Genomic DNA, 115,343 nt, shown 5'->3' on the forward strand with positions numbered 1-115,343 from the left:
CGCAGAACCACGATTAGCGACTCCTCACGTCTGCTAATACTTCTCCTTGTAAGCGTATATCTAATATCTAATAAAAGCGTTACGTGCTTCGAACTGCTACTGCGTTCTTGGATGACAAGTGCCTCCCGCTGTGTCCCAGATCAGCGCCCGAGGCAAATCGCGGTTGATTGAGAACGGGAGGATTTCTGGTTCAACGTAGCCTACAGCGGGGCTTCATACTGCGCCGGCGCACTTGTGCTTGCCATCGGCCTCTGAACTATGGAGGCGGCAGAAATCCCGAACGCAAGTTAGAAAATCCAAATCTCCGAGATTCCAATGCGTATGGAATAAGGGAGCGTGCGCTACTTATTATCGAGGCGCTAGCCTTTGTAGAATTCGAGATGGCTGCTTCGCATAATGAGTGATGGTATCCAGAGCCGCCAAAGAGAAGGATCCCTTTTTCTCAGCAAAATCCCAGGTAACGAAACACGCTAGAATAAAAGCAGCGATGACGTATCTCATCGTATTCTTATATACGGAGATGCTTAAAGCAGCGTAAAGCACGGCCTCCTCGACCCGCTCGTCGGGCATGAGGGTCGCTGAACGCCACATATGCAGGAAAAAGGAGAATAGAAATGCGAATGATGCTCAAAGCTTCGCTTCCCGTTGACAAGGGAAACGCAGCAATCAAAGACGGCAGCCTCGTCACCAAGATTCAATCCATCCTTGCTGATCTCAAACCCGAAGCGGCCTACTTCACTGAATTCGACGGGAAAAGAACGGGCCTGATTTTCTTCGACATGACGGACACCTCGGAGATGCCGGCCGTTGCTGAGCCATGGTTCCTTGCGTTTGATGCCAGTGTTGAGATCAAGGCGGTCATGAACCGCGATGACCTGGCGAAGGCCCGGCCCGGGATTGAGAGGGCAGTCGAGAGCTTCGGCTGAATCACATCGCAGCGGCTTGCATAGCGCCCAACCACAACGGACGGGCCGTCAGCGTGGCCCTGCGATGATTTGTGATCGTAGCCACTCAACGGCAAAAGCTCTAGGCAGATGCCGAGGCTTCACAACCATTTGATTTCAAAAAAAATCTGGCGGAGAGGGGGGGATTCGAACCCCCGATGCCCTTGCAGGCATGCCGCATTTCGAGTGCGGTGCATTCAACCACTCTGCCACCTCTCCGCGGTGCTGGTTGGCGCTTGTTTCGCGCGGGCTGTCTCATAGCGATCAAAAGGCAGGCTGGCAAGACGAAATTGTAAAGCTTTTCATCCTTTTGCCTTGACAGCTTTTTGACACTCGCGTATCTCGCTCACGCAATAGGCATGGAGAAGTCCGCGCCTTGCCAGCCTCGCGCCCGCGCGGGGTTTCACCGGCAGACAGAGTTCCGGGCGAACGCCCTGAAATCCCTGCTTAACTTCGACTGATAAGAAGACAGCCACCTGCGGTTTGCGGGGAGAGCTGGATCGAACATGAAAGGATCAAAAATGTTCGCAGTCATCAAGACCGGCGGTAAGCAGTACCGTGTGGCAGCCAACGACGTGCTGACCATCGAGAAGCTTGAAGCAACCGCTGGCGACTCCATCGAATTCACCGAAGTCCTCGTAATCGGCGAAGGCGCCGACGCTGCGATTGGTGCTCCCTTCATCAAGGGCGCTTCCGTCAAGGCCGAAGTGGTCGAGCACAACCGCGGCAAGAAGGTCATCGCCTTCAAGAAGCGCCGCCGTCAGAACTCGAAGCGTTCGCGCGGCCATCGCCAGCATCATACGGTCGTCCGCATCACGGACATCGTGGCTGCCAAGTAAGATCACGGGACTAAAGGTTTAAAGGAGAACTCCAATGGCACACAAAAAAGCTGGCGGTTCGTCGCGTAACGGTCGTGATTCCGAATCCAAGCGCCTTGGCGTGAAGAAGTTCGGCGGCGAAGCCGTCATCGCAGGCAACATTATCGTGCGTCAGCGCGGTACGCAGTGGCATCCGGGCGCCAATGTCGGCCTCGGGAAGGACCACACCATTTTTGCGCTTACGGCAGGCAATGTGGACTACCGAACGAAGGCCAATGGTCGCGTGTACGTGTCTGTAATGCCGAAAGCGGAAGCAGCGGAATAAGCCGGTAGCGCTCAAAAACAGCCGGCGTCTCATCGACCCGGCTGGCCGTACCAGGTTCAGTCCAGAAAACAGGGGAGATGGGGCGCCATCTCCCCTTTTTCTTTGTCCATAAGGAGGACTGAACATGCAAGGCGAACTGATAAGGGTTGACCAATCACGGTCACCCCAAGAACGGCTGAGGCCGGAGCGGTTAAGGACCGATTGCCCTGTCTTGTTATCGGAAAGGCTCGTCATGCGCGCGCCCCACGAGGAAGACATTGACGCCCTTTCCCATCTCGCCAACAACGCCAAAGTCGCCACAATGGTATCGCGTATGCCGCACCCATATACCGCCAATGATGCAGCCGACTTCGTGCGTCGGACGAAGAATGGCGAGATTGGTAAGTGCGTCTATGCCATCACCAAAGCTGAAAACGGCGCCTTCATGGGATGCTGCGGAGTTGAGCCGCATGCAGACGGGCGTACCGTCGAAATCGGCTATTGGCTCGGTGAACCCTATTGGAACCAAGGCTATACGACCGAAGCATGCCACGCTCTGGTCGATATGGTCTTTCGCACGCGCGAAAACGTCGATCAGATCGATGCCCGTTGCCGGGTGATGAACATCGCATCACGGCGGGTTATCCAGAAGTGCGGCTTCCAGTTCCAGGGCTCAGGCCTTGCCGCGTCTCTGGCGCTCGGCAGCAACGTGCCTGTGGAATGGTACCGGCTCGACCGCAAGACCTGGATGTCGCTGAGAAGTTGGGGGAGCCTGTGATGAGCGCCGCCATCTTGCAGCGACCCAAGAGCGAGCAAGTGACGCCCGGCCCCGTGCCGGTCGTCACCACGCCCCGGCTGACGCTCCGCCCGCACAGGTTGGCCGATGCGAATGCGATTGCGGAATCGCTGTCCGACTTCGCAATCACCCGCATGCTTGCCCGCGTGCCCGCGCCCTATGACAGGCAGGACGCGCTTGATTGGCTGGTTCCCGTGACGTCCGGCAGTCTGCCGGATTGGCACTTGGCGGTCACCGATGGCGACGACACGCATTTGGGCGTCGTCTCCGTCGAGCTCCGCCACGGCCGCTGGCACCTTGGCTACTGGCTGAACCGCTACTCTTGGCGGCGCGGCTATATGAGCGAGGCTGTCGCAGCCGTGCTGGAGCGCTTCTCCCGGCGGATGCCGGAAAGCGCCGTTCATTCGGGCGTGTTCGCGGACAATCCAGCCTCGCTGAGATTGCAGGAGAAGCTCGGTTTCCGGATGACGGGATGCGTGGAGATCTACAGCTTCGCCCGCAACACCATGGTCTCGCACGTCGAAACCGTGCTTCAGCCCGGCGCTCTGCAGATCACGAAGGCTGCCTGACCAGACAAAAGCACCGCAGCCGGCGCTGCGGTGCTTTCCTATCCGCCGATCTCGATCCAGACAGGGAAATGGTCGGAGCCCACCGAAGCTGTGTCCACATGAGCAGATTTCAGGCGGCCATGCAGGCCGCAACTGACAAAACAGTAATCGAGATGCATGCGCTTGCCGTGATTCTTCGGGTCCATCCAGCTATAGCTTGCGGGCGCATAGCCTTCGAGTGCGGCCAGCGCATCGACAGGTGTTCCGATGCGTGGCACGCGGCCGCAATATCCGTCCTTCGTCCCGGCAAACGAGCAATATTCCGGCGATTCCGGCACCATGTTGAAGTCGCCCAAGATGACGTAGTCTTCCGGAAGCGGCAGATCCGCAATCTCGAATTCGCAGGCACCCGTCACGCAACCGCCCTCGAACGGAAACGCATTGATGCGCTCGTTCAAATAGGCGAGCTGGCGGATACGCTCGTCGGGCGAAACGTGATCGAGATGAACGGAATAGACGCGAAGCGCGCCTTCCGGCGTATCGATGACGGCCTCGGTCGCCCCACGCTGCAGATTGATTTTCGAAACTGTGCGGCTGCGCGGCAAAAGCAGGGTGCGCACCGACAGGATCGGCCAACGCGAAAGGATCATGTTGCCGAACTGGAAGCGCGCGCCGCGCGGCGGAAAACCCTCTTCACCGGCGTCGACATGCAGATCGCAGGCCGGGCCATAGACCCAGAAATGGTTGGGAAAGAAGGCCGCGAGATCGGCCGCCATGTCGGAAAAATCGTTTCGCGAGAAGCCTCTGGTCACCTCCTGAAGCGCGATGATATCCGCTCCATCGAGACTCTCCGCAATACGGCCGAGATCATAAATCCCATCAAGACCGAAGCCGTACTGTATGTTATAGCTCGCAAACTTCACGATAATCTTTGACCTTAGCTTGAACCGCCTATATCGAAAGCGGCAGGATGGGGCGCGTAAAAAGCCACCGATGATGGAAGTAAAATGAAATTTCTCGACGAAGCAAAGGTCTATATCCGGTCCGGTGACGGGGGCGCAGGCAGCGTGTCGTTCCGGCGCGAGAAATTCATCGAGTTCGGCGGACCGGACGGCGGCGACGGCGGACGCGGCGGCGATGTCTGGGTTGAAGCCGTCAACGGCCTCAACACGCTGATCGACTTCCGCTACCAGCAGCATTTCAAGGCCAAGATCGGCATGCACGGCATGGGCAAAAACCGCACCGGCGCCAATGGCGATGACGTGACGCTCAAGGTCCCGGTCGGAACACAGGTGCTCGAAGAAGACCAGGAAACGCTGATCTGCGACCTGACGGAAGAAGGACAGCGTTTCCGGCTTGCCGCCGGCGGCAACGGCGGCTTTGGGAATGCGCATTTCAAGTCCTCGGTCAATCAGGCACCGGATTGGGCAAATCCCGGCCTGCCTGGCGAGGAAAAGACGATCTGGCTGCATCTGAAGCTGATTGCGGACGCCGGGCTCGTCGGTCTGCCCAATGCCGGAAAGTCGACTTTCCTGGCGGCAGTCACCCGCGCGCGGCCGAAGATCGCGAACTATCCTTTCACGACCCTGCATCCGAACCTCGGCGTGGCAACGATCGACGGACAGGAGTTCATTCTCGCCGACATCCCGGGGCTGATCGAAGGCGCGCACGAGGGCGTCGGCATCGGCGACCGGTTCCTCGGCCATGTCGAGCGCACCCGCGTGCTGCTGCATCTGGTCTCGGCGCAGGAGGAAAAGGTTGGCAAAGCCTATACGACTGTGAAGAACGAGCTTGAGGCCTATGGTAACGAACTGACCGACAAAGCGGAAATCGTTGCGATCTCACAAATCGACGTGCTCGACGACGCGACGCTGAAGAAGAAGACGAAGGAGCTCGCCAAGGCTTGCGGCAAGACGCCGTTCCAGATTTCGGCCGCAACGGGCAAGGGCATGACCGAGGTTCTGCGAGCCCTGCGCGACATCATTGTCGAAGCGAATGCGGGCGGCGAGAAGCCGGCCAAAGCGCCGAAGCTGCGGCATCGCGACATGATCGCTGCCGATGAGGACAGAACGGATGACGACGCGTAAGCCGCTCGAACGCTACCGCCGCATCGTCATCAAGATCGGCTCAGCACTCCTTGTTGACCGCAAGACCGGGCTGAGAAGCGCGTGGCTGGACGCAATGTGCGCCGATATCGCCGCACTGAAGGCAAGAGGTGCGGACGTGCTCGTCGTTTCCTCGGGCGCTATCGCGCTCGGCCGCTCTGTGCTGGATCTGCCTTCTGGTGCGCTGAAACTGGAGGAAAGCCAGGCGGCCGCAGCCGTCGGCCAGATTTCGCTCGCGCGTGCGTGGTCGGAAAGCCTTTCGCGCGATGAGATCGTGGCGGGCCAAATCCTGCTGACGCTCGGCGATACCGAAGAACGCCGCCGCTATTTGAACGCCCGCGCCACGATCAACCAGTTGCTGAAGATCGGCGCCGTTCCGATCATCAATGAGAACGACACCGTCGCGACCAGCGAAATCCGGTACGGTGACAATGATCGCCTCGCGGCCCGTGTCGCAACGATGACGGGCGCCGACCTGCTGATCCTTCTATCCGATATCGATGGGCTTTATACGGCGCCGCCGCACCTCGATCCAGAGGCGGAATTCCTCGAGACGATCGCCGAGATTACTCCGGAGATCGAAGCCATGGCAGGCGGCGCCGCTTCCGAGCTTTCGCGCGGCGGCATGCGCACGAAGATCGACGCCGGCAAGATCGCGACGACGTCGGGCTGCGCGATGATCATCGCTTCCGGCAAAACGGATAGCCCGCTATCGGCGATTTCAAACGGCGCACGTTCCTCTTGGTTTGCACCCTCCGGCACCCCCGTGACCGCCCGCAAGACCTGGATCGCAGGTCAGTTGCAGCCAGCCGGAGAACTGCATGTCGACGACGGCGCCGTGACGGCGCTGGGTGCGGGCAAGAGCCTGCTTCCCGCCGGCGTTCGTAAGGTGATCGGGCTTTTTAGCCGAGGGGACACCGTGGCAATCATCGGCCCTTCTGGGCGCGAGATCGCCCGCGGCCTCGTCAGCTACGACGCAGAAGACGCCCGCCAGATCGTTGGCCGCAAATCAACGGAGATCGAAGCGATCCTCGGTTATCCCGGCCGTACCGCCATGATCCATCGCGACGATATGGTGATGACGTCACAGGTAAATTCGAAATCGGAAAGACAGAAGAAGGACACGGCCCATGCTTGAGACCGTTGTGCACAGCCCTGACATTGACGCGCTGATGAACGACATCGGCCGCAAGGCCAAGGCTGCGGCACGACCGTTAGGCTTTGCGTCCACCGAGGCCAAGAACAAGGCGCTGAATGCGATGGCCGACGCGATCCTCGCAAGCAAGGAGCACATCCTTGCCGAAAACGCCAAGGATCTGAAGGATGTCGCTGGCACCGATATGCTTGCCTCCTTCATCGACCGCCTGACACTGAATGACCAGCGCATCACGGAAATGGCGGAAGGCATTCGGGCGATTGCCGCGCTGAAGGACCCGGTCGGCGAAGTGATCGCCGCCTGGGATCGGCCGAACGGACTGAAGATCGAGCGGGTCCGCACACCTCTCGGCGTCATCGGCGTCATCTTCGAAAGCCGGCCGAATGTGACGGCAGATGCCGGTGCGCTTTGCCTGAAGGCAGGCAATGCTGTGATCCTGCGATGCGGTTCGGATTCGCGCCGTTCGTCGCAGGCAATCCATGCCTGCCTCGTTGAAGGGCTGAAGGCAGCCGATCTTCCGGAGCATGCCATACAGCTCGTTCCGGTTTCGGACCGTGCCGCCGTCGGCGCCATGCTGCGGGGCTTGGAAGATGCAATCGACGTCATCGTGCCGCGCGGCGGCAAGAGCCTTGTCGCCCGCGTGCAGAACGAAGCTCGCGTGCCGGTTTTTGCTCACCTCGAAGGCCTTTGCCACATCTATGTAGACAAGTCTGCCGATATCGAAATGGCAAAGAGGATCATCGTCAACGCCAAGATGCGCCGCACAGGCATCTGCGGTGCCGTGGAAACCCTGCTTGTCGACGGCGCTGCAATCGGCACGCATCTGACACCGCTTCTCGAAGTGCTGGCCGAGGCCGGCTGTGAAATCCGCGCATCCGCGACGGTGTTGAAGGTTGCCCCGGGCATGAAGCCGGCGACCGAGGAGGATTGGTCGACCGAATATCTCGATGCAGTCATTTCCGTCGCCGTCGTGGACGGCATTTCCGGCGCGATCGCACATATCCAAAACTATTCGTCGAACCATACGGAAGCCGTGATCGCGGATGATCCGGCCGTCGTCGAGCGATTCTTCACCGAGATCGATTCGGCCATTTTGCTGCACAACGCTTCCACACAATTCGCCGACGGCGGCGAGTTTGGCATGGGTGCGGAAATCGGCATTGCGACGGGCAAGATGCATGCCCGCGGTCCTGTTGGTGTCGAGCAGCTTACCTCCTTCAAATACCGCGTGCGCGGCACCGGACAAACGCGGCCCTGACGTGACGACAGACGAAATAGACCGTCGCTACCTTCGGATGCCGCACACCGAGCGCGGCATGGTCGTCGGTCTTTTCGGCGGATCCTTTAATCCACCGCACCAGGGGCATGCGCTGGTTGCGGAGATCGCCATACGGCGCCTCGGCCTCGACCAACTTTGGTGGATGGTGACGCCTGGCAATCCGCTGAAGAACCGCAATCATCTTGCGCCGCTTGCCGAGCGGATCGCACTCAGCGAAGCGATCACAACCGATCCGCATATCAAGGTGACTGCATTCGAACAGGCATTCGGCGTCAGTTACACGGCAAATACACTCGCCAGGGTAAAGGCGCGCAATCCAAACATCCATTTCATCTGGATCATGGGTGCCGACAGCCTGCAGGCCTTCCACAAATGGCAAAAGTGGCAAGAGATCGCGCGCACCTTCCCGATCGCCGTCATTGATCGACCCGGGGCGACGCTTTCCTATCTCTCGTCGAAAATGGCAAAGACCTTCGACTTCGCCCGTATCGATGAGGACGATGCCCGTGTGCTCTGGAAAAAATCCGCCCCTGCCTGGACCTTTATTCATGGCCCGCGATCGGCATTGAGTTCGACCGCTATTCGCAAAGCGGCCGAGTAGCGGCAATTTCAGGAAGGCTGACAAATGAAAAGCCCGACGGGGGAGGATCCGTCGGGCTTTATAAACTTGATCGACAGCTGGGAGGAGGAGTGCTGCCGACCCATATCTAACGGCTTTGGGAGGAGGAGATCGCCGTTTCGATAAGTATGTTTTATCATAACTTCGGAAAACTGGAATACCGTATATTGCATTGCAGCAATGCGATGTGCGCAAGGCTCCTCGAATTCACACCGCAGTGTTGCCGCTTTTTGCGGCATTGGGAAGATGGCTTAACCCGTTTGCACAGTAGACCCTTCTCATAGGATATCCACGTGAGCGGGACTCTAGTCCAAAAACGAGGGCGGAGCGGTCCTCAAGCCGGAGAGGCCGCAAAGCCAACGAAGTTAGGATCAGGCCAGATTCGCCAAGCTATGTCGCGTCACGCCGTAGCGACTGCCGACTGGTCCACATATGTTCGGGTTTAGGTAGCAAACACGACCACGGCAGGGCAGCATTTGGCCCGACGCGGCCTGCGATGCTGGAGCAATTGGGTCCGGACTCCCGAGCCGCCTGCCAACCGTCTCCGCCTTGGTAACTGATCGACGTCGGCCACCTTGGCTCTCGTAGCTCGGAGCACGTGCCCGGCGTTTTCCGCGTGACTGCTACTTGCCGAACAAATTGATGACCTGCGCATGAGCACTTGCGCTGGATAAGTCCAACTGTTCCCGGATGCGCAAAAACGGGAGCGTTTCGGCATACGGGTAGGATTTGTATTCTTTGGGATACGTACAATTCGAATGAAAGAGGCAATCAATCGTATATCGCTAACATCTAATGTGTCGGCTTGGCTACTCGGATCTGGGGCATACCAATGCGTGAAGTTCTCAAACGGCATGTCGATCGATTTATTCGCGACGAGGTGGGCAACTTTGCAATCCTGACTGCGGTTGCAATCGTTCCCTTACTGGGGGCGGCTTCCGTCGCGATCGACTTCGTTAATGCCAGTTTCGAGGCCGACAAGTTGCAGGAGGCGCTGGACAGCGCCACGCTTGCGGCGGTGCGCCTTTACGGCGAGGGCTACAGCGAGGCGGAAGCCACTCAATTGGCGAACGAAATGTTCTTCGGCAATTATCAAGGGGCGGGTGCCGTCTCTCAGGGCAAGGATGCATCCCCGGCAGCGGAACCTCCATCTTTGCATATCGCCTATTCCCTGGCGGGACAGCAGGTAATGGCGACGGCTGACTATGCAGTCAACTACCACCCGGTATTCCTGACTCGATTATCTTTCCCTATCTCCCGCCGCAGTAGCACCGCTTACCAAGCGGGCAACGAAGCCTGCATTCTCGCGCTCAGCCCGACGGCAGATCGCGCCTTCGAGGTTACCGGCAGTTCGAAGGTCGACACGTCGAAGTGTGCGATCACCGCGAACTCGCGCAGCAACGAAGCCATCTATGTCGGCGGATCGGGCAGCCTGAAGACGGAATGTCTTTATACGCCAGGCAAGGTCTCCGCCTCGCCGTACAAAATCGATCTCGAATGCGACAAGCCGTACGAGGGAACGGCAGCGGCCCTTGACCCGTTCAGACTCAAAACGATGCCGAAAGCAGGGACGTTGGCCAAGAACAAAGGCTCCGGCGAACTGGAGCCCGGGACGTACAAGGGTCTCCAAATCAAGGGCGCTGTGAAGCTGCAACCGGGTGACTATATCATCGACGGGGGCAAGCTGAGTTTCGGGAGCCAGTCGGTCATCACTGGCGAAGGGGTCACATTCTTCCTGCTCAACGGCGCTGAAATCGACATTCATGGCGGTTCGACCGTTAACGTCACTGCCCCGACATCGGGGCCATGGGCGGGTTTCGTTATCGTCGCCGACCGCGATAACACTGCCTCCGCAGTGATCAATGGCAACAGCAACTCGAACATCAGCGGCATCATCTACATGCCAGCAGCCGAAGAAGTCGAGTATTCCGGCAATGGTACGACGTCTGGCGACTGCGTCCGAATCATCGCCCAGAAAATTACCATGACCGGCAACAGCACTTTCAAGCTCGATTGCAAGTCGGAACTGGCGAACAACGAGATCAATAATCTCGGCGCCGTCCGGCTTGTCCAATGAGGGTGTGACACACGGCGACGGACGGCTTTGCCAATGTTTGCTGCCTCTTTTTGTACGAATGCCGGCTCCACCGCTCCTTCGGCCGGGAGGTGGCGATCCTCTGGCCCTCGTTCAGCTTGCGGTCGAAAAGCGGAAGCAACGTGAGAAAAAGGGTGATGACTACGCGGCAGCCTCTGTCTTAGTCCTTCTCGACGAGAGCAGGCAGAATGCCCATCTCCTCGCCGACGATGCGGAGCAGGTCTGCAAATTCTGGGTGCCGGTGCAGGTAATCAGCCATTAGCAACTTTCAAGTCGGCAAGGGCGTCTTTGAAGAACTTCTTCGCGCGCACGCCGCCATAGTCTTCAGCGGCCCGCCGCAGGGCATCCTGATCGAGCTTTCTCGCTTCTGTCCTCACCCGCTCTGTCGACCACCTCAAGAGGACTTTACCCTACCGGGACCCCGATCTGCTCGATCGGCTGGTGGACGGACTCCGCGGGGCCGGAGTCGCCATCTAAAAACCAAACGGGACAGACATGCGTCCTCCGCTGCTTTGAAGGGCAGAGATAACGGCAACGACGCCTCGGGGCTTCCCTTTTTAGAGCCGCCGTTGCCCACTTCGGTGCGTCGCCTCCTTATGAGGTCATCAAATCGATGATCCGCATGATCGCGACCGCACTGCTCGTGTTCTGGGTACCTTCGGTCGTATCCCCTTTAGCGCAGGTCCAAACGTCGCCCTTCTTGACCGTGAACTTCTTTTCGTTCTGAACGACCGAAAGTTCTCCCTCAGTCATGTGGCAGAGCATGTCGTTCGCCATCATATTGTCCGGCGTCTTCGCTCCGGGTTGGATAACGATATCGCGCAGCTTGACCATCGCATAAGCTGGGATGACCGAAGCCCGCTCACCATGCGTTATCTCTCTGACACCCGGCGCGAGCTCCTTGCCCTCGTCACTGCCGGAAGTCTGGGCGACAGCAGGTGTCGCCCAGGCGATCAGAGGCGTTGCGGCCGCTGTAAGGCCGAGTGCGATTGTGGATCTACGATTGATGGCTTCCATTGCTTCCTCCCTGACCAACTTGTGCTGAAAAGTGGCAACCGATCAGTGTTGAGCCGCTGTGGTTGAGAGTCAACTGGGGCACTTTCTGTCTCGCCACGCTCGTTGGGTCGCGAGACGCTCCGAGAGGTCGACAACCGCTTGGGTCCTCGTGCGAGGCGCGTTCGCACCGGCCGAGCGTCAGCTAAAATCACGCCTCGCCCTCGCAGGAAATCTGCAAACCCGACCGTGACTTCAGTCCAGCCCGGGTTGAAGGGATCATCGAATGCGATCACCCTGTGCTCGGCCAGTGAATCCATTGCGAGCCGGCTGTCGGCTACAACGTGCGGCAGCATATGTCTCCGTCGATGCCGAAGAAGCGAATTTCACCGACCCTCTCCTTGATTTCACCTGCCTTCAGTTGAGTACAATCACGCTTGATGATCAGGCTCTCATCGACCGCACGCGCAACCCTCGACCATTCTCAGGGAACCGCCTGTACTGCGGCAAGCCGTCGTCCGTCTGGCCGATGTCAACCAATCTGGAAGACGCTATATTCTTCAAAACATATCCCTAGCCAATTCTATCGATATCGATATATTCCTATGAATATTTCGAGGGAGAATTGAAGATATGCATAATCGCCGGCAATGGATGAAACGCGTAGTCGGGATGTTTTCCACGGCCTGGATTGGCGCTGCAGGGCTGCTGCCCCAGCCCGCAGGCGCCACAGATAGAATTGCCGTCTTTGCAGCGGCGAGTCTCAAGAATGCCCTTGATGCCGCAAATGCAGCCTGGGCGAAGGAAAGCGGCAAGGAAGCCGTCGTTTCCTATGCAGCGAGCTCCGCACTCGCCAAGCAGATCGAAAATGGCGCACCAGCCGATATATTCATCCCCGCCGATCTCGACTGGATGGAGTACATCGCCAAGAAGGGCCTGATCAGGGAAGACACCCGCGCAGACTTGCTTGGCAACCGCATCGTGCTGGTGACTGCCAGCGATAAGGCAAAGCAGGTCGATATCAAGCCGGGTTTTGATCTTTCCGGTCTTCTTGGTGATGGCAGGCTCGCCATGGGAGAAGTGACATCCGTCCCCGCCGGCAAGTACGGCAAAGCCGCGCTCGAAAAGCTCGGCGTCTGGACATCGGTGGAGCCGAAGATTGCCGGTGCGCAAAGCGTGCGTGCTGCTCTTGCGCTCGTCTCCCGCGGCGAAGCGCCTTATGGCATTGTCTATCAGACAGATGCGGCGGCAGATGAAGGCGTCGCAATCGTCGGCACGTTTCCAGCCGATTCGCATCCGCCGATCATTTACCCTATCGCCCTGCTTGCCGCCAGCAAGAACCCGGACGCCGTTGCCTATCTAAAGTTTCTAAAGTCGGAGAACGCCGCCCGCTTCTTTACTGCGCAGGGCTTTACGATCCTGAAGTGAATAGGGATTTTATCCTGCAGCTTCGAACCGATCTATCGGAGATACCCGACTTGGATTTTGGCCTGAGCAATGATGAGTGGACGGCGATCTTGCTCAGCCTGCGGGTTTCCGTTGTCGCCATGTTCGCGAGCCTGCCGTTCGGCATTGCGGTTGCGCTGCTTCTTGCCCGCGGCCGCTTCTATGGCAAGGCTGTTGTCAATGGCATCGTTCATCTGCCGCTGATCCTTCCGCCGGTCGTCACCGGCTTCATTCTTCTGATCCTCTTCGGCCGCAGGGGACCGATCGGCAGCTTGCTGGATCAATATTTCGGGATCGTCTTTTCCTTCCGTTGGACAGGCGCAGCTCTCGCCTGTGCGGTCATGGGGTTCCCGCTGATGGTCCGAAGCATACGGCTTTCGATCGAGGCAATCGACCGCAGGATCGAGGAAGCCGCAGGCACCCTCGGCGCGAGCCCGCTATGGGTTTTCCTCACCGTCACGCTGCCGCTGACGACGCCAGGAATCATCGTCGGGATGATCCTGTCCTTTGCCAAGGCCATGGGCGAATTTGGCGCAACCATCACTTTCGTATCGAACATCCCGGGTGAGACGCAGACGCTGTCTTCCGCCATCTACACATTCACCCAGGTTCCAGGTGGCGATGCCGGCGCTATGCGCCTTACCCTGGTTGCTATCGTCATCTCCATGGCAGCGCTGCTGGCGTCTGAATTCATGGCGCATCTCGCGGGCCGGAGGATAGACCCGGAATGACGCTCACCATCGAAACCAGACACCGCTTCGGCGCCTTCGCCCTTGATGCAGCCTTTACCTCCGAAGTCGGCGTGACGGCCCTCTTCGGCCGGTCCGGTTCGGGCAAGACATCGATGATCCGCATCATTGCCGGCCTCGTCCGGCCGGATGAAGGCCGGGTTCTCCTCGACGGTACGCCACTCACCGATACGGGCAAAGGCATCTTCGTCCCCCGCCATCGCCGCCGTTTCGGCTATGTCTTCCAGGATGGCAGGCTCTTCCCGCACTTGAGCGTTCGAAAGAACCTCTCCTATGGAAGCTGGTTCGCGCCGAAGGTTTCGCCAACCGGAAACTTTGACCACATCGTCGACCTGCTCGGTATCGAAAGTCTGCTCGATCGGAGCCCTTCCAACCTCTCAGGCGGAGAAAAGCAACGGGTGGCGATCGGCCGCGCGCTGCTTTCCTCTCCGCGTCTTTTGCTGATGGACGAACCGCTCGCAGCGCTTGACGAAGCCCGCAAAGCCGAGATCCTGCCCTATCTCGAACGGCTGCGTGACGAGACGCAGATTCCGATCGTCTATGTCAGCCATTCGATTTTAGAAGTGGCGCGCCTCGCCAATCAGGTCGTTGTGATGCGCGACGGCAAGGTTGAGGCGGCGGGCAGCGCGACCGATGTGCTGAGCCGTCCTTCGGCGGCCGAAGACCGGCGCGAAGCAGGTGCCCTTCTGGAAGGTGCTGTCGAAAGCTTCGATGAAAACCATCGCCTTGCGACGCTCGCATTGAAGACGTCCCGCCTTTATGTGCCGGGTGCCACGGTGTCGCCGGGCAAGCGCGTTCGCGTCCACATTCCTTCCCGCGATGTCATGCTGGCGACCGTCAGGCCGGAGGGTTTAAGCGCGTTGAATATTATCGACGGCGTCATCCGACAGATATCGCCTGCGCAAGACGGAACGGTCGAGGTGCAGATCGATTGCGGCGGCGATATCATCCTGTCGCGTATCACCGCATTGTCCGTTGAGAGGCTCGATCTTGTGCCCAACAAGCCTGTCTTCGCTGTCATCAAGACAGTCGCGCTGCAGCCTTGACTATTTTCTTGCCGCCTCGGCCTGACTGCGGTTGCCTTCCAGCCAGGCAAGATCACCCGCAAGGGCTGTTCGCATGGCGTCTTCCATATGCCGGAACCGCGACAGCAACTCCTCGCCAAATGGCGTCAGCGCAGCGCCGCCACCCTTCTGGCCGCCGCGCTGGGATTCGACTACCGGCGCGTTGAACATGCGGTTCATGTCGCTGACGAGCAACCAGGCGCGCCGGTAGGACATGTCCATCGCCCTGCCGGCTGCCGAGATCGAGCCGGTTTCGCGGATGTGCTCCAGGAGCTCCATCTTGCCGCGGCCTAGGCGATCCTCGTGCGGAAAGCTGATGCGTAGGATGGGAACGAGTTGATGTCTGACGGTAGTGTCCATTCGGTTCTGCAGTTACGGAAAATCGCAGCCACTTTACGCTTGGCCGTTGGCGCTGTACACAGCCGCCTTGCTGCCGGTAACGACATAAATCTTGAACGCGAATTTAAGTCTTCGCGAAATGATAACCGGCTCGTGTCTTGAAAGATTAACGGTTTGATGCCTATCTTAACCATGATTTGGTTCGCCCAAATCAGTGATGCGCATGTTCTGTTATTGCAGGAAAGGAAAAGCACTGACAACAGTACACGCCAAGGGAAGAACGCTCGCCGTTGTCCCGAAGAGCCTGGAACGTGGCGCCGATGCCGCCGCCCGCGCTCTGCAAGCTGTCCTCACGAGCCTTGAGGACTCCAAGGCTGAAGATATCGTCACCATCGACATTGCTGGGAAATCTGCGCTGGGGGACTATATGGTCGTCGTCTCCGGCCGATCGAACCGCCATGTCCTGGCGATCGCGGATCATCTGCTCACCGACTTGAAAGACGAGGGCTTTGGCGCAGCCCGCGTTGAGGGCAAGGACGGCGGTGATTGGGTCCTGATCGACACCGGCGATATCATCGTGCACGTCTTCCGCCCCGAAATCCGCGAGTTCTACAACATCGAAAAGATGTGGGCAGCGCCGGATATGGATGAAGAAACGCGGCACTGATCGGCGGGCCGGCTTGTCCGGCGCCTGAGCGCGGCAGTAAACAGGCCGGAAACATGAGAACCCGGCCCAAAGCCGGTATTGTGCCTTCGCGGCGCATGACAGGAGCGGATGGATGCGGGTTGGTCTTTTTGCGGTGGGACGGCTGAAGTCCGGCCCCGAGAAGGATCTTGCGGCCCGCTATTTCGACCGTTTCGCCAAGGCCGGTCCTGCGATCGGTCTCGAATTCTCCCGCGTTGCCGAGGTTTCTGAGAGTCGCGCCGCCAATGCAGAAACGCGCAAGCGCGAAGAGGCAGCGATGCTTCAAAAGACGATGGCTGAAGGCAGTATTCTCATTCTCCTCGACGAACGCGGCAAGGCGTTGGACAGCGAAGCTTTTGCAAAGGTCCTCGGCAACTATCGCGACCAGGGAAAACGGGATCTGATGATTGCCATCGGCGGAGCCGACGGCCTTGACCCCGCGCTTTACGACCGTGCCGACATGACCCTATGCCTCGGCAAGATGACCTGGCCGCATCAGTTGGTAAGGACGCTCATTGCCGAACAGCTCTACCGTGCCGTCACTATCCTTTCCGGTCACCCCTATCACCGCGTCTGATCAGTCACGCAGCCGTGTTTTGCCAAGTGTGGCCTTGTTCGCCAATCTTTCTGGCAAATGACGGCAAATCGGCATAGTCTCCGCGCGATTTGAAAGTTACCCCTGAACACGCATGACGAGAACTGCCCGCAAGCGAACGCGACTGATCCTGCCCGCATTCGCGGCTGGCCTCGGCGCGACAGTCATTTTCGCCCAGTCCGATTTTGGTGGAGCGGGCGCGTTTGCCCAGGATGCACCAGTCGCAGCGCCTGTGGCTGGAACATCTCAACAGGCCGATCAGACGTTGCCGGACCCGGCCGCCGAGCTCAAAAAAAAGCGCGACGAGACCCGCACCGAGCTCGAGGCCATATCAAAAACGATCAATCTTTCGTCAGATAGAGTGGCAGCGCTGCAAAAAAGCATCGCCGATCTCGACAAAAGCAGCACCAACATCCGCCAGGCGCTGATCGATTCCGCCGCGCGGCGCAAGACGCTCGAAAAACAGATCCTCGAAAGCGAAAAAAAGCTTGCCGACCTTGGCATCAAGGAGGACGCCATCCGCCGCTCGCTTCATGAGCGGCGCGGGCTGCTTGCCGAAGTGCTCGCCGCCCTTCAGCGCATGGGCCGCAATCCGCCGCCCGCTCTCCTTGTGACACCGGACGATGCGCTCGCCTCGGTGCGTAGCGCCATCCTGCTGGGTGCTGTCGTGCCCGGCATGCGCAAGGAGACCGATAAGCTTGCCGCAGATCTCGCCAACCTCGCGGCCTTGCAGGCTGCGAGCGTGGTGGAGAAGGCAAATCTTACCGCCACCATGACGAATGGTATCGAAGAGGAGCGGCGCATGGACCTGCTTCTTGCCGAAAACGATAAGCTAAGCCGCAGCAACGCTGCCGATCTCGAAGCCGAAAAGAAGCGCTCTGAGGAACTGGCAGGCAAAGCGACAACCCTCGAGGGCCTCGTGGCTTCGATGGAATCCGAGATTGCCTCCGTGCGCGAAGCTGCTGAAGCGGCCCGGCGCGAGGAAGAGAACCGGAAGCTGCTCACGGACGAGCAGCGGGCACAGGCCAGGGCACTTGCCGATAGCGGTGTGCCCGATAAAAACCGCATTGCGCCCGCATATCCGTTCGGAGAATTGAAGGCGAAATTGGAGCTGCCCGTGGCGGGCGATATTCTGCGCCAGTTCGGCGACGCCGACGGCACTGGACACGAGGCCATGGGAACGACGCTGGCCACCAATCCGGATACGGTGGTGACTGCGCCGGCGGATGGACTGGTGGTTTTCGCCGGCGCCTTCCGCAGCTACGGCCAGATGATCATCCTCGACGCAGGCGACGGATATCACTTGGTCCTCTCCGGAATGGACATAATCAGCACGCGCCAAGGAAAATTCGTTTTCGCAGGCGAGCCGCTTGCGGTGATGGGTGCAAAAAGAGTCGCGAGCGCAACAGCATTGGCGCTGGAAACCAACCGGCCAACGCTTTACATTGAATTTCGAAAAGACGGAAAACCGGTCGATTCCCGACCGTGGTGGTCCGCCAAAGACACTGGAAAGGCACGCAATGATTCGTAGGGCTTCTCTTGTTCTGGTCGGCGCATTGATGGGTGCGACTGCCATGAGCGTAATTTATGCGGCAGGAGTGCCGGCCGAAGCGGCCGGGGCATCCACCTACAAGGAACTCTCCGTGTTTGGGGACGTCTTCGAGCGCGTCCGCGCCCAGTACGTCACACCGCCGGCAGAAGACAAACTGATCGAAAATGCCATCAATGGCATGCTTTCGTCCCTCGATCCGCATTCGAGCTATATGAATGCCAAGGATGCCGAGGATATGAGCACCCAGACGAAGGGTGAATTCGGCGGTCTCGGCATTGAAGTCACGATGGAAGACGAACTCGTCAAGGTCATCACGCCGATCGACGATACGCCCGCGTCCAAGGCAGGCGTTCTTGCCGGCGATTATATTTCCGAGATCGACGGCCAGTCCGTCCGCGGATTGAAGCTCGAAGAAGCTGTCGAAAAGATGCGCGGCGCCGTCAACACCCCGATCAAGCTCACACTCATCCGCAAGGGTGCGGATAAGCCGATCGAGTTGACGATCGTTCGCGACATCGTCGCCGTACAGGCCGTCAAGTCTCGCGTCGAGGATGATGTCGGCTATCTCCGGGTCATCTCCTTCACCGAAAAGACCTATCCGGACCTCGAAAAGGCGATCGCCAAGATCAAGGCGACGGTTCCGGCCGACAAGCTCAAGGGTTATGTGCTCGATCTGCGTCTCAATCCCGGCGGTCTGCTCGATCAGGCAATCAAGGTTTCTGACGCTCTGCTGCAGCGCGGCGAAGTGGTCTCGACCCGCGGCCGCAATCCGGACGAGACCCGCCGCTTCAATGCCGGCCCGGGCGATCTCACGGATGGCAAGCCGGTGATCGTGCTCGTCAACGGCGGCTCGGCCTCCGCTTCGGAAATCGTCGCCGGTGCCCTGCAGGATCTACGCCGCGCGACTGTTCTCGGCACGAGGTCCTTCGGCAAGGGCTCCGTCCAGACGATCATTCCGCTTGGCGAAAACGGCGCACTCCGCTTGACGACCGCGCTTTACTACACGCCGTCGGGCCGCTCGATTCAGGGCACCGGCATTACGCCGGACATCAAGGTCGAAGAGCCGCTGCCGGACGATCTGAAGGACAAGATGGCAACCGAAGGCGAATCCAGCCTGCGCGGCCATATCAAGGGTCAGAGCGAGACCGATGAAGGCTCAGGTTCCGTTGCCTATGTTCCCCCCGATCCGAAGGACGACGTGCAGTTGAATTATGCGTTCGACCTGCTTCGCGGCAAGAAGACCGACCCGGCCTTCCCCCCGAATCCGGACAAGGCGGTTTCCGCCAAGTAACTTTCATGGGTCATCAGGCCGGATTTTTGATCCGGCCTGATTTTTTGCTGTTTCCCGGTTTTGGAGCGGGCGAGGAAATTGGGAACGGATTTGCATGCACCATTGGGCCAGAACCGCAAGGCTGGCCGAAAGCGGCCGAATATCCTGCGGATCGGCCGGATTGCCGCCAGCCTCTGCCTGATCGCGATCGGCGGCTTTTCTCTCTACACGATGCTCAGTGACGATGGCCTTCAGCGGACACAGTCGCCTGTGGCAGATCCAGCGGCGTCACCACCAACAGATACCGTCCAGCCCCCCCCGACGCAGAGCCAGGCCGCAAATGGCATGCCTCGCTCCGATCCGCATTCAGGTGCGAATGTCGAGCGGATGGTGACCGGGGACGGCTCGGTTGTGACCAAATACAGCCCGCGGCCACGCGATGATAACGGCCCGGCGCTGGTAGACGCCATGCAGGTCGGCCAGGATCCGCGCATGGCAGCGATGCCGAATGAGAGCCTTCTGGAAGACAGCCAATTTGGCCGCCTACCCGTCATCGGGCCGGATGGCCGTCGCCCGATGGATCAGTATGCGCGTCCATGGTCGGGCGCACGCGGCACCCGTGTGGCGATCGTGGTCAGCGGTCTCGGCCTCAGTCAGACGGGTACGCAGCGCGCCATCAAGGAACTTCCGGAGGAAGTCACCTTCGCCTTCGCCGCGAGCGGCAACAGCCTGCAGCGTTGGATGCAGGAAGCGCGCCGCAGTGGCCATGAGATCCTCCTGCAGGTTCCACTGGAGCCCTTCGATTACCCGGCAAACGATCCCGGCCCCGAGACGCTGCTGACCTCGAAGTCGCCAGCAAGGAATATCGAGAACCTGCACCGCGCGATGGGCGAACTCACCAATTATACGGGCATCATGAACTATCTGGGAGGGCGTTTCCTCTCCAATCCCGATGCCATGGAGCCGGTGATGCGCGATATCGGCAAGCGCGGATTGCTGTTTCTCGACGACGGTTCGTCTGCGCAATCAAAGACGGAAGCTGTGGCGAAGGGAACAGAGCTTCCCTATGCTTTTGCGGACCTGCAGCTCGATGGTCAGGTCGATGTCAACGCTATCCTGCAGAGGCTTGACGAGCTTGAGCGCATTGCCAAGCGCAACGGCCAGGCAATTGGTGTTGCGGCGGCTTTCGACGAGAGTATTGAGGCAATATCCAAATGGAGCGAAGAGGCAGGCATGCGCGGCATCGAGATCGTCGGTGTTGCTGCTCTTGCTGCAGATCCTAAAAATCCTTGAGGAGCACCCCGTGAATCAGGCGACAATCAAAGCCGAAGACCTTCCTTACCGTCCCTGCGTCGGCGTGATGATCCTCAACTGTGACGGGCTTGTATGGGCAGGCCGGCGTGTCCCGGTTGGCAATTCCGAATATGATGGCTCACCACAACTGTGGCAAATGCCGCAAGGTGGTATCGACAAGGGCGAGGATCCGCTCGAAGCGGCATACCGCGAACTCTACGAAGAAACCGGTATCAGAACTGTGACCTTGCTCGCGGAGGCGAGAGATTGGATCAACTATGATCTGCCGCCGCAACTGATCGGCATCGGCCTCAAAGGAAAGTTTCGCGGCCAGACGCAACGCTGGTTCGCCTTTCGCTTCGAAGGCGATGAAAGCGAAATCGCCATCAACCCGCCGCCCGGCGGCCACGAGCCAGAGTTTGATGCCTGGGAGTGGAAATCCATGCACGAGCTGCCTGGGCTGATCGTGCCCTTCAAACGCGCCGTCTACGATCGGGTCGTATCGGAATTCAGCCACTTGGCCGACCTGCGAGCGGCGGACTGACGGCGGCAGCAGTCTCTCGATCCAGATCCAATATGCCGGTCCCCGAACAACCGAAGACGCCGGGGCTTACACATGGATGATTTTGGACTTTCCTGTTCAAGCTTGGAAATTTGAAGGAAAGCAGGATAGCCGCCGGCAAGCCTCCTGCCTTTTCCAATCCTGTTCAACATGGAAAATCTTTGATTTCAAGGGGCTGAAAGTTCTGCAATTCATCGAGGGTCGGCGCCACAGTAGGCGCAGCCACTTTCCGTTGGCCACGTCGCTTTTGTTGCGAAGTCCCAGCCGGAAAGCGGCTGAGAACCCTGTTCAAAATTGCCTCCGCAGCCACTATACTCTTTGCCTTGGACGGGAGAGAGTTCATGCGTCCACTAGCCCAGTGCCAAACGTTATTGGCCGCGGTTCTGGCGGGCGCTGCCGCTGTGGTTTCGACATCTGCGTCCGCTCAGGATCGCCTCGCCGAGCGTACGGCGATGATCGAAACAATCAATTCGCACGCCCGCTCAGCGCCGTCAGCCGTCGAGGGCCAGGGCATCGATCCGGTGGTGCTGAAGACGATGGGGAAGGTGCCGCGCCACTTCTTCGTGCCCGAGGAGCTGCGCGGGGCGGCCTATCGAGATCGACCGCTGCCGATCGGATACGGTCAGACGATCTCGCAGCCCTTCATCGTCGCGCTGATGACCGACCTGATCAATGTCGGCCCTGGTGACGTTGTCCTCGAGATCGGCACTGGCTCGGGCTATCAGGCAGCCGTCTTGTCGCCACTCGCGGCAAAGGTTTACTCGATTGAGATCATACCGAAACTGGGCGAAAGGGCAGCCGCCCGGCTCGCTGAGCTCCACTTCGACAATGTCGAGGTAAAGGTAGGCGACGGTTACTATGGTTGGCCTGCGCACGCGCCATTCGACGGGATCGTGGTGACTGCCGCTGCCAGCCACATCCCTCCGCCGCTGGTCGAACAGCTCGCACGGGGCGGCCGGATGGTCGTCCCCGTCGGAGGTCCCTTCGCGACCCAGTTTCTCATGTTGGTCGAGAAGCGAGTGGACGGAAGCATCACGACCCGGCAGCTGCTGCCGGTGAGCTTTGTGCCGCTGAGGGGAGGTCAGGCCCGATGAGAGTGGGTCGCCTGCTGCCGGTCGGTCTCATATCGGCGGCGACCCTTGCCCACGAAGTGCTACTGATGCGGCTCTTCTCGATCATTCAGTGGCATCATTTCGCCTATATGATCATAAGCATCGCGCTCCTGGGCTTCGGCGCGAGCGGTACATTCCTTGCGTTCGCCCGCCGCCCCCTGGTGGAGCGCTATCCCGCCGCGTTCGCAGCGTCGGCAGCCCTGTTCGGCATTTCTGCGGTTGCCAGTGTCGCCGGTGCCGAACGGCTTCCGTTCAACGCGCTCGAGATTATCTGGAATCCGGGGCAGCTCGGTTGGCTCGCGGCCAGCTATGCTCTCCTGGTTCTGCCGTTCTTTTTCGGTGCAACCTGTATCGGCCTTGCCTTCATCCGCCACCCTGGCCAGATTGGACGCGTCTATGCCTTCGACCTGGTCGGCGCAGGGATCGGTGCGCTGGGCACCGTCGGGCTGTTGTTCCTTGTCCCTCCCCCTGCGGCGCTGTACTTCGTCGCAGCGCTGGGATTCGCTGCGGCTGCCCTCGCCGCGACGGACATAGCTCGTCATCGGTGGCTCGCCGTGGGCAGTTTGGGGCTTGCAGCCTTGCTCATCGCGGTGTGGCTACCACCGTCCTGGACGGCCCCCGGCCCGCACATGTCGCAGTACAAGGGCCTGCGCATGGCGCTCGAAGTGCCGAACGCGCGAGTGGTCGCGGAGCGATCAAGCCCGTTGGGACTGCTGACGATCGTCGAGAGCCCGACCGTGCCTTTCCGGTACGCGCCGGGCCTCAGCCTCGCCAACACCCAAGAGCCGCCCGCGCAACTCGCCGTCTTCACCGATGGCGACAGTATTACGACGATCACCGCCTATGGCGGCGATCCGGCGACAGTCGCATATCTCGACCGGACAACGGCGGCGCTCCCGTACCGCATCCTTAAGCGGCCGCGAATGCTGATCCTTGGTGCCGGCGGTGGCGAGCAGGTGCTGCTCGCGCTGCGCGCCGGAGCCGACATCGTGGATGCCGTAGAGCTTAACCCGCAGATGATCGACCTTGCTCGCAATCGCTTCGCGGATTTCGCCGGCGGCATCTTTAGCCGCCCGAACGTGCATCTGCATTTGGCCGAGGCGCGCGCCTTCGCCGCGGCTACGGGCGAGCGTTACGACCTGATCCAGATGCCGCTCCTTGACTCTTTCAGTGCGGCCGCGGCCGGCGTACAGACCATGCATGAGAACTACACCTACACACTGGAGGCGCTGCGGGATTACCTCGCAGTCCTGAGACCGGGTGGTATCATCGCCATCACGCGATGGCTGCGGGTGCCGCCACGCGACATCCTCAAGCTGTTCGCCACCGCTACCGCAGCGCTTGAAGCTGATGGCGTGGCCGAGGCAGGCCAGCACCTTGCGCTGATCCGCAGCTGGAACACTGCAACCCTCCTCGTCGCCAAGTCGGCGTTCACCGGCGAAGACGTCGCAGCCATCCGCGGCTTCGCGGCCGAGAATTTCTTTGACACTTCCTGGGCGCCGGGCATCTCGTCGGCCGACGTGAACCGCTACAACCAGCTCGACCAGGAATATCTCTACGAGGGAGCCCTCGCTCTCCTCGGCCCCGAGCGGGCCGACTTCATCGAGCGCTACAAGTTCGATATTGCACCAGCCACTGACGATCGGCCTTATTTCTTCGACTTTTTCCGCTGGCGCGCCCTGCCCGAACTCCTGACGCTGCGCACGCAAGGTGGGGCAGCGATGCTCGACTGGGGCTACCTGATTCTGGCGACGACGCTCGTCCAGGCGGCGATCCTCAGCGCCGTCCTGATTCTGCTACCGCTCTGGCTTCGCCGGCGGGCACTCGGGAGAGGAGTACATCGGCTGCGCTTCGGGCTCTATTTCCTTTCCTTGGGCCTGGCCTTCCTCTTCATCGAGATCGCCTTCATTCAGCGCTTCGTGCTGTTCCTCGGCCATCCGCTTTACGCTGTCGCGGTCGTGCTTGCGGGATTCCTTGCTTTCGCGGGGCTCGGTAGCGCCGTAGCGGCACGCTGGATGGCGGTCGTCGGACGCGGATCAGCGGTGCGCGGCATTGCACTCGCCGTCGTGGTGATCGCCTGCCTGGCTACCACCTACCTGCTCGCGCTGCCTTTGGTATTCGAACGGCTGCTGGCACACCCGGATGCCGTGAAGATCGCGATCGCACTCCTCCTCATAGCGCCACTCGCCATCTTCATGGGCATGCCCTTCCCCCTCGGCCTCGGTCACGTTGGCGCCTGCTCGGAGGCGTTTATTCCCTGGGCGTGGGGGATCAATGGCTGTGCATCGGTGCTGAGCGCAATCCTCGCCGTACTTCTTGCCATGCATATCGGGTTCACTGGCGTCGTGGTGATCGCCACCATCCTCTATCTTGTCGCCCCGGCCTTACTCGCCGGGTCGTGGAACCCATACGATCAGCAGACGCCGCAAGGCTTTGTTCCAGATCGAGACCGGGCGCGAATTGAACCAGCGCCTGAAAACCCGATCCGGCTAGCGAGTGCGCCGATCGAATCCGGGAGGGGATGATGTCCGTGGCCCTCGTCGCACATTGCGACTGGAGCATCGATCGACAGAAACGCTGGAAGTGCGTCGCTGTTTGCGACGGTGGCCGTTGGATAATATCGGCATCGGAGCCCGTCAGTGATACGGCGACACTGCTGCCCCGGCTACGGCAACGTGCCAAAGTCGATGGTGCGACGCTTGTGGGCTTCGACTTTCCGATCGGACTGCCAGAGGCCTATGGCAGGGCGATCGGGCTTTTTTCTTTCCGAGAGGCCTTGCAAACCTTCGGCACAGGTTCCTTTGCAGAGTGGTTCATGGTCGCCGAGCATCGCAGCCAGATCTCGCTGCACCGGCCGTTCTATCCCATGCGCCCGGGCGGCACGCGCCGCCAGCATCTGTTCGACGCGCTGGGAGTCTCGACAGGAAACGATCTTCTCCGGCATTGCGAGCGTGCCACTGGCGACCGGCAAAATGCCTGCATGATCTTCTGGACATTGGGCGGCAATCAGGTGGGTAAGGCCGCGATAGCCGGTTGGCGCGAGATCATCGTCCCCAACCTTGCTGAGATCGCCCTCTGGCCTTTCGACGGTGGGATCGACGCCCTCGCGAACCCTGACGTCACCATCGTCGCCGAGACCTATCCCGGCGACGTCTATGGCCAGCTCGGTATCCCCCGCCGACCCATCTGGAGCAAACGACAGCAATCAGGCCGCCAATCTATCGGCCACCATCTCATCCGTTGGCTGGCTGCACGCCCGCAGGTGGACGGGACGGCGATACGCAAAGCGATTTCCGACGGATTTGGGTCAGACAAGACCGGCGAGGACCGTTTCGACGCAACGGTCGGCCTGCTCGGTATGCTCGACGTGGTCGATGGCTATCGTGATGACGGCGTCCCGGATGACAAGGTTATTGGTCGGTGGGAAGGTTGGATCCTCGGCCAAGCAGGCACAAGGGGCCGAGGTTCTCAACGGCGTGGGGCACCGCCATGAGGTAATGCCCTTGTTCGCCACCGGCGACGGGAAGAGCACCGTTCCCGCGAATTAACCCTGCCGCAACACGCGTCCTCGACGTGAAAAGCCAACCGGCCGCATTTTTGCGGCCGGTTGGCTTTGAAGGTTCAGTCACTCGGCCTCGTTGGCAGAGTCGGCGTTCAGCTGGCCATACTTGGCTTCGCCGATCTTCTCGAGCAAGTCGAGCTGCGTCTCGAGGAAGTCGATATGGCCTTCCTCATCGGCAAGGAGCTCCTCGAAGAGCTTCATGGAGACATAGTCACCGGCGTCATGACAGATGTCGCGCGACTTCTTGTAAGCTGTGCGGGCATCATACTCGCCGGCAAGATCGGCTTCCAGAACTTCCCTGACGTTCTGGCCGATGCGCAAGGGAGCAAGCGTCTGCAGGTTTGGATGCCCCTCAAGGAAGATGATGCGCGCGACCAGACGGTCAGCATGATGCATCTCTTCAATGGATTCGGCGCGCTCCTTCTTGGCAAGCTTGGTATAGCCCCAGTCTTCCAACAGGCGGTAGTGAACCCAATATTGGTTGACTGCGCCGAGTTCGAGGAAAAGTGCCTCGTTAAGCCGCTCGATGACCTTTTTGTCGCCTTTCAATGTCCGCTCTCCTGTTTTCTTCATGGAATTGTTTCAGGCGGGACATGAAATCAAATATCTCGTCATCCGTCGAGTGGCGACGGGCATGATATTCCTCGGTGGTCTGGATGATGAGGTTGACGACGTTGGGGAAACAGCCACAGCAACGACCGCGCTTTTCCATCGCATGATAGACCTTCGCAGGCACGATAAGCTGCCAACAGTCTTCATCGAGAAGGTCGTTGATGACCTCCCGGATTTCCTTGTCGGTTATATAGTTGCAACTGCAGACGAGCACGTCTTCATTTCCAAACATGACACTGACTATCGTGTTTTCTGCAAAAGAAGATGGTGTCTGTCAAGAAAAAAATCGAGGTAGAAGGCGCGGCGAGCGAGAGGAACCACTGACCGGACCTCTCGGCACAATGCATTTCGTGCCACCGCCGAAAAGATGGCTGGGCACGCTGACATTGGCAACATCATCTATCGCTAACCCATCAGTGAAAGTTGCGCCCTTTCGGCATAACCTTTGCGGTCTCCCCAGCATTCGTCTCACTGCTTGTTGATATCACTCGCCTTTCGACTGCTTCCTTTTCGAGGATACGCGCCATCTTCTTTGCGCGGGCATCGACTGCCGGCCGCATAGCCTCGTCGGCGCGTTCGCAAAGACCAAAGCGCTGCGCCTCCTTCTGCAGAAGGCCGAGAGCGGGCGTCATATCTTCGATATGCTCGACCACAGTGTGAATGACGCCGCTCTGACTTTGCAATTTGCCATGGATTTTCACGAGCCGCGCCCCCATGACAACCGAGCGGTATTTCTCGAAAGTCTTTTTCCAAACGATGGCATTGGCAACACCCGTTTCATCCTCAAGCGTCATGAAGATCACGCCCTTGGCCGAGCCCGGGCGCTGGCGGACCAGCACCAGCCCTGCAATCGTCACCCTCTTTCCGTTCGGCACGGCCAGAAGATCGACATTGCGCGAAATCCCTGCTCTTTGGAAATCATCTCGCAGGAAGGAGATAGGGTGCGCTTTCAGTGACAGCGAGAGATAGCGATAATCCTCGACCACCTGTTCGCCCGGCAGCATTTCGGGCAGTGTCACCCTCGGTTCGACTTGGAGATCGACATGCGACACCCGATCGAACAAAGGCAGCCTCTCTGCGGCACTTTTCACATCAAGCGCCCGCGCCGCCCAGAGCGCCTCTCGCCGCGACAAGCCGATGGAACCGAACGCATCTGCATCTGCCAGCCGTTCGATATCCGATTTTTCAAGGCCCGAGCGCAGCCATAGATCGCGGATCGATCTATAGCCGGCACCTCGATTTGCGATCAATTTCGCCTTCATCATGTCGCCGGAAAGGCCCTTCACCTGCCGGAAACCGAGGCGAACCGCCCTCTTCGTCCGGATGATCTTGTGCATGTCCCTGTGCCGGAAGTCGATCTTTGACTTGTCGAAACGCGCATCCTCCAGGAGGCAATCCCAATCCGAACGATTGATATCCACCGCACGAATTTCCACGCCGTGCTCCCTGGCATCCCGGACCAATTGCGCCGGCGCATAAAACCCCATCGGCTGCGAGTTCAGCATCGCCGCACAGAAGACATCAGGATAGTAGGCCTTGATCCAAGATGAAGCATAGACGAGCAACGCGAAGGAGGCCGCATGGCTTTCCGGAAAGCCATATTCGCCGAAGCCTTTGATTTGATTGAAACACTGCCGCGCAAATTCAGACGAATAGTTTCTCGAAACCATTCCCTCGATGAATCGCTTCTCGAAATTGCCGATCGTGCCGGTTCTCTTGAACGTCGCCATTGCCCGTCGAAGCCGATCGGCTTCCGCCGGCTTGAAGCCTGCGGCGGTAATCGCAATCTGCATTGCCTGTTCCTGAAACAGGGGAACGCCGAGGGTTCTTTCCAGCACCGCCTTCAATTCCTTGCTGGGATATTCGATGGGTGTTTTCTGCTCCCGTCTCTTGAGGTAGGGGTGCACCATGTCGCCCTGTATCGGTCCCGGCCGGACGATTGCCACCTCGATGACGAGATCGTAGAATTCCCTCGGCTTCAGTCGCGGCAGCATGCTCATCTGCGCCCGGCTTTCGATCTGGAAGACGCCCAGCGTATCGGCCCGGCACATCATCGCGTAAACCGGTTTGCCCTCTTCCCCATGCTCCTTGTTGCCGAGATCGGCGAGCGTTTTCTTCACATCGTAGTGCAGCTGAAGAAGTTCGAAAGCCTTGCGAAGACAGGTCAGCATCCCAAGCGCCAGAACATCGACCTTGAGAATCTTGACATTGTCGAGATCGTCCTTGTCCCACTCGATCATGTAGCGGTCCGGCATCGCCGTCTTCATGATGGGCACGACTTCGTCGAGCCGGTCCCGGGTGATGACAAATCCGCCGACATGCTGGGTGAGGTGGCGCGGAAAGCCGAGAAGCTCGGACGCATATCTGAGGACGTTCTTCGTCACCGGATCGCCAATGTCGAGACCGGCCGCCTTTGCATCGCGCTCCGACAGATTGTCTTCCGACCAGCCCCAGACGAGGCTGCTGATTGCCGATTGGACATCTTCCGAAAGCCCGAAGGCCTTGGCGACTTCGCGGCCAGCAGAGCGGGTGCGATAGGTGGTCACCCCCGCTGTCAGCCCGGCATGCTCTATACCGTATCTTTTATAGATGTGCTGGATGACTTCTTCGCGCCTGTCGTGCTCGAAATCGACATCGATATCCGGCGGTTCATCCCGGTCCATCGAGATGAACCGATCGAAAAGCAAAGTGGCCTTGTTCGGATCGACTTCCGTTATTTCAAGGCAATAGCAGATGACCGAATTCGCAGCCGATCCGCGGCCCTGGCACAGAACCCCGAGCTTATAGCGGGCGTGTTGAATGATCTTATAAACTGTCAGGAAATAGGAAGCGTAGTTTTTCTGCCTGATGAGATCCAGTTCGTAATCGATCTGTGTCACGATTTTCTGCGGAACGCGCTGCGGGTGGTAGCGCTTTGCAGCTCCGGCCCAGGTCAACCGTTCGAGCGTTTCATACGGCGTTTCGCCAGGATCGTTTTCAGGCGGATAATTGTGCTCGAGCTCCTTGAGCGAAAAGGTCAAGCTGGAGAAGAATGCACGTGTATTGTCGATCGCGTCGGGATAATCCTTGAAAAGACGCACCATTTCCCGCGTTCCCTTGAGATAGCGCTCTGCATTCGGCGCCAGAAGGAAACCGGCTTCGGCAATCGGAACATGCTTGCGGATCGCAATCACGATATCGGAGAGAGGCCGCCGGTCAGGATGATGATAAAGAGGCTGATTGGCCACGATCAGCGGAATGCGGTTGCGGGCGGCAAGCATGGAAAGGATTGCAAAAACCTGTTTGTCGCGGCCGTCATAAGCCGGCGCCATCGCCATATGAAATGTCTTCCGAAAGCGTTTTCGAAAACGCTGCAGGCAATTCTCAAATGCTTGCTGGCCAACGGCATCATTCACAACGAGCCGGTCAGGAACAAGGGCGAGCATCATCTCGTCTCCCCATTCCATGATCTCCGCCTCGGTGAGAATGCAGGAGCCTTTCTCCGCCTCCGGTTTTAGATTCCCGGCGCTCAGAAGACGGCAAAGATGCGCCCACCCTCGCCTGTTTTGTGGATAGGCAAGAACATCCGGAGTTCCATCCGAAAAGACGAGACGCGCACCGGGCTGGATGTGGATTGGATCGGGAATGATCTGCTTCTTCTCGTCCTCTTCCAGAAGGCCGGCTTCCTTCCTCTCGAATTTTTTCCTGATCTCCTCCGCCTGCGCATGCGCCCGCACGACCCCGGCAACCGAATTCTTGTCAGCAATCCCGATTCCGCCGAGCTTCAGGCAAGCTGCCTGCACCACCATCTCCTCGGGACTGGAGGCTCCTTCAAGAAACGAGAAGTTCGTTCTCGCACCAATCTCGAAAAATGCGGGCGTCGTGCTCATGCAAAGAGCCCATGCATGAACCAGCGAGGAGGGAGTTCATGCCCGTAAAAACCTTCGCGATAGATCCAGAAGCGGTGACCGGCATCATCCTCTATTCGGAAATAATCGCGTGCCTCGGCATCCGCGCCATCGATCCACCATTCCATGGCAAGCCGTTCAGGTCCCTCGCTTCTTGCCACGCGATGCTGCATGCGCCGCCAGCGGAAGACTTGCGGCGGACCGTCGGGCACTTCGGCAAGCAGGGCCTCCACTTGCTCCGGCCTGGCAAAAAGCCGCAGGGGACGCTCACTTCTGGAAGGAAAAGGATTTCCTTCCTCCGCCTTGCGGCGTGCCTGAACGCCTTCCATGGCGGGAATTGCAATTGCCGCCCGCTCCGGCACATGGCTCTCGCGCAGTTGAAATCTCTGCAGGCAATCCGCGCCGAGGCGGGCTGCGATTTTGTCGATGAACGCCGCAAGCGATGTCTCTTTCTGTCGGCCTCCTTCGAAATCCCCCTGCGTCGCATTGAAGGGATCATGGCGCAGCACATTCAGCCGCAGGATTTCAAAGCCGTAGCCGGCATCGAGATCGTCGTGGATTGCCTGCAGACGCTCGCAGAAAAGCGAAGCGATATGCTTCGGATCCCTGAGAGGCTGTGAGGCGCCGACGGGAATCCTGAAGACCCTGCCGTCGACGCGAAAAAGCACGAGTTCGAATACACGGCCGCCGGCGCCGCGTGCCTCAAGCGAGGCTTTCAGTGATTGGGCGATCTGGCCGGTGACGGCGAGGATATCTTCTTCCGTACCGATCGGCTCGATGAGGCGTCGTTCGGCGGAAAGACTGGCAACGGGCCGCCGCGGGGAAACCGGCTCCTCTTCCACTCCAAGCGCCTGGTCGAGCCTGAGCAGGAGTTGCGCGCCGAAACGGCGGGCCAACGGTGCGCGTGGGGCAGACAGGAGGTCGACGATATATTTGAGGCCGAGCTTCTTCAGCGCCTCGACGGTCCCTTCCTCCAGCCGAAGGGCTGCGACCGGCAGTGGTGCCAGCACATGTTCCATTTGATCGGTTTCGATGACGCCACCATCCCCGAAGCGGGAAACGGCCCAGGAAAGGCCCGGCGACGAAGAGATCGCGCCGCGGACATCGAACCCCATATGGAAGAGCCGGGAAAGGATATCCTTGAGCATGGCCCTTTCGCCGCCAAAGAGATGGGCGCAGCCGGTAATATCCAGAAACAGCCCGTCCTTGCCGCCGAATGCCACCAGCGGCGTATAACGGTCGCACCAATCAGCGATGCCCTCGAGAAGCCGACGATCGGCCGCCAGATCTTCCTCGATGACATCCAGAAGCGGGTATATGGCACGCGCTTCTGCTACTCCCTGGTTTTTCTTCAGTTTAATCCGTTCCGCCACCTCATCGAGCGCCGTTAGGCGCATGGCATTGTTGAGCCGTCCAGAACAGACGATCGGCGGCGCATCAGGGCGTCCGGCCGAACGCCAGGACAGACCCCACCTCTTGCGGGCGATCCTGTCGGTTGGAAGATGGGGAAAGCTGAGCGACAGAATGCGCTGATTGCTCGCCTGGAGAACGAGTGCGCTCTGGTTGGCTAACGGGGAAAAACCGGCGGTCATGAGGGTTCCACTCCAGAAGAAAGGAGAGGGGAGCCGCGTTGCGGCTCTTCTCCAGGATGAGACGAAAAACCGGATTGCCGATGCCGCCCTCTAGCATCGAACCATCCGGCAGAGGCCGTGCGCTGGCTGGCGCAGGTTCGGCACGGAATCGGAAAAAGGCGCTGCTCGCCTCCTCCTCGCCGCCCTGCCGCAACAGAAAAAGCGGGCGGCCGGAAGCCCTTGCCCGCATGCTCAATCGCCGGCTTTCTGTAAGACCGAATTGGGCCGGATTGCCGCGCACCTCCAGGATCGTGGCTGGGAAGACGCCGCTTTCGACAGCCGTTTCGGCAAGCCACAGCGCCTCTTCCAGCTTGTGTGGCGAGGCCATGAGAAAGCGTTCCGGCTCCAATCCGAAATTCTTGAGGCCAACAGCATAGGGATGCCCTGCTTCCATTGTGCATACTCTGTCACCAATCCAAAAAACCGGCATGCCATCCGCCGCCTCCTGCCGCTGCTGCCAGGCCGCAAGCGCCAGCACGAAACCGCTGGCGCCAGCTGCATCCCGCAGCATCAGAGACCGGACTTCGGTAATGCCGTTAAGCGGTAGACCGCCTTCGAGCGCTTCATCGAGAATTGGAATGTCAAAGGACAGACGCAGCGGCGTTTTTGCAGGTCTCGAATAGGTTTCATCACCAGCCGCAAAAGCTTCTTGTGCCGCCGCCGCAAGCGCCGGTGCCGGTTTGCCTTCGAGTTTCGCAATGGTTTCGCGGAGCGCAAAAAGCTGCTCGCGCGCCACGGCCGTCTGCGCCATGACGTTCACTCCAAAGTCAGATTGTTCCTGTTATGTTCTTATGGATTCCAGAGCTTTCTAAAAGAGTCAACAACCAATTCTTATGAATTTATTCCTGCCTTTGATTCCACACTCGAAAATCCACCGCAAAGGTTCTATATGGGCGCCAAAGGAAGGGAATTTTCATGGCCCGCATAGACCAGAGCGAGGATTGGCGGGACCGCCATGCCCCAACGCTCAGCACATTCGAGTCCCTGGCGATGGAGGCCTATAGCCACTTGCCGGATGAATTTCGCTCGCTCACCGACAATCTCACGATCGAAATCGAAGATTTTCCCGACGACGATGTTTTCGAGGATATGGCGCTGGAAACGCCGTTCGACCTGCTTGGCCTTTTCGAAGGCCGGGGTATTTCCGAGCGCTTCACGGTCGAGACCGGCGAGATGCCCAATCGCATCCGCCTCTACCGGCGTCCCATTTTGGATTATTGGGCGGAAAACGATGAAACGCTCGGAGACATCATCACCCACGTCCTCATCCATGAGATCGGTCACCATTTCGGCCTGAGCGATGACGACATGGAGCGGATCGAAGCGAGCGTCGAGGAGGCCGTCGAGCGCTGAGCTATTGCTCGGAGAGCTTCATCTCCGGATGATAATCCTTGCCTTCGACCTCTTTGACGATCGCCTGACCGGCAATCACCTGGCCGGTCTGAATATTGTAGGTCAGCGACGGTGCACCGTGAAGCGACCAGCCCTTGTTGAGCGCATCGGTTACGCGATGGCAGAACGCGGCGTCGTCCTGGCCGGTCAGAAGGCGATAGAGCTTCATGATAAAGGCTTTCGTTCAATAGTCTGGCGTTCGGCAATCAGGCGGGCTTTATGGACCAGGCTTTCCGCCTGGACAAGATGCAGGCGCTCGATCATCCGGCCGTTCAAAGTGATGACGTTGAGACCTTCGGCCGAAGGATCGGCGAAAGCGGCGATGATTTCTTCCGCCTCCCGGATGGCAGCCTCATCGGGAGCGAAGTGCCGGTTGGCAGCCTCGATCTGCATCGGATGGATCAGCATTTTGCCGTCGTAGCCCATGGCCCGGGCATGCGCGCATTCGGCTTCGAAGGCATCTGTTTCCTTAAAATCGTTGAAAACGCTATCGATCGCATCGAGACCATAGGCGCGCACGGCGAGGATGACCTGCATCAGCCACGGAACGAGATAGGTTCGGCCCGGTTGAGGCAGAACGCCGGTCTCCTTGCGCAGATCGTTCAGCCCGACGACGAAGCAATCGAGTCTCGAGCCCAGGGTGCGGCCAGCCTCTGCGATTGCCGCCGCGTTCAGGATACCGCGCGGCGTCTCGATCATCGCCCAGATACGCAAGGTCTCTGGCGCATCCGCATCAGCAAGAAGGTCGCTCACGGCCGTGACATCCTGCGGTTCGTCCACCTTCGGCAAAAGCACCGCATCCGGCCGCAGCGCCTGTACGAGCTCCATATCGGCATGGCCGAAACCCGACGAAAGCGCATTGATGCGGATGATCTTTTCCTTGTTCGCAAGTGGCTTGCCCGAAAAGAAGGTTTTCAGGTTTTCGCGCGCCTGCTCCTTCTTCTCCAGCGCCACGGAATCTTCGAGATCGAAAATGACGGCATCGCAACCGAGCGCATGGGTCTTTTCGAGAGCGCGGAGATTGATCGCGGGAACGCTCAGCACAGAGCGGTGCAAACTGAAGGAACGGATGGGCGAGTTCTGGCTCATCACGAATGTGTGCCAAGCTTTGTGAAGACTGACAAGACAACAAAAAGCCATGCTTGACTTGCAGAAATAAAAAACAAGGACCACATTCCTTTCGAAGAAAGGTCTAAACTCATGCAGAATATACGCTCCATCTTCCTCATGCTGGCAGGGATCACTGTATTCGTGGCGCTCGCTGCTCTCACCTTTTCGGTGACGCTCGCCGTTGGCGGTATCCTGACCGTGCTCATGGCCGGCCGCGCGCTTTCGATGAAGATGAAGCCGGCGCCCGTCCGCGCCAAGGCTGAGCCAAAGCGCGAAATGCGCATCTGGAACGACGGCCGCGGCACGATCATCGATCTCTAAGCGCGTCCCAAGATTCTCCTTCATTTTTACGGCGTTTTGCTCTATTGCCGGAGCAATCGTTGAAAAACGGCATACAAAGGCAGGTTTCCATGGAAAAGTTCGTGAAGCTCACGGGCGTTGCAGCACCCCTCCCGGTCGTCAATATCGACACGGACATGATCATTCCCAAGGATTACCTGAAGACCATCAAGCGCACCGGCCTCGGCAAAGGCCTCTTCGCGGAAGCCCGCTACAACGAAGACGGCACGTCGAACCCGGATTTCGTGCTCAACAAACCGGCATATCAGAATGCCAAGATTCTCGTTGCCGGCGATAATTTCGGCTGCGGTTCCTCGCGCGAGCATGCCCCGTGGGCGCTTCTCGATTTCGGCATCCGCTGCGTCATCTCCACAAGCTTCGCGGACATCTTCTACAACAACTGTTTCAAGAACGGCATTCTCCCGATCAGGGTCAGCCAGGAAGACCTCGACAAACTGATGGACGACGCTTCGCGCGGTTCCAACGCCATCCTGACGGTTGATCTCGAAAACCTGGAAATCACCGGCCCGGACGGTGGTTCGATCAAGTTTGACCTCGACGAATTCAAGCGCCACTGCCTGCTGAACGGTCTCGACGATATCGGCCTGACGCTGGAAAAGGCCTCTGCGATCGACAAGTTCGAAAAGTCAAACGCCGCATCGCGTCCCTGGGCAGCTTAATCGCCCAAACACGGCATGCGATCAAGCCGGGCTTCCACCCGGCTTTTTCTTTGCTTCCAAGCCGGGATGCACATCGCCATCGTGAGGCAGCAAACCGTACCGATTCAGCCGTTCTGTTCCTTGAAATGGCGTCCGGCGGGGTCTAAGAAGCCGCAGCTTGTTTTTCCGCGGAGGGTTTCATGACAGCGCGCAATCTTTTCCTGCTGCCGGGCGACGGCATCGGTCCCGAGGCAATGGACGAGGTCCGCAAGATCATTGCTTACATGAACGAGGCGATGAACGCCGGCTTCGTCATCGATGAAGGCCTTGTCGGCGGCAGTGCCTACGATGCGCATGGCGCGGCCATCTCCGAAGACGACATGAAAAAGGCGCTGGCGGCAGATGCCGTTCTCTTTGGTGCAGTCGGCGGTCCGAAATGGGACAGCGTGCCTTATGACGTGCGCCCGGAAGCGGGCCTTCTGCGCCTGCGCAAGGACCTGGAACTCTTCGCAAACCTGCGCCCGGCAATCTGCTATCCGGCGCTTGCCTCCGCCTCCTCCCTGAAGCCGGAACTTGTCGAAGGTCTCGACATTCTCATCATCCGCGAACTGACGGGCGGCGTCTATTTCGGCGAGCCGAAGGAGATTATCGATCTTGGCAACGGCCAGAAACGCGGCATCGATACGCAGGTCTACGACACTTACGAAATCGAACGCATCGCCGGCGTCGCCTTCGAAATGGCCCGAACCCGTCAAAACCGTGTCTGCTCCATGGAAAAGCGCAACGTCATGAAGTCCGGCGTGCTCTGGAACCAGGTCGTGACCGAGACGCACAAGGCAAAATATTCCGACGTCCAGCTGGAGCATATGCTGGCCGATGCCGGCGGCATGCAGCTGGTACGTCAGCCCAAACAGTTCGATGTCATCGTCACCGACAACCTCTTCGGCGACATGCTTTCCGACGTCGCGGCGATGCTGACCGGCTCGCTTGGCATGCTGCCATCTGCTTCTCTCGGTGCGCCGGATGGCAAGACAGGCAAACGCAAGGCGCTCTACGAACCGGTCCACGGCTCCGCTCCCGACATCGCCGGCAAGGGCATCGCCAACCCGATTGCGATGATCGCCTCCTTCGCCATGTGCCTGCGTTATTCCTTCAACCTCGTGAAGGAAGCCGACAATCTTGAGAAGGCGATCGCCAACGTTCTCGACAAGGGTATCCGCACGGCCGACATCATGGCCGAAGGCGCCAAGAAGGTTGGAACTGTCGAAATGGGCCAGGCGATCCTTGCCGAGTTCAAGACGCTTTCTGCCTGATATTTCACGTGAAACGCTTCTCCGCCCTTCGTATCTATCGGTACGGAGGGCTTTTTATTGAAGGTATCAGCCCCGGTTCCTATGTCCTGCAAAACGACGAAGGGCAAAACGACGAAGGAATGGAATGAGCAATACCGCCGATCACAAACCAGGCTGCCGATCCTATCTGGGCAAGCGCTACGACGCCCGACGCACGATCCATCGCAGAGTTCCCTGGAAGGCGTTCACGCTTTCCGCGATCAATGTGGTCGTCATTGCCTTTTTTGTCTTCGACAGGCCGCTCGGACAGGCAGCCAAAAGCCTCTCGCCTCCCTTGGTATCGATCGCCGGCGACGTAACGGATATCGGCCGCCTTGCTTGGATCCTTGCGGGGCTTTGCACCCTTCTTGCCACCGGTTACGCCGTTCGCCGGCGGCTTTGGAAGGTCCGCCGTCAATTCCGCATGGCCTATTTCGTCCAGATGACGGCCTATGTCGGGCTCTCCGTCATCCTTGCCAGTGTCTGTGCCAACGCCTTGAAATTCCTGATCGGGCGGGCGCGTCCGCTCATCTATGAGCAGGAGGGCATTTTCAGTTTCTCGCCCCTGAACATGGATTTCCTGCATCAGAGCTTCCCATCAGGTCATTCGGCCAATATCGGCGCGCTCTTTGTGGCACTCATCCTCCTTTTTCCGCACGTCAGGCTCATTTTCATCGGTATCGGGCTCTGGCTCGGTGCAACCCGCATCATCATCGGCGTCCACTATCCGAGCGATGTCGTAGCAGGACTGGCACTTGGTGCCTGGCTCGCATTTGCCGTCTCAATCCTTTTTGCCCGCTTCGGTCTGGTCTTTGCTGTCAGTCGCGAAGGCTGGCCTGTGCCACGGCTCAGCAGGCTTATTTGAGCTCTGCTCGAAAAACTGTCGTTACCGTCTGCTGCCGTGGTGCTGTTCCTAAAACACTTTTCGAACGGATGATTTTTCGATGCAGCCACGGATGACGGCGATCGTCTATTCGCGCTACGGGCTGCTTTTCAACCCGGGTCCTGACGGATGGCCGACGCCGAAAGGGCTTCTGCGGCTACAAAAAACCCGGCGCCGTTGGAGGCGCCGGGTCCCGTTTCTCAATTCTGATGGTTTGCCTCAGTCCATCGTGCGGATATCGCGGTCCTTGGTTTCGGGCAGGAAAATCATGCCGATGACCAGGGTGATGCCCGCAAAGATGATCGGGTACCAGAGACCGTAATAGATGTCGCCCTTGAAGGCGCTCATCGCGAAGGCGGTTGCCGGAAGCAGACCACCGAACCAGCCGTTGCCGATGTGATAGGGCAGCGACATGCCGGTATAGCGGATACGGGTCGGGAAGAGCTCGACCAAAAGGGCAGCGATCGGCCCGTAGACCATCGTCACGTAGATGACAAGGACCGTCAGGACAGCGACGACGCCCACCCAGTTGAGCCTTGCCGGATCGGCAACCATGGTGAAAGTACCACCGTTGGCGATCGTGTAGACGGCCATGTCGGTGACGCCCTTGGCCTCGTCGGCTGTCAGCAGCTTGTCGGTCACGAGCTTGGAGGCCGGGACGGTCTCCTTCTGACCTGCACGAAGCGCATCAGCATTGAGAGCCAGCTCCGGATTGGCGGCGATAAAGGCATCGAGCTTGGATTCCGGAACCTTGGCCGCACCGCGAACCAGGGGGTAGCCAGCATCGCGAAGCGCGATGTTGATGCCCTTTTCGAAAGCGCCGTTCATGGCTTTCGCCTTGTCGCCAGCGGCAGCTGCATCATAGCTGGTAATCGTGTCGTCGGCGATTTTAACCGTGGCGGCTGAACCGGCGGCGCCGCTGACGACATCATAGGGCACAGAATTCTTCGTCAGGAACGAAGTGGCGATATCGCACGAGGTGGTAAACTTCGCGGTACCGGTCGGGTTGAACTGGAACTTGCAATCGCCCGGTGCCGCAGTGACCGTTGCGCGGATCGTGGCCTGCGCCTCTGCAAGCGCCGGATTGGCGAAATTGGTCAGAGCCTTGAACAGCGGGAAGTAAGTCACCATGGCGAGCAGGAGGCCGGCCATGATGATCGGCTTGCGACCGATCTTGTCGGAAAGCCAGCCGAAGAAAACGAAGAAGCCGGTGCCGAGCAACAACGATGCAGCGACCATCAGGTTGGTCGACTGCGCGTCGACTTTCAGGATGTTCTGCAGGAAGAACAGCGCGTAGAACTGACCGCAATACCAGACGACGGCCTGCCCCATGACGGCGCCAAAGAGCGCAAGCAGCGCCACCTTAGCGTTGCGCCACTGGCCGAAGGCTTCCGTCAGCGGCGCCTTCGAACCCTTGCCCTCGGCCTTCATCTTCTGGAAAGCCGGTGACTCGTTCATCTTCAGACGGATCCAGACGGAAACGCCGAGCAGGACGACCGAGACGAGGAACGGAATACGCCAGCCCCAGGCGGCGAAATCGGCGGCGCCGAGCATGGACTGGACGAAGAGAATGATCAGCAGCGAAAGGAACAGGCCGAGTGTTGCCGTCGTCTGGATCCATGACGTGAAGAAGCCGCGCCGGCCATGCGGCGCATGTTCGGCCACATAGGTCGCTGCACCACCGTATTCACCGCCGAGCGCCAAGCCCTGCAGCAGGCGGAGACCGACCAGGATGATCGGAGCTGCAATACCGATTGACGCCGCCCCTGGAAGGATACCGACGAGGAAGGTCGAAAGACCCATGATCAAAATCGTGATCAGGAAGGTATATTTGCGGCCGACCAGATCGCCGAGGCGGCCGAAGACCAATGCGCCGAACGGGCGCACCAGGAAACCCGCTGCAAAGGCGAGCAGCGCGAAGATGTTTCGCGTCGTTTCCGGATACTGGCTGAAAAAGGTAGCGCCGATATAGGTGGCGAGTGAACCGTAAAGATAGAAGTCATACCATTCGAAAACAGTCCCGAGCGACGAGGCGAAGATGACCTTCTTCTCCTCGCCTGTCATCGGGCCGACTCTCGCGTCTCCGACGCTTGCGACATTTGCCATTGTCTGTCCTCCACAGAGTGATAAGCAACGAGACGCGCCCCAAGCTCTCCTCAAAGCACCCTTGGACGCAACTCGCCTGACGAGAGTGTGACAGAAAAGGATTCGGAGAAAGAGAGCGGCTTTGGGATTATGACTTTAGTCTAATGCCTTTGCACAGATTGTCGCAGGCAAGGGTTCTTCCGATTTGGGCCGCAACCACTGCCCAAGTGCTCGACAGGGAGCAAGGTTGCAAAAACCTTGACTCCTGTGGAAAACCTTTTATGAGCAACGGCGGAAAGGAATATCCATGGTTCGCGACGAACACGCCATTGCTGCACGCAATGATCTGGCACCAGGTGCCGGGATGGATATTGCTGTTCCGGTTTCTTCCAAAACCAAGGCCAAAACGACGACGAAAACCGTCTGACGTCTCTGGCCTGCCGCTCTCTCCCCGGCCCGGCTGGGGACAGGAAGCCGCGATCGTTTCGCGCCTTCCCCCTCACCGGACAAGAGGAGAGAAGAGAAAGAGAGCTTGAAATGGGTTTCAAAGTTGCAGTTGCGGGAGCGACCGGAAATGTGGGCCGGGAAATGCTCAACATCCTCTCGGAGCGCGGCTTCCCCGCCGACGAAGTCGTGGCGCTCGCCTCCGCGCGTTCGCAGGGTACGGAAGTTTCCTACGGTGACCGGACACTGAAGGTTTCCAATCTGGAGAACTACGATTTCTCCGACACCGACATCTGCCTGATGTCTGCTGGTGGCGAGGTGTCCAAGAAGTTCTCGCCGAAGATCGGCCAGCAGGGATGCGTCGTGATCGACAACTCATCGGCCTGGCGCTACGACGCCGACGTGCCGCTGATCGTTCCGGAAGTGAACCCGGATGCCGTAACGCAGTTCACCAAGCGCAACATCATAGCCAACCCGAATTGCTCGACCGCACAGCTCGTGGTGGCTTTGAAGCCCCTGCACGACTTCGCCAAGATCAAGCGCGTTGTCGTCTCGACCTACCAATCGGTTTCCGGCGCAGGCAAGGACGGCATGGACGAGCTCTTCAACCAGACACGCGCCGTCTTCGTTGCCGATCCGATCGAGAACAAGAAGTTCACGAAGCGCATCGCCTTCAATGTCATTCCCCATATCGACGTCTTCATGGAGGATGGCTACACCAAGGAAGAATGGAAGGTTCTAGCCGAGACCAAGAAGATGCTCGACCCGAAAATCAAGGTCACGTGCACGGCAGTACGCGTTCCGGTTTTCATCGGCCATTCGGAATCGGTCAATATCGAGTTCGAAAACGAGATCACCGCCGATCAGGCGCGCGAGATCCTGCGTGACGCTCCAGGCTGCCTCGTTATCGATAAGCACGAAAACGGCGGCTATATCACGCCTTACGAATCTGCCGGCGAAGACGCGACCTATATTTCGCGCATCCGCGAAGATGCGACCGTCGAGAATGGCCTCAACATATGGGTGGTCTCAGACAACCTACGCAAGGGCGCTGCTCTGAATGCAATCCAGATTGCCGAGCTTCTCGTCAACCGCGGCCTCATCAAGCCACGCAAGAAGGCCGCCTGATACCAAAAATTAACCATAATTTACTATCAGCCCCGCATATCGCCTGATTATGCGGGGCTTCCTACGAAAACTGGCCGACGGCCATCAGGTTGCAAGGGCCCACCGAAAGGTGATCGTGACAAAATTATCTGCTGCTGGCATTCTTGCGCGGCGCCAAGCTTGTGCAGATGGAGATCGGGGTTTCTGATGAGCATGACAAAATTCTTTGTGGCGGTCGTCGCAGCGGCGAGCGTACTCCAAGCTCTTCCGGCAGCAGCAAAGGCTGCCCAGTGCGGCAACAACAGCGCGGGTTTCCAAGCCTGGGTTGCCGGCTTCAAGCAGGAAGCAGCCGCCAGTGGCGTCAGCCCATCGGTGCTGAACCGGGCCTTCGCCAATGTAAGCTATAATAAATCGACAATCGCAGCCGACCGTGGCCAAAAGAGCTTCAAGCTATCCTTCGACGCATTCATGAAGAAGCGGGGCGGCGCAACGATCATCTCCCGCGGCAGAAGCATGAAACGCGCCAATCAAGGACTCTTTGCCTCGATCGAGGGCCGCTACGGCGTTCCGGCCGGTCCGCTGATCGCGATCTGGGGAATGGAGACCGGCTTCGGCAGTTACATGGGCAATCAGCATACCCTGTCTGCCGTTTCGACGCTCGCTTACGACTGCCGCCGCTCGGATTATTTCACCGATCAGCTTTACGCCGCCCTGCAACTTGTTTCCGAAGGCTATCTGAACCCGCAGGCTCGCGGCGCGGCGCATGGCGAAATCGGCCAGACGCAGTTCCTGCCGCGCAATGTGGTCCGTTTCGGAGCCGACGGCGACGGCAACGGCCGCGTCGACATGGTTGGCTCGCGCGCTGATGCCCTGGCTTCGACGGCAAACTTCCTCAGAGGCCACGGCTGGCAGCCCGGCGCGGGCTATCAGCCAGGCGAAGCGAACTTTGCAGCAATCGCAGGCTGGAACGCCGCAACGGTCTACCAACAGGCAATCGCTTATATCGGCCAGCAGATCGACGGCCAGTGAGCTTCCCGCCCGCGAAGGTTATAATTCCGGGCGGATAAAATCGCGCGTTTCCGCATCCATCACCCAAAGTTCACCGGTCGAGATATCGAACCAGGCCCCATGCAGGGCGATCTTCCCTGCCTCTTCAAGCGCCTTGATATCCGGAAAACTTCTGAGGTTATTGAGCGAGTTGCGGATCGAGACGCGCTCGAGCGCCGTCTGGCGCTCAGCGGCAGTCATCACGTCATTGCTTTGGATCTGCTCGGCAGCGGGGCGGACGAGCGACATCCAGCGACCAATGAAATCACCAGGCGACAGCGGTTCGGAATTGGGATCAAGCGCTGCGCGAATACCGCCGCAGCGGCCATGGCCCATGACGACGATGTCGGAAACCTTCAAGACCTGTACGGCGAATTCCAAAGCGGCAGATGTCGAGTGAAAATGGCCATCCGGCTCGTAAGGCGGCACCATGTTGGCGACGTTGCGGATGACGAAAAGCTCACCGGGGCCGGCGTCGAAGATAAGTTCCGGTGCTGCGCGCGAGTCCGAACAGGCAATAACCAGCGTATTCGGACTCTGACCGTTTTCAGCCAGCATCTTATAGCGGTCGCGGGCGTCGGCGTAACGCCCGTTCATGAAGTTGCGATAGCCGTCCAGAAGTGAAGTTGGAAAACACTGCATGACTGTCGATTAGCGCGCAGACGCCGCAAGATCAACTGCTGCGCATGCGAAATGCGCAAACGGGCGCCGCTAACTCTTCTTCCGTTGGGCGGGATGCATGAGGCGGCGCATCTGCACCATGGCCATCGGTGTCGACAGGCTTGTTGCATCGCTTGCGAGCGTAAGCTCATCGCTGCCGCGTTTGACCGCACGCACCAGCACTTCATAGACGCTGGCTGTTGCAAGCTGCAGCGCCTTTTCGTCGTCCATCCCGGAAAGAAGCCGCGAGAGGAAGACGGCCGCCAGCAGGTCGCCCAGTCCGTTCGGCGGATTGTCGACGACACGATGCTCGGCAAGCAGAGCATGGCGACCGGAAAGATAGAGATTTCCGGTGCCGCCAGCCATCATCGGAACAGCGGAGGTGACAAGCATGCGGGAAGGGCCGAGTGACAAAGCAGCCTCCATGACAGCTGTATTGTCCTCCAACGGTGCGCCCACCATCCAGGCCAGCTCATAGCGGTTGGGTGTCGCCAAAGACGCAAGCGGGATCAGCTGGTCGCGGATCGCCTCCGCCGTCGCTTCGGGCACATAGAGGCCGCCCAGATCGCCCATCACCGGATCGCAGACATAAAGCAGCTCGGGGTTCTTTTCACGCAATGCACCGACCAGACGGGCAACAGAACCAGCCTGGGCAGCGTTTCCGAAATAACCAGACAAGACCGCCTTCACTTCTCCAACCCACGGTGCACGGATGAGATCATCGATGGCGGCATCGAAATCGGCCTCCGCAAAAGTGAGCCGGGTCGAACGACCATGACCGGGATGCCAGGGCAGAATGATCGTCGGCAGTGCCCAGACCTGATGGCCGAGCGTCTCAAGCGCGAAGACGGCGGCACGATTGCCGACCGAACCGCGAACGACATGGCTGGAGATGACGATCACCGTTCCTGCAGCACTATTATCCGGCATAGTAATTTTAAACCCCGAATTCGATGCGCTGTTGATCGTCCTTTTGCCGCGCAGCTGTCAACCATTCTTCATCCATGCGTGGAAATCTCGGCGAGCCGAAAAAATCCAAGACCGGCCTAGGCTTTCCTATAATCGGAGAATCCTCTGAAATTTTACTGAAACAAGGTCAAAAACGCACAAAAACTGCCAAGGCGGAGCCTCTTTTAGGGGTTTTTTCGATAATTCTTCTGCTAACTTGCGCCAAATCACACAAATCGGGGGAATGTCTTCAATGGCTGCCAAAAACCATCCGCGACGGGAAAAGCTGATCGAAAGCGCAAAGAAGATCGCTGCTGCAGCCAAAGAGCCGCATCTCGATCCGGAAATCCTCTTCGGCCGGGCGAGTGGAGACGACCTCGATCGCTACACACCGCAGATGCTGGCGCTTTCGGCCGTTCATTCCGCTAAGGAGCTTGCTGGCTGGGACGGCAAGGTCCCGCGCGTTACGATCGAAACGCTGGCTGATGTCGAACCCGATGGCGTTGCGGTCTCGGTCCTGACGGTTACCGATCAGAATAAGCCGTTCCTTTACGAGTCGGTTATGAGCGAGGTCACAAGCTCCTATCGCGATCTCTATATGGCGGTGCATCCGATCCTAGTGATGGAGCATGGCAAGACGCCGGTACTTTATTCAGCCGAGGAGGCGAGCGATCCGGCAAAACGTGTCAGCCATATCCAGATTCACATTTCGCCGTTGACTACGGCGCAATCCGGCGACCTTCGCAAGCGCATCATGATCGTGCTGGAGCAGGTCCGCCAGGCTGTTTCCGATTGGAAGCCCATGCTTTCCAAGCTCGACACCGTGATTGCCGAATTGGGCAGCTACGGCGCCAGCCGCAAAAAGGCCGATCGGGACGAAGCACTGGCTTTCCTCACCTGGCTACGCGATGAAAACTTCACCTTCCTTGGCATGCGTGAATATGTCTATTCCAGCAAGGGCAGCGAAGCGAAGGTCGAGCGTGACAAGGGCGCTGGCCTCGGCATTCTTTCTGATCCGGATGTCTTGGTGCTGCGCACCGGCAAGGATGCCGTAACGACGACGCCGGAAATCCTCGCCTTTCTCGATGGTCCGGATTTCCTGATCGTCACCAAGGCGAATGTGAAATCCGTCGTCCACCGCCGCGCCTATATGGATTATGTCGGCGTCAAGCGATTCGACAAGGACGGCAACGTCACCGGTGAACTGCGCATCGTTGGCCTCTTTACCTCTACGGCCTATACGTCTTCGGCTTCGGAAATTCCGCTCATCCGTTCCAAAGTTGCCAAAGTGACAGATCATTTCGGCTTCGATCCCATGAGCCATTCCGGCCGAATGTTGTACAACACGCTGGAATCTTATCCACGCGACGATCTTTTCCAGATCGACACGACGCTGCTCGCGAATTTCGCCGAACAGATCAACGATCTGGTCGAACGGCCGCGCGTCCGCGTTCTGCCGCGCATCGATCATTTCGACCGTTTTGTGTCGGTCATCGTCTATGTACCACGCGAGGAATACGATTCCATCGTTCGCGAAAAGATCGGCACCTATCTGAAGACCGTCTACGACGGCCGGGTCTCTGCCTATTATCCGGCCTTCCCGGAAGGGCGGGTTGCGCGCGTACACTTCATCATCGGTCGATCCGGCGGCAAAACGCCGCGCATCCCGCAAGCGAAGCTCGAGGAAGCGATCCGCGCCATCACCGCCCGCTGGGACGATCGCTTCGAAGCGCTGGCTGGGCCGAAGGCGCCGAAGATCGCCGTCAGCAATGCCTTCCAGGATTCCTTCACTGCTGAAGAAACGGTTGCCGATCTTCCGGACATCACCGATTGCGCCTCCGGCGAGCCGATACGCATCGAGTTCTATTACCGCAATGATGCAGAACGCGGCCGGGTCTTCTCACTCAAGATTTTCCATGCTCGCGAGCAGCTTCCGCTCTCACGCCGCGTGCCGCTTCTCGAAAATCTCGGTTTCAACGTGCTGAGCGAGCGGACCTTCGACATCGAAGTTCCAACCGCAGACGGCTCGGTCAACATCGTCGTACTGCACGATATGGAGCTTGAAGACCGCAGTGGCGCCGAAATTGACCTCAGCCGTCATGGTGCCGCGCTGGAAGAGGCCTTCATTTCCGCTTTCGACGGCACGATCGACAATGACAGTTTCAACCGGCTGATCCTTTCAGCCGGGCTTTCCGCACGCGAGACGAATGTCCTGCGGGCCTATGCGCGTTATCTTCGTCAGGCAGGTATCGCCTATTCGCAGGATTACATCGCAACGACCCTCGATAAATACCCAGAGATTGCCGCTTCGATCTTCCGCCTCTTTTATGAGGCGCTCGATCCGCAGCTTAGCGAGAAGGCTCGCATGAAAAAGCTCGCCGACCTGCATCGGTCGATCGAGGCGGCGCTCGCCAATGTGCCGAGCCTTGACGATGACCGCATCCTGCGCCGATACATCAATGTCGTCGATGCGACGCTGCGGACCAACTACTTCCAGCGTACTGCCGATGGCTCGCCGAAGGCGATGCTTGCCTTCAAGCTCGATCCGAATCTCGTCGATGGCCTGCCGGAGCCGAAGCCTTTCCGGGAAATCTTTGTCTATGGCGTCGAGGTCGAGGGCGTGCACCTGCGTTTCGGCAAGGTTGCCCGCGGCGGCCTGCGCTGGTCGGATCGCGCCGAGGACTATCGCACGGAAGTCCTGGGCCTCGTAAAGGCGCAGCAGGTGAAGAACGCCGTTATCGTTCCAGTCGGCGCCAAGGGCGGCTTTTATCCCAAGAAACTGCCCGCTGGCAGCACCCGGGATGAGATCTTCAATGCCGGCCGCGAAGCCTACAAGACCTATATCCGCACCCTGCTTTCGATCACCGACAACATTTCAGGCACCGATATCGTGCCTCCGGAAGATACAGTACGGCTCGATGGCGACGATCCCTATTTCGTCGTCGCCGCCGATAAGGGAACGGCAACCTTCTCCGACACCGCCAACGCACTGGCGCAGGAAGCTGGTTTCTGGCTCGACGACGCCTTCGCGTCAGGCGGCTCGGCCGGCTACGACCACAAGAAAATGGGCATCACCGCGCGTGGCGCCTGGGAAACCGTAAAGCGTCATTTCCGCGAGATGGATATCGACATCCAGACGACACCGTTTACGGTGGCCGGTGTCGGCGACATGTCCGGCGACGTTTTCGGCAACGGCATGCTGCTTTCTCCGAAGATCAAGCTGGTTTCCGCCTTCGACCACCGTGACATCTTCATCGATCCCGATCCGGACATGGAAAAGACGCTTGCCGAACGGCAGCGACTTTTTAACCTGCCGCGTTCAAGTTGGCAGGACTTCGACAAGTCGGTTCTTTCGAAAGGTGCGATGATCATTTCACGCGCGGCGAAATCCGTCACACTGACCCCGGAAGCGGTTGCCGCGATCGGCATCGACAAAGCGGTGGCAACCCCCTTCGAGATCATCACGGCAATCCTGAAGAGCCCGGTAGATCTTCTCTGGTTCGGCGGCATCGGCACCTATGTGAAGGCGCAGACGGAAACCGATACGGAAGTGGGCGATCGTTCCAACGATCCGATCCGCATCACGGCTGATGAGGTGCGGGCGAAGGTGATCGGCGAGGGCGCCAACCTCGGCGTCACGCAAAAGGGTCGCATCACTTATGGCCTGAAAGGCGGACGGAGCAATTCCGATGCGATTGACAATTCAGCCGGCGTCAACACCTCGGACGTCGAGGTGAACATCAAGATCGCGCTCGCCAATGCGATGCATGACGGGCGGCTCACACGGGCAAAACGCGATCAACTGCTGTCCTCCATGACGGACGAAGTCGCGGCACTCGTTCTGCGCAACAACTATCTGCAATCGCTGGCGATTTCGCTGACCGAACGCAAGGGGACCGCTAACGGCCTTGAGCTCGCACGCTTCATGAGCGTGCTGGAAGGGGCCAAGCAACTCAACCGGAAGGTGGAAACGCTTCCCGATGAGGCGACGCTCGCCGAGCGCTATGCTGCCGGCAAGCCGCTCACGCGGCCGGAAATCGGCGTGTTGCTCTCTTACGCCAAGATCGTGCTTTTCGATGCCGTTGCGGCAAGCGACCTTCCGGATGATCCTTACTTTGCGTCGACCCTTTCAAACTACTTCCCGGCTAAGATGCAAAAAACCAATACCTCCGACATCGCAACTCACCGGCTGAAACGGGAAATCATCGCGACGGTGCTTGCCAACGAGGCAATCAATCGCGGCGGCCCCGGCTTTGTGGTGAGCATGATGGATGCGACAGCGGCGTCAGCGCCGGAAGTCGTCCGTGCCGCGATCATCGCCCGCGATGGCTTCGACCTGACCAGGCTTTGGACCGAGACCGATGCGCTGGACGGCAATATTTCCGGACAGATGCAGAACCGTGTCTATGAAGAGCTCGGCCATAGCTTCACAGTCTTGACTCGGTTGCTCCTGAAGACCGGCATGGCAAAAGGCGGCATAGCAGAAACCATTAGTCGGCTTCAGACTGCGTTGAAGAAACTGAAGCCCTCCTTCGCCGCGCAGGCTCCCGCAGAGTTCGAGGCGCGTGCCATGGAGTATCGCGAAGCCGGGCTGCCAGAAAGATTGGCCGCCGTCATCGCCGGGCTGCCGGGCTTTGTGCTGGTGCCGGAGATCATGCAGATCGCCGAACGCACAGGCGAGGCGCTCGGACGTGCCGCGGAAAGTTATTTTGCCGTATCGCAGACCTTCCGCGTCGGAAGGCTGCTCGCAGCCGGCGCCCGCATTCTCACCTCGGATCACTACGAAAGCCTGGCCTTGGCGCGCAGCATCGACCAGATTGCCAGTGCCCGCCGCGATATCGTCATCTCGGCGCTGTCAGAGCATGGCAAGGAAAAGCTGCCGGTTCAGGCGTGGCACGGAGTCGATCGCATCAGGATCAACCGCATCGCCGAAGAGCTGTCAAACCTCAGCGACAGCGGCGATCCAACTCTTGCGCGAATCACAGTGGCCGCAGGTCTTTTAACCGATCTTGCGCGCGACCGGGCGAGGTGACACAGTCCGCCGCGAATGCGGGAGTGTAGGCGTGAGTAGAATAGACTGGACCGGAACAGGAACGCCGGCGCCGCAGAAGGCGTCGGAAAAGGGCATCTGGAGCTGGATGCTTTTCGATTGGGCCGCGCAACCGTTTTTCACGGTCGTGACCACGTTCATTTTCGGACCCTACTTCGTCTCACGCCTGACGGACGATCCGGTTTCGGCACAAGCGATGTGGAGCAATACCGCGACGATCTCTTCGGTGATCATAGCCCTGCTCTCTCCGATCCTCGGCTCCATCGCCGATCAGTCCGGCGCCCGCAAACCATGGATAGCCTTTTTCGCTATCATCAAGGTTGTCAGCCTCTTCGGCCTTTGGTTTGCCGCGCCCGGTTCGCCGCTTGTCTATCCGGTGATCTTGATGATCCTCGCCTCGATCGCCGCAGAATTCTCGATCGTCTTCAACGATTCCATGATGCCGCGCCTTGTGGGCAAGGATGAGGTCGGCCGGCTGTCCAATACGGCCTGGGGGCTTGGCTATCTCGGCGGCATGATCGTGCTCGTCACTGTTGTGACGCTGCTTGCGGGAAACCTGGAAACGGGAAAGACGCTGTTGGGGCTCGACCCGTTGTTCGGGCTTGATCCTCATACCGGTGAGGACGCGCGCATTACAGGGCCGATTTCCGCGGTCTGGTATCTCATCTTCATCATTCCGATGTTCCTCTTCACACCCGATGCGGCGAAGGGATTGCCGCTCGCTGCTGCCGTCCATGCCGGCCTCAGGCAGGTCGCAAACACAATCAGCGAGTTGAAGATCCGAAGAGGCATCCTGAAATTCCTGATTGCCCGCATGATCTATCAAGACGGGGTCAACGGGTTGCTGATCCTAGGCGGCGCCTTCGCCGCCGGCATGTTTGGCTGGGCGACGATCGAAATCGGACTTTATGGGATCATCCTCAATGTCGTCGCGATTTTCGGCTGCGTCATCGCCGGACGCGTTGATCACCGGATCGGATCAAAAGCAACGATCCTGATCAGCCTGACGCTGCTTTTGCTCGCCACCCTCGGGATCATTTCGACGGGGCCGGGTTATACGCTTTTCGGCCTGCTGCCGATGTCAACGGCGGACGCCGGAGGGCTTTTCGGCACGGCGGCGGAAAAAGCCTATATTCTTTACGGGCTGTTGATCGGCCTCGCCTTCGGTCCCGTCCAGGCTTCGTCGCGCTCTTATCTAGCGCGCAGCGTCAGCCCGCAGGAGGCAGGGCGCTATTTCGGCATCTATGCGCTATCCGGCCGCGCCACGAGCTTCATGGCAACGCTCTTCTTCTCGCTGATAACCTATACCAGCGGATCAGCGCGTCTCGGCATGGCAACGCTGATCCTTTTCCTCGCGGGCGGACTGATCCTGCTGATCGCGACCCCTTATCCGGCGGACAGGCAGCAAGACTGAATTGAACCCCGGCTGGGCGCCAAGGTTCTGTCCGCTCAATGGCGGAAATGGCGCATGCCGGTGAATACCATCGCGACGTCGTGCTCGTTGGCAGCGTCGATCACCTCTTGGTCGCGCATCGAACCACCCGGCTGGATGACTGCCGTCGCACCCGCTGCAATCATCGACAGGAGACCATCGGCGAACGGCAGGAAGGCTTCCGAAGCAACCGCAGAACCGCGTGTCATCGGAGCAGGCAAACCCAGTGCCTTGGCGGCTTCCTCGGCTTTCAGGGCAGCGATACGGGCGGAATCGACACGGCTCATCTGGCCGGCGCCAATGCCGGCCGTCTGGCCATCTTTGGCGTAAACCACGGCATTCGATTTCACGTGCTTGCCGACCTTGAAGGCAAACTTCATGTCTTCCAGTTCTTGTTGTGTCGGCGCGCGCTTGGTCACGACCTTCAGCTCCAGATCCTCGATCATGCCGTTGTCACGGCTTTGGACCAGCAGGCCCCCGGAGACTGTTTTCGCCGTCAGGCCAGCGGCACGCGGATCGGGCAGATCGCCGGCAGAAAGCAGGCGCAGATTCGGCTTCCTCGCAACGATCGCCTTGGCTTCTTCGGTTACATCCGGAGCGATGATCACTTCGGTGAAGAGCTTGATGATCTCTTCCGCGGTCTCCGCATCGAGCGTGCTGTTGAACGCAATGATGCCGCCGAACGCAGAAACGGAATCGCAGGCGAGCGCCCGTTTGTAGGCTTCGACAAGGCTTGGCCCCGTGGCAACGCCGCAAGGATTGGCGTGCTTGATGATGGCGCAGGCGGGTGCCTTTTCAGGCAGGAATTCAGCGACGAGTTCGTAGGCCGCATCGGTGTCGTTGATGTTGTTATAGGAGAGCTGCTTGCCCTGCAGCAGCATCGCCGTCGAAACACCCGGTCGCTTTTCACCGGTAACGTAGAAAGCCGCCTTCTGATGTGGATTTTCACCGTAGCGCATCTCGTCCTTCAGAACGCCGCCGATCACCCGATGGCGCGGCGTATCGATGGAAAGCGCTTCAGCGAACCAGTTGGAGATCATCGCGTCATAGGCAGCGGTGCGGGCATACGCCTTGGCTGCCATACGCTGGCGGAACGCATAGCTCGTCTGGCCTGCATCGGCCGAAAGCTGTTCGAGCAGTTCCGGGTAATCTGCAGGATCGGTGAGGATCGTAACGTAAGCATGGTTCTTGGCAGAGGCACGGATCATTGCCGGACCACCGATATCGATATTCTCGACCGTCGTGGGATAATCACCACCGGCGGCACGCACATCCTCGAATGGATAGAGGTTAATGACGGCAAGATCGATACCTTCGATACCATGCGCCTTCATGGCTTCCTGATGCGCGCTATCATCACGGATTGCCAGGAGACCGCCGTGGACCGTCGGATGCAGCGTCTTCACACGGCCGTCCATGATTTCCGGAAAGCCGGTGACTTGGGAAACGTCGGTGACAGCCAAACCCGCGGCTGTGATGGCCTTGTGCGTTCCGCCTGTCGAAAGCAGGCGGATGCCCTTTTCGGAAAGCGCGCGGGCAAGCTCGACAATACCCTCCTTATCGGAGACGGAGAGCAGCGCGGTTTTGACGTTGACCTTATCAGGGGCGGGGATTTTCTTGGAAGTGACGGCCATGAACCTTCTCCGTTCGGGCTTCGGGAGACATCCGGCAAGGGACGTATAGGATAATGGCGCCGCGTTAGCACGAGCTATGCCGCTGCGCAAACGGCGACTAGCTCTTGCGGGACAAAAACCAGCGAATTTCCGGCTTCTCGGCAAAAACGAAGTCGATCTCGATCTGGTCCGAACCGCAGATGCCGGAGGCGTCAGCAAAAAAGATATCTTCAGTGATCAGAACTTCGTTCCCCGGCGACGAAAAGAGCCAACTTTCGCCATCCGGCGCTGTCAGCAACACGGACTCGCGATCACTCTGCTTCACATTTATGGCCGGATGGATATGGAAGCGCGCGGCAGCACGAAGAGGCTCGTCAATGACGCGCTCGCCTTGCGGCACCAGCCGATCACGGCCAGTGACGATGGAGCCTGCAGCATTCAGCGTCAGTTCGCGCTCATGGAGCATGCCGAAATTTTTCAGATAACCGTCGTGACTGACCTTGATGCCATCGCGTCCGTCGTCGGTTTCAGCGCGCTCGACGCTAACGGTCTTCACCGAATCCGTCATGACATAACCGAGAAATTCCGAGGCCGAGAAGCGGCTGGATGAGGTGTCGTTCAGTGTCACGGTCGAATGCGTCGCGGTCGTGCGCGCCATCTGCACATAGCGGCGGCCAGCGAATTTCGGTGAGCCGGAGTTGACGATAAAGCGATGACGACCCGACGACATTTCGAAGGAAAGGCAGCCCGCATGCGCCGTGCGCGACAGGGGGCCTGCTGCGGGAGGGCCGGTATCGGCGATCAAAATGGTATTTCCCGCCGCAATTCGTTGATAGCGCGAATGCGGCATTGCCTTGAACGGTGGGCCGGCCGTTTCGTCATAGCGCAGAACCGACATCAACTCGTTGGCAAGCGTCGATGTCGCGCCGTTAAAGAGCGCGAGATCGCCATTGTGGTGGCGGAAAAAGCGCAGCGCCGGATACATGCGATCGATGCCTGAAATCAGCTTCTGCGGCAGATCGTGACCGAGATTCACATAGGTCTGCCGCAGCGGTAGGAGATCGAGAAGCAATTCTAGGCCTGTGCGTGGATTGCGGGAGATATGCCCGCCGTCGGGTAGAATCTGGCTATCGAATTCATTATCCAGCGCCTGGGCAGCCTTGCGCAGCACACCTGGTCGCGCTGGCATTGCAATCGAAGCCATGGCGAGGGCGATCCGCAGGCGGAAAAGAACTTCCCCCGCCGGCGCGAAAGCCGCCATACGTCGCAGGTAGCGAACCTGAAACGCCAGAGACTTCATAAAACGGCGGTAAAAGCCGCGATCAGCATTCTGCAGCACGACCGGCGAATGCGAGAGCCAGGCAATCACTCGCTGTGAAGTGACATCGAGTTCCCAGGCAATGCCTTCCATGCGGCCAGCATGCAACGAGAGCCAGCTATCGACGATCCCCCGGGCAACCGCGCAAGCTTGATCGCTTTTGTAGGCACGCACATGACGAAGCCAGCCGAACCCATGCAAACGGCTGGCAAAAGCGCGTGAGGGAAGCGTAAAGCCGAAGGGCGACTTGCCGTTCGTCTCCAGAAGGCGTCCTGCCAGAGCAAAGCGGCCATTCATGATCTCCTCGGCGATATGAGGATCGATGGCGCGAAGATCGGTCGGCGCAACGATAAGCCTCTCGGGCACTTGGATTGTATGGCGGAAAAGGCGAAGGCGCAGCGATGCGATGCGCCGCGACATGCGGCGCCAAGCCTCCCGAACATACAAACTCGAAAACCGCCGGCCGGACTGCATATTCTATTGTCTATTGACCCTCATGATTAAGAATAGGTGAATGAGGGCCGGTTTCAGCGGTAAGACTGCATTAATTGTGACAGAAACGAAATCTAGGGAAGGTCCATGCAATCAGGCAACACGCCGCAGCACTGCAGCGTAAAAACCGTCAAGACCTGAAGCGACCGTTGCGGGCATGCGCAGCATGGGGGGGGTCGTCCGGAATTCGCCAAGCGGACTGATCGCTATTTCCAAACCGGGCCATCGAGCAGCGTCGATCCGGACGCGCTCGACATTCGGTGTGTCCGCCAAGATGCGGCTGACGACATCCTCGCCTTCGACGGGATCCAGCGAGCAATTTGAAAAGACGAGAGTACCGCCAGGCTTCAGGAGCGTCAGCGCATGGCGAAGCAACCGTTCTTGCACGCCAGCAAGCTTTGCGATGTCCTCGGGCCCCTTCGTCCAGAGAACATCCGGATGACGGCGCGTCGTGCCCGTCGAGGAGCAGGGGGCGTCGAGCAGGATAGCGTCAAACGGCTCGCCCGGCTGGTATTTCACAAGATCCGTCGTGAGCGTTTCTGCCTTGAGGGCGAGGCGATCGAGATTGGAGCGTAGGCGCTTCAATCGGCTTTCGGATTGATCAATCGCAGTGACGCTACCTCCGGCGAGAATGAGTTGTGCGGTCTTGCCGCCGGGTGCGGCGCAAAGATCGACGACGCGTTTGCCAGACAGGTCGCCAAGGAGCTTGGCCGGAATGCTTGCCGCGGCGTCCTGCACCCACCATTCGCCTTGATCGAAACCTTCAAGGGAGGGGATAGTGCCATCAAAGGCTGCGAGACGCACACCACCGGTCGGCAGGACTTCCCCATTCAACCTTGCTGCCCAGCCTGCCGCATCCGACTTCACGGTGAGATCGATTGCCGCGGGCTCGAGCTGAGATTCGGCGATCGCCGCGGCGGCCTCTTTCCCGTAAGCCTTTTCAAGACGGTTGATAAACCAAGCCGGCATCGGCGAAATCTTCGCGATGTCTTCGAGGACCTTCTCCTTCTCGCGGCCAAGACGTCGCAGGATCGCATTCACCAGTTTTGCGAAGCGGCGATTGCGAGGATCCTGATTTGCCTGCTCGACGGCAAGATCGACCGCCGAATGGTCGGGGACGTCGAGATAAAGGATCTGCGCCGCTCCAACCGCAAGCACATGATGGAGTGCGCGCGCGCCTTCCGGCAACGGCGAGTCTAATAGAGAAGCAATCGCGGCATCGATGCGGGGCAGGTGACGGAGCGCAGTGTTGAGAATAGCGCGAACCAATGCGCGATCGCTCTCCCCGAGTGCCTTATATGCGGGATTCCCGTGTTCGTGATCCAATGCACCATCTAGCGGCAGTTTGCGGTCAATCACGGCAGCGAGGATCTTCGCTGCGGCCGCACGCGCCTCTAGGCCCGGCTTGACCGCGAGGCGTTCTGCAGGCGGTTTCTTTTTGTTGAATGGCTTGTTTCTGCCGTCTGAATTCAAGACCAGGGCCCTTTTGGCGGTTGGGAACCACCGCGGCCAATACCCGTATTCGGAACCGAGCGCGATCTGCGCGACGGATTACCAGCGCGAACCGTCGCCGTCGAGCCATTCATACCGTTCCCCGCCATTTCCTGAAGTGCTGCAATACGGTTTTCCGTATTCGGGTGCGTCGAAAACAGATTGTCCATCCGTTCCCCGGAGAGGGGATTGATGATGAACATATGCGCCGTCGCAGGATTGCGCTCGGCATCATAGTTCGGGATATGCGCCGCGCCACGGGCAATCTTGCCGAGCGCGGAAGCGAGCCAAAGGGGGTCGCCGCAGATTTCGGCGCCGCGCCGGTCGGCAGAATATTCGCGCGTCCGGCTGATCGCCATCTGCACAAGCATGGCGGCGAGCGGCGCTACGATCATCGCCAGAAGCACGCCGACGAAACCGAAGGGGTTGCTGTTGTTCTCGCGATTGCCGCCGAAAAAGAAGGCGAAGTTACCGAGCATCGAGATTGCGCCGGCAAGCGTCGCCGTGATCGTCATCGTCAGCGTGTCGCGGTTCTGGATATGCGCCAGTTCATGCGCCATCACAGCCGCCACCTCTTCCGGCGAGAGCGCGCTGAGCAGCCCTGTCGAGGCCGCGACGGCGGCATTCTCCGGATTGCGGCCCGTGGCAAAGGCATTCGGCTGCGGATTGTCGTAGAGATAGACTTTCGGCATGGGCAGGCCGGCATTTCGCGCAAGATCGCGAACGATGCGGAAGAATTCCGGCGCGTTGCGCTCATCGACTTCCTGCGCCCGGTAGGCAGAAAGCACCATCCGGTCCGAATTCCAGTAGGAAAAGAAATTCATGCCCGCAGCGATCAGGAAGGCGATCATCATGCCGCCGCGGCCACCGATCAGGAATCCGACGAACATGAACAGGGCCGTCATGAAGGCAAGCAACATGGCAGTGCGAACGAGGTTCATCGAGGTCTCCATCTCCCATCTGCGGCAAAAGGGTTTCAATCAAGCCGCCGGCGCACTATGATTTGGTTATTCGCCAGCCATTTTCAATATTTCCGGCGGGAGACGCAATTGCAGCCAGCGGACAACGACAATGTAGATAGCACTGTGGCAGAAGGAGCAGTACTACCGCGCAAGGTTCTGTCACCCGCTGCCAAACGCGCGCTTGCCGAAGCCGAAGAACGACGCAGGAACCAGAAACCCCTGGATCTGCCACCGGAGATCGGTGGACGGGGAGGAGCCGAGCCAGCGCGCTTCGGCGACTACGAGATCAACGGCCGCGCGATCGATTTTTAAGTAAATATTCCTAGTCTTCTTTCCCCTGAAGTCTTCGCGGGCTGGAGTCGACGCACGGCAAAGCGCACGCAAGCTGCGCGCCGTCCGTGCCGGCACGACTGAAATGCGGCTCCCTGGTTTTCGGGAGCCGCTCTGATTTCAGGCGGTTACCTTGTTCTGCCTGTTGGCGATGAGGTCATCGACGACCGCCGGATCGGCAAGCGTGGACGTATCTCCGAGCGCGCCGAAATCGTCCTCGGCAATCTTGCGCAGGATACGGCGCATGATCTTGCCGGAACGGGTCTTCGGCAAGCCGGGCGCAAACTGGATCTTGTCCGGCGAGGCGATCGGGCCGATTTCCGTGCGAACATGCTTCACCAACTGTTGGCGCAACTCATCGGATCCTTCGTTGCCGGCCATCAGCGTGACGTAGCAATAGATGCCCTGTCCCTTGATCGAATGCGGGTAGCCAACGACCGCGGCTTCCGAAACCAGATTATGCGAGACGAGCGCGGACTCCACCTCGGCCGTGCCGAGGCGGTGGCCGGAGACGTTCAGCACATCGTCGACACGACCGGTGATCCAGTAGTAGCCGTCTTCATCGCGGCGGCAGCCGTCGCCGGTAAAATACTTGCCCTTGTAGGTGGAAAAGTAGGTCTGGATGAAGCGCTCATGGTCGCCATAGACCGTGCGCATCTGCCCGGGCCAGCTGTCGGTAATGCACAGGTTACCGTCGGCAGTGCCTTCCAGCACCTTGCCGTCATTGTCGACCAACTGCGGCTTCACACCGAAGAACGGGACGGTCGCTGAACCCGGCTTCAGGTCGATCGCACCCGGCAGCGGCGTGATCAGGATGCCGCCGGTCTCTGTTTGCCACCAGGTATCGACGATCGGGCAACGGCCATCGCCGACGACATTGTAGTACCACTCCCAAGCTTCCGGGTTGATCGGCTCGCCGACCGTCCCGAGCAGGCGCAAGGACGAGCGGGACGAGCGGGTGACAAAATGGTCGCCGGCGCCCATCAACGAACGGATCGCTGTCGGAGCGGTATAGAAGATGTTGACCTTGTGCTTGTCGATGATCTCCCAGAAGCGGCCCTGGTCGGGAAAGTTCGGCACGCCTTCGAACATCAGCGTCGTCGCGCAATTCGCAAGCGGACCGTAGACGATGTAGGAATGGCCGGTCACCCAGCCGACATCGGCCGTGCACCAGTAGATATCGCCATGGTGATAGTCGAAGACGTATTCATGCGTCATCGACGCATAGACAAGATATCCGCCCGTCGTGTGCAAGACGCCCTTCGGCTTGCCGGTGGAGCCAGAGGTATAGAGGATGAACAGGGGATCCTCCGCTTTCATCTTCACAGGCGGGCACTCGGCTTTCACCGTCGCCGCTTCCTGGTGGTACCAAAGGTCGCGGCCGGGAGCCCAGCCCGTCTTGCCGCCGGTCCGGCGCACGACGAGGACCTTGCCGACCGTCACATGCTGGCGGGCCGCGATGTGGATCGCGGTATCGGCATTGTCCTTCAGCGGCACGGGCTTGCCGCCGCGAACGCCCTCGTCGCAGGTGATGATGAACGTCGAACCACAGTCGACGAGACGTCCGGCAAGCGCTTCCGGCGAGAACCCGCCGAAGACGACAGAGTGCACGGCGCCGATGCGGGCACAGGCGAGCATGGCATAGGCCGCTTCGGGTATCATCGGCATATAGATGGTGACGCGGTCACCCTTCTTGACGCCATGCTTCTTCAACACGTTCGCCATGCGGCAGACATGCTCGTAGAGCTCGTTGTAGGTGATCTTCTTGTCGATATAGGGATTGTCGCCTTCGAAGATGATGGCGACCTGGTTGCCGTGCGTTTTCAGGTGGCGGTCGATGCAGTTGTAGGAAACGTTCGTCTGACCGTCTTCGAACCACTTGATCGAGACCTTCCCGGTAAAGGACGTGTTCTTGACCTTCGTATAGGGCTTGAACCAGTCAATCCGCTTGCCGTGCTTGCCCCAGAATTTGTCCGGGTTCTCGATGCTCTCCTCGTACCATTTCTCATACTTGGCCTTATCGATCAGGGCATGGCTCTTCACCAGTTTCGTAACCGGATGGATCTTTTCCAACATGTGACTCCTCCTCAACACAGGCACCGGCTAACTGCGCAAGGCGATCCCCGGAACTCGATTTAGGCATTCATAGCAGGTCAAAAGCACCCGGCAATTAGACAAAGGTCATTTCATTCCTGATCAATTGCAATTCTGCGTCACTCCAGTTATATAGCGCCATATTTCCGGATATTATGGTGATATCCACGGACCGCGACACCGGCGCGGACGACAGAAGGACTATATCCATGGCTCAACAATTGCTCATGCCGAAGGCGACCGCCATCTGGCTCGTCGACAATACGGCGCTGTCTTTCGATCAGATCGCCCAGTTCTGCAAGCTGCATCCGCTCGAGGTGAAAGCAATTGCCGACGGCGAGGCAGCGCAGGGCATCAAGGGCCTGGACCCGATCTCGACCGGCCAGCTTTCACGCGATGAAATCGCCCGCGCCGAAGCAAACCCGAACCACAAGCTGAAACTCTCGGAGCCGAAGGTTCGCGTTCCCGAATCCAAGCGCCGTGGTCCGCGTTACACGCCTGTTTCCAAGCGCCAGGACCGTCCGAATGCCATTCTCTGGCTCGTTCGCAATCACCCGGAGCTGAAGGATGCTCAGATTTCACGCCTCGTCGGCACGACGAAATCGACGATCGAGCAGATTCGTGAACGCACGCATTGGAACTCGGCCAACCTGACGCCGATGGATCCGGTCACGCTCGGCCTCTGCAGCCAGATCGACCTCGATATGGAAGTGGAAAAGGCATCCAGGGGCCGGCCACTGCCGACCGCCGCCGAACTCGGCGCCACGCTGCAGTCCGCCCAGGAAACTGAGCGCATGAGCCCGAATTTCGAACGCGAAGAAGAGCGCGAAATCGACGCCGATGCCGTCTTTGCCAAGCTCAAGTCTCTGAAGTCTTCCTCCAAGGATAAGGATGAAGACGAAGACGATCGCTTCTGACCTGTTTGCATAAAGCGAAAAGACCCGCCGGAGCGATCCGGCGGGTCTTTTGTTTTCTGCTGTTGCCGCGTTAGCTGCGGAAGAGCGACAGGATGTTCTGAGATGCCGAGTTCGCAATCGACAGAGATTGGATTGCAAGCTGCTGCTGCGTCTGAAGAGCGGTCAGCTTGGAAGATTCTTCTTCCATGTCGGCGTCGACAAGGCGGCCGATGCCGGAGTCGATCGAGTCGCTCAAAGTCGAGACGAAATCTTCCTGCAGTTGGATGCGAGTGGAGATCGAGCCGAGCTGTGCACCGGCGCTGGTCATCGCCTTCAGAGCGGATTCGACAGCCGTCAGCGCAAGACCGACGTCATCTGTGGTGAAATTGGTGATGTCCATCTTATAGACGGAGCCGATCGTACCGTTCGAGGTGCCGATAATACCCGTGGACGTTTCGATCAGGCCTCCGCTCATGCCGAACAGGACGTTGCCGACCGAGGTATCGTCGAGGATATATTCGGTCTGTTTGACGGATACAGCGTTCGAGCCATCGCGAACGAAGGTCGAAACGACGCTCTTCGTACCCTCGCCGGCGACCCAGTTCTCTCCGGAGAAGGAAGCAGACTGAGCAATGCTCAGCAGCTGAGCCTGAAGCTGGGAAATCTCTTCCTGAACCTTGGCCTTGTCGACGCCCTTTTCGGTAGCGGCAACCAGCTTGGCCTTGATTTCGGAAACAATATCGATGGCGCTGTCCATCGCGGCATAGGCCGTGTCGACCTTGGCGGCACCGAGGCCGAGAGCGTCGGAAACAGCCGAAAGCGCCTTGTTGTCCGAACGCATGGTCGTTGCAATCGACCAGTAAGCGGCATTGTCAGCGGCCTTGCCGACGCGCAGGCCGGACGAAACGTGGTCCTGGGTTTCCTTGAGGCTCTGGTTTACACCGCGAAGGGTCTGCAGTGCCGCCATTGCGGCAGTGTTCGTTAGAATGCTTGACATCGCTTTTTGTCCAATTCGCTTGGGTGAAAGGGCATTCCGGCCGAGGCCGAGAGCGGCGGTGCTTCATGCTCACCTGCAACAGGTGTCCGTGCGCCGAACCTAGCGAAAACATGGTTAACAACTCGTCAACGCTGGTTACATCTCGTCAACGAATCTTACCGAATAGGTAATTTCCTACATTGGAAGCGAGCCAAAACCCTTGCTGCGCAAGGCCTCCGCGATTTCATGCAGAATGGCCGGATCGTCGATGGTCGCCGGCATTTTCCATGGTTCGCCGTCCGCGATCTTCTGCATTGTGCCACGCAGGATCTTGCCCGAACGGGTCTTCGGCAGACGTTCGACGACAATCGCCGTCTTGAATGCGGCCACCGGACCGATCTGGTCGCGAATCAGTTTGACGACCTCTGCTTCAATCGTTGCCTTCGCCTTCGTGACGTTCTTCTTGAGCACAAGGAAGCCGCAAGGCACCTGCCCCTTGAGCGGATCGGCAATACCGACGACGGCGCACTCTGCAACATCCGGATGCTTTGCGCAGACCTCTTCCATTGCTCCTGTCGAAAGCCTGTGGCCCGCACAATTGATGATGTCGTCCGTGCGCGACATGATGAACAGATAGCCGTCGTCATCCACATAACCGGCGTCCGCTGTCTTGTAGTATCCCGGAAATTCCTCGAGATATGCCGTGCGAAAACGCTCGTCTGCCTTCCAGAGTGTCGGCAGACAGCCCGGCGGCAAGGGCAGCTTGGCGACGATGTTGCCGAGCGTGCCGGGTGGCACCTGATGTCCTGCGTCGTCGAGAACCTGGATCTCGTAACCAGGCACCGGCACGGACGCTGATCCGTGCTTTACTGGAAGCCCACCGAGACCGAGTGGATTTGCAGCGACCGGCCAGCCGGTTTCCGTCTGCCACCAATGATCGACGACGGGAACCTTAAGCATCTTTTCCGCCCATTTGAGAGTTTCGGGATCGGCTCGCTCACCCGCAAGAAAAAGCGCCCGGAAATGCGGGTTCGAATAGTGGCGCACGAACTCGCCATCGGCATCTTCCCGGCGAATTGCGCGGAAGGCTGTCGGAGCGGTAAAGAGAACACGCACATCGTATTCGCAAATCACGCGCCAGAACGCGCCGGCGTCGGGTGTGCCGACGGGTTTGCCCTCAAAGATTACAGTCGCCACACCCGCAAGCAACGGCGCATAGACGATATAGGAATGACCAACCACCCAGCCGATATCGGAGGCTGCCCAGAAAACTTCGCCGGGTTTCATTGCGTAGATGTTCGCCATCGACCAGTGCAGCGCGACCATATGCCCGCCATTGTCACGGACGACGCCTTTCGGCTGACCGGTGGTGCCGGATGTGTAAAGGATATAGAGCGGATCGATCGCTTTGACGGCTACGCAAGGAATGCTCCTGCCATGGTGAAGCGCTACGGCCTCTTGGAAAGCATGATCGCGCCCAGGCACAAGTTCGGCCGTCAGTTGCGGCCTTTGCAGAACGAGGCAATGTGCGGGCTTTGATTTCGCCGCAGCGATGGCCTGATCGACAAGCGGCTTGTAAGCCACGACACGGCCGGGCTCCAATCCGCAGCTGGCAGTGACCACGAGCTTTGCGCCTGAATCATCGATGCGAGCCGCAAGTTCGTTGGCAGCAAACCCTCCAAAAACCACGGAGTGGATGGCGCCGATGCGAGCGCAGGCAAGCATGGAGAAAATGGCTTCGGGCACCATCGGCATGTAGATGATGACACGATCGCCTTTGCCGATGCCGAACGCTTGAAAGGTCGCCGCGATTGCCTGCACTTCGCCAAGCGCTTCCTCGTAACTAAAACGTGCCTTGGCGCCACTCATGGCACTGTCGAAGATGATGGCTGTTTCCGTGCCGCGGCCTGCCAACACATGGCGGTCCAGGCAATTGTAACAGGTGTTGGTCTCACCGTCTGCGAACCAGCGGCCGTAAACGCCCTGTGATGGCGAGAAGACCTGCTGCGGCTCCTTGAACCAGGTGATCGCTCTTGAAGCATCGCGCCAGAATGCTTCCGGATCGCTCTTCCAGCTCGCATAGACCTGATGATAGCTGCTCTGCATTTGCTCCTCCCCAGGACATGCACGCCGTGTGGCGAGTTTAGGCGAGGGGAGGCTGGACCGGAAGCCCGACGAAAGCAGAAGGACTAACGCGCGCCGAAAATAGCGGATCCGACGCGCACGCTCGTCGCACCGAAGGCGACGGCCGTTTCGTAGTCCCCGGACATGCCCATGGAGAGTTTTTCTACACCGCATTTTCCTGCGATCTTAGCCAGCAGAGCAAAATGCGGACCGGGATTTTCCTCGGCTGGGGGAATGCACATCAGGCCTTCGATCGAAAGGCCGAGCTCATTCCGGCAGAAATCGACGAATGCGGGTGTATCGGCGGGCGCAATACCGGCCTTTTGCGGTTCTAAACCGCTATTAACCTGGACATAGAGCCGAACGGTCTTGCCTTGCCGTTTCATTTCCCCGGCGATTGCGCGGGCGATCTTTTCACGATCGACGGTTTCTATGACATCAAAGAGCGCAACGGCATCGGTTGCCTTATTCGATTGCAGCGGCCCGATAAGGTGCAGCTCGATGCCGGGCGTCTCGGTCTTGAGTTCCGGCCATTTGCCTTGGCTTTCCTGAACGCGGTTCTCGCCGAAAATGCGCTGACCAGCCGCAATCGCGGGGCGGATGGCCTCCGCATCGAAGGTCTTCGACACGGCAACGAGTTGAACCGATCCGGCAGGACGCTGAGACTGACGCTCTGCTGCCGAAATGCGCGCGCGAACATCGTTCAACCGCTCTTGAAGTTCCATTATCTTATCCCGACATGTCCGCATAAGGAGGATGGGCATGCACTAACCGCGCCTGACATTCTTGCCAAGGCCCTGTCTGCCAAAAAGCAGTTTGCTGCGAGGGAGGGACGCTTGCAGTACCCGCAAAACTTGACGCTACAGCGGTTTCATGGTGAAGGTCACCACCAACCTCCCCTGATTTTCCGGAAATTCGAATACCATGGCTACCGAACGTTATAATCCGCGCGATGCCGAGCCCCGCTGGCAGCAAAAATGGAACGAGGCGAAGGTCTTTGAGACCGACAACGCCGATCCGCGCGAAAAATACTATGTACTTGAAATGTTTCCCTATCCGTCGGGCCGAATTCACATGGGCCATGTGCGCAACTACGCGATGGGTGACGTCGTGGCCCGTTACAAGCGGGCCCGGGGTTTCAATGTCCTGCACCCGATGGGCTGGGATGCCTTCGGGATGCCGGCGGAAAACGCTGCCATGGAGCGCGGCGTCCATCCGGCGTCGTGGACCTACCGGAATATCGACTCGATGAAATCGCAGTTGAAGGCCATGGGGCTTTCGCTCGATTGGAGCCGGGAATTTGCCACCTGCGACGTGGAATACTACCAGCATCAGCAGCATCTTTTCCTGGATTTCCTGGAGAAAGGCCTTGTCTACCGGAAGCAGTCGAAAGTCAATTGGGACCCGGTCGACAATACCGTGCTTGCCAATGAACAGGTTATCGACGGCCGCGGCTGGCGTTCGGGTGCTCTGGTCGAGCAGCGGGAACTCACGCAGTGGTTCTTCAAGATAACCGATTTCAGCCAGGATCTGCTTGACGCTCTGGATACACTCGACCAGTGGCCGGAGAAAGTTCGTCTGATGCAGAAGAACTGGATCGGCCGCTCCGAGGGTCTGATGATCCGCTGGGAAATCGTGCCGCAGACGGCGCCTGCCGGCGAAACCGAGGTGACGGTTTATACCACACGTCCCGACACGCTGTTTGGCGCCTCCTTCCTTGCGATCGCAGCTGACCACCCCCTGGCAAAGGATGCTGCCGCGGCAAATCCAGCTCTCGAAGCCTTCTGCGAAGAATGCCGCCGGGCTGGCACCTCGCTGGCAGCCCTTGAGACGGCCGAGAAGAAGGGCATGGATACCGGTATCCGGGTCAAGCATCCGCTTGAGTCATCGTGGGAACTTCCGGTCTATATCGCGAATTTCGTGCTGATGGACTATGGTACGGGCGCTATTTTCGGCTGCCCGTCCGGCGACCAGCGAGACCTCGATTTCGCGCGCAAGTATGGTTTGCCCATTGTTCCGGTGGTCATGCCGAAGGACGGCGATGCCGCAACCTTCACGATCGGTGACACCGCCTACGACGGCGACGGCGTGATGATCAACTCCCGCTTCCTTGACGGCAAACCGACGGACGAAGCCTTCAGGATCGTTGCCGACCGCCTGTCGGGCACGATGCTCGGCAATGTGCCACAGGGCGAACGCAAGGTGAATTTCCGCCTGCGCGACTGGGGCATTTCGCGCCAGCGCTATTGGGGCTGCCCGATCCCGGTCATCCATTGCGATGCCTGCGGTGTCGTGCCGGTGCCGAAGACGGACCTGCCCGTGAAGCTGCCGGCAGACGTAACCTTCGATCAGCCGGGCAATCCGCTCGACCGCCACCCGACCTGGCGGCATGTCGCCTGCCCAACCTGCGGCAAGGACGCCCGGCGCGAAACGGACACGATGGACACCTTCGTCGATTCGAGTTGGTACTTCACGCGCTTTACGGCACCTTGGGAAGGTGTCCCCACCGATCCGGCCGTCGCAAACCGTTGGCTTCCCGTCGATCAGTATATCGGCGGCATCGAACATGCCATTCTGCATCTGCTCTATTCGCGTTTCTTCACGCGTGCGATGCGCGAGACCGGCCATGTTGACGTCAAGGAGCCATTCAAGGGCCTCTTTACCCAGGGCATGGTCGTCCATGAGACTTACAGCCGCGGTTCGGGCATGATCCGCGACTGGGTGGCGCCTGCAGATATCCGTATCGAAGAGATCGAGGGCAAACGTCGCGCCTTCCTGCTGGAAGGGGGCGAGGAGGTCTCAATTGGATCGATCGAGAAAATGTCGAAGTCCAAGAAGAACGTCGTCGATCCGGATGACATCATAGCTTCCTACGGCGCTGACACGGCGCGGTTCTTCGTTCTCTCGGATTCGCCGCCCGAGCGTGATGTGATCTGGTCGGAAGCAGGTGTCGAAGGGGCACATCGCTTCACGCAGCGCCTCTGGCGCTTGATTTCCGAAGCATCCGAAGCCCTGGCTTCCATATCGCCGAATCCGGCTAAGGATGGAGATGCGCTTTCGATCTCCCAGGCAGCCCATAAAACCTTGAAGGCTGTCCAGAACGACTACGACAAGCTTTGGTTCAACAAGGCCGTCGCGCGCGTCTATGAACTCGTGAATACTTTGTCAGGCCCGCTGGCGAAAGTAGCCGCAGGCGAGGGCGACGTCGCCTATTGCGCCGCTGTTCGTAACGCGGCGGAAATTCTGGTTCAGCTCGTTGCACCCATGGCGCCGCACCTGGCCGAAGAATGCTGGGCGGCGCTTGGCAACAGCGAGATGCTCGCCCGCACCCCTTGGCCCGTCTATGACGAAGCTCTGGTCGTGGAAAATGACGTCGTGTTGCCGGTCCAGATCAATGGCAAGAAACGCGCTGAATTGACAATTTCTAAAGACGCAGATCAGAATGCCGTGACACAGGCGGTCTTGAAACTCGACGCCGTCATCAATGCGATGAACGGTCAGGCGCCGAAGAAAATTATTGTGGTTCCGCAAAGGATTGTGAACATTGTCGTTTGATATCGCTCCCAGGCTCGCACGCGGCGCCGCAATCACCGCCGTCCTTGCGTTTGCGGCCTTGCTCTCCGCCTGCCAGGTTCGTCCCCTTTACTCGGAAACGTCAGGAGTTGCCGGGAAGCTCGCTTCCGTCGGTTTTTCGGACGCAACGACTCGTGTCGAACAGGAAGTTCGCAACCGACTGATCTTCCTTGCTACGCGCGGCGCCGGCGAGCCCGTCAAGCCGGCCTACGAGGTAGAGCTTCATGTGCGGTCTGATGTCGTTGACGCACTTCTTGTCGAATCTTCCGACGAGTCGCGCGCCGGTCGCGTGACCGTCAGCGTGGATTACACGCTGCAGGCGACGGCGGACGGCCAGGTCATCAAGTCGGGTAACCGCTACGCCACGGCGCTTGTCGATTTCCCGATCCAACAGTTTGCCAAGCAGCGCGCAATCCGCGATGCCGAGAACCGCGCGGCACGCGAGGCTGCCGAGCTTGTCGGCTTGGATATTGCCGGCGCGCTCGGTCGCTGAGGAAAAGGGTGTGGCGGAAATTAAATCTCACGAATTTGAAGGCTTTCTTCAACGTTCGGTTTCCGCCTACCGCATCTTCGTCATCTACGGGCCGGATCGTGGCCTGGTTTCCGAACGGGCGGGGCAAATAGCCGGTAAAAGCAGCGTTGCTCTGGATGATCCTTTTTCGCTTGTCAAACTCGACATCGGCGACCTACAGAAGGATCCCGGGCGCCTGCTGGATGAGGCGGGTACTATCGGGCTTTTCGGAGGAGAAAAACTCCTTTGGGTACGGGGCGCGGCGAATGAAAAATATCTGGTCGACGCCCTCGACCACCTTTCCCAAAAGCCGCTCGACGCAACGTCCATCATCGTCGAAGCCGGAGATTTGAAGAAGGGCTCTCTTCTTCGCAAGCTTGCCGAAGGCACGCGCAGCATCGTTGCGATCCCCTGTTATTCGGATGATGCACGCGCCTTGAATGGTTTGATCGACAATGAGTTGGCATCGGAAGGCCTGCGCATCACGCCTGCCGCACGGCAGGCTTTGATCGGACTAATCGGCGGTGATCGCATCGCTTCACGCAATGAGGTCAGAAAACTCGCCCTCTACTGCCGCGGCATGGAGACGATCGAGGAACATCATGTGACCGAGATTATCGGCGACGCCAGCGCCATTTCGGTCGACGACGCCGTGGACGCCATTTTAAGCGGAAACACCGGCAATTTCCTGCATGCCATGCAGAAGATCACGACATCCAAGACGGCTGTCTTCCTCGTCATCCAAGCTTGCCTGAAACAGTTTCAGCTTCTGGACGCGATGCGCGCAGAAATGGACGAAAAGCGGCTTCAGACAGCTCAGGTTATGCAGACCCATGGTCGCCATCTACATTTCCGGCGCAAACCGATTATCGAACAGGCGCTACGCACCTGGAATGCCGACGCCATCAGCCGTGAAACAAGCAGGCTGCAGTCGGCGATCCTGCAGACAAGAAGGCGTCAGAGCCTGGAGGACAGCATCGCGCTGCAAACATTGCTGTCCACAACGCTTCAAAGCGGGCGAAAAGGCTAAGGTTTACCGCCGCTCAAGGAGCCGGCAGATTTCTTCAAGCTGCTCCAGCGATTTATAGGCAATGCGGATCTGGCCGCCGCTGGACTTGTGATTGATGGTAACATCAAGGCCAAGTGTATCGGAAAGCGTGCGCTCGAGCGCCAGTGTATCAGAATCCTTCTGATCACGTGGAGCAGCCGCACGCTGCGGCTCGGATTGCGCCTTGATATCGTTCTGCGCGAGCTTTTCGGCATCGCGGACGGACATTCCCTTCGAGACGATCGTGCGGGCAAGGGCCGTCGGATCCGATGTTGGAACCAGTGCACGTGCATGCCCCGCCGACAGACTGCCGGCGGCAAGAAAGTCACGGACAGGCTCTGGAAGCTTGAGCAGGCGCAGAGAATTTGCGACATGGCTTCGGCTTTTGCCGATGATCTCGCCCAGGTCGTTCTGAGTATAGCCGTATTCGGCGATAAGCTGCTCGTAACCCAACGCCTCTTCGAGGGGGTTGAGATCCGATCGCTGAACATTCTCGACGATCGCAATCTCTAGCGCCGTCTTGTCGTCGACATCGCGGATGATCACCGGAATTTCGACAAGGCCTGCGAGCTGGGCGGCGCGCCATCTTCTTTCGCCGGCTATTATTTCATATTGGTTTGTTGCAAGCGTACGAACAACGATTGGCTGGACGATGCCATGCTGGCGAATAGAGCTGGCAAGATCGTGCAACTCGCTATCATCAAAAAAGCGCCGCGGATTGCGCGGGTTCCGGCTGACAAATTCGATCGGGATGAGACGGTCTGCACTTACACCGCTCTTTTCACCATCGACAGGCACCGGCTGATCCATTTCGCCGATCAGCGCAGCAAGTCCGCGACCTAAACGTCTCTTCGATATATCGTCATTCATTGCAATACTCACTTGAAGCTTAAGCGGCGAGACGCTGGCGTTCACGCTGGATGACCTCGGAGGCCAGCTGAAGATATGCCTGGCTACCGGCGCATTTCAAATCATAAAGGATCGCAGGCTTACCATATGAGGGCGCTTCGGAAACCCGGACATTGCGCGGGATAAGCGTGTGATAAACTTTCTCGCCGAGATGCGTCCGAACGTCGCTCACCACCTGCTGGGCAAGATTGTTTCGCGCATCGAACATCGTCAGCACGATACCCTGGATATCCAAACGCGGGTTTACCGTTCGCCGCACCTGATCAACCGTCTCCAAGAGCTGACTTAACCCCTCCAATGCGAAGAATTCGCATTGTAACGGAACCAAAACGGAATGTGCCGCAGCCATTGCGTTCATCGTCAACAGGTTGAAAGAAGGCGGGCAGTCCAGCAATATATAAGTAAATTCAAAGGCTTGAGGAGTTGTGAGTGCCTTGCGGAGCTTGAATACCCGATCGCTCTGCTGAGCGATTTCCATTTCGATACCGAGCAAATCCATTGTCGATGGCACGATCGAAAGATTTGGGACAGCTGTGGGCAAAGAGGCCTCCGTCACCCCGGCCTCGCCAATCAGCAAATCATAAGAAGAGAGTTTGCGATCTTTCCGATCGATCCCGAGACCAGTGCTTGCGTTACCTTGCGGGTCCAGGTCGACGATCAGGACTCGTTCGCCGATGGCAGCCAACGCGGTCGCCAGATTAATGGCAGTGGTCGTCTTTCCAACACCACCTTTTTGATTTGCTATTGTAATAATCCGGTTTCGTTCAAAGGCCATGGCCGCATCATCCGAACTGTTAAACCAAGCGTTGGAGATTGAAGATCTCGAGAATGACCGAATCTCGCTCGACAACGCTTCGGTGTTCTAGCAGATCAAAACGCCATCGACCACGTGCCTTGGCAATTTCAGCAGCGTAATCCCGGCCTTTATGAAAAAATGCACGGGTATTTCTATTGCGAAGCATCCAGGGCTCCGCAAAGTCGCATAGTTTATCGAGATCGGCGAGGGCCCGTGCGGAGATAGCCTCGCAGGACGGGACAATATCCGGTCCATCCTCAATGCGGATCGAATGCACAGAACCGCGTGCGCCCGTCTCGCGAAGGGCCAACCTGAGGAAAGACGCTTTCTTGTTGTTGCTTTCAATAAGATGAGCCCATCCATCACCAAGCTCGGCCAGAAAGATAGCGGTGATCATGCCGGGAAATCCGCCGCCGCTACCCATATCCACCCATCGTTTTGGGCCGGGACTCAATTGAAAGATTTGAGCGCTGTCGGCGACGTGTCTTTTCCATGCATCATTCAACGTCGAGGGAGCGGCGAGATTGATGGATTTGGACCACTTGCTAAAGAGAGCAACAAAATGCTCCAGTCTGTCTTGTGTTTCACGTGAAACACTTTGACCGTTCAACTCCATGGAAGACTCTCAAAACGTGTGTTAGGCGACCGACCGCTGTGCAGCCTCTATCTTGCGCAAATGAACGAGCAGAAGAGAGATAGCCGCGGGCGTCATACCATCTATCTTTGCAGCTTGAGCGACATTGAACGGTCGCTGCCTGCCAAGCTTCTGCTTGAGCTCATTCGAAAGGCCAGCAAGCGTGGAATAGTCGAAATCGTCTGGGATGAGGCGATTCTCGTCGCGCTGGATATCAACAATATCCGAAGACTGCCGGCGCATATAGACGGCATATGAAGCTTCGATCTCCACGGCCTGCGCGATCGGCTTGCTCAACGCTTGAAGTTCGGGCCATACATTTGACAGCAGCCCCATGTCGAAATCGGGGTAGGCGAGTAGCTCGTAGGCCGAACGCCTCTGCCCATCCAAATTGATCTTCAAGCCATACTGCCGGGCATCATTCGGCGTAATATGCAATGCCCTCAGCTGTTCTCGCGCACCATCAAGGGCTCCTTTGTATTCGTGGAATTTGGTGCGACGAGCCTCTCCCAGGCATCCGATCTCGTCCGCAATCGGAGTGAGCCGCATATCTGCGTTGTCCGCACGCAGAGAAAGGCGGTATTCCGCGCGTGAGGTGAACATGCGATAGGGCTCGGCAACGCCCCTAGACGTCAGATCGTCAATCATGACGCCGATGTAGGAGTTCGTGCGGCTCAGATAGACCGGCGTTTGGTTGCCTGCCCGGCGCGCGGCATTAAGACCCGCCACGAGCCCTTGGGCCGCTGCCTCCTCGTAACCAGTCGTTCCGTTGATCTGCCCTGCGAGGTAAAGCCCCGGCAATCGCTTCGCTTCGAGAGCAGGCGTCAGCTCACGCGGATCGACGTGATCATATTCGATCGCATAGCCAGGTTGGATGATAGAAACCTTTTCAAGGCCCGGTATCGTACGGATGAAGGCATCCTGCACCTCTGCCGGCAGCGACGTCGAAATGCCATTGGGATAGACGGTATCGTCGTCCAAGCCTTCTGGCTCGAGGAAAATTTGATGCCCGTCCCGCTCGCCGAACTTCACGATTTTGTCTTCGATTGACGGACAATAACGCGGTCCAACGCCCTCGATCTGCCCGGAATACATTGCCGAACGATGCAGGTTGTCCTGAATGAGTTTATGTGTGGCAGCCGTGGTGCGCGTTACCCCACATTCAATCTGGGGATTGGTAATTTCACCGGTCATGAATGAGAACGGCGTTACCTCTTCATCTGCGCCCTGTCGGCCGACAGATGCCCAATCAATCGTTTTTGCGTCAAGACGGGCTGGCGTGCCTGTCTTGAGGCGGCCGAGCCGAAGCCCCAGGCGCGACAATGTTCCAGACAAACCGAGAGACGGATCTTCGCCGACACGGCCCGCCGGGATCTTTTTATCCCCGATATGAATAAGCCCGCGCAAGAAGGTGCCTGTCGTAAGAACGACGGCGCCGCAGCTTAGAATCCGGCTATCTTTCATGACGACGCCCGTGATGCGGCCGTCTGATATATCAAGATCAAAGGCATCACCTTCGATAACCTCAATATTATCAATAGCTTCGATTGCTGCTTGCATTGCGGCCCGATAGAGCTTCCGATCGGCTTGCGTGCGCGGGCCGCGGACTGCCGGGCCTTTTTTGCGATTCAGCATCCGGAACTGGATACCGGCGGCATCGGCCATACGACCCATGAGACCGTCCAGCGCATCCACCTCCCGGACCAGGTGGCCTTTACCAAGACCGCCAATCGCAGGGTTGCAGGACATGACCCCGATCGTGTCGCGTCGATGCGTCACCAGGGCAGTGCGCGCGCCGACGCGGGCTGCTGCGCTGGCCGCTTCGCAACCTGCGTGACCACCTCCGATCACAACGACGTCGTATTGATAGACACTCATTTCGCTTTCTCGCACGCTTCCAGATGTTTCACGTGAATCATTTTCCAATGCAAAACTCTGAGAAGATCACATCGAGCAAATTCTCAACATCGACGCGCCCTGTAATCCTGCCCAAGGCGTTGCCTGCGATACGAAGGTTCTCGGCTCTAATATCGAGCTCCGCCGACGGATCCGCCAAAGCTGCCTCGATCGCCTTCAGACATTCCGCAAGCGAATCCTTTTGCCGCTTGCGGCTTGGGATCGCTAGGCTTTGGCTGCTGACCTGCCGCTCCAGCCGCTCGGCGATGGCGGCGCGAAGCGCGACCAATCCCGCATCCGTGACGGCAGATATCGTCAGATCGTAGGCGTCCGGACCATTTCCCGCGGATATATCGGCCTTTGTGCCGACTCGCAAGACTTCCGTATTGGCGATTGGCGGAAGCGCATGCGTACCTTCGGCCATATCCTCGAGATAGAGTACAAGACTCGCTTCAGAGATGACCTGCTCCGCGCGCCGGATACCCTCCCGCTCCACGAGTTCATGTGCTTCCCGCAAACCTGCCGTGTCATAAAGCTTTACGAGGAAGCCATTGATATCGAGATCGACGTGAAGAACATCACGCGTGGTTCCCGCGATATCCGTCACGATGGCAACCTCTCGCCGAGCAAGCGCATTCATCAGGGTCGATTTTCCGGCATTCGGCGCGCCCGCGATAACGACCTTGAAGCCATCGCGAATAATCTCGCCGGCCTTCGCGTGGGCGAGATGGTTTGCTATCTCTGCCTGTAGTCCGCCAACATCATCCCAGACCAGATCCGATACCGAACCGGGTACGTCATCTTCATCGGCAAAGTCGAGTTCTGCTTCGATCAGGGCGCGAGCCCGCGTCAATCGTTCCGCCCACGAATCGTATAATTGGGAGAGCTTTCCCTGGCTATGCTCGACCGCCAGACGTCTTTGCATCTCCGTTTCTGCGGCTATGAGATCGGCCAGACCCTCGATCTCGACGAGGTCGAGTTTGGCGTTTTCAAAAGCCCGACGCGAGAATTCACCTTCGGCCGCCATGCGCACGCCGTCGATCGTCTCCAGTTCCTCGAATAGCGCATTAATGACGGCCCGGCTGCCATGCAGCTGGAGCTCGGCGCAGTCTTCGCCTGTAAAAGACGCCGGAGATGGAAAGAAGAGCACTAAACCGCTATCGATGATTGAACCGTTACGCAAACGAATCGTTCGCAGCGACGCCTTGCGCGGCGGTGGAACGTCGCCGGTCAACAACTGCAGAGCATCGCGCGTCTTCACACCACTGAGGCGGATAACCGCAACGCCGGAGGGGACTGCTCCGCTCGACAGTGCATAGATGGTTTCGTTCGACATCCTCGGTTACTCTGGCCGCGCGGATTCCTCAAAAACCGAAAGCCGGCCACGGAGAATGACCGGCTTCATTATCAGACATCCGGCTATCTATTATGTGTTCATCGACTCGAAGAAATCCGGATTACTCTTCGTCTGCTTCAGCTTGTCGATGAGAAACTCGATCGCGTCGGTCGTTCCCATGGGGGCAAGAATACGTCGAAGCACGAAGATCTTCTGCAGGTCTTGACGCGGGACAAGCAGGTCCTCCTTGCGCGTGCCGGACTTCAGAATATCCATCGCCGGGAAGATGCGCTTGTCCGCTACCTTACGATCGAGAACGATTTCCGAGTTACCGGTGCCCTTGAATTCTTCGAAAATGACTTCATCCATACGGCTGCCGGTATCAATGAGCGCCGTCGCGATAATCGTCAGGGAGCCGCCTTCTTCGATGTTACGGGCAGCGCCGAAGAAGCGCTTCGGCCGTTGCAGAGCGTTTGCATCGACACCACCAGTCAGAACCTTACCGGAGGACGGCACCACGGTGTTGTAGGCGCGTCCGAGGCGCGTGATCGAATCAAGCAGGATGACGACATCGCGCCCGTGTTCGACAAGCCGCTTTGCCTTTTCGATCACCATCTCGGCGACCTGCACGTGACGCACAGCTGGCTCGTCGAATGTGGAAGATATCACTTCGCCGCGCACCGAACGCTGCATGTCCGTCACTTCCTCAGGACGTTCATCGATCAGCAGAACGATCAGGTAGCATTCCGGATGATTTGCAGTGATCGAGTGCGCAATATTCTGCAGAAGAACGGTCTTACCGGTTCTGGGCGGCGCGACGATGAGACCACGCTGGCCCTTACCAAGCGGCGCCACGAGATCGATGACGCGCGAAGACAGATCCTTCGATGTCGGAACGTCGAGTTCCATCTTGAATCGTTCATTCGGATAAAGCGGCGTCAGATTGTCGAAGTGAACCTTATGACGGATCTTTTCCGGATCGTCGAAATTGATCGTGTTCACCTTGAGTAGAGCAAAATAGCGCTCGCCTTCCTTCGGACCGCGGATCGGTCCCTCGACCGTATCGCCAGTTTTAAGCGAGAAGCGGCGAATCTGCGAAGGGGAAATATAGATATCGTCCGGACCCGGCAGATAGTTGGCGTTTGGCGAACGCAGGAAGCCGAAACCATCCTGCAGGACTTCCACGACGCCTTCGCCGATGATCTCGACATCCTGGCTCGCGAGAACCTTCAGGATCGCAAACATCAGTTCTTGTTTGCGCATGGTGCTTGCATTTTCGACCTCGAGCGATTCGGCGAACGCCAGAAGATCGGTCGGGGATTTACTCTTAAGTTCCTGAAGCTTCATTTCAGCCATGAAGTGACCATTACTCTATATTTCGAAGGGGGAAGGCTATGTTGCGTCGTTTCGGTGTTGCGAAAGGGCTCGCAGACGACTGAACTCAAAACACATGCCACGAAGATGAGATGGGCGGAAAATAGCGACTAAGATAAGACCCCGCAAGGGGGCTTCTAAAAATGAAGTAAATTTAAGCGGCGCCTATTCACGTCAAAACGGCTTAACGACGACAAGGATGACAATCAGGATCATCAGCAGCGTCGGCGCTTCGTTCATGAATCTCCAATACCGCGCTGAACGTCGGTTTTCGTCACGGGCAAAAGCGGCGACCGCTCGGCTGAAAAACATGTGAACGGCCGTCAGGAGCACGACGAGGGCAAGCTTCACATGCAGCCAGCCGCCCTGAAAACCGTAGACAGACCAAGCCAGATACAAGCCGAAGACCCAAGTCAGCATCATCGCCGGGTTCATGATCACCTTCAGCAGACGTCGCTCCATGATCTTGAAGGTCTCCGACTGCAAGGAACCTGGCTCCGCATCCGTATGGTAGATGAACAGCCGCGGCATGTAGAACAGCCCGGCCATCCAGGAGATCACCGCGATGATGTGCAGCGCCTTGATCCAAAGGTAGAGGTCGTCCGGGTTCCATACGAACAGCCCGACAGCAAGCAGCACAAAGAGGGCGAGGGCAAAATGCGCTCGTCGCCGCGCGTAGCTACCGGGTCGCTGATCCGTCTGCCTTTCCATCATTCAATTCCCGCCGCGGCGAACGCGCTCGACAAGCAGGCGAACATTTTCCGGATCGGCCTGCGGCGTGATTCCATGACCGAGGTTGAAGATCAGCGGCCCGCCACCGAGATTCGCCAAGATTTCGTCGATACCCTCCTCAAGCGCCCGCCCGCCGGCAACAACCCTCATCGGATCAAGGTTACCTTGAACCGCTCCCTCCTTTTGAAGCTCAGCAGCAAATTCAAGCGGCACCGACCAATCAAGGCCAATCGCGTCAGCACCGGTCTTCTGCCTGTAGGTCTTCAAAAGATAGCCCGCACCCTTGGCAAACGAGATGACCCGCGCATTCGGACGCCGTGCCTTGATAGCGGCAATCATCCGAGCAACTGGCTTGACTGCAAAAGCCTCGAATTCCTTTTCCCCAAGAACACCGGCCCAAGAATCGAAAATCTGCACGGCATCAGCGCCGGCATGTATTTGCGTCAGCAGATACTCGGCGGAGATATCCGCAAGCAGCATCAACAGCCGTTCAAACGCTTTTGGATACTGGTAGGCGAAAAGCCTCGCAGGCGCTTGGTCAGGTGTTCCGTGGCCCGCAATCATGTAGGTTGCCACCGTCCAGGGCGCACCACAAAAGCCGAGAAGCGTCGTTTCTTCCGGGAGCTCGGCGCGCAACCGCCGCACTGTCTCAAAGACCGGCTTCAGATAGTCGATAACTCCCCCCGCATCCAGACGTGAAATTCCAGCCTCGTCGATCGGGTCCATCTCTGGACCATGGCCTTCCGTAAAACGCACATTGCGCTTCATGGCATCGGGAATGACGAGAATGTCAGAGAAGAGGATCGCCGCGTCGAAGCCGTAGCGGCGGATGGGCTGCAGCGTCACTTCGACAGCGTGTTCCGGTGAATAACAAAGATCGAGGAAGCTGCCGGCCTTTGCACGCGTTTCCCGGTATTCCGGCAGATAACGACCTGCCTGTCTCATAAGCCAGACCGGCGGAGGGGAGAGAGTTTCGCCGTCGAGAACTCTCATGATTTTCCGGCGTGTTTCGCTCAAGCGCTTCGTCCCTATAAAAATCTAAAGATATTTTAAAAGGTTTCTATTTCTTAGAGTCGGTGTCTATCAAGGATTAAAATCCATCCACTGGTGATGCCAAATGTCACGCGCATCAACAATATCGGGACAACATCGACAGCCTTCCATGGCATTTTTTGGAGAACCTCGAATCTAGAAGTGATTCCAAAAACTTGTCTCGAAGGCTGAGGCGTTTCTTTCTGTGGATATCTTGTGTAGTCTAGATGAGCTCTTCAGCGCGGGCCACAAATCCACAGGCCGCCCTGCAGTACCCTCCAGAAAATCCGAAATGTGGATAAGGGGCCATGTTTTCCCTTGCCTCAAGCCATGCCGGTCCCTTAGCTCTTTCCCATCCAGTCTTTTCAACAGGCAGCAGAAAATAGCGTGGAGAACCGCACGAACTTCTTCCATCTGCATCTGATTTCTGACTCGACCGGTGAGACTCTGATCTCAGCCGGCCGCGCTGCATCCGCCCAGTTCAAATCTGCCCAAGCGGTCGAACACGTCTATCCGTTGATCCGCAACCGCAAGCAGCTGCTTGCGGTTCTCGATTCGATCGACAACGAGCCAGGCATTGTTCTTTACACCGTCGTCGATCGGGAACTCGCTGCGCTGATCGATGAGAGGTGCGTCGAGATGGGCGTCGCCTCAGTCAATGTGCTTGAGCCTGTGATGGCCGCTTTCCAGCTTTATCTCGGGGCTCCGCTGCGGCGCCGTGTCGGCGCTCAACATGTTATGAATGCCGGCTATTTCGCGCGCATCGAGGCGCTCAACTTCACCATGGATCACGACGACGGGCAAATGCCCGAGGACTACAACGACGCCGACGTCGTCATCATCGGTATCAGCCGTACGTCCAAAACGCCGACGAGCATCTATCTCGCCAATCGCGGCATCAAGACAGCGAACATTCCGATCGTCTATGACGTGCCTTTGCCAGAAGCGCTTTTCACTGCAACGAGGCCGTTGATCGTCTGCCTCATAGCAACGACGGATCGGATATCGCAAGTGCGTGAGAACCGGGTGCTCGGTGCGACGCCCGGCTTCGATCGTGGTCTATATACGGATCGAGCCGCGATCTCCGAAGAACTGAAATATGCCCGCTCGCTCTGTGCGCGGCATAATTGGCCGTTGATCGATGTGACCCGTCGCTCCATCGAAGAGACGGCGGCCGCGATCGTTGCCCTGCGCCCCAAGCTGCGCTAAGCGCTGACATTATGAACCACGAGCTATGAGACGCATGACATCGAAACTGATTCTTGCCTCCTCCAGTCCATTCCGGCGGATGCTGTTAAAAAATGCCGGCCTGGAGTTTGAAGCGCATGCGCCAAAGATAGACGAGCGCGCAATCGAAGCACCGCTCGAACGAGAGGGCGCATCTCCAGATACTGTAGCCTTGGTGCTTGCAAGGGCTAAAGCAGACGAGGTGAGCGGCCGGTTTCCGGACGCGCTCATCATCGGCTCGGACCAGACCATGTCGCTTGGCGATCGTGTGTTTCACAAGCCGCACGACATGGCTGACGCCGCCAATCATCTGAGATTACTCTCGGGACAAACACATCGTCTGAACAGTGCGATCGCCATCGTCCGAAATGGTGCACTTCTATGGGAGCATGTGTCACACGCGTCGCTGACGATGCGCGTTCTGTCGGCGGATTTCATATCGCGCCATCTTGCACGCGTTGGCAACACGGCGCTTGGCAGCGTTGGCGCCTATCAACTGGAGGGCGAGGGAATTCAACTTTTCAGCCAGATCGACGGCGACTACTTCACGATCCTTGGCCTGCCGATGTTGCCGCTGCTCGCGAAACTAAGGGAATTGGGTGCGATTGATGGATGATTCACGTGAAACATTCGGCCCGAATGCCTTTGTCACCGGCTTCCCGGTGCGGCACTCACGTTCGCCTTTGATCCACGGATACTGGCTGAAAAAGCTTGGGCTTCGCGGAAGCTACCGCGCATACGAGGTTGCTCCCGCCGATTTTGCAGCATTCATTGGATCGCTCAAGGATCAAAGCTCGGGCTTTATCGGCGGCAATGTCACCATCCCGCACAAGGAGTTGGCCTGTCAGCTCGCCGACAGGCCGGACGAACTCTCCCAGGAACTCGGGGCATCCAACACGTTATGGCTGGAGGAAGGAAAACTCCATTCGACCAATACCGACGGTCACGGATTTACCGCCAACCTGAACGCGCGCCACCCTGGCTGGGATAAGCACGAGACCGCAATAATACTCGGTGCAGGCGGCGCCAGCCGGGCGGTCATACAGGCCGTGCGCGACCGCGGCTTCCGGGAGATCCATGTCGTCAACCGAACCGCGGCTCGCGCGCAGGAACTTGCCGATCGTTTTGGAGAAAAAGTCTATGCGCATCCGATGGGAGCGCTCGCGGAGGTTATGAAAGGTGCGGGTCTTTTCGTCAATACGACATCGCTCGGTATGGACGGCGAAACAGCACCGGAAATCGATTTTTCGCCGCTCGACGGTAACGCGGTCGTCACAGATATCGTCTATGTGCCGCTGAAGACACCCTTGCTGAAACAAGCCGAGGAGCAGGGTTTCGCGATCGTGGATGGACTTGGTATGCTGCTTCATCAGGCTGTGCCGGGCTTCGAGAAATGGTTCAGCAAGCGGCCGGTGGTCGATGACGAGCTTCGTGCACTCGTCGTCGCAGATATGGAAAAACACAGATGATCCGGATCGGTCTCACGGGTTCCATAGGCATGGGGAAATCAACTGCGGCAAAGCTCTTTGCCGAAGCCGGTATTCCCGTCAATGATTCCGATGCTGTGGTACACGAGCTTTATGCCGGCGAGGCAGCGCAGTTGATCGAAGCTGAGTTCCCGGGCACCGTTCGGAACGGCGTCGTCGACCGTCAGGAACTTGGCCGTCAGCTTTCGCGCCGACCAGATGGCTTCAAAACGCTCGAAGCAATCGTTCATCCGCTGGTTCGCCAGCGCGAAACGGAATTCGTGGAACGCGAAAAAGCGCGAGGATCGGAGATAATCCTGCTCGATATCCCGTTGCTTTTCGAAACTGGTGCCGAGACCCGAGTCGACATAGTCGTGGTCGTGAGCTGCGATCTACAGATTCAACGCGATCGGGTGCTTGCGCGACCGGGCATGACCGAGGAAAAATTCAATATGATTCGCTCGCGCCAGACCCCGGACGCCGAAAAGCGGGAGCGTGCCGATTACGTCATCGACACGGGGCACGCCATCGAAATTACGCGGGCGAGGGTGAGTGAAATCATCGCGGTCTTGAAAGCGCGGATCGCGAAGGGAGATTTCCGGAATGCGTGAAATCATTTTCGACACGGAAACCACCGGTCTCGACAGCCGCATGGATCGCATCATCGAAATCGGCGGCGTCGAGCTTTTGAACCATTTCCCGACCGGCCGCACGATCCATATCTATATCAATCCGGGAGATCAGAAAGTTCATCCCGATGCGCTCGCCGTTCACGGCATTACCGACGAGTTTTTGAAGGACAAGAAGCCTTTCTCCGCAGTGGTTGAAGAGATCATCGAGTTCTTCGGTGACGCAAGGTGGATCGCGCACAACGCGACCTTCGATATGGGATTTGTCAATGCCGAACTCGCTCGCCTTGGCATACCGCCGGTCCTGCCGGAGAGGGTCGTCGATACGCTTTCTCTCGCTCGGCGCAAACATCCGATGGGACCGAATTCGCTCGATGCCCTCTGCCGCCGCTACGGCATAGACAACTCACACCGCACAAAACACGGTGCACTTCTCGACTCCGAACTGCTTGCCGAGGTCTATATAGAGATGATCGGCGGGCGTCAGACCGCTCTCGGTTTGAGCGTTGCGGCAACAAGCGGGGCAGGCGACGCCGAGATTGTTCTGGAGGAGGCCGCTGACATCGGTTTGGAGCGGCCCCGGCCACTCGCACCGCGCCTTAGCGAAGCGGAAGCTCAGGCTCACGATGCGTTGATTGTCGCACTCGGCAGTAAAGGCATCTGGGCCAGATACGATCGCCCAAATTAAAAATGCCCGGGCTTTGACCCGGGCACCGCAGTCAAATCACGTGCTTCGAATCAATTTGTCTGCACCTTTGCGCGCGTCTGCTCTTCGGCGACGCGTTGCGCAAACATCTGTGCGAAGTCGATCGGGTCGATCATCAGCGGGGGGAAGCCGCCATTGCGCGTAACATCGGCAATGATCTGGCGGGCAAACGGGAAGAGCATGCGCGGGCATTCGATGAAGAGAACCGGCAGCATGTGTTCTTGCGGGAAGCCGGCAACGCGGAAGACGCCGCCGTAAACGAGTTCGGCATGAAAGACCGTCTTGTCGCCATCCCTGGCCTCGGCGTTGAGCGACAGCACAACGTCGAAATCCGTATCCGAAAGCGGATTGGCATTGACGTTGACGTTGATATTGATCGCCGGCGCCTTGTCGCGCGCTTGAAGCGAACGCGGCGCACCCGGATTTTCGAAGGAAAGGTCCTTCGTGTACTGAGCGAGAATGGTGAGGCTCGGGCTTGTCGTGCCGCTGCCGTTGTTTTCATCAGCCATTGGATTTTCCTCGAGGGGGCATTGGATGTTGCCGCCATCTAACATTTCGGGAAAAGGCTTACAACCCTGGGCGAATCCGTCTCTACTCGCCGAGCCGCTTGCCTGACCAGGGAGACTTGTTGTTAGGCTCGCGGCGATAATCGTCCTCGTCAAGATCAACAACTTTTGAATCCGGCTTGGATTGGTTGCTGAATCCGGACGATTGCGACGCGGTAGAGCCTCTCTTCGTCTCAACGATAACGAATCGTTTGCGGATGTAGTTCCAGGCAAGATCACGAACGGCCGGGATGAAAAGCGCGATGGCGATGATGTCTGAAATAAATCCCGGAACGATGAGAAGCAGCGACGCGATGACGAGCATGGCTGGCCGCAGAAGCTCCCGGCCAGGTAATACGCCGTTTCGCCCCTCGGTCGACATACGCTGCAGGATGCCTATACCCTGGCGACGAAGCAGAGCCATACCGATTACAACACTCAGCACGACGAGACCAAGGGTCGCCAGCAGGCCGACTGCGCGCCCGACGATTACGAAGCCCGCTATCTCCGCCAGCGGCAGCAGCAGCACAAAACCTGGAAGCATTGCAAGTCGCATCGTCTCTCCAACCGGCGCTCGCCGGGCCTCAATGGCAATCGCAAGATTGCGGCTATTTGAATCATCTGTCTATGCGGACTATATGGGAGTACAAATCATAGATGTTAACGGTGGCTGCGGCACGATATGAGTTCAAACGACTTCATCACTTTGTTTTTCCTTGTGGCGGCGGTGCTGATTTTTTTCCAGCTCCGCAGTGTTCTGGGACGCCGCACGGGAAATGAGAAGCCGCCGCGCGATCTCTTTACGCCGCGCGATGCCGCCGGTCCTGAGCATTCCGATGCCGGCAAGGTCGTGACGCTTCCGCGCCGCGATACGCCTGCAGAAGAAGAAGGCCGCTTTGCAGTGGTCGACGCTTTTGCGCCCCCCGGTACGCCGCTCAATGAGCCTCTCCGTGCGCTCAGTAAAGCCGATCCATCCTTCGCACCTAAGGAATTTTTGAACGGCGCGAAGATGGCTTACGAAATGATCGTCATGGCTTATGCCGACGGTGACAGAAAGACGTTGAAGAATCTTTTGTCCCGCGAGGTCTATGAAGGTTTTGATGCGGCCATCGCAGATCGCGAGGCCAAGGGCGAGAAAGTGAAATCCACCTTTGTCGGCATCGATAAGGCGGACATCACACAGGTGGAAGTCAAAGGCAGCGAGGCACAGATTACGATCCGTATCGCCAGCCAGCTGATCTCCGCGACCTACGACAAAGCTGACAAGCTGATTGAAGGCGATGTCGAGAACGTTGCCGAAGTCAACGACATCTGGACCTTTGCCCGCGATACGCGATCGCGCGATCCCAATTGGAAACTCGTGGCAACCGAATCGGAAACATGAGTGACGATAAAGCGGGCTTCGTTCTGCAAGCTGTCGGTTTCGATGAACTCAAGGGCTGGAAGGATGATGATCCCTCCAGCCTTTTTGAAGTTATGGAAGCGTGCCGCAGCCAAATTACCGGCACGAAACCCTACCGCACCGGATCGCTCGGCTTGAGCACCGACGATCTTTTGCCTCTGCTCGACGCAGCCCGAAATGCGAAACCCGCATCTGCTTCTGATGCCCGATCCTTCTTCGAGCAGAACTGTCGGCCGTTTTTTATCAGAAAACTGGACGGCAGCCGGGGTTTCGTTACCGCTTTTTACGAACCGGAAATCGCCGTTTCCGACAAGCTCGATTCTACTTATCGCTTCCCGTTCTACCGGCGACCCGATGATCTGATCGACCTCGACAATAGCAACCGCCCCGTAGGCCTCGATTCATCCTATGCCTTTGGTCGCCTCCGGGATGGAGAGATAAGCGCCTATCCCGACCGGCAGGCGATCGACCAAGGCTTCCTCGACGGTCGAGGCCTTGAAATCGCCTGGGCGAAATCCAAGATCGATGTCTTCTTCGTGCATGTGCAGGGCGCGGCCCGACTGCGCTACCCGGATGGACGGACGGCGCGTATCACATATACGGCAAAGGCCGGGCATCCTTTCTCCGCTATCGGCAAGCTGTTGGTCGACCGCGGCGAAATCGACCGTGCGAACATTTCCATGCAGTCGATTCGCGCCTGGCTCGCAGCGCATCCAGAGCATGTCGATGATGTTCTCTGGCACAATCGATCCTATATTTTCTTCCGCGAGGCGCCGGTTGCCGCTTCTAAAGCTGGACCAGTTGCTGCAGCGAAAGTGCCGTTAGTCGCCGGACGGTCGCTTGCCGTCGACCGCCTGATACATACCTTCGGTTTTCCCTTCTTCATCCGTTCCGAAAGCCTGACCCATCTTGATAAGGGTAGGCCATTCCAGCGTTTGATGCTTGCCTTGGACACTGGCTCTGCGATCGTCGGTCCTGCGCGCGGCGATATCTTTACGGGTTCCGGCGATGAAGCGGGCGAATTGGCGGGTACGGTGCGCAACGACGCGGACTTTGCCATCCTCATTCCGAACGCTGCGGCTGGAAGGTTCGGCCGATGACGAGAGACCGCAAGCTCAGCACAGACGAGAGAATCCTATGGGGCAAGGTTGCGCGCAGTACGCGGCCGCTCGCCGGCAAGAAGGGTGAGTTTACTGAACTCGATGCCTTTCTTGTGGAAACCGAAGCCGAGGTCGGGAATGCCGTACAGAAATCGTCTGCTGAAACGGAAATACAAGCTGCAGCGCTGCCCGCGGCAGCGAAGCAGCCTTCCGGCACCCACCATCCACTGGAGCGGCCCGTCAAACGCAAGATCGCCAAAGGCAGGCTGGCACTAGAGGCGCGTATCGATCTCCACGGCCTCGTGCAAAGCCAAGCCCATGTCATGCTTCTCGATTTCCTCATCCGCGCGCATGAGCGCGGCATGCGGCATGTGCTGGTGATCACCGGCAAGGGCAGTTCGATGGGGAGCGAAGGTGCGTTGAAACGGGCTGTACCGCTCTGGTTTTCGAAGCCGGAATTCCGCTATCTGATCTCGTCTTACGAAGCGGCTGCGCACCACCACGGCGGCGAGGGCGCGCTTTATATCCGGCTCTCCCGGCGGCAGGGGGACAGGTCATGACACCGTTCGGCGAAGCTGTTCGAAAACTTCGGGCGCGCAAAGGCGTGTCGCAGAAGCAGATGGCAGCGGCGCTCAACGTCTCGCCTGCCTATCTCTCCGCACTCGAACATGGAAAACGCGGCTTGCCGACCTTCGACCTGCTTCAGCGGATCGCCGGCTATTTCAACATCATCTGGGATGAAGCTGAGGAACTCTTCCTGCTCGCCCGCGCATCGGACCCGCGCGTGGTGATTGATACCGCAGGTCTACCCCCCGAATATACGGCTTTTGCCAATCGTTTGGCGGGCCGGATTCGCAACCTTGACAGTGCAGCTTTGGCCGAGCTAGCGGCTACGCTTGAAAATCTCGCCAAAGCTGACGGAAAAGCGTCATAATCCCCTGCTTTATGCCGGATTCCCAGGCGCTGCCATTGGGAATGGCGTCCAAAAACCCTATATTCCGAAATGAAAAAGGCCGGTGATTCGCAAGGCTCTCCGGGCTCCTACAACAGGGAAATTCAAAGACAGCATGACCGATATATCAGCGACGGAAAACGGCGTTAACACCGAATATGGCGCGGATTCCATCAAGGTCCTCAAGGGACTTGATGCCGTGCGTAAGCGCCCCGGCATGTATATCGGTGACACCGACGACGGTTCCGGCCTGCATCACATGGTTTATGAAGTCGTCGACAACGCAATTGACGAGGCGCTGGCCGGCCATGCCGACATCGTCACCGTCACGCTCAACCCCGACGGCTCGGTCACCGTGACCGACAACGGCCGCGGTATTCCAACGGATATACACACCGGCGAAGGTGTTTCCGCAGCCGAAGTCATCATGACGCAGCTTCATGCCGGCGGTAAGTTCGACCAGAATTCCTACAAAGTTTCCGGCGGCTTGCATGGCGTCGGCGTCTCGGTCGTCAACGCGCTTTCGGTCTGGCTGAAACTGAAGATCCGCCGGCAGGGTAAGATTCATGAAATGAGCTTCACGCATGGCGTTGCCGATGCGCCGCTCAAGGTGACGGGTGACGCGGGCAGCGACACAGGCACGGAAGTCAGCTTCATGCCGAGCACCGGAACCTTCACGATGACGGACTTCGATTACGGCACGCTGGAGCACCGCCTTCGCGAGCTTGCCTTCTTGAATTCCGGTGTCCGCATTTTGCTGACAGACAAGCGTCATTCGGACATCAAGCAGGAAGAAATGCGTTATGACGGCGGCCTTGAGGCCTTCGTTTCCTATCTCGATCGTGCCAAGAAGCCTCTGGTCGACAAGCCTGTCTCTATCCGCGGCGAAAAGGATGGAATTACCGTCGAAGTCGCAATGTGGTGGAACGACAGCTATCATGAAAATGTGCTCTGCTTTACCAACAATATTCCACAACGTGACGGCGGCACGCATATGGCCGGCTTCCGCGCCGCGCTGACGCGCCAAGTTGTGTCCTATGCCGATAGCTCCGGTATTACCAAGAAGGAGAAAGTCACACTCCAGGGCGAAGACTGCCGCGAGGGCCTGACGGCTGTCCTTTCGGTGAAGGTGCCGGATCCGAAGTTCTCGTCGCAGACGAAGGACAAGCTGGTTTCCTCGGAAGTTCGTCCGGTCGTCGAAAGCCTCGTCAATGAAGCGCTCAGCACATGGTTTGAAGAGCATCCGAGCGAGGCCAAGGTGCTCGTCGGCAAGGTCGTAGAGGCCGCCGCGGCCCGCGAAGCGGCTCGTAAGGCCCGCGAGCTGACGCGCCGCAAAGGTGCGCTCGATATCGCCTCGCTGCCCGGCAAGCTCGCCGATTGCTCCGAGCGCGACCCTGCGAAGTCTGAAGTCTTCCTCGTCGAGGGTGACTCCGCGGGCGGTTCTGCAAAACAGGGACGGTCCCGTGAAAACCAGGCGATCCTGCCTCTGCGAGGCAAGATTCTCAATGTCGAGCGTGCCCGCTTCGACAAGATGCTCTCCAGCCAGGAAATCGGCACGTTGATTACCGCGCTCGGCACGGGCATCGGCAAGGACGAGTTCAGCGCCGACAAGCTTCGCTACCACAAGATCATCATCATGACGGATGCCGACGTCGACGGTGCCCACATCCGCACGCTTCTGCTGACATTCTTCTTCCGTCAGATGCCGGAGCTGATCGAGCGCGGCCATCTCTACATCGCCCAGCCGCCGCTCTACAAGGTTTCGCGTGGCAAGTCCGTTCAGTATGTGAAAGACGAAAAGGCGCTAGAAGATTATCTGATCGGCCAGGGCCTTGAGGATGCGGCGCTGAGGCTCGCAAGCGGCGAAGTCCGCGCCGGTCAGGATCTGCGCGAAGTTATCCTCGATGCATTGCGCCTGCGTGCGTTGCTCGAAAACCTGCATTCCCGTTACAATCGCGCTGTCGTTGAGCAGGCGGCAATCGCCGGGGCACTGAACGCCGAAGCGGTCAGCGATCGTGCCAGGGCCGAACAGCTCGCGACTGATGTCGCCAAGCGACTAGACATCATCGCCGAGGAAACCGAGCGCGGCTGGGAAGGTGGCCTGACCAGCGAAGGCGGGTTGCGGCTTGAGCGAATGGTGCGCGGCGTCAAGGAAGTCGTCGTGCTCGACATGGCGCTGATTGGATCGCAGGACGCGCGTCACATTGATCAGCTCTCGTCACGCCTCAAAGAAATCTACCAGAGCCCACCGGCGCTTTCGCGCCGCGACGGAGATACCGAGATTTCCGGTCCGCGCGCGCTCCTCGATGCAATTTTCGCCAGCGGCCGCAAGGGACTGACGATGCAGCGCTACAAGGGCCTTGGCGAAATGAATGCCGAGCAGCTCTGGGAGACGACGCTCGACCCGAACGCCCGTTCGCTGCTACAGGTCAAGGTAAACGACGCGACGGATGCCGATGGCCTTTTCGCCCGGCTGATGGGCGACGAAGTCGAGCCGCGCCGCGAATTCATTCAAGATAACGCGCTCAGCGTTGCAAATCTCGATATCTGATTGATTTCTTGTACAAAAAGGCGCGTTCATGGCGCCTTGTTCTTTCGACAGAATCAATTGGCAATGAATTTTCCGTTGAAAGCCACCTCCGCAAGCGGCATGCGTTGGCTTGGCACTTCGCGTGCCTGGTTGCGCTCGGACAGAACGCTCTTGTCGCCAAGTCGGCCGATGGCTATGCCGGCCTCGACGCGATAGCCTTCCGGAATGGCGAAGGCTAGCCTGATTTCATCATGTTTGATTCCGCCCATGCCATGGGCGTAGAAGCCTGAAAAGCGTGCCTGCAGGGCGAGATGCCCCCACGAGGCACCAGCGTCGAACGAATGCGTATAGCGCGGTTTGTTCTCCGAGAAAGCGCCACTGAAACTGCGTGAGACAACAAAGATCAGCGCGCAAGCATTCTTTGCCCATTCCTGGTTCGATTCGACGAGCAGGCTAAGATGCTTCTCGAAATGTTCCGTGCCCTTAAGGGCGTAGATGAAGCGCCAAGGCTGCTGGTTGCCGGAAGACGGCGCCCAATGAGCTGCGTCAAGGATCGTCAGCAATTGCTCTTCGGCTATGATTTCGCCGGTGAAAGCACGTGGCGACCAGCGATCGAGAAACATCGCATCGATCGGATATTCGGATGTGCGGCTATTGGCTTCGGTCATCTTATTTCCGGATAGTGGTTGAGAGGCTGGAGCGGATGATATTGCCTGCCAATAGAACTTTGCAAGCAAACCCGTTGCCGCAGATGCTTCTCCCTTCATTCAATCCGGCGCGCGCCAATTCAGTCCCGGCGAAATTTTTAACAATGCGTACCGCTTCAGCAAAAAGCCGTAATGACACGCTTAGTCGACTGGTCCATAGGTGATGGTAGTCCGTTTTCGATGAGGAGGAGATTTTATGAAGCTGATGCGCGTTGGCGAACCGGGTCGTGAAAAACCGGCACTACTCGATTCCGATGGCAAGATCCGCGACCTTTCGGCGCATGTTTCCGACGTCGCTGGTGAGGCGATTTCGCCCGCCGGCCTGGCAAAAATCGCAGCGCTCGATGCGAAAAGCCTCCCGGAATTGGCTCCGGGCCGCATTGGTGCCTGTGTTGCAGGCACGGGCAAATTCATCTGTATTGGCCTGAATTTCTCTGATCACGCTGCCGAAACTGGCGCAACAGTTCCGCCGGAACCGATCATTTTCATGAAGGCCACCTCCGCGATCGTCGGTCCCAACGATAACGTCGTCATCCCGCGTGGTTCCGAAAAGACTGATTGGGAGGTCGAACTCGGCGTTGTGATCGGAAAGACCGCAAAATATGTCACCGAGGCCGAAGCGCTGGACTACGTTGCCGGCTATTGCGTCTCCAACGATGTTTCGGAGCGCGCATTCCAGACGGAACGCTCCGGCCAGTGGACGAAGGGCAAATCCTGCGACACCTTTGGCCCAATTGGGCCCTGGCTCGTTACCAAGGACGAGATCGCCGATCCGCAGAATCTCGGCATGTGGCTGAAGGTCAACGGCCAGACGATGCAGAACGGCTCGTCGAGGACGATGGTCTTCGGGGTCGCTTATCTGGTCTCCTATCTCAGCCAGTTCATGTCGCTGCAGCCTGGCGATGTCATTTCCACCGGTACGCCGCCGGGCGTGGGCATGGGTTTGAAGCCGCCGCGTTACCTCAAGGCTGGCGATGTCGTCGAACTTGGAATCGAAGGCCTCGGCACGCAGAAGCAGACCTTTGTCGCGGATCGCTGAAGCTGTCCGATCTTTAATAATTGTGAGCGTATCATTTGCCGGGAATCACTTTCCCGGCATTTCTTTTTGCGACGCGGATGCGTATGTTGCTATGCAACAAATAAGCCTGTTACTCTCAATTGAAGTGCCCGCAAACGATGGAAAGAAGTAGATGGCCTGCCTGACGGCGCTGTCCTTTCCGGCAAAAGAAAGGTGGCGCAACTCATGTTTTATCAGCTTTATGAATTGAACCATGCAGCGATGGCGCCGTTCCGCGCTGCCGCTGATGCGATGCGGCTTGTTTATGCCAATCCGCTTAATCCTTTTTCGCAGACGCCGTTTGGCCGCACGATCGCCGCAAGTCTCGAGATGTTCGAGCGGACGACGCGCCGCTACGGCAAGCCGGAGTTCGGACTGAAGGAAACGGTCGTCGGCGACAGCAAGGTCGCAGTGCGTGAAGAGATCGTCTGGTCGCGCGCTTTCTGCAATCTTCTGCATTTTGCGCGCAACACGCCTTCCGGCCACCGCGATCCCCGAATCTTAATCGTTGCACCGATGTCCGGTCACTATGCAACGCTGCTTCGCGGTACGGTCGAAGCGCTGCTTCCGAGCGCCGATATCTACATCACCGACTGGGTTGATGCCCGCATGGTGCCGATGACGGAGGGCACCTTCGATTTCGATGACTATGTCGATTATGTCATCGAGATGCTGCATTTTCTCGGCCCCGATACGCACGTCATTGCCGTATGTCAGCCCTCCGTGCCTGTGCTGGCCGCCGCCGCCGTCATGGAAGAGGCAAACGACCCGTTGTCACCATCGTCGATGACACTGATGGGCGGACCGATCGATACGCGCATCAATCCGACAGCGGTCAATAAACTCGCAGAAGAGAGACCGCTGACGTGGTTTGCCGAAAACGTCATCATGAATGTGCCATGGCCACAACCAGGCTTCATGCGCCCGGTCTATCCGGGTTTCCTGCAGCTCTCGGGTTTCATGTCGATGAACCTCGACCGGCACGTGGTCGCCCACAAGGAGTTCTTCATGCATCTCGTGAAGAACGACGGTGAGCCTGAAAAGCACCGCGATTTCTACGACGAGTATCTTGCCGTGATGGACCTGACCGCGGAATTCTACCTGCAGACGGTCGATCAGGTGTTCATGAAGCACTCCCTGCCGAAGGGCGAGTTGATTCATCGTGGCAAGCGCGTCGATCCGGCCGCAATCCGCAATGTCGCGCTCCTGACAGTGGAGGGCGAGAACGACGACATCTCCGGTGTGGGCCAGACGAAGGCGGCGCAGACGATCTGCGTCAACATCCCCGACGACATGCGCATGCACTACCTTCAGCCCGACGTCGGCCACTACGGCGTCTTCAACGGATCGCGCTTCCGCCGCGAGATCGCGCCGCGTATCGTCAACTTCGTCCGCGAGCACTCTCGTTCTGGAAAACTCAGCGTAAAACGCGTCATCAGGGGCGGCAAATCCGCCTGAGTTAGAGGATGCTGATTTAATCCTGCCTGTTCAAGGCCTTGTCCGATTTCGCGGGCAATCGTCTTGAAGGGTTGGCTGGCGGTAACCACATCGATTTTCAGCGTTCGGTATTCTGCCGGGCGCAGAAAGCGAGGATACCGCACGATGAACCAGTCAGCATTGCTTCGCCCGGATTGGACTCCGGCTACCGTTGCGTTGATGGTGCTCGGCTTCGTGGTCTTCTGGCCTCTGGGCCTGGCCATGCTTGCCTATATCATCTTCGGCGAGCGCCTTCGCGGTTTCAAGCGCGACGCGAATAACGCGACTGACGGCTTTTTTGCCGGCTGCCGCCGTTCGCATGGCCGCTACCGCCCGCATTTTTCGACCGGCAACGTCGCCTTTGACGATTGGCGGAAGGCCGAGCTTGACCGCCTCGAGGAAGAGCGCCGTAAGCTCGATGAAATGCGCGAGGAATTCGATACCTATATGCGCGAGCTTCGTCGCGCCAAGGATCAGGAAGAATTCGACCGTTTCATGCGCGACCGAAAGAATGCAAAGCGCGATGACAATGGCCCGGTTGCCGAATTTCAGACGCCTTAACGTATCACTAGATGATCAGCAGACCGGCATCAGCGATGCCGGTTTTTCTTTGCCCGGATTTGTTGCGAATCGTATAGAAAAAGCGCTTATGTTTCCGCTCCTTTCCAAGCCGCGACGAACTGCTGCACGAAAACCTGCTCCGCCCGAAACGCGGACGCTGGACGTCGCAGGCAGGCTGATGCCCCTGACGATCAAGCAGCATGATCGCGCAACGCGTATTACGCTGCGCATCGAGCCCGGCGGCAGGGCGCTGAAAATGACGGTTCCGAAGGGCCTTGCGCAGCGCGAGGTCAACGCCTTCCTCGACCGTCATCAGGGATGGCTGTTGACGAAGCTGGCAAAGTTCTCCGTCGACAATACCCTTCACGATGGCGGCGAGATCCTGGTGCGCGGCATCAAGCACCGGATCGAACATACCGGCAGTCTGCGCGGCCTCACCGAGGCAGTCATGGTCGGCGACCGGCATGTGCTGAAGGTCAGTGGCCTACCGGAACATCTTGGCCGCCGGATCGCAACCTTTCTGAAGAAGGAGGCGCGCTCTGACCTCGTGCGGCTTGCGCACTTCCACGCGCGTTCGATCAAGGCACCGATCAAGTCGATTTCCATGAAAGACACGCGCAGCCGTTGGGGCTCATGCTCCTCGGAGGGAAATTTGAGCTTTTCCTGGCGCGTCGTCATGGCGCCGGCCTCGGTGATCGATTATCTAGCGGCCCACGAAGTGGCGCATCTCAGAGAAATGAATCACGGCCCGCATTTCTGGGCGCTTTGCCAAAAGCTCTGCCCGCATATGGAAGATGCGAAATCCTGGCTGAAACGCTACGGAAGCCAGCTTCACGCAATCGACTTTGATTGAGCGTTTAGCCGCGGTAAATTAAGCCTTAGTCGCAAATTGGCTCGACTCTTTTGCCTTTTCGTGTCACTTCGCTGCCATGAAACCCGATATCAAAATCTGCGGCCTCAAGAGCGCTGAAGCGATCGAGCGCGCGGTCAATCGCGGCGCGAACCATATCGGTTTTATCTTCTTCGAGAAAAGTCCTCGTTATATCGAGCCGGACGTTGCCGGAAAGCTTGCGGATGCTGTCCGCGGCAAAGCCAAGATCGTCGCCGTCACGGTCGATCCGACTAATGACGAACTCGATGAAATCGTTGCGCTTTTGAAGCCGGACATGCTCCAGCTTCACGGCAACGAGAGCCCGGAACGCGTCTTGACGATAAAGGCTGTCTACGGTCTCGCGATCATGAAGGTCTTCTCTGTTCGCAGCGCCGATGATCTGAAGCGGGTTGAGGCTTATATTGGGATAGCCGACCGGTTTCTCTTCGACGCCAAGCCGCCGAAGGGGTCGGAATTGCCGGGCGGCAACGGGGTTTCCTTCGATTGGAGCCTGCTCGGCCAGCTTGACGATAGCGTGGATTACATGCTTTCCGGTGGGCTGAACAAGGACAACGTCGCCGAAGCGCTGACGATCACCAAGGCGCCGGGCATCGACGTATCCTCCGGCGTCGAAAGCGCACCCGGCGTGAAGAGCGTCGCCATGATCGATGATTTTTTCGATGCGGTCGAGAAGGCTTGCGAGCCTGAAACGGTCTCAGGGAGTTGAGAGTGAACCAGACGCTAAAACCGAATTCCTTCCGTTCCGGTCCCGATGAGGATGGCCGTTTCGGCATCTATGGCGGCCGTTTCGTCGCCGAAACGCTGATGCCGCTGATCCTCGATCTGCAGGAGGAATGGAACAAGGCGAAGGACGATCTCGAATTCCAGGCGGAATTGAAACATCTTGGCAGCCACTACATCGGCCGCCCGAGTCCGCTTTATTTCGCTGAGCGCCTGACTGCCGAGCTTGGCGGCGCGAAGATCTATTTCAAGCGCGAAGAGCTGAACCACACGGGTTCGCACAAGATCAACAACTGCATCGGCCAGATCCTGCTTGCCAAGCGCATGGGCAAAACGCGCATCATCGCTGAAACCGGTGCGGGCCAGCATGGGGTTGCCTCTGCAACGGTCGCCGCCCGCTTTGGCCTTCCCTGCGTCGTCTATATGGGCGCGACGGATGTCGAGCGCCAGGCGCCGAACGTTTTCCGCATGAAGCTGCTTGGCGCCGAGGTGAAGCCGGTGACGGCAGGTCACGGCACGCTGAAGGATGCGATGAACGAAGCCCTGCGCGACTGGGTCACCAATGTCGATGACACCTATTATCTGATCGGCACCGCAGCCGGCCCGCATCCCTATCCGGAAATGGTTCGCGATTTCCAGGCGGTCATCGGCACGGAAGCCAAGGCGCAGATGCTGGAAGCCGAAGGACGACTGCCGGATCTTGTCATCGCTGCGGTTGGCGGCGGTTCGAATGCAATCGGCATCTTCCATCCGTTCCTGGATGACGAAGGCGTAAAGATCGTCGGCGTCGAAGCCGGCGGCAAGGGTCTGCAAGGCGATGAGCATTGCGCTTCGATCACGGCCGGCTCGCCGGGCGTCCTTCACGGCAATCGCACGTATCTGCTCCAGGACGGCGATGGTCAGATCAAGGAGGGCCACTCGATTTCGGCCGGCCTCGATTATCCCGGCATCGGCCCCGAGCATTCCTATCTGAACGATATTGGCCGCGTCGAATACGTGCCGATCATGGATCACGAGGCGCTCGATGCCTTCCAGACGCTGACCCGCCTCGAAGGCATTATTCCGGCGCTTGAGCCGTCGCATGCGCTGGCCGAAGTCATCAAGCGCGCGCCGAAAATGGGCAAGGACGAGATCATCCTGATGAACCTCTCCGGCCGCGGCGACAAGGACATCTTCACCGTCGGCAAGATTCTGGGAATGGGTGTGTAAGTCATGACCGCACGTATGGATAAACGCTTTGCCGATCTGAAGGCTGAAGGCCGCCCGGCGCTCGTGACCTATTTCATGGGCGGCGACCCGGACTACGAGACCTCGCTCGGCATCATGAAGGCGTTACCGGAAGCCGGTTCTGATGTCATCGAACTCGGCATGCCGTTCTCCGATCCGATGGCCGATGGCCCGGCAATCCAGATGGCTGGCCAGCGCGCGCTAAAGGGCGGACAGACGCTTAAGAAGACGCTGCAGCTGGCAGCCGATTTCCGTAAGAGTGACAACGCGACGCCGATCGTGATGATGGGCTATTACAATCCCATCTATATCTACGGCGTCGAGACGTTCCTGGACGATGCGCTCGCATCAGGCATCGATGGCTTGATCGTCGTCGATCTTCCGCCGGAAATGGATGACGAGCTTTGCATTCCAGCGATCAGGAAGGGCATCAATTTCATCCGTCTGGCAACGCCGACGACCGATGACAAGCGCCTTCCGACGGTACTGAAGAACACGTCTGGCTTTGTCTACTACGTTTCGATGAACGGCATCACCGGTTCGGCTCTGCCTGATCCATCGCTGGTCGCCGGGGCCGTGAAGCGCATCAAGCAGCATACCAATCTGCCCGTTTGCGTCGGTTTCGGCGTCAAGACTGCCGATCACGCCAAGGTCATCGGCAGCTCCGCCGATGGCGTCGTGGTTGGTACGGCCATCGTCAATCAGGTGGCGACAAGCCTGAGCAGCGAAGGAAAGGCCACAGCAGATACAGTCCAGGCCGTGGCCACCCTCGTTCGCGGTCTTTCATCCGGAACGCGTTCGGCGCGCCTTGTTGCTGCCGAATAGCGTCCCCACATTGGCTGTAGTCAATCAGGAGTTTTCGACTTGAACTGGATCACCAACTACGTTCGCCCGCGCATCAATTCCATGCTGGGCCGTCGCGAAGTGCCGGAGAACCTCTGGATCAAGTGCCCGGAAACGGGCGAGATGGTCTTCCACAAGGATTTGGAAGACAACAAGTGGGTTATTCCGGCTTCGGGCTATCACATGAAGATGCCGGCAAAGGCACGCCTTGCCGACCTTTTCGACAACGGTGAATACGAGTCGCTGCCGCAGCCGAAGGTCGCGCAGGATCCGCTGAAATTCCGTGATTCCAAGAAATACACGGATCGCCTGAAGGACAGCCGCCTCAAGACAGAACAGGAAGACACGATCCTCGCTGGCGTTGGCAAGGTTCGCGGTCTGAAGCTCGTCGCCGTCGTGCACGAGTTCAACTTCATGGGAGGCTCGCTCGGCATTGCTGCCGGTGAGGCGATCGTCAGAGCCTTCGAGCGTGCGATTTCCGAAAAGTGCCCGCTCGTCATGTTCCCGGCTTCCGGCGGCGCGCGCATGCAGGAAGGCATCCTTTCGCTGATGCAACTGCCGCGCACGACCGTTGCCGTTGATATGCTGAAGGAAGCCGGCCAGCCCTATATCGTCGTTCTCACTAACCCGACCACGGGCGGCGTAACGGCCTCCTACGCTATGCTGGGCGATCTTCATCTGGCAGAGCCGGGCGCTGAAATCTGCTTCGCCGGCAAGCGCGTCATCGAACAGACGATCCGCGAGAAGCTGCCGGAAGGTTTCCAGACCTCGGAATACCTGCTCGAGCACGGCATGGTCGACATGGTCGTCAAACGGCACGATATTCCGGAAACGCTTGCGCGTGTCCTGAGCATCCTGACCCGGAAGCCCGCCAACTCGGTTACGGTGAATGGCGGCACGATCGCAATCGCAGCGAGCGCCTGATTGACATAAACCTGCTTGGGCGGGGTGCTGAATGATACCCAGAGGCCAGACCGCAGTGAGTGAAGCAGCGCAGGAGATCGACAAACTCATGGGATTGCATCCCAAGGGTTTCGATCTTTCGCTCGATCGCATCACCCGCCTTCTCGAAGTTCTCGGCAATCCGCAGAACCGGCTGCCGCGGGTCATTCATGTTGCCGGAACAAATGGCAAGGGTTCGGTTACAGCCTTTTGCCGCGCATTGCTGGAAGCCGGTGGCTACGGCGTCCATGTCCATACCTCGCCACATCTGGTCAACTGGCATGAGCGCTATCGGATCGGTCTTAAGGGCGGCCGGGGTCAGTTTGTCGACGATGCGGTTTTTGCAGAAGCGCTTCGACGCGTTGCTGAAGCGAATGCCGGCCAGAAAATCACGGTCTTTGAAATCCTGACGGCGGTGACTTTCCTTCTCTTTTCCGAGCACCCGGCCGATGCGGCAATCATTGAGGTCGGTCTCGGCGGACGGTTTGATGCGACAAACGTCATCTCCGATCCGGCCGTTTCGGTCATCATGCCGATCTCGCTCGATCATCAGCCCTATCTCGGCGACCGCGTCGAACTGATCGCGGCTGAAAAAGCCGGCATCATGAAGCCCGGCCATGCCGTGGTGATCGGCCATCAGGAATATGACGCAGTCCTGGATGTCCTGATGTCGACTGCCGAGCGCTTGCATTGCCCGACCGCTGTCTTCGGCCAGGATTACATGGCGCATGAGGAGTATGGCCGCCTCGTCTATCAGGACGAATTCGGTCTCGCCGATCTGCCGTTGCCGCGCCTTCCCGGCCGCCATCAATATGCCAACGCTGCGGCAGCGATCCGCGCCGTCAAGGCAGCAGGTTTCGTTGTCACCGAAGCGATGATGGAAAAGGCTATGAATTCCGTCGAATGGCCCGGTCGCCTTCAGCGGCTGACCGAGGGCCGCCTTATCGCACACGCCCCGGCCGGTGCCGAAATCTGGGTCGATGGGGGCCATAATCCCGGTGCTGGCGAAGTTATCGCCGAGGCCATGGCGAATTTCGAGGAAAAGCATCCGCGGCCACTCTACCTCATAACCGGCATGATCAATACCAAGGACCCGGTCGGCTATTTCAGGGCCTTTGTCGGGCTTGCGGAAAAGGTCTTCTGCGTACCGATCCGTGGCAGCGAGGCGATGATCGATCCGGTGATCCTGTCAAATTCTGCCTATGATGCAGGCCTAGTCGCAGAGCCGAGGGCCACAGTCGGTGAAGCGTTGGAGGCGATCCAGGAGATCCTTGATCCGCAAGCTCCGGCGCCCAGGATCCTGATCGGCGGGTCACTCTATCTCGTCGGCGATGTTCTTGCTGACAACGAAACACCCCCGAAATGAAAGAAGCCCGGTCGAAGCCCAGCCTCTAACCGAAATGTGGAAGCATTCTGCAGACTCAATTGTCGCAGAATGCCTATTTTTGCGACGTCGTAAACTAAGTCGCAAAACTGTCGCTTCGATCGGGGACTTTCGCGGCACCGCTTTCGGATCGCTATTCCGGCAGCGTTCTTGGCAGCCAGAGCCACGCAATGATTCCGGCGACAAGCATGAGCAACCCTCCGACTCCGACTGCGACATGCAACCCGATAAGGAAGGCTTCTTTGGCCTGTGCGACGGTCTCAGGGGGAAGGCCCGGCCGATCCAGGGTCTCGTTGAGCGTGCCCGCTACGCCGGGACCAAGCAGGCGGAAGCTCAGGGCGGCCAGCGATCCGAGCAGAGTGATGCCGAGCGCATTTCCCAGCTCGTTGCTGGTTTCCGCGATGGATCCGGCCGCGCCGGCTCGTTCGGGCGAAACCGCCGAGACAGCGACCTCGGCCACGAGGCTGAACGACAGTCCGTAGCCGATGCCGGCGATGAGCGTTGATGCGATGAAGGCCGCGCCACCAACCTCGGTGCTCGTAAGCAGCAGCAAGAAGACGCCCGCGCCTATCAGTAGATGCGTCGCCACAAGAGCATTCTTGCGGCCGATCCACTCCACGATGCGGCGCGGTGCCCATGCACGTCGCGGTCAGCACGATGGCCCCCGGCAGGGTCAGCAGCGCCGTGGTAAAAACATCGAAGCCAAGCACCGATTGCAGATAGATCCCGGACAGGTAGCCGGCGACAGACCAGACGACGAGGGATAAAAGCCCGGTCAGGATTGCGATGGAGAAAATGCGATCTCGAAATAGGCTGAGATCGAGCAGCGGATAGTCGATGCGGGTCTGTCGGCGCAGGAACAGCGCGAGGGCAAGAACGCCGATGATCCCGCCGCCGGACTGCGCCGCCGTAAAGCCCTCCGCTGCGGCGATCTTGAGCGACCAGGTGAACAGCAGGATGCCGACGAACGACAGCAGGAGACTCGGCAGGTCGATCCGACCATAGGTCGTCGAGCGGACCTCGCGAAGCAGGATTGGCGCTACGATCAGGAAGGCGAGCACGACGGGGACATTGATGAGGAACACGACGCCCCACTCGAACTGCCTGAGCAACATGCCGCCGATCAGGGGGCCAATGGCGAAGCCGGCTGCGAATGTCGCGGCGAAGATGCCGATGGCCCGCGCGCGCAGCCGCGGATCGGGAAACAGGGCGCTGACGATTGCCAGCCCGGACGGCAGCAATGTCGCACCGCCCAGCCCCATGAGCGCCCGTGCGGCGATCAGCATCAATGGAGATTGCGAATAGGCCGCGCCGAGCGATCCCGCACCGAATACCACCGCGCCCACCATAATCAGCTTGAGCCGCCCATAGCGGTCACCGATATTGCCGAAGACGATGAGCAACGAGCCGACCACGAAGCCGTAGATGTCGAGAATCCAGAGCGCCTGGTCGGCTGTCGGCGTCAGGGCGGACGTGACGTGCGGCATGGTGAGGTAGAGAATCGAGCCGTCCATTGCGACGAGCAGGACCAGCGGCAGCACGGCCATGAGGCCGAGCCATGCCTTTCGGTTCACCGAGCTTGGAAGTGCCATATCGGTCATCGGGCAAAAGTCCTTTTGCGAACGGCGCGCGCAGGCGTGCCGCTTCGGCCGCTGACGGAAGACCAGCGGATGGTTGCATTGGAAGGGTTGTATCTATATACTTTAAGTAAGTTACATTTGGTATATAGAGATGTCAAGCACACCCGATGACACGCAGATTGCCCCGAAGCGAGTCCGTTTGAGCCGTGAACAGCGGCTACGCCAGCTTCTCGACGTGGCGTGGCGGCTCGCGCGCGAAGAAGGCACCGATGCGCTGACGCTGCCGCGCATGGCGGACGAGGCCGGTGTTACAAAGCCGGTAATCTACAACCATTTCGGTACCCGCAACGGCCTGTTGACGGCTCTCTATCAGGACTTCGACGCGCGCCAGACGGAGGTGATCGACGCCGCGCTTGAAGCCTGCGCCCCGATCTTGGAAAGAACCGCAAGGGTGATCGCTTCGTCCTACGTCGAATGCGTGCTGGCCCAGGGCCGTGAGATTCCAGGCGTGTTGGCCGGGCTTGCCGGCTCCCCCGAACTGGAGGCCGTCAAACGCGACTATCAACTGGCGTTCATCGAGAAATGCCGAAAGGCGTTGGCTTCGTTCACGGGCCCAAAGGGCATCATGCAGTCCAGCTTCTGGGCGGTGCTCGGGGCGGCCGATTCGTTATCTCATGCCGCTGCGACGGGAGAGATCACCATCGAACAGGCTCAAGGCGAACTCTATGAGATCATCGTTGCAATGGTGAGCAGGAGCTTTCACACTTAACGGGCGGCAGGAAATCGCAGGACTCCGGCAGTTTCGCGACGAAGCTATTCGGCTCATGCAATTGCCCGACCGCTGTCTTCGGCCAGAATTACATGGCGCATGAGAAATATGCCAACGCCGCCGCAGCGATCCGCGCCGTCAAGGCAGCAGGTTTCGTCGTCACCGAAGCGATGATGGAAAAGGCTATGAATTCCGTCGAATGGCCCGGCCGCCTTATCGCACACGCCCCGGTGGGTGCCGAAATCTGGGTCGATGGGGGGCCAGTCGGTGAAGCGTTGGACACGATCGAGGAGATCCTTGATCCGCAGGCTCTGGCGCCCAGAATCCTGATCGGCGGGTCGCTCTATCTCGTCGGCGATTTCTTGCTGACAACGAAATACCCCCCGAAATGAAAAAAGCCCGGTCGGAGCCGGGCTTTTCTCTCAATGTGCAATGAAATTAAGCGGCGTTCGAAATCCAGCTCGAAAGAGCAGTCTTCGGAGCAGCGCCAACCTTGATATCGGCAACTTCACCAGCCTTGAAAATGGCAAGCGTGGGAATCGAGCGGACGCCAAACTGGGCTGCCAGTTCCGGGTTTTCATCGATATTAAGCTTCGCGACCTTAACCTTGCCTGCGAGTTCGGTTGCAATTTCCTCAAGGCTCGGAGCGATCATCTTGCACGGACCGCACCACTCGGCCCAAAAATCAACGACGACGGGTTCTGCAGATTCCAGAACTTCCGACTGGAAGTTGTTGATATCGACTTTCACGGTAGCCATAGGCTGCTCCTTTAGCGGAATTTACTGTTGATCCACATGTGATGGTGCGGTGCCGAACTTTCAATGTCCGGTATTTCACTTTGTTTTGAGTCCTGCAAGCGCCATTTCGAGCTCGCGCTCGGTCAAGGTATAAACAGTGGCGTTCTCGGTATAGACCAGCACGCAATCGATGTGCTTGCCGGGATAGAGCGGCGCCAGGATTTCGCGGTAGATCGCAAGCTGCGCCTGATGCGCAAAGGGAATGTCTTTTTGGGTCGCGGGCGGCACGCGATTGGTTTTATAGTCGAGAACGACGACGCGATCGTCGAATACGGCCAAGCGATCGACACGGCCGGAAACGGCATAGTGGCCCCCCTTCAAGGTGAGCGTCCCCATGATCGAGACTTCCGGCTGCGTGTGCACTGCAAAAATCGCCTGAAGGCTGTCCTCCGCCAATAGTTTCAGCACCGAATCGATCAGTCGCTGCCGTTCGGTTTCCGGCCAGAAACGTGCAGCACGGCTTGCGTAACGTGCAGCCGCGTCCGCTCTTTCGGCTGGAGTGATGTCCGGTAAAGTCTGCAGCATGCGATGGATCAGACGCCCCTTTTCCAACGACCGGTCGGAGCGTGTTTTTTCCGCAAAGAGCGGCGAATTGATCAAGAGGTCATCCGCCTCCTCATCGATGATGGTTCCGGCGCCGGATGGGCTGAGAGGTCTCGGCAACTGCCTTTGCGGCGGGAGCGGCCCGAGAATGCTGGAGGGCAAGGCCTCGCGCTCGTTCCGATCTTCCAGCTTCTCGGAGCGCTCGAACGTGCGGCCCACTTGCGGCACGCGCCATTTCACGCCCTGCCATTCACCGTCCGGTCCTTCGAAGGTTGCCGGTGTAACATGCGGGTGACTGTCTGCCATCGCTGATGAAATCATCATGTGCCACGTATCGCTGTTTGCCCTGACACCGCGATAACCGCAAACAACCAACCGGTCGGCGGCGCGTGTCATCGCTACATAGAGCAGCCGCCGGTATTCCTCTTCCGCCAATTTCTGAAGTCGTGCCGCATCGGCTTGCGTCATCGAATTGGCAAGGTCGCTGACCGGTACCCAGACAGGTATTGGAGGGGTTTCTGCATTTGTTTCGAGCAGGCGCAGTTTCGGCATGTGGCTATGCGTGAAAGCTTTGGAGCCGCCGTCGACAAGAAAAACGATCGGTGCTTCCAGCCCCTTAGAAGCATGCACGGTCATGATCCGAACCTCGTTGCGGCCCTTGTCCTGCTCACGCTTCACTTCGGGCGCTTCGAGTTCCAGCGTGGAGATGAAGGATTGCAGGCCGGGCAACCCCGAGCTTTCGTGATCAAACGTGAATGTGAGGAACTCGTCCAGAATATCGCTGACCTCGGTGCCGAGACGCGCGAGAAATTGCCGCCGGCCGCCGTGAACGCCAAGCAGACGCGAGTAAAAGTCGTGGACGGAGAGGTTTCGCGATTGATGAAGAAGTTGCGTGAGCTTTTCTGTCACGGTCGCATATCGCTCGTGACCGTCGAGTGCGAATTGTTGCAGGTGAGCCCACACGCTTGCATGGTCGCTACGCAGCGCAGCGAGTGCGAAGATATCGTCTTCCGATAGGTCGAACAGCGGGCTCTTGAGCACCGCCGCCAGTGAAAGATCATCCTGCGGCAACAAGAGGAAGCGGCCAAGCGCCAGCAAGTCCTGAACAGCGATATGGCTGGTCAGCCTGAGGCGGTCTGCGCCCGCGACCGGAATATTGTTGCGCCGTTTCAGTGCGCGGGTCAGGGCATTGACGAAGGCATCGCGCTTGCGGACCAGCACAAGGATATCACCCGCCCGAATAAGACGCTCCTTGCCCTTCTCGACGATCGTCTCGTGGCCGACAAGCCGCTCGATCGTATGGGCCATACGCCGGGCAAGAATAGCAGCTGGCGCGCTTTCGGGCGTCGCGTCAAAGGGCGCTGTCCAGTCTTCGTCCTTAACGGTGGCTTCGGGGGCGATCATCTCCCAGAGATCGACGGCACCTGGGTGACCGATGCGGCTAGAGCGGTGAACGACCGGTTCTTCGACGGCGCTGAGGCCTCGCGCGTTTTCGGATGATGTGAAGATATGGTCGACCGCAGCGAGAACGTCGGATGTCGAGCGAAAGGAAAGGGGCAGACGCACCGACGAAAACATTTGACCGCTTGCCGAGACCCGCCTCCTTGTACGTTCGCTCTCCTCGGAGAAACGTTCCGGGCGCGCGCCCTGGAAGGAATAGATCGATTGCTTCTCGTCGCCGACGGCAAACAGCGTCCGCACGGGCGGCCGCGCACTTTCGCCGGAAAAGAAATCTTCCGCCAGCGACTGGATCACGCTCCATTGGATTGGGCTCGTATCCTGCGCTTCATCGACCAGAATGTGATCGATACCCTGGTCGAGCTTATAGTGAATCCAAGGCCCGACGCCGCTTTTCGTCAGCAGATCCGCGGTGCGCGTGATGAGATCTTCGAAATCCAGCTGACTGCGCTGCTTTTTCAGCTCGTCATAGTCCCGGTTCAGCCGGTCGGCGAGGATAATCGCTGCATGCGTGGCATTGAACATCCGCATGATCTTGAGACGGTCGCGGCAGGCGACGATATGCGCGCGCGCTTCAGCGATCGCATCTGCAAGCTCAGGTGCATCGGAGAGCATGGCTTTGACGGTGAATTGCGAATCCGACTTAGGTTCGCCCTTCGCCGTCAGGAATATCTTTTCCAGCAATTCGGCGCGCTTTGTCGCATTCCGCTCATTGGAAGCCTGCCGCAAGCCATAGGCGACTTCCTGCGCTTTCGCGCCACCCTTTTGGGCTGTCAATGTCAGGTAAAGATCGAACGTCAGGCCGAAGAGACCCGGCAGCGGCCAGTATCGCGAGGTGATCTGGGCCTCTGTTTCGTCGGCGGATAGTTGCAGTTGCCTGCGCAGCGTGGTCGCAATCCCGCCTCGTTGCTCAGCCGCGGAAATGAAGCGGCGAATGGCGTTACGGCTGGCGACGATCTCGCCAAGTAGTGTCTCCAACCCGGTCTCGTCACCGAGATTGAGAATATAGGAGAAGGCATCGGCAAGGTCGGGATCCTGCTCGGGTGTCGTCGCGGTCAACAGCGAGCGGCGGGCATCGGCGAGCAATGTCGCTGCGGCGCGATCGTCGAGAACCGAGAAGTGTCCGGCGACATTGGCCTCCAGTGGAAACTGATGCAGCAAGGCCTCGCAAAAGGCATGGATGGTCTGGATTTTCAACCCGCCCGGCGTTTCCAGCGCCTTGGCAAAAAGCCGTCTCGCTTCGGCAAGCTTGAGTCGATCCGGCGTTTCGCCTTCGATCTGCGTTATCCGGTTTTTGAGTTCCTCGTCCGGCAGCACCGCCCACTCGGCCAAACGTGCGAAGACACGATTCGACATTTCGGATGCGGCGGCCTTGGTATAAGTGAGGCAGAGGATGGCCGAGGGCCGCGCACCGGAAAGCAGAAGGCGGATGACGCGCTGCGTCAGCACGTGCGTCTTGCCGGAACCGGCATTGGCCGAAACCCAGGCTGACCGCGACGGGTCGGAGGCAATCGACTGCTGGATCGTCGTCCAGCTTATCCACATGCCCGGATCGTCGCCTTCCGGAAGTGCGGTCGGATCACTCATCGCCGCCTCCTTCTTCGTTTTCGGCCGTCGACCATTCGGAAACGCGCGCAAGGTGATCGTAATCACCACCGAAATCGAACTGCTGCGCCGGAATTAACCGTGAAGTGAAGCCACGTTCGCCGGATTGCAGAAGAGACACGAATTTGACCAATTGATCGATCGATTCCTCTGCCAGATCGAGGGCCGATTTTGCCTTGTCGCTTCGAGTGGAAGTTTCATTGTTGACTACATCGGTGTCGAAACGGCTGCCGGGGCGAAGGCGCACATAGATGAGATCCTGCGGTGTCAGACTTCCGACGTCGCGAAAGGCGCCGGCGCTGAGGGCGGCGGCCTCAAGCGCCAACTGCGGGTCGAGCAGCGCGCGCGCCTGTGCGGGCGATGGATTGTATCCGGTCTTGTAGTCGATGATGTCGGCAGCGTTCGGCCCCGTCACATCGATGCGATCCGCAACGCCTGTCAACCGGATATTGATCGGTTCGAGTTCCACGCCGCCGCGCACTTCCGTATAAGTCTTGCGGATCGCCGGTCGGCGTTCGGCTTCCCATTCGAGGAATGCGCGCGCCACCTCCCTGAAACGCGGACGCCACACTGCATCAATGTGCGACGGCAGGTGCTCCATGTCGAAGAGCTCCATCAGAATGGTTTCCATTGCTTGCGCGGCTTCCGGCGTACCTGCAGCATGTCCTTCACGGACAAAGCGGTCGATGATCGTGTGATAGAGCGTCCCGCGTTCCGCAGCACCTGGATCGCGATTGAAGGGATCCACGGGGTCAAGCCGCAAGATGCGCCGGGCATAGATGGCATAAGGATCGCGCCGCAGGCGGCCAACTTCGCTGAAGGAATAGGATTTCGGCTGCAATTCAAGGGGCGGTGTAGGCGAGGGGCGTTGCGCGGGTGCTTGGCTCTTGCTCTCGTCCAGCAGGCTTACCCAATGCACGAAGCGGTCGCCGCGTGCTTTCAGTTCCCTTTCGAAAGCCTCGCCGCCCAGCGCCAGCAGCCGCTGAAGCCAGCGCGAAGCGACCGTCGGCGTCGAGCCTTGCCGCAGCGAGCGCGAATAGATCAGATGCCGGGTTCCGCTCGCCATTACGAAGTCATGGGCCAGTTGGCCGATGCGCCGCTCCGGCGGCTCGAGGCCGATTTCCGTCTTCATCGTGCGCGAAATGAAGGGATTGTTGGCCGTTTGGCCGGGCCAGGAGCCTTCATTCAGTCCACCCAGGATCAGCGTGTCGACGCTTTGCAGACGCGCCTCCAATGTGCCGAAAATGAAGACTCTTGGATGGCTGAGCGCGCGCGGTTTGACCGCCTGGCCGGCCGAAAGCGCCGCCATGATATCGATCCATTGCGGTCCATCGGCTTCGATCTGGCCCTCCGTCTCGATCACCTCTCCGAGCAGGCTTGCAAGTGAATCCCCCGCTTCACCAGCCCAGAGATTGGCGAGGTTGCCGCGTTCATCGACTGCCACAGCTTCGAGTGCACGTCCGGTCCGCTCCGCCCAATCGGAAAGAGTGAAGCTGGCCGTCAGTCCACGGCCATCCGGCCGGTGCCGGACAAGCGCGGATGCCAGCGGTTCGGTCGCATTCGACATCCGTCGGGCAAGATTGCGCGCTTGCTCCACCGCTTCCGGTGGCAGCGACCTGCGCCAATTCGGCGCGTGTCTGTCCCTTGCCTGCTCTGAAAGTTGATGCTCCAGCAAAGGCTCCAACGCGCTGATATCAACCGTGGCAACACCGCCACGCAGGGCGAGCAGTTCGAGTGCTTCGACGGCTTGCGTGAGCGCGCCGCGTTCGAGGCCGAAGCGGGCCAGCGGATGCTTGAGCAATGCTACGATTGTGACTGGATCGCCGGGCCGGAGCGTTGCCTCGAGGAGCAGTTGAAGGAGTGTTCCCTGCAGCATAGCCGCAAGTGGCGTACCGGCCGAGTCGTCGGCCAGGATGCCGAAACGGGAGAGGTCTGCCATCACGCGCCGGGCCAGATTGCGGTCCGGTGTGATAAGCGCTGTCTGGCTGTCGCCGTTTCGTCCGGGCTGCTCCAGTGCCAGCCGCAAGGCTATGGCGATCGCCGTCGCTTCTTCACGTTCGTTTGTGGCTTCGATCAGCGAGACATCGGCAAAGGCAGCCGCCAATGCATCGTCCGGGAGTTCCTTCTTCCACTCGCCCCAATTGCTCGTCGCTTCCGCTGGAGCGAGCGCACGGGAAAGAATTTCTGCGCGGCGATGCAGATCTTGTTCCGCCTCCTCGATCGCAACGACATCGCCGCGCGTGAGGTTCAGCCGTTTGAGGAGGGACGAAAGGCCATATTGTGGGTGGCTTCGGCTCGCGGGGTTGGTCCGCTCCCCAGCGGTAATCTCTGGCGCAACCATCTGCCAATGCGCATCCGGCATGGATAGATCGAGGCCCGGAAGGACGATCACGCCCTCAGGCAGATTGGCGACGGCAGCGATGAGATCGGCCGTTGCCGGCATCGAGCCAGTGGACCCGGCAATAATAATCGGTCCGGCAGGTTTTGCCGTTGCGAGCCGGTGGGCTTCCGTACGCAGGATTGCATTGCGATGGCGTGCCGGTGACGATTTTCCGAGTTCGGCAAGCCGTTCCGGCCAGAAAGCGATGGCGATCTGCAGAAATTCGGCCGTCAACTGCCACCACAGAGCGTGATCTTCGGCATCGAGTTTCGTGAGTTCCGACCACTCGCGATCCTCGGTCTCGATGGAATCGATCAGTTCGGCAAGATTGCGTGCGAGCCAGATCGCGTCTGCCGGGCTCGCCGGCGCGGCCAAGGGCGAATCGGCGTGGATACGCCGCACGATCTCTGGCAGCCTGTTGCGCCAGGCGAGGATGAGGCGGGCAAGCTCCAGCAGGCGCGCCGTATTCGAAAGCGGCTGCGCGAGATCGAGGGTTGCAGGCAGCGCCTCCTCGAAATAGCCGCTGTCGTCATCCGTCTCGCCGAGCGGCCGGATAACCGGGAGGATCGCCGAACGGCCGCCGAGAAGATCGACGAACTCCGAACGCAGCACGCGGGCGGCGCGTCGCGTTGGCAGGTAGATCGTTACTTTGGAGAGCGAAAGCGGATCATCCGGATCGTGCCGGAAGAGCGGCGTCAATCCCCCGTCGCAGAGCGTTGCGGCAAGCGTCTTCAGGAAAGGCAGAGCTGCCGGGATCGTTAGAACGCGAGGCTGGTGCCGTTCGGCCATCCGTTACACAAACGTCCGGAAGCGCCGGATCGTTTCCTCCGCTTCGCCGATCGCCTCCGGCGTGCCGACTGTCAGCCAATGGCCTTCGAGCATCATGCCAAAAAGCCGTCCGCGCTCGATCGCCTTGTCGAAATAGATATTGATATTGAACGGGTCATCGGCGGGAGCATCGTCCAAAAACGATGTGTCCATGACGATTGCACCGGCATAGACGACGGGGTTCGGACCGCTTTCACGATAGCGGGTAAGCCTGCCATCCGGGGCGAGGTTGAAATCATTCTTGCCATTGTGGCCGGTCGTATCCGCGAGTTTGACGCAGAGCATGGCCATATCCATGCGGTTTGCATCGAAGAATCCGGCTAAACGACGAAGGTTGCTCGGCCGGTCAGGCCATTCACCGATCCAGAAAAGATCGGCATTGGTGACGAAAACCGTGCCGCGACCAAGGAGCTTGAGGCCCTTTGCCAGGCCGCCGCCATTGTTCATCAATCGGTCGCGCTCGTCGGAAATGATGATATCGAGCGCTTTGTAAGAATTCAGATGTGCGAGCATCTGATCGGCGAGATGATGGACGTTGACGACCGCCTTCTCAACGCCTGCCTCCGCAAGCGAATCCAGTGCATAGTCGATCATCGGCTTGCCGTCGATTTTCACCAGCGGCTTCGGGATTGTATCGGTGATTGGGCGCATGCGGGTGCCAAGGCCGGCAGCCAGCACCATGGCTTGTTTGATGGTCATCTGATCCGGAACTTATGATTCGCTTTAACCTATTCCAGCCCTTGCGCACCAATCGCGCAAGGGGGCAAGCGCTTCATGGTCAAGCGCCACCTTAAGATAGGAGAGCGTGCGGGGCATGTGTTTCGTATAGCCGGGCTTTCCGTCGCGCTGCAACAGCCGCACCCAGAGACCGGCAAGCTTGCAGTTACGCTGAGCCGACATGATCGCCCAGCTTTTCAGGAAGCCGGCTTCGTCAAAATTGCCCTGTGCGCGGCGAAAAGCCAAATAGTCGTCCATGAGCTGCCTGAACAGGGCAGGTTCGATGGTGACGCGCGCATCCTGCACGATGGATGCAAGATCATAGGCGGTCGGGCCAATCATGGCGTCCTGAAAATCGATGAGGCCGATCTTCTGAATGCCTTTTTGTCCTTCGCGCCAGATGATGTTTGGTGAATGGAAGTCCCGGAGCAACAGATTTTTTTCTGCCGATGCGAGTTCATCGATGAGCCTATCCCAGATCGCCAGATATTCATCACGCTCGGCATCGCTGGCAGCTGTACCGCGCTTCCAGGGGAGATACCAGTCGAGAACAAGGCGCACTTCCATCTTCATGGCGGTGCGGTCAAAATCGGGAATGTGGTGGATGTGGCTATCGGTGACGCGGATATCCTGCGGAATCTTCATCCCGTGCAAATGCGCAAGACAGGCGACACTTTGTCGGTAACGCGATGCGATGGGCTTGCCGCCCTCATCAAGCACGCCATCGCTGCCGAGATCTTCGATCAGCAGAATGCCCTCGGCATAGTCGACCTCATAGATCTCTGGCGTTGCAAAGCCTCTTTCGCGCAGCACATTGGCAATTGCAACGAAGGGATAGGCATTCTCGGCAATATGGGCAACCTTCGGATAAGGCTTTCCGTCGAGTACCGCCGGTCCCTCGGGAAGCGGCGGCCAATCCATCAGTATCTTGCGGTCCTGGCGATCCGGATAGACCGCTTCGTAGGCGCGCAGCGACGCATCACCCGTCAGGAAGCGGCGCTTTGCGATCGGGTGCCCGGCTTTTGCGAGAAAAGCGCGGATTGCGAGAACGCGGCGGATTCTCTGCATCTGTGCGGGCGGTGCGCAAATCGTTGCGCGCCGGCCCCTGCCTTCATGCTCAAGTTTCATCACGATACGATCGGCGGGCAATTCGTCTTCTGCCATTTCCGGCCATTCGACAAGGCAGATACCGTTCTGAAGCGCTTCGTCGAAGCCGAGTTCCTCCAACTCCGCACCGTGAGCGAGGCGGTAGAGATCGAAATGCGAAACCGGAAACCGCAAATCGTAGGATTGAACCAGCGTAAATGTCGGGCTCGGGACCTCAAGCCGCTCGTCATCCGCCATGGCGCGGAGAAACGCACGGGCAAGGGATGATTTTCCAGCGCCGAGATCTCCCGAAAGTGCCAGGCAATCGCCAGTCTTTAGCGCGAGCGCCAAATCTTCCCCAAGGCGGATTGTTGCCGCCTCGTCTTCCAGGAAAAGGGAGATTGTGCCGCCCTTCGTGATCATTCTGCTGCTGCGACGGAATGCGGCAGGTTGACCGAGGGAATCCGGCAAATAACCTTCGTGCCTTTGCCCGGCTGGCTATCGATCGAAACCCTGCCGTTATGTAGGCTGACGAAACTGTCAACAATCGAAAGGCCAAGGCCTGCACCGCCGCGCTTGCCGCTTTTTGCGCCCGTGGCAAAACGATCGAAGACTGTCGCGATCATGTCCTGCGGAATACCGGGGCCGCGGTCGCTGACGGAGAAGACGAAATCCGTGCCCTCGCGATGGCATTCGAGAGAGATTGCCGCACCTTCCGGTGAAAAATTCGCAGCATTGGAAAGCAGCTTCAATAGGATTTGTTTCAAGCGCTGGGGATCGGCGACGATCGAGCCAAGATAGGCAGGCGCTGTGATCTCCAGCGTCACGCCGCTTTCCTGCAGCCGGTCGGCAATCTGCATGGAGACATCATCAAGAAGATCGTTGAGGTCGATTTCCGAATAGTTGAGCCTCATAATGCCGGCATCGACGGTGGCAAGATCGAGAATATCGTTGACAAGCGTCAGCAGCACGGACGAGGACGTCGAAATGTGGTCGATATATTCAGCCTGACGCTCGTTCAGCGGTCCGACACTCGGGGTGCGCAGCAGGTCGGCAAAGCCGATGATATTGGTCAGTGGTGAGCGCAGCTCATAGGAGACATGCTGGACGAAATCGTTCTTCAGCTCGTCGGCCTTGCGCAGCGCCTCGTTCTTCTCAGTCAGCGCACGCTCAGCGCGGACGCTGTCGGTCATGTTGACGAAAGTCAGCATCGTCTGGGCGTTCGGCAACGGAATGACGGCGTAGTCCAGCACAAGGCCAGAGAGCAATTCCAGTGTTCCCTGACTGGAACGGCGTTCGTCATCGAAGCTGGTAATCAGCTCCGCAAAGGTTTTCCAGCCGTCCGGCCGGTCATAGGACTGTAAGCACGTTTCGCCGATCCCACGAATATGCGTTCCCGGCTTGGCCTCGGCTTCGGTAATGCCCCAGAGCATACGGAAGGCCGGGTTCGAAAGGCGAATACGGCCGTCGGCTCCGAAAACGGCGACGCCTTCGGAGAGATGGTCGATCGTTTCGCCTTGGACCTTCACCAGTGTGTTGTATCTCGTTTCGAGAGCGACCTGTTCGGTTAAATTCTCGAAAACCCAGGTTGCGCCGCCTTGGGGATGTGCGGTCGCAAAGACCCGCAGCGTCTGACCGTTCGGCAGATGCCAGAGGTCCGTTTGCGTATCGAGTGCCCGATAGACGGAAAGTGCGGTTTCTTTCCAGCTTTTCCAGTTGAGCTGATCTGGAAGCTTCTTTGCGGCGCGCAATCGCTCCAGCAACTCGGCGTTGTCGGGCTTACGTTCGAGGAAAGCGATATCGAGTTCCCAGAGCGCGACGAAGGCCTGATTATAAAACTGCAAACGGCGCTCGCCATCGAAGATCGCTACAGGCGTCGCAAGATGGTCGAGTGTCTCGGCATGGCTTTTCAGCGTCCGCTCAAGCTCGGCGCGGACGGATGCGGCTTCAGAAACGTCGATCGCTATTCCCGCGGAACCGCTTGGCAACTTCACGTCAACGACGTCGAAAAAGGTGCGATTGCCGCGGACGACCGTCGAAATCTTGTCGTGGAAGGGTGATTCGGGCGTCGCCGCAACGCGGATGTGTTCGCGGGCGACCGTCGTCAGGAATTCCCGCCCCTCATTGATCGCGTGCTGGGGCGACGTCGCCTCGACCGCATCGCCATAGGCCTGATTGACCCAGGTGAGGCGCCCTTCGGTATCGCGCTGCCAGGCGGGCAGGTCGATCGCATCGAGCAGGTTCTGGAAGGCCGAGATCGAGGACATCAGCCGGTCGCGCTCGATCTTCAATTCGGCAAGCTCGGCGCGGAGATTGTTGAGCGCCACGAAACGCACGAAGGCGCGACCACCGGAAACCCGGCCTTGCGCCTCGAGGATTTCTTCGCGACTGGTTTCGACAACCATATCGAAGCTCTGTGCAACACCACGTAGACGATCAATCGCTCTTTCGAGCTCTGTAGCGGAACGGGGTTTCAGCCAGAGGCCGAACGCCAGGAATTCGCTGTCCTGCGGCGCACCGGTTTCGGCTGGAAGCTGGCCAAGCAGTTCCGGCCGCTCATTGCCGTCCCAGACGACGATGCGGCGATTCTTGTCGGCGATCAGCGCCTGGTATTGCGAAATGCGCTGATGCGCATCGGAAAGGGCGGACCGGATTTCACGGCTTTCGTTTTCAAGATTACCGCGCTGGCGCACGAGCCAGAGAGTCGAAAGCAGGGCTGCGGAAATGACGCCGATCACGACGGAAAAGCCGACGACCTGCGAAGACGTGAAAAGATGTGCGGATGCTGCTGCTTCGGATTCGACTTGGGCCAGCACCGGCCGCGCCAATGCTGCGATTGCCGTTCCGCCTGCGCAAATCCTCGCGAGCCGCGTCAGTGACCCCGAGCTTTGCTTCACGGCTTTTCTGGCCGTATGTTTTCGGCCTGCCTCGTGTGAACGGATGTCAGGCCAAGCGCCCTCGTCCGCCTGTCCCGGCAGGCTGTGATTCATTTCCGACATCAGCGGTATGTCTCCGTCCTTCAATGTGCCGCATCACGACAAGACATCCCATTTTCGGGCAAACCGGATACCTCCGCGCCACGAATCGAGTTCTAGAACAATACTTCGGAAGGGAATCGGCGGGAAGGTGGGATCCAAAAAATAGGGATGCCGCATTTGTCAATGCGGCATCCCCAAGATGTTGTGGATATTGTTGCCGAGGTTAATATCTGTAGTGGTCGGACTTGAAAGGACCCTTCGGCGAGACGCCGATATAGGCGGCCTGTTCTTCAGAAAGCTGCGTCAGTTTCACGCCAAGCTTGTCGAGGTGCAGGCGGGCAACCTTCTCGTCGAGATGCTTCGGCAGAATATAGACCTTGTTTTCATACTGACCGGGCTTGGTGAAGAGCTCGATCTGCGCCAGCGTCTGGTTGGTGAAGGAGGCCGACATCACGAAGGACGGATGGCCTGTCGCGTTGCCGAGATTGAGCAGGCGGCCTTCCGAGAGAAGGATAATGCGATTGCCCTTCGGGAACTCGATCAGATCGACCTGCGGCTTTACATTCGTCCACTTGAGGTTACGGAGTGCCGCGACTTCGATTTCATTGTCGAAGTGGCCGATATTGCCGACGATCGCCATGTCCTTCATCTGACGCATATGGTCGATGCGGATGACATCCTTGTTTCCGGTCGTGGTGACGAAGATATCAGCCGACGGGACGACGTCCTCGAGCAGCACGACTTCGTAACCGTCCATCGCTGCCTGCAGCGCGCAGATCGGATCGGCTTCCGTGACCTTGACGCGGGCGCCGGCGCCGGAAAGCGATGCCGCTGAACCCTTGCCGACGTCGCCATAGCCGCAGACGACGGCAACCTTACCGGCCATCATGACGTCGGTGGCGCGGCGGATGCCGTCAACCAGCGATTCCTTGCAGCCATACTTGTTGTCGAATTTCGACTTGGTGACCGAGTCGTTGACGTTGATCGCCGGGAAAGGCAGCAGACCCTTCTGGCTGAGCTGGTAGAGGCGGTTGACGCCGGTGGTGGTTTCTTCCGTGACGCCCTTGACCGCATCACGCTGCTTCGTGAACCAGCCCGGTGAAGCGGCAAGCCGCTTCTTGATCTGTGCGAAGAGGATCTCTTCTTCTTCGGAATGCGGGTGCGAGAGTACATCTTCGCCGGCTTCGGCACGCGCGCCGAGCAGGATGTACATGGTGGCATCGCCACCATCGTCGAGGATCATGTTGGAGAGGCCGCCATCGGCCCACTGGAAGATCTTGTCGGTGTAGACCCAGTAATCTTCGAGCGACTCGCCCTTGACGGCAAAAACCGGTACGCCGGATGCGGCGATTGCGGCAGCGGCATGGTCCTGGGTCGAAAAGATGTTGCAGGAAGCCCAGCGGACTTCTGCGCCGAGCGCGGCGAGCGTTTCGATCAGAACGGCCGTCTGGATCGTCATGTGCAGCGAGCCGGTGATGCGCGCGCCCTTCAGCGGCTTTGACGGGCCGAATTCGGCCCGACAAGACATGAGGCCCGGCATTTCAGTTTCGGCGATCGAAATTTCCTTGCGGCCGAAATCCGCCAGACCGATATCGGCGACGACATAATCTCTTTCAGTGCTCATCGAGGTCTCCAGCTGAATAGCGTCTCATAAGCGCGCAGTTGACGGCGCGATAGCTCGAACGCGTGCATTGACGCACGGCCATGCTCGCCGTGTAGCAGGCTTCGCAGGCGATGGCAATAAGGATATAAAGAAGTCTTTATATGTTTATATGAAGCCCGGAAGGCTTACATTTCTTCGCCGAACTTGTCCTGGATCAATCGATCCAATGCGTTCAGCGCTTCGGCGGCCTGGTTGCCGCTCGCGGAAACGAGAACGGTCGTGCCCGGACTCGCGGCAAGCATCATCAAGCCCATGATCGAGGTGCCGCCGACCGTCATTCCGTCCTTGGAGACAGTAACGGCAGCGTCGAATGTTTCGACCATTTGGACGAATTTGGCGGAGGCGCGCGCATGAAGGCCGCGCTTGTTGACGATGAGCAGTTCCCGGGAAAACGAGGTCATGGCGGGACTTGTTTTCATCACTTGCCACTCAGAACGCGGCTGGCGACGTTGATGTATTTCCGCCCGGCCTCCGACGCTTCGATGAGCGCCTTTTCCATGTTGTTTTCGCCCCGCACGCCAGCAAGCTTGATCAGCATCGGCAAGTTCATGCCGGCAATCACTTCGGTATGACCGCTGCTCATGACCGAAATAGCGAGATTGGAAGGAGTACCCCCGAACATATCGGTCAGGATGACGACGCCGTGGCCATCGTCCGCGCTAGAGACCGCCTGCAAGATATCCTGCCGTCTCTGATCCATATCGTCTTCGGGGCCGATGCAGACCGTCTCGATAAATTTCTGAGGACCGACGACATGCTCCACAGCATGACGAAACTCTTCAGCCAGCTTGCCATGAGTGACAAGCACAAGTCCGATCATGATTCAACTGCTCCCAATGGCATATAAACGGTGGCCCCAATATCGCAACGCAGCAATCGCGTCCACCGGTGGGGGCACATCTTGGCCATCAAAAGCCGAAGTGCAAGATAAAAATGCAGACATATGCGGCGAATGCGCCTATGCGGCAGGCATTATCGGCCGATGTCCGGTGCCATGGCCATCAAAATCGCGAGAGGTACTGGAGCGTTTGGCAGCAAGCGCAGAGCCGGCAGCGAAAAGCCTTCTGCGAATTGCGCGACGTCGTTGTCAGGCGGCAGACGATTTTCGCCCGACGTACTGCCGGGCAGCACGGCATAATGCATCGGGGCGAGCGGAACGCTTTCGCACTTGACGATGCCGGTGCCGCGCAGCTCGATCAAACCAGAGATTGCGGGAGGTCGTTCAGCGATCATCTGTCCATCGCGTTTGGACAGAAATACCTGATCGTCGGCGACCAGTGAGGCGGGCAGCCCCATCCGTTTGGCTTCCGTGATGCACGTGAATGCCAGCATGGATTTACCCCAGCCGGAGGGGCCGACAAAGAGCAGGCCGGTCTTGTTGACGACGATCGCCGTGGCGTTGATGTTGAAAGTTGCGCCCGTCATGATGACACCGAGACTGCGGGCAGGGCGAGAATGAAGCGGGCGCCAAGCACTTCTGCCGTTTCTGCATCGATGATGTTTTCGGCACGCAACGAGCCGCCATGTGCCTCCGCGATCTGACGGCTGATCGACAGGCCAAGACCGGAATTTTGCCCGAACCCTTCTGACTCGGGCCGGTCGGTATAGAAGCGCTCAAAGATGCGGTCGATATTTTCAGCCTGGATGCCCGGACCGTTGTCTTCGATATAGACAATGCAGCGCGACCGCGTGCGGAACAGCCGGACGGTGATCTTGCCGCCTTCATCCGGAACGAAGGAGCGGGCATTCTCGATGAGGTTGGTAATGATCTGGCCGATACGGAGATCATGACCATTGACGACGAAACGCGTCTTGACGCCGGGCTTGCGTTCGATCGCGAGCTCGATCTGTACCTCTTTGTTCTTGTGGCGAATCTGCCTTGAAACCTCCACCAGATCGCTGAGGAATACCTCGAGATCGACGGATCGGGCA

The 115,343-nt window shown here is 58.6% G+C and carries 99 protein-coding genes, 1 tRNA gene and 4 pseudogenes (2 of these 104 cut by a window edge); 58 read left to right on the plus strand and 46 right to left on the minus strand.

Annotated features, from left to right (window positions below; all coding sequences use genetic code 11):
* A protein-coding gene (locus QA644_RS18850; RefSeq protein ID WP_283070005.1) for an HD-GYP domain-containing protein crosses the window boundary here: on the minus strand, window positions 1–11 show its start. Its footprint begins 916 nt before the window's first position; the window shows 11 of its 927 coding nt (coding positions 1–11); it begins with the start codon at window positions 9–11; its stop codon lies beyond the left edge, outside the window.
* A 603-nt stretch (window positions 12–614) separates the two neighbouring features.
* Between QA644_RS18850 and QA644_RS18855 the strand changes: the two genes are divergently transcribed.
* On the plus strand, window positions 615–926 hold the full coding sequence (locus tag QA644_RS18855; protein WP_283070007.1) for a hypothetical protein: 312 nt from the start codon (window positions 615–617) through the stop codon (window positions 924–926).
* Window positions 927–1,073: 147 nt separating this feature from the next.
* Here QA644_RS18855 and QA644_RS18860 read toward each other — a convergent pair.
* A tRNA-Ser gene (locus QA644_RS18860) sits at window positions 1,074–1,163 on the minus strand.
* Between the two features lie 302 nt (window positions 1,164–1,465).
* On the opposite strand from QA644_RS18860, the gene rplU reads away from it, so the two are divergent.
* From rplU to QA644_RS18880, 4 genes are all read left to right on the plus strand, one after another.
* Entirely contained in the window at window positions 1,466–1,783 is a 318-nt protein-coding gene (gene rplU, locus QA644_RS18865; RefSeq protein WP_283070009.1) for a 50S ribosomal protein L21, read from the plus strand.
* A 34-nt stretch (window positions 1,784–1,817) separates the two neighbouring features.
* Window positions 1,818–2,087 carry a 50S ribosomal protein L27 gene (gene rpmA, locus QA644_RS18870; protein ID WP_022717527.1) on the plus strand — a complete coding sequence of 90 codons (270 nt, stop codon included), beginning with the start codon at window positions 1,818–1,820 and terminating at the stop codon, window positions 2,085–2,087.
* A 124-nt stretch (window positions 2,088–2,211) separates the two neighbouring features.
* Window positions 2,212–2,844 (plus strand): GNAT family protein, encoded by a 633-nt coding sequence (locus QA644_RS18875; protein ID WP_028740006.1) that lies wholly within the window; start codon window positions 2,212–2,214, stop codon window positions 2,842–2,844.
* Complete coding sequence (locus QA644_RS18880) at window positions 2,844–3,431, plus strand: GNAT family N-acetyltransferase (RefSeq protein WP_283070015.1); 588 nt, start codon at window positions 2,844–2,846, stop codon at window positions 3,429–3,431. Before QA644_RS18875 ends, QA644_RS18880 begins: the two co-directional genes overlap by 1 nt.
* Window positions 3,432–3,469: 38 nt before the next feature.
* Here the strand turns inward: QA644_RS18880 and QA644_RS18885 are convergent, their stop codons facing one another.
* Window positions 3,470–4,333, minus strand: a complete 864-nt coding sequence (locus QA644_RS18885) for an endonuclease/exonuclease/phosphatase family protein (protein ID WP_283070017.1) — start codon at window positions 4,331–4,333, stop codon at window positions 3,470–3,472.
* An 84-nt stretch (window positions 4,334–4,417) separates the two neighbouring features.
* On the opposite strand from QA644_RS18885, the gene obgE reads away from it, so the two are divergent.
* The 5 genes from obgE to QA644_RS18910 all read left to right on the plus strand — a co-directional run bounded on the left by obgE (window position 4,418) and on the right by QA644_RS18910 (window position 10,646).
* A complete protein-coding gene (gene obgE, locus QA644_RS18890; protein WP_283070019.1) occupies window positions 4,418–5,497 on the plus strand; it encodes a GTPase ObgE in 1,080 nt (359 codons plus the stop codon).
* Entirely contained in the window at window positions 5,484–6,653 is a 1,170-nt protein-coding gene (proB, locus tag QA644_RS18895; RefSeq protein ID WP_283070021.1) for a glutamate 5-kinase, read from the plus strand. The genes obgE and proB overlap by 14 nt, the downstream gene beginning before the upstream one ends.
* Window positions 6,646–7,929: a glutamate-5-semialdehyde dehydrogenase gene (locus tag QA644_RS18900; protein WP_283070023.1), complete on the plus strand. Its 1,284-nt coding sequence runs from the start codon at window positions 6,646–6,648 to the stop codon at window positions 7,927–7,929. Before proB ends, QA644_RS18900 begins: the two co-directional genes overlap by 8 nt.
* A 37-nt stretch (window positions 7,930–7,966) precedes the next feature.
* Window positions 7,967–8,551, plus strand: a complete 585-nt coding sequence (locus QA644_RS18905; RefSeq protein ID WP_022717534.1) for a nicotinate-nucleotide adenylyltransferase — start codon at window positions 7,967–7,969, stop codon at window positions 8,549–8,551.
* Window positions 8,552–9,401: 850 nt separating this feature from the next.
* Window positions 9,402–10,646 carry a pilus assembly protein TadG-related protein gene (locus QA644_RS18910; protein WP_239596381.1) on the plus strand — a complete coding sequence of 415 codons (1,245 nt, stop codon included), beginning with the start codon at window positions 9,402–9,404 and terminating at the stop codon, window positions 10,644–10,646.
* Between the two features lie 612 nt (window positions 10,647–11,258).
* Here QA644_RS18910 and QA644_RS18915 read toward each other — a convergent pair.
* Window positions 11,259–11,681, minus strand: a complete 423-nt coding sequence (locus QA644_RS18915; protein ID WP_283070025.1) for a cupin domain-containing protein — start codon at window positions 11,679–11,681, stop codon at window positions 11,259–11,261.
* A gap of 609 nt (window positions 11,682–12,290) precedes the next feature.
* Between QA644_RS18915 and modA the strand changes: the two genes are divergently transcribed.
* From modA to modC, 3 genes are read left to right on the plus strand one after another with little or no spacing between them, the layout of a single operon-like run.
* On the plus strand, window positions 12,291–13,085 hold the full coding sequence (gene modA / locus QA644_RS18920; protein WP_239596379.1) for a molybdate ABC transporter substrate-binding protein: 795 nt from the start codon (window positions 12,291–12,293) through the stop codon (window positions 13,083–13,085).
* Between the two features lie 50 nt (window positions 13,086–13,135).
* Window positions 13,136–13,834 (plus strand): molybdate ABC transporter permease subunit, encoded by a 699-nt coding sequence (modB, locus tag QA644_RS18925; RefSeq protein ID WP_239596377.1) that lies wholly within the window; start codon window positions 13,136–13,138, stop codon window positions 13,832–13,834.
* Window positions 13,831–14,898, plus strand: coding sequence for a molybdenum ABC transporter ATP-binding protein (modC, locus tag QA644_RS18930; protein WP_239596375.1), 1,068 nt, complete (start codon window positions 13,831–13,833; stop codon window positions 14,896–14,898). Before modB ends, modC begins: the two co-directional genes overlap by 4 nt.
* Here the strand turns inward: modC and QA644_RS18935 are convergent, their stop codons facing one another.
* Complete coding sequence (locus QA644_RS18935) at window positions 14,899–15,276, minus strand: winged helix-turn-helix domain-containing protein (RefSeq protein ID WP_239596374.1); 378 nt, start codon at window positions 15,274–15,276, stop codon at window positions 14,899–14,901.
* Between the two features lie 202 nt (window positions 15,277–15,478).
* On the opposite strand from QA644_RS18935, the gene rsfS reads away from it, so the two are divergent.
* From rsfS to QA644_RS18980, 9 genes are all read left to right on the plus strand, one after another.
* Window positions 15,479–15,922: a ribosome silencing factor gene (rsfS, locus tag QA644_RS18940; protein ID WP_028740009.1), complete on the plus strand. Its 444-nt coding sequence runs from the start codon at window positions 15,479–15,481 to the stop codon at window positions 15,920–15,922.
* 112 nt (window positions 15,923–16,034) lie between these two features.
* The gene (gene rlmH / locus QA644_RS18945) at window positions 16,035–16,517 is read left to right on the plus strand and encodes a 23S rRNA (pseudouridine(1915)-N(3))-methyltransferase RlmH (protein WP_239596371.1); all 483 of its coding nucleotides are present in this window, start codon (window positions 16,035–16,037) and stop codon (window positions 16,515–16,517) included.
* 142 nt (window positions 16,518–16,659) lie between these two features.
* A complete protein-coding gene (locus tag QA644_RS18950) occupies window positions 16,660–18,066 on the plus strand; it encodes a murein hydrolase activator EnvC (RefSeq protein WP_074070474.1) in 1,407 nt (468 codons plus the stop codon).
* Window positions 18,056–19,378: a S41 family peptidase gene (locus tag QA644_RS18955; RefSeq protein WP_074070065.1), complete on the plus strand. Its 1,323-nt coding sequence runs from the start codon at window positions 18,056–18,058 to the stop codon at window positions 19,376–19,378. The genes QA644_RS18950 and QA644_RS18955 overlap by 11 nt, the downstream gene beginning before the upstream one ends.
* Window positions 19,379–19,456: 78 nt before the next feature.
* Entirely contained in the window at window positions 19,457–20,650 is a 1,194-nt protein-coding gene (locus QA644_RS18960; RefSeq protein ID WP_283070030.1) for a divergent polysaccharide deacetylase family protein, read from the plus strand.
* A gap of 10 nt (window positions 20,651–20,660) precedes the next feature.
* Window positions 20,661–21,194, plus strand: coding sequence for an RNA pyrophosphohydrolase (locus tag QA644_RS18965; protein WP_283070032.1), 534 nt, complete (start codon window positions 20,661–20,663; stop codon window positions 21,192–21,194).
* Window positions 21,195–21,553: 359 nt separating this feature from the next.
* Complete coding sequence (locus QA644_RS18970) at window positions 21,554–22,306, plus strand: protein-L-isoaspartate(D-aspartate) O-methyltransferase (protein WP_074070068.1); 753 nt, start codon at window positions 21,554–21,556, stop codon at window positions 22,304–22,306.
* Window positions 22,307–22,371: 65 nt separating this feature from the next.
* Window positions 22,372–24,849 carry an SAM-dependent methyltransferase gene (locus QA644_RS18975; protein WP_283070034.1) on the plus strand — a complete coding sequence of 826 codons (2,478 nt, stop codon included), beginning with the start codon at window positions 22,372–22,374 and terminating at the stop codon, window positions 24,847–24,849.
* Between the two features lie 290 nt (window positions 24,850–25,139).
* Window positions 25,140–25,817 (plus strand): hypothetical protein, encoded by a 678-nt coding sequence (locus QA644_RS18980; RefSeq protein ID WP_283070035.1) that lies wholly within the window; start codon window positions 25,140–25,142, stop codon window positions 25,815–25,817.
* Window positions 25,818–25,949: 132 nt separating this feature from the next.
* Here the strand turns inward: QA644_RS18980 and bfr are convergent, their stop codons facing one another.
* From bfr to QA644_RS19005, 5 genes and pseudogenes are all read right to left on the minus strand, one after another.
* The gene (bfr, locus tag QA644_RS18985; protein ID WP_074070070.1) at window positions 25,950–26,435 is read right to left on the minus strand and encodes a bacterioferritin; all 486 of its coding nucleotides are present in this window, start codon (window positions 26,433–26,435) and stop codon (window positions 25,950–25,952) included.
* A pseudogene (locus QA644_RS18990) lies at window positions 26,401–26,776 on the minus strand ((2Fe-2S)-binding protein). The gene bfr and the pseudogene QA644_RS18990 overlap by 35 nt, the downstream one beginning before the upstream one ends.
* A 135-nt stretch (window positions 26,777–26,911) precedes the next feature.
* Window positions 26,912–30,367 (minus strand): error-prone DNA polymerase, encoded by a 3,456-nt coding sequence (locus QA644_RS18995; RefSeq protein ID WP_283070037.1) that lies wholly within the window; start codon window positions 30,365–30,367, stop codon window positions 26,912–26,914.
* Complete coding sequence (locus QA644_RS19000; RefSeq protein WP_283072415.1) at window positions 30,364–31,782, minus strand: DNA polymerase Y family protein; 1,419 nt, start codon at window positions 31,780–31,782, stop codon at window positions 30,364–30,366. Before QA644_RS19000 ends, QA644_RS18995 begins: the two co-directional genes overlap by 4 nt.
* Before the next feature lie 40 nt (window positions 31,783–31,822).
* Entirely contained in the window at window positions 31,823–32,767 is a 945-nt protein-coding gene (locus QA644_RS19005) for a hypothetical protein (RefSeq protein ID WP_283070039.1), read from the minus strand.
* A 164-nt stretch (window positions 32,768–32,931) separates the two neighbouring features.
* On the opposite strand from QA644_RS19005, the gene QA644_RS19010 reads away from it, so the two are divergent.
* Entirely contained in the window at window positions 32,932–33,369 is a 438-nt protein-coding gene (locus QA644_RS19010) for a metallopeptidase family protein (protein WP_022717564.1), read from the plus strand.
* A gap of 1 nt (window position 33,370) precedes the next feature.
* Here the strand turns inward: QA644_RS19010 and QA644_RS19015 are convergent, their stop codons facing one another.
* Together QA644_RS19015 and QA644_RS19020 are read right to left on the minus strand one after the other, a co-directional pair.
* Window positions 33,371–33,577 carry a DUF1737 domain-containing protein gene (locus tag QA644_RS19015; RefSeq protein WP_022717565.1) on the minus strand — a complete coding sequence of 69 codons (207 nt, stop codon included), beginning with the start codon at window positions 33,575–33,577 and terminating at the stop codon, window positions 33,371–33,373.
* Window positions 33,574–34,497: a CoA ester lyase gene (locus QA644_RS19020; protein WP_283070043.1), complete on the minus strand. Its 924-nt coding sequence runs from the start codon at window positions 34,495–34,497 to the stop codon at window positions 33,574–33,576. The genes QA644_RS19015 and QA644_RS19020 overlap by 4 nt, the downstream gene beginning before the upstream one ends.
* Window positions 34,498–34,608: 111 nt before the next feature.
* On the opposite strand from QA644_RS19020, the gene QA644_RS19025 reads away from it, so the two are divergent.
* The 4 genes from QA644_RS19025 to QA644_RS19040 all read left to right on the plus strand — a co-directional run bounded on the left by QA644_RS19025 (window position 34,609) and on the right by QA644_RS19040 (window position 37,712).
* The gene (locus tag QA644_RS19025) at window positions 34,609–34,839 is read left to right on the plus strand and encodes a hypothetical protein (protein WP_022717567.1); all 231 of its coding nucleotides are present in this window, start codon (window positions 34,609–34,611) and stop codon (window positions 34,837–34,839) included.
* An 89-nt stretch (window positions 34,840–34,928) separates the two neighbouring features.
* Window positions 34,929–35,537, plus strand: a complete 609-nt coding sequence (leuD, locus tag QA644_RS19030; RefSeq protein WP_194728491.1) for a 3-isopropylmalate dehydratase small subunit — start codon at window positions 34,929–34,931, stop codon at window positions 35,535–35,537.
* A gap of 179 nt (window positions 35,538–35,716) precedes the next feature.
* On the plus strand, window positions 35,717–36,829 hold the full coding sequence (gene leuB, locus QA644_RS19035; RefSeq protein WP_194728492.1) for a 3-isopropylmalate dehydrogenase: 1,113 nt from the start codon (window positions 35,717–35,719) through the stop codon (window positions 36,827–36,829).
* A gap of 124 nt (window positions 36,830–36,953) precedes the next feature.
* On the plus strand, window positions 36,954–37,712 hold the full coding sequence (locus QA644_RS19040; RefSeq protein WP_283070045.1) for a phosphatase PAP2 family protein: 759 nt from the start codon (window positions 36,954–36,956) through the stop codon (window positions 37,710–37,712).
* A gap of 237 nt (window positions 37,713–37,949) precedes the next feature.
* Here the strand turns inward: QA644_RS19040 and QA644_RS19045 are convergent, their stop codons facing one another.
* Complete coding sequence (locus QA644_RS19045) at window positions 37,950–39,836, minus strand: MFS transporter (RefSeq protein WP_283070047.1); 1,887 nt, start codon at window positions 39,834–39,836, stop codon at window positions 37,950–37,952.
* A gap of 206 nt (window positions 39,837–40,042) precedes the next feature.
* Between QA644_RS19045 and QA644_RS19050 the strand changes: the two are divergent.
* The 3 genes and pseudogenes from QA644_RS19050 to QA644_RS19060 all read left to right on the plus strand — a co-directional run bounded on the left by QA644_RS19050 (window position 40,043) and on the right by QA644_RS19060 (window position 42,395).
* Window positions 40,043–40,242 (plus strand): annotated as a pseudogene (locus QA644_RS19050) (hypothetical protein).
* Between the two features lie 110 nt (window positions 40,243–40,352).
* On the plus strand, window positions 40,353–41,387 hold the full coding sequence (locus QA644_RS19055) for an aspartate-semialdehyde dehydrogenase (protein WP_022717572.1): 1,035 nt from the start codon (window positions 40,353–40,355) through the stop codon (window positions 41,385–41,387).
* A 186-nt stretch (window positions 41,388–41,573) separates the two neighbouring features.
* Complete coding sequence (locus tag QA644_RS19060) at window positions 41,574–42,395, plus strand: lytic murein transglycosylase (protein ID WP_074070079.1); 822 nt, start codon at window positions 41,574–41,576, stop codon at window positions 42,393–42,395.
* A gap of 18 nt (window positions 42,396–42,413) precedes the next feature.
* Here QA644_RS19060 and QA644_RS19065 read toward each other — a convergent pair whose 3' ends face one another.
* Together QA644_RS19065 and pdxY are read right to left on the minus strand one after the other, a co-directional pair.
* Window positions 42,414–43,055: a carbonic anhydrase gene (locus QA644_RS19065; protein WP_283070049.1), complete on the minus strand. Its 642-nt coding sequence runs from the start codon at window positions 43,053–43,055 to the stop codon at window positions 42,414–42,416.
* 69 nt (window positions 43,056–43,124) lie between these two features.
* Window positions 43,125–44,003, minus strand: coding sequence for a pyridoxal kinase PdxY (gene pdxY, locus QA644_RS19070; RefSeq protein WP_074070081.1), 879 nt, complete (start codon window positions 44,001–44,003; stop codon window positions 43,125–43,127).
* A 271-nt stretch (window positions 44,004–44,274) separates the two neighbouring features.
* On the opposite strand from pdxY, the gene QA644_RS19075 reads away from it, so the two are divergent.
* Window positions 44,275–49,053: an NAD-glutamate dehydrogenase gene (locus QA644_RS19075; RefSeq protein WP_283070050.1), complete on the plus strand. Its 4,779-nt coding sequence runs from the start codon at window positions 44,275–44,277 to the stop codon at window positions 49,051–49,053.
* A gap of 31 nt (window positions 49,054–49,084) precedes the next feature.
* Complete coding sequence (locus QA644_RS19080; RefSeq protein ID WP_283070052.1) at window positions 49,085–50,485, plus strand: MFS transporter; 1,401 nt, start codon at window positions 49,085–49,087, stop codon at window positions 50,483–50,485.
* A 35-nt stretch (window positions 50,486–50,520) separates the two neighbouring features.
* Here QA644_RS19080 and purH read toward each other — a convergent pair whose 3' ends face one another.
* From purH to htpX, 4 genes are all read right to left on the minus strand, one after another.
* Entirely contained in the window at window positions 50,521–52,137 is a 1,617-nt protein-coding gene (gene purH / locus QA644_RS19085; RefSeq protein ID WP_283070053.1) for a bifunctional phosphoribosylaminoimidazolecarboxamide formyltransferase/IMP cyclohydrolase, read from the minus strand.
* A gap of 97 nt (window positions 52,138–52,234) precedes the next feature.
* Complete coding sequence (locus tag QA644_RS19090) at window positions 52,235–53,908, minus strand: heparinase II/III family protein (RefSeq protein WP_283070055.1); 1,674 nt, start codon at window positions 53,906–53,908, stop codon at window positions 52,235–52,237.
* A gap of 111 nt (window positions 53,909–54,019) precedes the next feature.
* Window positions 54,020–55,405, minus strand: a complete 1,386-nt coding sequence (locus tag QA644_RS19095) for an RsmB/NOP family class I SAM-dependent RNA methyltransferase (protein ID WP_074070086.1) — start codon at window positions 55,403–55,405, stop codon at window positions 54,020–54,022.
* Window positions 55,396–56,358 carry a zinc metalloprotease HtpX gene (htpX, locus tag QA644_RS19100; RefSeq protein ID WP_194728500.1) on the minus strand — a complete coding sequence of 321 codons (963 nt, stop codon included), beginning with the start codon at window positions 56,356–56,358 and terminating at the stop codon, window positions 55,396–55,398. The genes QA644_RS19095 and htpX overlap by 10 nt, the downstream gene beginning before the upstream one ends.
* Window positions 56,359–56,466: 108 nt before the next feature.
* Between htpX and QA644_RS19105 the strand changes: the two genes are divergently transcribed.
* Window positions 56,467–56,691: a DUF1674 domain-containing protein gene (locus QA644_RS19105; protein ID WP_074070476.1), complete on the plus strand. Its 225-nt coding sequence runs from the start codon at window positions 56,467–56,469 to the stop codon at window positions 56,689–56,691.
* A 138-nt stretch (window positions 56,692–56,829) separates the two neighbouring features.
* Here the strand turns inward: QA644_RS19105 and acs are convergent, their stop codons facing one another.
* A complete protein-coding gene (gene acs / locus QA644_RS19110; protein ID WP_283070057.1) occupies window positions 56,830–58,785 on the minus strand; it encodes an acetate--CoA ligase in 1,956 nt (651 codons plus the stop codon).
* A gap of 227 nt (window positions 58,786–59,012) precedes the next feature.
* Between acs and QA644_RS19115 the strand changes: the two genes are divergently transcribed.
* Complete coding sequence (locus QA644_RS19115) at window positions 59,013–59,720, plus strand: DUF1013 domain-containing protein (protein ID WP_022719513.1); 708 nt, start codon at window positions 59,013–59,015, stop codon at window positions 59,718–59,720.
* Between the two features lie 70 nt (window positions 59,721–59,790).
* Here the strand turns inward: QA644_RS19115 and QA644_RS19120 are convergent, their stop codons facing one another.
* The 3 genes from QA644_RS19120 to QA644_RS19130 all read right to left on the minus strand — a co-directional run bounded on the left by QA644_RS19120 (window position 59,791) and on the right by QA644_RS19130 (window position 63,524).
* Window positions 59,791–60,696, minus strand: a complete 906-nt coding sequence (locus tag QA644_RS19120) for a flagellin (RefSeq protein ID WP_092586560.1) — start codon at window positions 60,694–60,696, stop codon at window positions 59,791–59,793.
* A gap of 174 nt (window positions 60,697–60,870) precedes the next feature.
* On the minus strand, window positions 60,871–62,781 hold the full coding sequence (locus tag QA644_RS19125) for a propionyl-CoA synthetase (protein ID WP_283070059.1): 1,911 nt from the start codon (window positions 62,779–62,781) through the stop codon (window positions 60,871–60,873).
* Window positions 62,782–62,864: 83 nt separating this feature from the next.
* Window positions 62,865–63,524, minus strand: coding sequence for a YggS family pyridoxal phosphate-dependent enzyme (locus tag QA644_RS19130; RefSeq protein ID WP_194728503.1), 660 nt, complete (start codon window positions 63,522–63,524; stop codon window positions 62,865–62,867).
* Between the two features lie 199 nt (window positions 63,525–63,723).
* Between QA644_RS19130 and leuS the strand changes: the two genes are divergently transcribed.
* From leuS to holA, 3 genes are read left to right on the plus strand one after another with little or no spacing between them, the layout of a single operon-like run.
* Window positions 63,724–66,354 (plus strand): leucine--tRNA ligase, encoded by a 2,631-nt coding sequence (leuS, locus tag QA644_RS19135; RefSeq protein ID WP_283070061.1) that lies wholly within the window; start codon window positions 63,724–63,726, stop codon window positions 66,352–66,354.
* Window positions 66,344–66,865: an LPS assembly lipoprotein LptE gene (lptE, locus tag QA644_RS19140; protein ID WP_194728505.1), complete on the plus strand. Its 522-nt coding sequence runs from the start codon at window positions 66,344–66,346 to the stop codon at window positions 66,863–66,865. The genes leuS and lptE overlap by 11 nt, the downstream gene beginning before the upstream one ends.
* Before the next feature lie 10 nt (window positions 66,866–66,875).
* A complete protein-coding gene (gene holA / locus QA644_RS19145; RefSeq protein ID WP_074070093.1) occupies window positions 66,876–67,913 on the plus strand; it encodes a DNA polymerase III subunit delta in 1,038 nt (345 codons plus the stop codon).
* A gap of 3 nt (window positions 67,914–67,916) precedes the next feature.
* On the opposite strand, the gene QA644_RS19150 is transcribed toward holA, so the two are convergent.
* From QA644_RS19150 to hemE, 8 genes are all read right to left on the minus strand, one after another.
* Window positions 67,917–68,801 carry a ParB/RepB/Spo0J family partition protein gene (locus tag QA644_RS19150; protein WP_194728506.1) on the minus strand — a complete coding sequence of 295 codons (885 nt, stop codon included), beginning with the start codon at window positions 68,799–68,801 and terminating at the stop codon, window positions 67,917–67,919.
* A 19-nt stretch (window positions 68,802–68,820) separates the two neighbouring features.
* The gene (locus QA644_RS19155; RefSeq protein WP_022718400.1) at window positions 68,821–69,615 is read right to left on the minus strand and encodes a ParA family protein; all 795 of its coding nucleotides are present in this window, start codon (window positions 69,613–69,615) and stop codon (window positions 68,821–68,823) included.
* A 19-nt stretch (window positions 69,616–69,634) separates the two neighbouring features.
* A complete protein-coding gene (gene rsmG / locus QA644_RS19160; protein WP_283070062.1) occupies window positions 69,635–70,252 on the minus strand; it encodes a 16S rRNA (guanine(527)-N(7))-methyltransferase RsmG in 618 nt (205 codons plus the stop codon).
* Window positions 70,253–70,273: 21 nt separating this feature from the next.
* Complete coding sequence (gene mnmG / locus QA644_RS19165; RefSeq protein ID WP_283070064.1) at window positions 70,274–72,148, minus strand: tRNA uridine-5-carboxymethylaminomethyl(34) synthesis enzyme MnmG; 1,875 nt, start codon at window positions 72,146–72,148, stop codon at window positions 70,274–70,276.
* A gap of 37 nt (window positions 72,149–72,185) precedes the next feature.
* Window positions 72,186–73,502: a tRNA uridine-5-carboxymethylaminomethyl(34) synthesis GTPase MnmE gene (gene mnmE, locus QA644_RS19170; RefSeq protein ID WP_283070066.1), complete on the minus strand. Its 1,317-nt coding sequence runs from the start codon at window positions 73,500–73,502 to the stop codon at window positions 72,186–72,188.
* A gap of 90 nt (window positions 73,503–73,592) precedes the next feature.
* Window positions 73,593–74,858: a transcription termination factor Rho gene (rho, locus tag QA644_RS19175; protein ID WP_022718404.1), complete on the minus strand. Its 1,266-nt coding sequence runs from the start codon at window positions 74,856–74,858 to the stop codon at window positions 73,593–73,595.
* 192 nt (window positions 74,859–75,050) lie between these two features.
* Window positions 75,051–75,587 carry a protoporphyrinogen oxidase HemJ gene (gene hemJ, locus QA644_RS19180; protein WP_074070477.1) on the minus strand — a complete coding sequence of 179 codons (537 nt, stop codon included), beginning with the start codon at window positions 75,585–75,587 and terminating at the stop codon, window positions 75,051–75,053.
* Window positions 75,588–75,590: 3 nt separating this feature from the next.
* Window positions 75,591–76,625: a uroporphyrinogen decarboxylase gene (gene hemE / locus QA644_RS19185; protein ID WP_283070070.1), complete on the minus strand. Its 1,035-nt coding sequence runs from the start codon at window positions 76,623–76,625 to the stop codon at window positions 75,591–75,593.
* A gap of 402 nt (window positions 76,626–77,027) precedes the next feature.
* On the opposite strand from hemE, the gene QA644_RS19190 reads away from it, so the two are divergent.
* The 5 genes from QA644_RS19190 to dnaQ are packed head-to-tail and all read left to right on the plus strand — an operon-like array spanning window position 77,028 to window position 80,650.
* Window positions 77,028–77,849, plus strand: a complete 822-nt coding sequence (locus tag QA644_RS19190; protein WP_074066108.1) for a pyruvate, water dikinase regulatory protein — start codon at window positions 77,028–77,030, stop codon at window positions 77,847–77,849.
* A 34-nt stretch (window positions 77,850–77,883) separates the two neighbouring features.
* A complete protein-coding gene (locus QA644_RS19195) occupies window positions 77,884–78,483 on the plus strand; it encodes a Maf-like protein (RefSeq protein ID WP_194728512.1) in 600 nt (199 codons plus the stop codon).
* A complete protein-coding gene (locus tag QA644_RS19200; RefSeq protein WP_283070073.1) occupies window positions 78,476–79,336 on the plus strand; it encodes a shikimate dehydrogenase in 861 nt (286 codons plus the stop codon). Before QA644_RS19195 ends, QA644_RS19200 begins: the two co-directional genes overlap by 8 nt.
* Window positions 79,333–79,944 (plus strand): dephospho-CoA kinase, encoded by a 612-nt coding sequence (coaE, locus tag QA644_RS19205; protein WP_194728513.1) that lies wholly within the window; start codon window positions 79,333–79,335, stop codon window positions 79,942–79,944. The genes QA644_RS19200 and coaE overlap by 4 nt, the downstream gene beginning before the upstream one ends.
* Window positions 79,937–80,650 carry a DNA polymerase III subunit epsilon gene (dnaQ, locus tag QA644_RS19210; RefSeq protein ID WP_283070076.1) on the plus strand — a complete coding sequence of 238 codons (714 nt, stop codon included), beginning with the start codon at window positions 79,937–79,939 and terminating at the stop codon, window positions 80,648–80,650. Before coaE ends, dnaQ begins: the two co-directional genes overlap by 8 nt.
* 50 nt (window positions 80,651–80,700) lie before the next feature.
* Here the strand turns inward: dnaQ and secB are convergent, their stop codons facing one another.
* Both secB and QA644_RS19220 read right to left on the minus strand, forming a co-directional pair.
* A complete protein-coding gene (gene secB, locus QA644_RS19215; RefSeq protein WP_283070078.1) occupies window positions 80,701–81,177 on the minus strand; it encodes a protein-export chaperone SecB in 477 nt (158 codons plus the stop codon).
* A gap of 82 nt (window positions 81,178–81,259) precedes the next feature.
* Window positions 81,260–81,769 (minus strand): FxsA family protein, encoded by a 510-nt coding sequence (locus QA644_RS19220; protein ID WP_239596328.1) that lies wholly within the window; start codon window positions 81,767–81,769, stop codon window positions 81,260–81,262.
* A gap of 126 nt (window positions 81,770–81,895) precedes the next feature.
* Between QA644_RS19220 and QA644_RS19225 the strand changes: the two genes are divergently transcribed.
* The 5 genes from QA644_RS19225 (at window position 81,896) to gyrB (ending at window position 87,218) form a co-directional block, all read left to right on the plus strand.
* The gene (locus QA644_RS19225) at window positions 81,896–82,597 is read left to right on the plus strand and encodes a Tim44/TimA family putative adaptor protein (protein ID WP_028740146.1); all 702 of its coding nucleotides are present in this window, start codon (window positions 81,896–81,898) and stop codon (window positions 82,595–82,597) included.
* Entirely contained in the window at window positions 82,594–83,715 is a 1,122-nt protein-coding gene (locus tag QA644_RS19230; RefSeq protein ID WP_283070081.1) for a murein transglycosylase A, read from the plus strand. The genes QA644_RS19225 and QA644_RS19230 overlap by 4 nt, the downstream gene beginning before the upstream one ends.
* Window positions 83,712–84,275 (plus strand): Smr/MutS family protein, encoded by a 564-nt coding sequence (locus tag QA644_RS19235; RefSeq protein ID WP_074066116.1) that lies wholly within the window; start codon window positions 83,712–83,714, stop codon window positions 84,273–84,275. Before QA644_RS19230 ends, QA644_RS19235 begins: the two co-directional genes overlap by 4 nt.
* On the plus strand, window positions 84,272–84,649 hold the full coding sequence (locus tag QA644_RS19240; RefSeq protein ID WP_283070082.1) for a helix-turn-helix domain-containing protein: 378 nt from the start codon (window positions 84,272–84,274) through the stop codon (window positions 84,647–84,649). Before QA644_RS19235 ends, QA644_RS19240 begins: the two co-directional genes overlap by 4 nt.
* A 133-nt stretch (window positions 84,650–84,782) precedes the next feature.
* Complete coding sequence (gene gyrB, locus QA644_RS19245; protein ID WP_239596323.1) at window positions 84,783–87,218, plus strand: DNA topoisomerase (ATP-hydrolyzing) subunit B; 2,436 nt, start codon at window positions 84,783–84,785, stop codon at window positions 87,216–87,218.
* A gap of 53 nt (window positions 87,219–87,271) precedes the next feature.
* On the opposite strand, the gene QA644_RS19250 is transcribed toward gyrB, so the two are convergent.
* On the minus strand, window positions 87,272–87,865 hold the full coding sequence (locus QA644_RS19250) for a nitroreductase family protein (RefSeq protein ID WP_074066118.1): 594 nt from the start codon (window positions 87,863–87,865) through the stop codon (window positions 87,272–87,274).
* 235 nt (window positions 87,866–88,100) lie between these two features.
* On the opposite strand from QA644_RS19250, the gene QA644_RS19255 reads away from it, so the two are divergent.
* From QA644_RS19255 to QA644_RS19295, 9 genes are all read left to right on the plus strand, one after another.
* Window positions 88,101–88,943: a fumarylacetoacetate hydrolase family protein gene (locus QA644_RS19255; RefSeq protein WP_283070086.1), complete on the plus strand. Its 843-nt coding sequence runs from the start codon at window positions 88,101–88,103 to the stop codon at window positions 88,941–88,943.
* A gap of 204 nt (window positions 88,944–89,147) precedes the next feature.
* Entirely contained in the window at window positions 89,148–90,419 is a 1,272-nt protein-coding gene (phaZ, locus tag QA644_RS19260) for a polyhydroxyalkanoate depolymerase (RefSeq protein ID WP_039843407.1), read from the plus strand.
* A 144-nt stretch (window positions 90,420–90,563) separates the two neighbouring features.
* Entirely contained in the window at window positions 90,564–90,998 is a 435-nt protein-coding gene (locus QA644_RS19265; RefSeq protein WP_074066121.1) for a DUF2852 domain-containing protein, read from the plus strand.
* 88 nt (window positions 90,999–91,086) lie between these two features.
* Window positions 91,087–91,851, plus strand: coding sequence for a SprT family zinc-dependent metalloprotease (locus QA644_RS19270; RefSeq protein WP_074070100.1), 765 nt, complete (start codon window positions 91,087–91,089; stop codon window positions 91,849–91,851).
* Window positions 91,852–91,927: 76 nt separating this feature from the next.
* Complete coding sequence (locus QA644_RS19275; protein ID WP_283070089.1) at window positions 91,928–92,596, plus strand: phosphoribosylanthranilate isomerase; 669 nt, start codon at window positions 91,928–91,930, stop codon at window positions 92,594–92,596.
* A gap of 2 nt (window positions 92,597–92,598) precedes the next feature.
* Window positions 92,599–93,819, plus strand: coding sequence for a tryptophan synthase subunit beta (trpB, locus tag QA644_RS19280; protein WP_283070091.1), 1,221 nt, complete (start codon window positions 92,599–92,601; stop codon window positions 93,817–93,819).
* Window positions 93,820–93,822: 3 nt separating this feature from the next.
* On the plus strand, window positions 93,823–94,662 hold the full coding sequence (gene trpA / locus QA644_RS19285) for a tryptophan synthase subunit alpha (RefSeq protein ID WP_074066124.1): 840 nt from the start codon (window positions 93,823–93,825) through the stop codon (window positions 94,660–94,662).
* A 39-nt stretch (window positions 94,663–94,701) separates the two neighbouring features.
* Complete coding sequence (gene accD / locus QA644_RS19290; RefSeq protein ID WP_074066125.1) at window positions 94,702–95,604, plus strand: acetyl-CoA carboxylase, carboxyltransferase subunit beta; 903 nt, start codon at window positions 94,702–94,704, stop codon at window positions 95,602–95,604.
* Window positions 95,605–95,635: 31 nt separating this feature from the next.
* On the plus strand, window positions 95,636–96,988 hold the full coding sequence (locus QA644_RS19295; protein WP_074066126.1) for a folylpolyglutamate synthase/dihydrofolate synthase family protein: 1,353 nt from the start codon (window positions 95,636–95,638) through the stop codon (window positions 96,986–96,988).
* Between the two features lie 151 nt (window positions 96,989–97,139).
* Here the strand turns inward: QA644_RS19295 and QA644_RS19300 are convergent.
* A pseudogene (locus QA644_RS19300) lies at window positions 97,140–98,607 on the minus strand (MFS transporter).
* 130 nt (window positions 98,608–98,737) lie between these two features.
* Between QA644_RS19300 and QA644_RS19305 the strand changes: the two are divergent.
* Window positions 98,738–99,355: a TetR/AcrR family transcriptional regulator gene (locus QA644_RS19305; RefSeq protein WP_074066128.1), complete on the plus strand. Its 618-nt coding sequence runs from the start codon at window positions 98,738–98,740 to the stop codon at window positions 99,353–99,355.
* Between the two features lie 59 nt (window positions 99,356–99,414).
* Window positions 99,415–99,747: pseudogene (locus QA644_RS19310) on the plus strand (hypothetical protein); the annotation flags it as partial.
* A 46-nt stretch (window positions 99,748–99,793) separates the two neighbouring features.
* Here the strand turns inward: QA644_RS19310 and trxA are convergent.
* The 11 genes from trxA to QA644_RS19365 form a co-directional block, all read right to left on the minus strand.
* Window positions 99,794–100,114 (minus strand): thioredoxin, encoded by a 321-nt coding sequence (gene trxA / locus QA644_RS19315; RefSeq protein WP_022718427.1) that lies wholly within the window; start codon window positions 100,112–100,114, stop codon window positions 99,794–99,796.
* A gap of 75 nt (window positions 100,115–100,189) precedes the next feature.
* Entirely contained in the window at window positions 100,190–103,741 is a 3,552-nt protein-coding gene (gene addA / locus QA644_RS19320; RefSeq protein ID WP_283070097.1) for a double-strand break repair helicase AddA, read from the minus strand.
* Window positions 103,734–106,928, minus strand: coding sequence for a double-strand break repair protein AddB (gene addB / locus QA644_RS19325; RefSeq protein ID WP_283070099.1), 3,195 nt, complete (start codon window positions 106,926–106,928; stop codon window positions 103,734–103,736). Before addB ends, addA begins: the two co-directional genes overlap by 8 nt.
* 3 nt (window positions 106,929–106,931) lie before the next feature.
* Window positions 106,932–107,666 (minus strand): nucleotidyltransferase family protein, encoded by a 735-nt coding sequence (locus QA644_RS19330; RefSeq protein WP_283070101.1) that lies wholly within the window; start codon window positions 107,664–107,666, stop codon window positions 106,932–106,934.
* Between the two features lie 24 nt (window positions 107,667–107,690).
* Window positions 107,691–109,193 carry a tRNA (adenosine(37)-N6)-threonylcarbamoyltransferase complex ATPase subunit type 1 TsaE gene (gene tsaE, locus QA644_RS19335; RefSeq protein ID WP_283070103.1) on the minus strand — a complete coding sequence of 501 codons (1,503 nt, stop codon included), beginning with the start codon at window positions 109,191–109,193 and terminating at the stop codon, window positions 107,691–107,693.
* Window positions 109,190–111,769: a PAS domain-containing sensor histidine kinase gene (locus tag QA644_RS19340; protein ID WP_283070105.1), complete on the minus strand. Its 2,580-nt coding sequence runs from the start codon at window positions 111,767–111,769 to the stop codon at window positions 109,190–109,192. The genes tsaE and QA644_RS19340 overlap by 4 nt, the downstream gene beginning before the upstream one ends.
* A gap of 202 nt (window positions 111,770–111,971) precedes the next feature.
* A complete protein-coding gene (ahcY, locus tag QA644_RS19345) occupies window positions 111,972–113,372 on the minus strand; it encodes an adenosylhomocysteinase (RefSeq protein ID WP_074066134.1) in 1,401 nt (466 codons plus the stop codon).
* Window positions 113,373–113,536: 164 nt separating this feature from the next.
* Complete coding sequence (locus QA644_RS19350) at window positions 113,537–113,812, minus strand: HPr family phosphocarrier protein (RefSeq protein ID WP_194730256.1); 276 nt, start codon at window positions 113,810–113,812, stop codon at window positions 113,537–113,539.
* A gap of 17 nt (window positions 113,813–113,829) precedes the next feature.
* On the minus strand, window positions 113,830–114,231 hold the full coding sequence (locus tag QA644_RS19355; protein WP_074066135.1) for a PTS sugar transporter subunit IIA: 402 nt from the start codon (window positions 114,229–114,231) through the stop codon (window positions 113,830–113,832).
* A 152-nt stretch (window positions 114,232–114,383) separates the two neighbouring features.
* On the minus strand, window positions 114,384–114,836 hold the full coding sequence (locus tag QA644_RS19360) for a serine/threonine protein kinase (protein WP_194728532.1): 453 nt from the start codon (window positions 114,834–114,836) through the stop codon (window positions 114,384–114,386).
* On the minus strand, window positions 114,833–115,343 hold the final stretch of the coding sequence (locus tag QA644_RS19365) for a sensor histidine kinase (RefSeq protein ID WP_074066137.1). It continues 1,283 nt past the right edge of the window; the window shows 511 of its 1,794 coding nt (coding positions 1,284–1,794); its start codon lies off the right edge, out of view — the gene reads right to left on this strand; the stop codon is at window positions 114,833–114,835. The genes QA644_RS19360 and QA644_RS19365 overlap by 4 nt, the downstream gene beginning before the upstream one ends.

The sequence above is a fragment of the Rhizobium sp. CC1099 genome, assembly GCF_029714385.1.
GTDB lineage: Bacteria > Pseudomonadota > Alphaproteobacteria > Rhizobiales > Rhizobiaceae > Rhizobium.

Coding starts and splice junctions, on each gene's coding strand:
- QA644_RS19040 (WP_283070045.1), top strand. CDS start 36,954: ATGAGCAATACCGCCGATCACAAACCAGGCTGCCGATCCTATCTGGGC.
- QA644_RS18915 (WP_283070025.1), bottom strand. CDS start 11,681: ATGGAAGCCATCAATCGTAGATCCACAATCGCACTCGGCCTTACAGCG.
- trxA (WP_022718427.1), bottom strand. CDS start 100,114: ATGGCTACCGTGAAAGTCGATATCAACAACTTCCAGTCGGAAGTTCTG.
- QA644_RS19025 (WP_022717567.1), top strand. CDS start 34,609: ATGCAGAATATACGCTCCATCTTCCTCATGCTGGCAGGGATCACTGTA.
- acs (WP_283070057.1), bottom strand. CDS start 58,785: ATGTTGGAAAAGATCCATCCGGTTACGAAACTGGTGAAGAGCCATGCC.
- leuD (WP_194728491.1), top strand. CDS start 34,929: ATGGAAAAGTTCGTGAAGCTCACGGGCGTTGCAGCACCCCTCCCGGTC.
- ahcY (WP_074066134.1), bottom strand. CDS start 113,372: ATGAGCACTGAAAGAGATTATGTCGTCGCCGATATCGGTCTGGCGGAT.
- QA644_RS18935 (WP_239596374.1), bottom strand. CDS start 15,276: ATGGACACTACCGTCAGACATCAACTCGTTCCCATCCTACGCATCAGC.
- QA644_RS18955 (WP_074070065.1), top strand. CDS start 18,056: ATGATTCGTAGGGCTTCTCTTGTTCTGGTCGGCGCATTGATGGGTGCG.
- QA644_RS18980 (WP_283070035.1), top strand. CDS start 25,140: ATGGTCGCCGAGCATCGCAGCCAGATCTCGCTGCACCGGCCGTTCTAT.
- QA644_RS19295 (WP_074066126.1), top strand. CDS start 95,636: ATGATACCCAGAGGCCAGACCGCAGTGAGTGAAGCAGCGCAGGAGATC.
- QA644_RS19330 (WP_283070101.1), bottom strand. CDS start 107,666: ATGACCATCAAACAAGCCATGGTGCTGGCTGCCGGCCTTGGCACCCGC.
- QA644_RS19350 (WP_194730256.1), bottom strand. CDS start 113,812: ATGACCTCGTTTTCCCGGGAACTGCTCATCGTCAACAAGCGCGGCCTT.
- QA644_RS18875 (WP_028740006.1), top strand. CDS start 2,212: ATGCAAGGCGAACTGATAAGGGTTGACCAATCACGGTCACCCCAAGAA.
- QA644_RS19265 (WP_074066121.1), top strand. CDS start 90,564: ATGAACCAGTCAGCATTGCTTCGCCCGGATTGGACTCCGGCTACCGTT.
- QA644_RS19055 (WP_022717572.1), top strand. CDS start 40,353: ATGGGTTTCAAAGTTGCAGTTGCGGGAGCGACCGGAAATGTGGGCCGG.
- addA (WP_283070097.1), bottom strand. CDS start 103,741: ATGAGTGATCCGACCGCACTTCCGGAAGGCGACGATCCGGGCATGTGG.
- QA644_RS19270 (WP_074070100.1), top strand. CDS start 91,087: ATGTTTCCGCTCCTTTCCAAGCCGCGACGAACTGCTGCACGAAAACCT.
- QA644_RS18995 (WP_283070037.1), bottom strand. CDS start 30,367: ATGAGCACGACGCCCGCATTTTTCGAGATTGGTGCGAGAACGAACTTC.
- QA644_RS18970 (WP_074070068.1), top strand. CDS start 21,554: ATGCGTCCACTAGCCCAGTGCCAAACGTTATTGGCCGCGGTTCTGGCG.
- QA644_RS19155 (WP_022718400.1), bottom strand. CDS start 69,615: ATGGCCTTTGAACGAAACCGGATTATTACAATAGCAAATCAAAAAGGT.
- QA644_RS19200 (WP_283070073.1), top strand. CDS start 78,476: ATGGATGATTCACGTGAAACATTCGGCCCGAATGCCTTTGTCACCGGC.
- QA644_RS19355 (WP_074066135.1), bottom strand. CDS start 114,231: ATGATCGGACTTGTGCTTGTCACTCATGGCAAGCTGGCTGAAGAGTTT.
- QA644_RS19000 (WP_283072415.1), bottom strand. CDS start 31,782: ATGCGCCTAACGGCGCTCGATGAGGTGGCGGAACGGATTAAACTGAAG.
- leuB (WP_194728492.1), top strand. CDS start 35,717: ATGACAGCGCGCAATCTTTTCCTGCTGCCGGGCGACGGCATCGGTCCC.
- QA644_RS19115 (WP_022719513.1), top strand. CDS start 59,013: ATGGCTCAACAATTGCTCATGCCGAAGGCGACCGCCATCTGGCTCGTC.
- pdxY (WP_074070081.1), bottom strand. CDS start 44,003: ATGCCGGATAATAGTGCTGCAGGAACGGTGATCGTCATCTCCAGCCAT.
- QA644_RS19120 (WP_092586560.1), bottom strand. CDS start 60,696: ATGTCAAGCATTCTAACGAACACTGCCGCAATGGCGGCACTGCAGACC.
- QA644_RS18900 (WP_283070023.1), top strand. CDS start 6,646: ATGCTTGAGACCGTTGTGCACAGCCCTGACATTGACGCGCTGATGAAC.
- htpX (WP_194728500.1), bottom strand. CDS start 56,358: ATGAACCTCGTTCGCACTGCCATGTTGCTTGCCTTCATGACGGCCCTG.
- gyrB (WP_239596323.1), top strand. CDS start 84,783: ATGACCGATATATCAGCGACGGAAAACGGCGTTAACACCGAATATGGC.
- rsmG (WP_283070062.1), bottom strand. CDS start 70,252: ATGGAGTTGAACGGTCAAAGTGTTTCACGTGAAACACAAGACAGACTG.
- QA644_RS19250 (WP_074066118.1), bottom strand. CDS start 87,865: ATGACCGAAGCCAATAGCCGCACATCCGAATATCCGATCGATGCGATG.
- QA644_RS19255 (WP_283070086.1), top strand. CDS start 88,101: ATGAAGCTGATGCGCGTTGGCGAACCGGGTCGTGAAAAACCGGCACTA.
- mnmE (WP_283070066.1), bottom strand. CDS start 73,502: ATGTCGAACGAAACCATCTATGCACTGTCGAGCGGAGCAGTCCCCTCC.
- QA644_RS19240 (WP_283070082.1), top strand. CDS start 84,272: ATGACACCGTTCGGCGAAGCTGTTCGAAAACTTCGGGCGCGCAAAGGC.
- QA644_RS19130 (WP_194728503.1), bottom strand. CDS start 63,524: ATGGAACTTCAAGAGCGGTTGAACGATGTTCGCGCGCGCATTTCGGCA.
- QA644_RS18905 (WP_022717534.1), top strand. CDS start 7,967: ATGCCGCACACCGAGCGCGGCATGGTCGTCGGTCTTTTCGGCGGATCC.
- QA644_RS19015 (WP_022717565.1), bottom strand. CDS start 33,577: ATGAAGCTCTATCGCCTTCTGACCGGCCAGGACGACGCCGCGTTCTGC.
- hemJ (WP_074070477.1), bottom strand. CDS start 75,587: ATGGAAAGGCAGACGGATCAGCGACCCGGTAGCTACGCGCGGCGACGA.
- rplU (WP_283070009.1), top strand. CDS start 1,466: ATGTTCGCAGTCATCAAGACCGGCGGTAAGCAGTACCGTGTGGCAGCC.
- QA644_RS19045 (WP_283070047.1), bottom strand. CDS start 39,836: ATGGCAAATGTCGCAAGCGTCGGAGACGCGAGAGTCGGCCCGATGACA.
- modA (WP_239596379.1), top strand. CDS start 12,291: ATGCATAATCGCCGGCAATGGATGAAACGCGTAGTCGGGATGTTTTCC.
- addB (WP_283070099.1), bottom strand. CDS start 106,928: ATGGCCGAACGGCACCAGCCTCGCGTTCTAACGATCCCGGCAGCTCTG.
- QA644_RS19305 (WP_074066128.1), top strand. CDS start 98,738: ATGTCAAGCACACCCGATGACACGCAGATTGCCCCGAAGCGAGTCCGT.
- rlmH (WP_239596371.1), top strand. CDS start 16,035: ATGCGGGTTGGTCTTTTTGCGGTGGGACGGCTGAAGTCCGGCCCCGAG.
- QA644_RS19010 (WP_022717564.1), top strand. CDS start 32,932: ATGGCCCGCATAGACCAGAGCGAGGATTGGCGGGACCGCCATGCCCCA.
- dnaQ (WP_283070076.1), top strand. CDS start 79,937: ATGCGTGAAATCATTTTCGACACGGAAACCACCGGTCTCGACAGCCGC.
- QA644_RS19340 (WP_283070105.1), bottom strand. CDS start 111,769: ATGTCGGAAATGAATCACAGCCTGCCGGGACAGGCGGACGAGGGCGCT.
- QA644_RS19235 (WP_074066116.1), top strand. CDS start 83,712: ATGACGAGAGACCGCAAGCTCAGCACAGACGAGAGAATCCTATGGGGC.
- QA644_RS19060 (WP_074070079.1), top strand. CDS start 41,574: ATGAGCATGACAAAATTCTTTGTGGCGGTCGTCGCAGCGGCGAGCGTA.
- proB (WP_283070021.1), top strand. CDS start 5,484: ATGACGACGCGTAAGCCGCTCGAACGCTACCGCCGCATCGTCATCAAG.
- phaZ (WP_039843407.1), top strand. CDS start 89,148: ATGTTTTATCAGCTTTATGAATTGAACCATGCAGCGATGGCGCCGTTC.
- QA644_RS19090 (WP_283070055.1), bottom strand. CDS start 53,908: ATGCAGTCCGGCCGGCGGTTTTCGAGTTTGTATGTTCGGGAGGCTTGG.
- tsaE (WP_283070103.1), bottom strand. CDS start 109,193: ATGATCACGAAGGGCGGCACAATCTCCCTTTTCCTGGAAGACGAGGCG.
- QA644_RS19065 (WP_283070049.1), bottom strand. CDS start 43,055: ATGCAGTGTTTTCCAACTTCACTTCTGGACGGCTATCGCAACTTCATG.
- obgE (WP_283070019.1), top strand. CDS start 4,418: ATGAAATTTCTCGACGAAGCAAAGGTCTATATCCGGTCCGGTGACGGG.
- purH (WP_283070053.1), bottom strand. CDS start 52,137: ATGGCCGTCACTTCCAAGAAAATCCCCGCCCCTGATAAGGTCAACGTC.
- QA644_RS19360 (WP_194728532.1), bottom strand. CDS start 114,836: ATGACGGGCGCAACTTTCAACATCAACGCCACGGCGATCGTCGTCAAC.
- mnmG (WP_283070064.1), bottom strand. CDS start 72,148: ATGAGTGTCTATCAATACGACGTCGTTGTGATCGGAGGTGGTCACGCA.
- QA644_RS19125 (WP_283070059.1), bottom strand. CDS start 62,781: ATGCAGAGCAGCTATCATCAGGTCTATGCGAGCTGGAAGAGCGATCCG.
- trpA (WP_074066124.1), top strand. CDS start 93,823: ATGACCGCACGTATGGATAAACGCTTTGCCGATCTGAAGGCTGAAGGC.
- QA644_RS19220 (WP_239596328.1), bottom strand. CDS start 81,769: ATGCGACTTGCAATGCTTCCAGGTTTTGTGCTGCTGCTGCCGCTGGCG.
- QA644_RS19075 (WP_283070050.1), top strand. CDS start 44,275: ATGGCTGCCAAAAACCATCCGCGACGGGAAAAGCTGATCGAAAGCGCA.
- QA644_RS19195 (WP_194728512.1), top strand. CDS start 77,884: ATGACATCGAAACTGATTCTTGCCTCCTCCAGTCCATTCCGGCGGATG.
- QA644_RS19230 (WP_283070081.1), top strand. CDS start 82,594: ATGAGTGACGATAAAGCGGGCTTCGTTCTGCAAGCTGTCGGTTTCGAT.
- QA644_RS19150 (WP_194728506.1), bottom strand. CDS start 68,801: ATGAATGACGATATATCGAAGAGACGTTTAGGTCGCGGACTTGCTGCG.
- rpmA (WP_022717527.1), top strand. CDS start 1,818: ATGGCACACAAAAAAGCTGGCGGTTCGTCGCGTAACGGTCGTGATTCC.
- QA644_RS18880 (WP_283070015.1), top strand. CDS start 2,844: ATGAGCGCCGCCATCTTGCAGCGACCCAAGAGCGAGCAAGTGACGCCC.
- QA644_RS19275 (WP_283070089.1), top strand. CDS start 91,928: ATGAAACCCGATATCAAAATCTGCGGCCTCAAGAGCGCTGAAGCGATC.
- QA644_RS19005 (WP_283070039.1), bottom strand. CDS start 32,767: ATGGCGCAGACGGCCGTGGCGCGCGAGCAGCTTTTTGCGCTCCGCGAA.
- QA644_RS18855 (WP_283070007.1), top strand. CDS start 615: ATGCGAATGATGCTCAAAGCTTCGCTTCCCGTTGACAAGGGAAACGCA.
- QA644_RS19020 (WP_283070043.1), bottom strand. CDS start 34,497: ATGAGCCAGAACTCGCCCATCCGTTCCTTCAGTTTGCACCGCTCTGTG.
- rsfS (WP_028740009.1), top strand. CDS start 15,479: ATGTTCTGTTATTGCAGGAAAGGAAAAGCACTGACAACAGTACACGCC.
- QA644_RS19225 (WP_028740146.1), top strand. CDS start 81,896: ATGAGTTCAAACGACTTCATCACTTTGTTTTTCCTTGTGGCGGCGGTG.
- QA644_RS18910 (WP_239596381.1), top strand. CDS start 9,402: ATGCGTGAAGTTCTCAAACGGCATGTCGATCGATTTATTCGCGACGAG.
- secB (WP_283070078.1), bottom strand. CDS start 81,177: ATGGCTGATGAAAACAACGGCAGCGGCACGACAAGCCCGAGCCTCACC.
- rho (WP_022718404.1), bottom strand. CDS start 74,858: ATGGCTGAAATGAAGCTTCAGGAACTTAAGAGTAAATCCCCGACCGAT.
- leuS (WP_283070061.1), top strand. CDS start 63,724: ATGGCTACCGAACGTTATAATCCGCGCGATGCCGAGCCCCGCTGGCAG.
- QA644_RS18975 (WP_283070034.1), top strand. CDS start 22,372: ATGCGGCTCTTCTCGATCATTCAGTGGCATCATTTCGCCTATATGATC.
- modC (WP_239596375.1), top strand. CDS start 13,831: ATGACGCTCACCATCGAAACCAGACACCGCTTCGGCGCCTTCGCCCTT.
- coaE (WP_194728513.1), top strand. CDS start 79,333: ATGATCCGGATCGGTCTCACGGGTTCCATAGGCATGGGGAAATCAACT.